We start from the raw sequence: 109,208 nt of genomic DNA on the forward strand, positions 1-109,208 counted from the left end.
ACCGGCCGCTTCGGCTGATACGGGAGCAAAGAATGGTCGACAAACATCTCTCCACCCAATTCGACGCCGAGCTCAGCGGCATTTCCACCCGCGTGCTCGAGATGGGCGGCCTTGTCGAGGCCCAGGTGGCCCAGGCCGTGCAGGCGCTGAGCGAGTTCTCGGCCGAGTCAGCCGATGAAGTGCTGGCCCGCGAAGGCCGCGTCAACTCGATGGAAATCGAGATCGACCGCGATCTCTCCACCATCATTGCGCGCCGCCAGCCCACCGCCCGCGACCTGCGCCTGCTGATCGCCATCAGCAAGAGCATCGCCAACCTCGAACGCGTTGGCGACGAGGCGGCGCGCATCGCCCGCACGGTGCAGCGCCTGGTCGCCAGCGGTGTCTCCAGCCGCCTGCGCGTGCCGATGTCCGACCTGGGCTACGAGGCCGATCTGGCCACGGCCCAGCTGCGCAAGGCGCTGGACGCCTTCGCGCGCCTGGACGTCGAGCGTGCGCTGGACGTGCTCAAGCACGACGACGAGATCGACAAGGAATTCGACGGCCTGCTGCGCAAGCTCATCACGTACATGATGGAAGACCCGCGCACCATCTCGTCGTCCATCGACCTCGTGTTTGTCGCCAAGGCTATCGAGCGCGTGGGTGACCATGCCAAGAACCTGGCCGAGGTTGTCATCTACGTCGTCAAGGGCCAGGACGTGCGCCACAACACGCCCGAGGCTGTCGAGACCATGGTCCGGTAGGCGGGCCCAGTCCCTACCGGCTTCGCCGGCCCCTCCAGGGGGCACTGTCAGTGGACCTGCACAGCCGGCGCCACGACAGTCACTCGGCAACGCACTACTTTCGAAAGAGAACCTCTATGAGCCGAGTTCTCGTCGTTGAAGACGAATCCGCCATCGCCGAACTGATCTCCATCAACCTGCGCCATGCCGGTTTCGAGGTCACCATCGCCGGCAGCGCCACGCAGGCGCAGTACGAGGTGGACCGCGTGCTGCCCGACCTCGTCGTGCTGGACTGGATGCTGCCGGGCCAGAGCGGCGTGGCGCTGGCCCGCCAGTGGCGCGGTGCGGCCCGCACCAAGGAGCTGCCCGTCATCATGCTGACGGCGCGCGCCGAGGAGGGCGACAAGATCGCCGGCCTGGACGCCGGGGCCGACGACTACATCACCAAGCCGTTCTCCACCAACGAACTGCTGGCCCGCATCCGCGCCGTGCTGCGCCGCAAGGCACCCGAGGCGCTGGACAGCGCGGTCGAGGTCGGCCCGTTGCTGCTGGACCCGGGCACGCGCCGGGTCAGCCGCGACGGCACCGAGGTCAAGCTCGGTCCGACCGAATTCCGCCTGCTGCACTTCTTGATGACGCACCCCGAGCGCGTGCACAGCCGCTCGCAGTTGCTGGATCGCGTCTGGGGCGATCACGTCTTTATCGAGGAGCGCACCATCGACGTCCACGTCAAGCGACTGCGCGAAGCGCTGGAGCGCGTGCAGTGCGCCCGCATGATCGAGACGGTGCGCGGCGCCGGCTACCGGCTCACCCAGCAGAGCAGCGCGCTCTCGGCCTGAGCGTCAGCGCCCGCCCATGTCCTGGTTGCTGCCCCGCTTGCTGATGGCCCTGGTGGCCACGCTGCTTGGATTCATCGTCGGTGTGGCGGTGCACAAGATCACCGGCCTGGGGGCGCTGGGCTTGGGCACCGGCATCGTCGTTGCCGTGGTGCTGATGTTGCTGGTGGACGCGGTGCGCGGCCATCGCCTGCTGAACTGGCTGCGTGGTGACCAGTTCGACAACGCGCCGCGCGACACCGGTCTGTGGGGCGAGGTGGGCTACCGCATCGAGCGCGCCGTGCGCGACCGTGATCGTGCGGTCGCCCGCGGGCAGTTGGAGCTGGCGCAGTTCCTGTCCGCCATCGAGGCCTCGCCCAACGGCGTGCTGATGCTGGATGCGCAGGAGCAGATCGTTTGGTGCAACCGCGTCGCGGCCGACCATTTCTCGCTCGACCCCCAGCGCGACCTGCGCCAGCGCATCACCAACCTGGTTCGTGCGCCGGCGTTCGTGGCCTACCTGCAGGCCGGCAACTTTGCCGAGCCGCTCGTGCTGGGCAACGGTCGCGGGCCCGGCAGTCTGTCCATCATCGTGCGCGAGTACGGCGAGGGTCAGCGTCTGGTGCTGTCGCTGGACATCACCGAGCGCTTGCGCTCCGACGCCATGCGGCGCGACTTCGTCGCCAACGTCTCGCACGAGATCCGCACGCCGCTGACTGTGTTGTCCGGCTTCATCGAGACCCTGCATTCGCTGCCGCTCACGGCCGTGGAGCGCGAGCGTGTGCTGGTGCTGATGACGCAGCAGACCCAGCGCATGCAGACCCTGGTGGCCGACCTGCTGACACTGGCCCAGCTGGAAGGCAGCCCGAGGCCCGCGCCGGATCGCTGGGTGGGACTGGATGGCCTGCTCGGGCGCATCGCGGCCGACGCTGATGCGCTGTCGGCCGGGCGCCATCGCCTGAGCCTGCGCCCCGCCACCGGCGCGGAGGTCGCGGGCATCGAGAGTGAGCTGCTGAGCGCCATCGCCAACCTGGTCACCAATGCCGTGCGCTACACCCCCGAGGGCGGCCAGATCGAGCTGCTGTGGCGACAGCTGGAGGATGGCAGCGGCGAGCTCGCCGTCGTCGACACCGGCCCTGGCATCGCACGCGAACACATCCCGCGCCTGACCGAACGCTTCTACCGCGTGGACGGCAGCCGCTCGCGCGAGACCGGCGGGACGGGCCTCGGCCTGTCCATCGTCAAGCACGTCATGCAGCGGCATGGTGGCGAGCTGATGATCCAGAGCGAGGTGGGCAAGGGCTCGCGCTTCCGTCTGGTCTTCCCGGCCGCGCGGGTGCGGCTGGCCAGCGACACCGCACTGGGCGACGAGGCCGCGTTCGGCGTCGCCGCGCTGGCCGGGCGCTGAACGCGCCGGGCCGGCGTCAGTCGCGGGCGATCAGCGTCAGCCCGGCACTGCCGCTGCGGTCCGTCGGCCGCTTCACCTGCGCCACGACATGCCAGCCGGCGGGCGTCGGCAGCCCGGTGCCGATGACGGCATGGCTGCAGGCCGATTCGGCCAACGCCCCGCGCCCCAGCACGCGCCAGCCGCCGTGCCATTCCAGCGCCGCCAGCGTGGGCAGGCTTTGCCCGGGTGCGGCCAAGCATGAGGGCGGCGCCGGCATGTGGGTCTTCAGGCGTGCCACGAGCGGCTCCAGGCTGCGCGCGTAGTCCAGCGGCGGCAACAGCAGGCTCATCACGAGCAGCCAGCCCAGCGCGACCCCGCCGGCTGGCAGCGCCAGGCTCTTCCAGAGCGCGTGCCGGTGGCGGGCCGTGCGCCAGCGCACCAGCGCCAGCCAGGCCACCGTGGCCGCCAGCGCGAACAGCAGCGCCAGCAGGCTGAAGCGCGGCTCGAAGCCCTCGGCCAGCCGGCGCAGATTGGCCAGCGGCCGCGCCGGCCAGCCGGTGTGCATGGACAGGTAGTAGAGCCAGAAGAAAAGCGCCGCGGCGCTGAAGAAGAACACCGAGAACCAGTCGACCGCGGCCGCGAAGCCGCGGCTCAGCGTCGGCAGCGCGAACGCGGCGAGGATGGCCAGCGACGGCAGCGCCAGCAGCAGCGCGCGCTCCGAGCCGTTCATCGCCAGGCAGGCTATCAGCGGCACCAGCAGCGCGATGGCCGGCACCGTGATGTGGCGGCGCATCCCGTGGCGGCGCCAGCGCCACAGCGTCCACAGCGCCAGCGGCCCGGCCGGCCAGCAGAACCAGGCCAGCAGGCTCAGCAGCGAGCCGAGATCCGTGCTGCGTTGCACGCGCCAGGCCCAGCCGTGGAAGGCCCAGGCGGCCAGCACGGCCAGCGTCAGCGCACCCAGCAGCCACACGCGCTGTCCCTTGGCCTCTTCGTAGCTAGAGCGGTGGTTGAGCAGCAGGCCCAGCAGGCCCAGCGTGCAGGCCACCATGGGCGCATCGCTGGCGGCCAGCACCGGTAGGGCCACGAGCACGGCCAGCCTGGCGCGCCGCTGGCGGAATGGCGCGGCGGCCAGCCCGTACAGGTAGACCGATACCGCCAGCAGTTGCAGCAGCTCCGGCGATGTCTCGTGGCCCAGCTGCAGCAGGCCCAGCGATGCCATCAGCGCCAGCAGTGCGCCGTCGGCCAGTGCGCGTGCGTAGTCCACCGCCTGCGCCTCGCCGCCGAAAGCGAACGCTACCGGCTGGGCCGCGTCGGTGCGGGCGAGGTGGAAGCAGGCGTACCAGACCGCGACGAACACGCCCGCCAGCACCAGCGCATAGGGCAGCCTGGCGGCTGTGGGCGCGTCAAGGAAGGGCAAGGCCTTGATGGCCAGCGCGCCCAGCCAGTAGGGCAGCGGGCCGCCTTCGGCCGGGATACCGGCGATGGCCGGCTGCCACCAGGGCGCATGGCCCTGCGCGATGCTGGCCATGAAGCCGAAGGCCGTCAGGTCCGCATTGCGCCACGGCTCGCGGCCGAACAGGCCGGGCAGCAGGTAGGCCGCACACAGCAGGAGCAACGCCAGCCGCGGCAGGCGCTCGACGCCGCGCTCGGCAACGATGGCGGGGGTGGGGAGGTTCACTCGTGCAGCTTCCATCGGGTCGGCCGGCGGCATGATGCCGCAGTTCCGGCAGCGCAGCGTCAGCTGCAAATGACAAAGGGCAGCCAAAGCTGCCCTTGCGTTGCGGAGGCGGTGCAGGCACCGCGTCGGCAGATTACTTCTTGAGGTGCGCGAACTTGTTGCGGAACTTCTCGACGCGGCCGCCCAGGCTGTCCACGCTCTTCTGCGTGCCCGTGTAGAAGGGGTGCGTTTCGCTGGTGGTTTCCAGCTTCACCAGCGGCATGGTCTTGCCGTCGAGTTCGATGGTTTCCTTGCTCTGGACGGTCGAGCGCGTCACGAACTGGAAGCCATTGGACAGGTCGACGAACACGACGTCGCGGTAGTTGGGGTGAATGCCTTCTTTCATGGGAACCTCTTAGGTCTGGTCGGGAGCCACATCAGCTCGTTGCTGTTGCACTTTCCGGGGGTGTCGGGGCGGAAAACCCGCGATTGTAGCGAGCTTCCCTTAGGCTTGGCTAGTTCTCGGGTGGAGGCTTACCCGCCGCGCCGCATCATGTCGAAGAAGTCCAGGTTGTTCTTCGACGCCTTCATCTTGTCGAGGATGAACTCCATCGCCTCGATCTCGTCCATGTTGTAGAGCAGCTTGCGCAGGATCCAGCTCTTTTGCAGGATCTCGGGCTTGAGCAGCAGCTCTTCACGGCGCGTGCCGGACTTGTTGATCAGGATTGACGGGTACACGCGCTTCTCGGCCATGCGACGATCCAGGTGGATTTCGCAGTTGCCGGTGCCCTTGAACTCTTCGTAGATCACCTCGTCCATCTTGGAGCCGGTGTCGATGAGGGCCGTGCCGATGATGGTCAGCGAGCCGCCTTCCTCGATATTGCGCGCCGCGCCGAAGAAGCGCTTGGGGCGCTGCAGCGCGTTGGCGTCCACGCCGCCGGTCAGCACCTTGCCGGAGCTGGGAAGCACGTTGTTGTAGGCGCGGGCCAGGCGGGTGATCGAGTCCAGCAGGATGATCACGTCCTTCCTCAACTCCACCAGGCGCTTGGCGCGCTCGATGACCATCTCGGCGACCTGCACGTGGCGGGCGGCGGGCTCATCGAAGGTGGAGCTGATGACCTCGCCGCGCACGGTGCGCAGCATCTCGGTCACTTCCTCGGGGCGCTCGTCGACGAGCAGCACGATGAGGTGGCAGTCCGGGTGGTTGGCGACGAGGGCATGCGCGATGCTCTTCATCATCTCGGTCTTGCCGGTCTTGGGCTGGGCGACGATCAGTGCGCGCTGGCCTTTGCCGATGGGAGACGTCAGGTCGATGATGCGACCGGTGATGTTCTCCTCGCCCTTGTAGCCTTCACGCTCGAGCTTGAACTGCTCCTTGGGGAACAAGGGCGTCAGGTTCTCGAACATGATCTTGTTCTTGCTCTCCTCGGGCGTCTGGCCGTTCACGCGGTCGACCTTCACGAGCGCGAAATAGCGCTCGCCGTCCTTGGGCACGCGCACCTCGCCTTCCACCAGGTCACCGGTGTGCAGGTTGAAGCGGCGGATCTGGCTGGGCGACAGGTAGATGTCGTCGGTCGATGCCATGTAGCTGGCCTCGATGGAGCGTAGGAAGCCGAAGCCGTCCGGCAGCACCTCGAGGACGCCATCGCCGAAGACCTGCTCGCCGGCCTTGGCGCGCTTCTTCATGATGGCGAACATCAGCTCCTGCTTGCGCAGGCGGGTGACGTTGTCGATCTCCAGCTCCTCGCCCATCTTGATGAGGGCGGAAACGTGGAGCGCTTTCAGTTCGGAAAGATGCATGGGTGAATACCCGTCAGGGGCCGCAGCGCCAGCCCAGGCGCAACGGCGATTCCACGGCTGCCCCAGGAAAGGACCGGAAGAACCAACGCTCAAACAGCGAGCGAAGCGGATTCAGGACGTGGGGGAGGGGTAGCCGAGGCCACGCTGGCTGGACTCCTGTTGAGAGCCCGGGGCGTGTTGGCTTTGGCTGCTGCGGCGGGCGCGGTGAGCGCCAGAAAGCCGCAGCAGTTGGGCGCGATTATAGGTTCGCGTCGATGAAGGCGGTCAACTGGGCCTTGGACAAGGCACCGACCTTGGTGGCGGCGAGCTGGCCGTTCTTGAACAGCATCAGCGTCGGGATGCCGCGGATGCCGAATTTGGCCGGCACTTCGCGGTTCTCGTCCACGTTCATCTTGGCGACCTGCAGCTTGTCGCCGTAGCCGGTGGCCACTTCGTCCAGGATGGGCGCGATCATCTTGCAGGGGCCGCACCATTCGGCCCAGTAGTCCACCAGCACCGGCTTGCCGGACTGGATGACGTCGGCGTCGAACGACGCGTCGGAAACATGCTTGATCAATTCGCTGCTCATGGGAGGGTTCCTTGGCCTCAAAGGGGTGACGGTCGCCGCGTTGCGCCGTCCGAATAGGCAAAAATGATTATGACATCGCCACTTTTGCCCAGGCGGTCACCGGGGTGACCAAAACAGTGGCTGACATAAGGGCGGGAGAGCTCCATTGCAAGCCATGAATCTGGGCCTGGTGCCCGGCGAAGACATTGACGGTTTCTGGCGCCGGGTGGCCGCGGCCTGTGCTGACTGGCTCGGCACGCAAGGCCTGCCGCTGCGTGACGCCGTGCTGCTGCTGCCGTTCGCGCAGCAGATCGCGCCCGCGCGGCGCGCGTTTGCTGTCCGTGGTGGCTGGGCGCCGCTGATCACCACGACCAACAGCTTGGCCTCATCGCTGGGCCCGAGCCGGCTTGCCGCGCCGGGGCAGATCAGCCAGGACGCCGCTATCGACGCCTTCACTGCCGAAGGCCTGCTGGCCGAGCAGAGCTGGGCGCAGGCGCTGCGCGGGCGCGATGAGAAGGCCTACGTGGCGGCCCGGGCGCGGCTTGTGGAGACGGCCCATGCGCTCGCCCGGGGCGCGGCGCAGCGGCCGCCCGAGGCGCGCGCTGGCTTTTTTGACACTGCCCGCGAGCGGCTGCAACTGCAGGCTGGCGGCCCGGGCGACCTGGAGCGGGCGTCGGGCCTGGTAGCCGTGGCGTGGGTGGAGGCCGATGACCGCCGGCCTGCCACCGACGCGCTGTTCAGCCAGCGCCCCGGCGCGTGGCTGGTGCTGCAGGTTGGCGGCCCGGATCCTCTCGCCCAGGCGCTGATGGCTCAGGACCTGCCAGCGCTGTGCCTGCAGGCCGACGTGGAGCTGGACGCGGCGGAGCCCACCGGCGTGGATCTGCGTCTGGCGACCGCCCCCGACTTCGAGACGCTTGCCGAGCAGGCCGCCACGGCCGTGCTGCAGCACCTCAACGCCGGCCGTTCGCCGGTGGCGTTGCTTGCGCAGGACCGCGTCGTCGTGCGCCGCGTGCGCACGCTGCTGATGCGCCAGCGTGTGCCGGTGCAGGACGAGACCGGCTGGACGTTGGCGACGACGCCGGCCGCCGCCGCACTGATGGCGTTGCTGCGCGCCATGCTGGCCCAGCCCACGCTGGACGACTGGCTGGCCTGGCTGAAGTCGCCGCTGGGCGCCGTCTGGGACGCCGCTGCGCTGCGCGAGCTGGAGTCGCTGTGCCGCCGTAAGGGCTGGCGCTCCACCGGCCCGCTGGACGCCTTGGGCCTGCCGCTGTGGCGCGAGGCCCGCGAGGCCGCGGCGCCGCTGGCCGGCGGCGCGCGCAAGCTGGGCGGCTGGCTGGCCGACCTGGGCCGCGTGCTGCGCTCCTTGGGGCCGCTGACGGGCGTTGAAGGCGGCGAGGAACTGCTGAACGCGCTGTGGATCAGCCGCAACCCCTGGGAGGGCAGCGCGCACGAGCAGGTCATCGGCGCGACGAAGCTGCGGCCCGACGAGTTCCTCGGCTGGGTGGACGCGACGCTGGAGAGCGCGCAGTTCAGCCCGCCCGAGGATGCGCAGGCGGCGGTCGTCATCACGCCGATGGCGCGTGCGCTGCTGCGGCCCTTCGGCGCCGCCGTGCTGCCTGGCGTGGACGCGGCGACGCTGGCTGCCTCGCCACCGCGCAACGGCGTGCTGTCGGATGCCGACGCGCAGACGCTTGGCCTGTCTCATATGGCCGCGCAGCGCGAGGCGCAAGCCTGGGCGTTCGCGCAGCTGCTGCGGCTGCCGGCCGTCACGTTGCTGCGTTGCAGCCATGCCGGTGCCGAGCCGCTGCCGCCCAGCCCGCTGCTGGAGCGACTGGAGGCGGCCTGGGGGCACGCGCTGCCGGTCTGGCAGGACGAGCGCATGGCGGCCGCGCTGACCCACACGCCGGCGGCGTGCCGCGCTGCTGTTGCGGCCTGCCTGCCGGCCGCGTTGAGCGCCAGCAGCATCGAGGCGCTGCGCAACTGCCCGTACCAGTTCTTCAGCCGCAGCTTGCTGGGCCTGCGCGAGCCCGACGAGCTGGAGGTGGAGCTGGACAAGCGCGACTACGGCACCTGGCTGCACGATGTGCTGAAGCGCTTCCACGACCGGCGCAGTGGCGACGACCTGGCTGATTTACGCGTCGCGGCCGACATCGAGGGCGAGCGCCTGGACGCGGCCGACTTCCTGCCCTACCGCACCGCCTTCGAGCGCCTGTTGCCGCGCTACGTCAGCTGGCTGGCGCAAACCGAGGCCCAGGGCCAGCACTTCGAGGCCGGCGAGGTGGACAAGCGCTGCCAGCCCTTCGACGGCGCGCTGGCCGGGCTGACGCTGCAGGGGCGCCTGGACCGCATCGACACGACGCCACAGGGCACGCTGCTGCTGGACTACAAGACCGGCAAGGCCGCCGAGCTGCGGGACAAGTTGAAGGCACCGCTGGAAGACACGCAGTTGGCCGTCTACGCGCTGCTGATGGGTGCCGACCCGGCGTTGCAGGCCGCCTACCTGGCGCTGGACGAGCCCGACACGCTGAAGCTGGTACCGCACGAGGCGGTCAGCGACACGGCGCTGGTGCTGCGCGACGGCCTCCAGGCCGACCTGTCCGCGGTGCTGGGCGGCGCAGCGCTTCCGGCGCTGGGCGAAGGCCGCGTCTGCGACTACTGCGAAGCCCGCGGCCTGTGCCGCAAGGATGACTGGGCATGACGAGCACTTTCGCTTACTACGCCGACGGCCGGCTGATCCCCCGCGAACGTTTTTACGCGATTGCTTGCGACCCGGCGCGCAGCAGCATCGTCGAAGCCTGCGCCGGCGCCGGCAAGACGTGGATGCTGGTGTCGCGCATCCTGCGTGCGCTGCTGGCCGGCGCCGAGCCGCAGCAGATTGTCGCCATCACGTTCACCCGCAAAGCCGCCGGCGAGATGCGCGAGCGGCTGTCGGAATGGCTGGCCGGCTTTGCCGCCGCCGACGAGGCCACGCAGCGCCAGGCGCTGGTGGACCGCGGCCTGGACGCCACCGAGGCCGAGCGACTGCGGCCGCGGCTAGGTACGCTGCACGGCGAGCTGCTGCGTGGCGGGCGGGGCGTCGAGGTGCGCACCTTCCACGGCTGGTTCTCGCAGCTGCTGCGCGCGGCGCCGATGAGCCTGCTGGCCGAGCTGGGCATCTCGCCGGAGCTGCAGCTCATCGAGGACGAGGCCGAGCTGATGCCGTCGCTGTGGCGACGCTTTCACGGACTGGTGCTGGGCGAGGCTGAGCTGCTGGCCGATTTTCAGGCGCTGGCGTTGGCACGCGGCCGACACAACCTGCGCGAGTGGTTGCTGGCGGCGTTCTCCAAGCGGGTGGAGCTGGGCCTCGCCGACGTGACGGGTGTGCTGCAGGCCAGCCTGCTGCCCCCCAAGCAGGATCCGGCCGAGCGCTTCGAGCTGCTGGCGCCGGCGCTGGTGGCGGTGGCCAGCGAGTTGGGGCAGGGCGGCGCCAAGGCGCAGACGGCCGCGGCAGCACTGGTGGACGCCGGCAGCTTCGACGAGGTCTGGGCCGCGCTGTTCACCGCCGCCGGCACGCCGCGCAAGCTGGACAAGGCCAGCGACGCGCTGCCGTCGCTGCGCGCCGCGCTCGTCGAGCTCGAAGGCCTGCGCGCCGACTTCGACCAGCTGGCCGCCGCCGAGCAGCATGCCCGCATGGGCCGGCTGGCCCGTGTGCTGGTAGCCGAGTTCGACGCGCTCAAGCGTGGCCGCGGCCTCGTCGACATGAACGACCTGGAGCGCGGCGCGCTGGCGCTGCTGGCGCGGCCCGAGCTGGCCGGCTGGGTGCAGCAGCGGCTGGATGCGCAGGTGCGCCACCTGCTCATCGACGAATTCCAGGACACCAGCCCGCTGCAATGGCAGGCGTTGCACGGCTGGCTACAGGCCTATGCCGGCGCGGGCGGCGGTGCGCAGATCAGCGTCTTCATCGTTGGCGACCCCAAGCAGAGCATCTACCGCTTCCGTCGTGCCGAGCCGCGCGTGTTCATCGCCGCGCGCGAGTTCGTGCTGGGCGGCTTGGGCGGTGTCAGCCTGGCCTGCGACCACACGCGGCGCAATGCGCCCGAGGTGCTGGCCGCGGTGAATGGCGCGCTGGACGGCGTTCTGGAAGGTTTTCGCCCGCACACCACCGAGGGCACGCCTGGCAGCGATGCGCTGGCTGGCCTGTGGCTGCTGGACGGCCCGCCCGGCGAGAAGGCCGAGCGCGCGACGGACCCGCTGGCCTGGCGCCCCAGCCTGACCGAGCCGCGCCACGAGCCCGAGTTCGAACGCCGTGCCGCCGAGGCGCAGCGCGTGGCCGCATGCATCGCCGGCTTGCTGGCAGCGCGGCCCGACCTGGGCCCGGAGGACATCTTCGTGCTGGCGCGCAAGCGCGAGCCGCTGCGTCAGCTCAGCGCCGCGCTGACGACGGCCGGCATTCCGCATGCTGCGCCGGAGGAAACGCCGCTGGCCGATGCGCCCGCCGTGCGCGACCTGCTTGCCCTGCTGGACGCGCTGGCGTCGCCGGGCCACGACCATTCGCTGGCCCAGGCGTTGGCCAGCCCGCTCTTCGGTATCGTCGACGACGAGCTGCTGCGCATCGCCCGCGCGGCGGGCCGCGTGGCTTACCTCGACACGCCGGCGGCTGAATCACCGCAGCCGTGGTGGGCGGCCGTGCAGACGCTGGCCGATCCCAGCCCGGCACTGGCCCGCGCCCGCGGCCTGCTGGCCGGCTGGCGTGAGGCCGCTGCGCTGAGCACGCCGCACGAGCTGCTGGACCGCATCGTTCACGAGGGCGAGCTGCTGCCGCGCGTGCTGGCCGCCAGCCCGCCCACCGAGGCGGCGGCCCGCGTGCAGAGCGTGCAGGCGCTGCTGCGCGCCGCGCTGGACCTGGACGGTGGCCGCTACGCGCAGCTCTACGGCTTCGTGCGCGCGCTGCGCAGCCGGCCGCTGACTTGGGGCCATACGGCGGGTGGGGCGGGCGTGCAACTGCTGACCATCCACGGCGCCAAGGGGCTGGAGGCCGAGGTCGTCATCCTGCTGGACACCGACGCTGCACCGCCGAAGGCCGAGACCTATGGCCTGCTGCTGGACTGGCCGGTTGACCAGCCGGCGCCGCGGCAGGCGGCCTTCTTCGGTTCGGAGGCCAAGCCGCCGCCGTCACTGGCTGGCCTTGTTTCGCAGGAGCAGGCCGCCCGCGAGCGCGAGGAGTTCAACGCGCTGTACGTGGCGCTGACGCGCGCGCGCCGTACGCTGATCGTCAGCCGCACGCCGGCCAAGCGGCCGCAGGCGAGCTGGTGGGCGCGCCTGGCGCCGCTGGGCCAGCCCTGGCCGCTGCCGCTTCAGGAGGTCGCGGCGGGCGAGGCGCCGGCGCCGCGCTGGTGGCCGCTGCCGGCCTGGCGGGGCCAGCGCGTGGCGCTGCAGGAGCGCGCGGCCGACAACGCCCGCGCTGCCCAGGTGGGCGAGGCACTGCACCGCGCGCTGGAGTGGGTCAGTCAGCCGGGGCAGACGCAGACGCTGGCCGTGCTGCTGGCCGGCAGCAGCCAGGCCTTTGGGCTGGACGCCGCCGGGCGCAAGCAGCTGGAGGCCGCGGTGCGCGCCATCCTGGCCAGCGCCGCGGCCCGGCCGTTCTTCGACCCGGCCGAGCTGCTGTGGGCCGGCAACGAGGTGGCGGTCACGCTGCCCAGTGGAGAAGGGCGCATCGACCGCCTCGTGCAGCGGCGCGATGGCTGCTGGTGGGTGCTGGACTACAAGCTCGGCCTGATGCCCGAAGCCCAGCAGGCCTATCACGAGCAGCTGCGCGGCTACGTTGCGGCGGTGCAAATGCTGCAGCCGGGCGAGCCCGTGAAGGCCGCGTTGATCAGCGGCGAGGGCAGGGTGATTTCTGTCGGCTAGAATAGTCGGCTTGATCGGGGCGTAGCGCAGCCTGGTAGCGCATCTGCTTTGGGAGCAGAGGGTCGCGAGTTCGAATCCCGCCGCCCCGACCAAATTTTTCCTTAGAAATTAACGGGTTACAGCTGAACGGTTGTAGCCCGTTTTTCTTTCCGGGTCCGTTCTTTGGTTGTTGGGGACAACCATAGGGACAACCGTAAGTACGCCCGATCTCAACGCATTGGGCGAAGGACTGCCGGTCTTTCGATGCCCGCTGACGGCTGTTGTGGGGCAGAGCCGACAAAGTAGAGTAGGTGATCGGATGAATGCACCCACCCAAGCAACCGCATCGACCAGTTGCTGCCGTGGGCGGTTGTGGCGAAGTGGGCCGGCGAAGCCGGCGCGGGTGACATGTCGTTGGCGGCCTGAACGCAGTCCCGGCGCCCCCCGGCAGAATGCGTTCATGCGCATCAAACTGATCGAATAGCTGCCATGGCGACCAGTGTCGAGCTGTACCAGCTCAGCTGGCCATCAGTGGGGGAGTTTGGGTGGCCGCCGGGGGGCGAGCCGACGCAATCGCTACGACGCGTACTTCATGCCCACCTCCCAAACGGGCCCCATCAAGCCTAGCAGCGAAGCCGGTACGCGCGCGTCCCCGTTGGCCTCGGCCAGCGTTTCATGCATCGCCTCGGCGATGCGCTCCAGCGTCACGCGCGGCCTTACCACGCCGCAGACCTCAGTGCCGAACTGGAGCAGCTCCTCGGTCGTCGGGTACGCCTTGCTGTGGTGCTTGCCCGCAAAGAGCTTGAGCGCCATCGTGCGGTCGGTTTGCTCCTCATCGCCGACGAAGCGGGTGTAGGTGTAGACCGCGGTCGTCACGACATCGAACAGCGGCGACAGCCTTGGGAAACCATCCGGATGCACCAGCACGCCGAAATTCTTGAGGTGGGCGTCTCCGTTTCGGATCATCACGCTGAGCGCCACCTGCTCGAAGAACCGCTGCAGGTCCTCGCCCGGCAGTTGCAGGTACCGCAACAACTCGGCGATGCGCTGATAGCTCCCGCGGTACTTGCGCTCAGACAGCACATCCCGAACGCGCAGGTTCATCAGCGAGGCGATGTCTTCGAAGCCCAAGCGCTCGATCTGCCCATCAGGGCGGGGGCTCAGGTCAAAGCGATCGACGACCAGCATCTGGCCGTCATGGGACAACTCGAAGCCGGGCGTCAGGATCTGCGCCTTCTTTGCCGCCGACAGGCACAGAAACTCGTTGGCCGCGAGACCTGCGTAGGCTACCGATGCGACCTTCACGATCACCGAGGGGATGGGTCCGGTCGCGCGATCGGCCACCATGATTTTGGGCTGCATGCCAGCGATGCCGACGCCTGAACTCAGATAGGTCCGCACCAGATCTTCATACAGCTCCGGTGTAAACGGCAACGCCAACAACGCCTCCCGCTCGATGTGGGTCGGCGCGGAGGCCGGCTCCGCACCCGGCAGCCGATAGCCGAGGTTGCCGATGCCGTTCTGACCAACCATCGCGAGCAGGTGCATCGGCTGCAGCCGATGCTTCGGGAACATCATGCTCAACCGCAGCAGCAACTCGCCCTCAGGCAAGGTCTGATCCATCACCGCGAACAGTGCACCGTCCTGCCAGGTCGGCTGTTCGCGCGCCGGCATGAGTAGTGCGACGCTTGGCTGATCAGGGTCCGGCGTGCCGTACCGGAACTCGTAGTTCGAGGTCTTGAGCAATTGCCCGCTTGCGCGTCCGTTGATGGACACGTCGAGCGAGCGGATCTTGTCGGGTAGCGCCATCACTCGTCTTCATCGTCCAGGCCGAATCGCGCCTGAACCTGGCTCAGCGTCGGACGCCCTGCTGGCTCGAGCCGCAATGTCAGCTTGAGCACCGACAGCACCGCAAACAGCGACGTCAGGGAGGTGTCCTTGCCCGCTTCCAACCGGTAGATCACGTCTCGAACGCGGCCTGACTGGTCCGCCAGTTCCGTGATGCTCATACCTACGGCCACCCGTGCGGCTCGGATCGCCTCCCCGAGTTCTGTCATCAAACGAATATCGTCGTTCATGAACGACATGATGCCAGTCAGAAGCTAGCCAGCACCGGAGTCGTCGTCCATAAACGACATCTTTGCGATCGGTATGGCGACGACCTGCTGACGACATCTCAATGCGCATGTTCAATCGCCTTTTGGAGCGGTATGTAATCAGCGTAGCCCTAGCCTTGGAGTGTCATAAGAATATCGATGCGCGGCCGCAGCACATGCATGGGCCCAATCGAAGGTTCAGCTCATGGCTCTGCACGTGCCGCAAGGACGTGACTGACGTCGACACGTGGCGCTGAGCGCGCTGGGCTCCCCCTCGGGACGCAATCTTTGGGAGGGTCCGGCAACGCGCGGACTGCAAGTTTTTTGCCGTCGATGGGCTTCTCTACAGTCCGTCAAGGCTTGATAGCTGGCTCGTCTTCCTTGCCCTCGCGTTGCGCGCGACGCTGGATGTAGGCATCGCGCACGAACAGGTACTTGTCCAGCGCCACCTCGTCGATCATCTTCGTGACGTCCAGCATCTGTGTACGCTTGTCGACGAGGTTGAGCGCAGTCAGCGTGTTCCGAACGCCCGCGTCGTTGACCTGCGATGTCACGCTGGCCAGGCTGTTGACGGGGATGGCCGCTACGCCCCGCACGTCCGACGGCCCAAACAGCGGCATTACCAGGTAGGCGCCGCTGCCCACGCCCCACGCGCCCAGCGTTGCGCTGAAGCTCTCGCCATGACGAGGCAGGCCCCAGCCGCTGGCCACGTCGATGACGCCGAGCAGACCGACCGTCGTGTTGGCACCGAACCGCGCGAAGTCAGACAGGCCGTCCTTCACCCGCCCCTGCAGCACGAGATTGATGCCCGACCAAGGGTCGCCCAGGTTGTTGAAGAAGTTGGACACGCCCGTGCGCACAGGCGCCGGCACGACGGCCTTGTAGGCCGTAGCGGCCGGCTTCAGCGCCACCTTGTCCAGACCTTCGTTGAACGCGAAGGTCTTGCGGTTGATGCCCTCCAGTGGATCGGGGTTCTGCGGCGTGGCGCACCCGGCCAGAAGGGCGCTGCCGGTGAGCAGCAGCGGGAAAAGAAGGCGAGAGGCGGTGGATGACATGAGGAACTCCAGCAACGAGGGACGGGGCATCGTGGCCGTGGTCGACTTGCCAGCGACTTACCGGCGCGCACTCAGGCCAGCGCGAACTCGACAGCGCGCAGCAGGCCGAACAACAAGGCCAGCAACGCGCCAAGCAGCGTCGAGTTCAGCAGCAGCTTCAGCGCCTGGTAGGTGCGACGGCGCGTCTCGCGCAGCCGCAGTGACTTCTCGCGCAGTGGGGCCAAGCGCAGGAACAGTGCGCTGAACAGGCCGCGCGAGTCGTCGTCGGTGTTGGGCACCAGCGTGGCCTTCGCCAGCACGGCGTAGGCGTTTCTCAACAGGCCGCCGACGACGCCCATCGGCCGATCCACGTCACACATCAGGATCAGCCGCGGCTGCAGGCTGCCGTTGTGCGCGCGGTGCGGGTAGGTCTCGTCGAAGACGAAGTCCTCGCCGTCGCGCCACGCGCAGCGTTCGCCGTCGACGTTGATGTGACACAGACCCGAATTGGGTGTCTGCAGCCCCAGGTGGTAGCGCAGGCAGCAGGCCATCGGGTCGGAATGCAGCGACAGCTCGGCGCCTGGCGGCAGGATGGAGAACATCGCGCTGCGGATGCCCGGCACCTGCTTCAGCAACGCCACCGTTCTCGGGCAGAGCCGCTGCGCGGACGGGTGGTCGGTGCCGTACCAGGTCAGGTAGAACTTGCTCCAGCCGCGCTTGAAAAAGGTGCGAAAGCCCACGTCGTAGTAGCCCGCCGAGCCCGGCGCCTTGGCCGCCTCGAAGGCGCCGCTGGCGTGCAAGGCCAGCGCCTCATCGCGTATGACCTGCCAATGGGCACGCAGCACGTCGATGTTCTGTAGGTAGCCTGCGTCCAGCACCGGCCGACGCGCCCAGGGCTTGGTCGCCATGTACATCAGGCAATTCAGCGGCGCGAACACCGGCCGGCTCTTGCGCAAGTACTGCGTGAAGCTGGCATAGCGAAGCCGCCCGCGCCAACGGTAGACATAGGCGATGCAGCCGGCCGCATAGACCACGAGCCCCGCGAGAGCAAGGAGGCTCAGGCTCATGGCGCGGCCTCCTGCAACAGGGGCGTTGCACGACGCCGGCGCCGAGCCCAGGCTACGGCGTCGTCCACCAGGCTGTAGACAACCGGCACCACCAGCAGGCTCAGCACGGTCGACGTGACCAGCCCGCCAATGACGACGATGGCCATCGGCACACGGAAGCTCGGGTCGCCCACCCAGCCCATGGCCACTGGCAGCATGCCGGCGCCCATGGCCAGCGTCGTCATGACGATGGGCCGCGCGCGCTTGCGGCAGGCGTCGGTAATGGCCTCGCGGCGTGGCAGGCCGTGGTCGCGGCGGGCGATGATGATGTAGTCGACCAGCAGGATGGCATTCTTCGTCGCCACGCCCATCAGCATGATCAGTCCAATCATGGACGGCATGGACAGCGCCGCGCCGGCCAGGAACAGTGCCAGCATCGCGCCGGGCACCGACAGCGCCAACGCGATCAGGATGGTCAGCGGCTGCACAAAATCCTTCATCAGCAGCGCCAGCACCATGTAGATGCACAGCACGCCGATTCCCATCGCCATGCCGAAGCCGCGGGCCAGTTCACCCATGTCGTCGGCATCGCCCTCGCTGCCGCGTACGACGCCACGCGGCAGCTGCTGCAGGCTGGGCAGCCGCGCGATGGCGGCCTCGATCTCGCTGAGCGGGCGGCCGTTGGCCTCGATGTCCAGGCGCACGGTGCGCCTCCGGTCTTGGCGGTCGATCTGCGCCGGCCCGCTGTCCATCTCCAGCGAGGCCACGTTCTCCAGCGCCACAGGCCCGCGCGCGCCGGGCACGGGCAGGCGGCGCACCAGGTCGAGGTCGTCGCGCGCGGCCGTGGCCAGCGCGACGATGACGGGTAGTTGCCGCTGGTCCAGGTTCAGCTTGGGCGTGGCCTCGGCGTAGTCGCCCACGGTGGCCACGCGCAGCGTATCGGCGATGGCCTCGGCGGTGATGCCCAGGTCGGCTGCGCGGGCGAAGTCAGGCCGCAGCCGCAGCTCGGGGCGCAGCAGGCTGGCCGACGACGTGACCGCACCGACGCCGGGTACGCCGCGCAGCTCTCGCTCCACGCGTTGCGCATGCTGGGCCAGCAGCCGGCTGTCGTCGCCGGCCAGCACCAGTGTGTAGCTGGCACCGAAACCGTCCTTGCCCACCTTCACGCGCACTCCCGGCAGCAGTGCCAGCGCCTCGTGCAGCTGCTGCTCGATGCCCTGCTGCCGCAGGCCGCGCGGGCGGTCGGCGCGCGGCGTGAGGGTGAGCGTCAGCACGGCGGTGCGCACGTCGGCGACGGCGGGCGCGTCGCCCTCGTCGCCCCCGCTGCCGCTACCGATGGCGGTGAAGACCGACATCACGTGCGGATGGCGCGCAACGATCAGGCGTGCCTGTTCGGCTATTGCGACCGTGGCGGCCAGCGCGCTTCCGGGTGGCAGCGAGAGAGACACCTGCGTCTGTGTATCGTCGTCCGCCGGGATGAAGGTGCTGGGCAGCAGCACCGCCAGGCCCAGGCCGCCGACGAAGAAGGCCGTGGCCGCGGCCACCGTCAACCCGCGGTGGCGCAGGCACCAGCGGGCCCAGCCTTCGTAGCGCTGCACCCAGGCGGGTTCGGTGGTGGCGTGCGCGGGCGCGCGCAGCAGGTGGGCGGCCATCATCGGCGTCAGCAGCCGGGCGACCAGCAGCGAGAACAGCACCGCGCCGGCCGCCGTCCAGCCGAACTGCACGAAGAAGCGGCCGACCGTGCCGCTCATGAAGGCCGTCGGCAGGAACACGGCCACCAGCGTGAAGGTGGTGGCGATGACGGCCAGCCCGATCTCGGCGGCCGCGTCGCGCGCGGCGTCAACGGGGCTCTTGCCCATCAGCAGGTGGCGCTGGATGTTCTCGATCTCGACGATGGCATCGTCCACCAGCACACCCACCACCAGCGACAGCGACAGCAGCGTGATGATGTTCAGCGTGAAGCCCATGCCGTGCATCAGCGCGAAGGCCGGGATGACCGACAGCGGCAGCGCCACCGCCGCGACGAAGGTGGCGCGCCAGTTGCGCAGGAACAGGAACACCACCCCCACCGCCAGCGCCGCGCCCTCCACGAGCAGCCGCATCGAGCCCTCGTAGTTCTCCACGACCGGGTCGATGCCGCTGACGGCTTCCGCCAGACGCACATCGGCGTGCTGCGCCTGCAGCGCCTCCACCGCGCGGCGCACGCCTTCGGCCACCTCGATCTCGCCATGGCCGCGTGCGCGCAGCACCTCGAAGCCCACCACGGGCCGACCTTCGTGGAAGGCGGCGGCACGCGGTTCGGCGACCGTGTCGGTCACGGTGGCCACCTGGTCGAGCCGAATGCGGCGGCCGTCGCCCAGCGCCAGCTCAACAGCGCCCAACTCCTGCGCCGTCTGCACCGTGGCCAGGAGGCGCACCGACTGCTCGGTGCCGCCCGCATCAACGCGCCCGCCCGAGGCCTCCTGCTGCACGCGGCGCAGCTGGCGAGAGATGTCGGCCGCCGTCACCTGCAGCGCGAGCAGGCGGTTGGCGTCCAGAGCCACGCGCACCTCGCGGCTCACGCCGCCGACGCGCTTGACCGCGCCGACACCGGGTACCGCCAGCAATGCCTTGCTGACCTTGCTGTCGACGAACCAGGACAGCGCCTCATCGTCCTGCCGGCTGGAGGCGGCGGTGAAGGTCAACACCGGCGAGCTGGCGAACTCAACCTTGCGGATGACCGGGTCGCGCAGCTCGGCCGGCAGGTCGCCGCGCACGCGCGAGACGGCGTCGCGCACGTCGTCCATCGCGTCCTGCACCGGCTTTTCCAGGCGGAATTCGATGCTGATCTCGGCCATGCCGTCGGTCAGCGTGCTGTCGATGTGGCGCACGCCCTGCAGCGTGGCGAAGGCGTTCTCCAACTTGCGCGCGACCTCAGTCTCCATCTGCGATGGCGAAGCACCGGGCAGCACCGCGCTGACCGTCACGACGGGCAGATCGACGTCGGGAAAGTTCTGCACCTTCATCGCCGCGAAGGCCATCAGGCCCACCACAGTCAGCAGGATGAAGAGCAGCACGACGGGCGACGGATTGCGAATCGCCCAGGATGAAAAGTTGAAACTCATGGGTGCACCCTTCGCGCCATGCGCTGTCCCGTCAAGCGGGAGCTGAACCCCTTCGGGCGGCCGTGCGGCGCTCATGGCTGCCCCACCACGCGAACCAGGTCGTTGTCACTCAGGAAAGCCACGCCGGACGCGACGACGCGTTCGTCGCCCTGCAGGCCGCGCACGATCTCGATGCGGTCGCCGGCCTGGCGGCCTACGTCGACCTTGGTCTGCAGCGCTCGCGAATCGGAACCCACGCGGAAGACGACATGGAAGCCCTCGCGCACCTGCACCGCGCTGCGCGGCAGCGTCATCGAGCGGCTGCTGCCCAGTTCGAACTCGCCCTGCGCGAACATGCCGGCGCGCGCCGTGCCGGCCTGCGGCAGGTCCACATAGGCCAAGCCATTGCGGGTCTGCACGTCCACCAGCGGCGCGAGCTGACGCAGCCGGCCCTGCACGACGCGGCCGTCCGGCAGCGTGACGCGCACGGCGTGCGCGTCCTTCAGCCGTGCCAGCTCACCGGCCGGGACCTCGGCCCGCCATTCCAGCCGCTGGCCCCGCACGAGGCGAAACAGCTCCTGTCCCGCCGGTACGACCGCGCCGACGGCGGCGCTGCGCGCGGAGATGACGCCATCGTCCGGCGCGACGACGCGGGTCTGCGCCAGCCGCAGTCGCTCCAGTGCCTCGGCCGCCTGAGCAGCGTCCAGGCGCGCCTGGGCCGCAGCCTCGGCGGCGAGCTGCTGCTCGATCTGCTGGGCAGACAGCGCGCCGGTGTCCTGCAACGTTTGCGCACGTCTGGCATTGGCGGCCGCCTCGGCCAGCGCCACGCGGGCCTCGGCGACGGCCGCCCGGCGCAGCGCGAGGTCGGCCTGCACGGTCTCGGGCGCGAAGCTCGCAAGCATTTGCCCGCGCCGCACCGTGTCGCCCACATTGGCGCGCACGTCGACGAGGCGCAGGCCGTTGGCTTCGGCGCCGATGCTGGCCTCCTGCCAGGCGGCGATGTTGCCGTTGGCGGCGATGCGCTGCGGCAGCGTGCCGGCGGTGAGCCGTGTGACGGCCACGCTCAGCGCCGCTCGCTCGCCTGGCGTGTCGGCCGTGGGCGCGGCGCTGGCCAGCGTGATGGACAGCAGCGCGCCGGCCACCGCGACGGCGGCCGACAGCAGGGTCAGGGTGTTGGAGGTCTTCATGGATCAATGCACCGGGGTGTTGGGCCGCCAGCCGCCGCCGGCCGCCCGGTAGAGGGAAATCCACGCCGCCAGCCGCTCACGTTCGAGCGCGTTGCGGGTGGTCTGGGCCAGCAGCAGGCCGCGGCGCGCGTCCTCCAGCTCGAACAGGCTGGCCGCGCCGGCGGCGTGGCTGGCGGCGGTGGCGTGGTAAGCGCGCTCATGGCTGTCGACGGCGGACTGAGCGCTGCCGCCGCGCTGCGCCGCGCTTTGCAGCGTGACGAGCGCGCTCTCCACCTCCTGAATGGCCGTGCGCAGACGGGCTTCAAAGGTCTTGAGTGCAGCGACATGCCGGGCGCGGGCAGCGTCAGTGTTGGCGCGGCGCACACCGGCATCGAACAGTGGCAACGTGACGGTGACGGGGCCGAGCGTCCACACGCCGCCGTCGTTGGCGAGGCCGAGGCTGGTGGTGCGCGTGGCGCCAAGCATGCCTGCCAGCGTGACGCGCGGCCAACGGCGCGCAGCGGCCTGCTTGACCTCAGCGCTGGCGGCGACGACCTCGCGTTCAGCGGCCCGCACGTCCGGTCGCTGGGCCAGCAGCGCCGCCGGCACACCGGCCACGGCGAACTCACGCGGGCGCGGCAGTCGGGCCGTCTGCGCAGTGAGCTGGCGGCGTAAGGCCATCTCTTCTTCAGCCGTCAGCGCAACGAGAGACTTCACGAGCAATGCGCACTGCGCCTGCTGCTGCAGCAGCGCCATGTAGCCGTCCGCAGCACTCGCGCGGGCCAGGTCTGCGCTGGCGGTCGAGCGAACGCCCACACGCGCTGCGGCGTCGCTCACGTCGGCGACGAGTTCCCGCGAGCGAGCGTCGGCGTCCAGTTGCTGAGCCTGGCGCTCGCAGGCACGCAGGTCGGCGTAGCCGGATGCGACCTCGGCAGCGACGGAGACGCGTGCCTCATGCCAGTCTGCCTCGCGGGCTTCGACCCGGGCCTGCGCGGCGTTGGCTCCCGCCCGCAGCGCCCCGAAGAGATCCAGCTCCCAACTGGCCTGCACGCTGGCCGAGGTCTGGCTGGCGAGGGGCGCACCGGCCTGCGCGCGGCTGCGAGAGGCGGACGCGCCGGCGTCCAGCGCGGGCAGCAGCACGGCGCCGCCAGTCACCCGCGCCGCGCGGGCGTCGGCGATGTTGGCGGTAGCCGTGGCGAGCGTCGGGCTCGCGGCCTGCGCTGCGGTCACGAGGTGGGCCAGCAGTGGATCGTCGAACTGCGACCACCAGGCTTGCAGCGAGCCCAGTTCGCCGTCATGGGGCTGCGATGCGTGCCACTGCGGCGCGGCGCTGGCTTCGATGCGCGCGGGCGGGGGCGCCGCACAGCCGGTCAGAGCCAGGCCGAGGGCGGCGCATAGCGCAGTGGAGAAGGAAAGGTCGGTCATCGGGCCGCGACTGTTCGGCCCGCCGACTTTCCGGACACTTACCGACCGCGCTCCTCACGGCAGGTCGGATCGGTAAGTGGGCCGTAATAGAAGGCCGCTGACGATGGTCGTCTTTTCACACCTGCCCGCTCCGGGACCCGCCATGCGAACGCTGTACCTCTCTTCCTTCCTGCTGGCTCCGGCGCTGGCATCCGTGGCGCTGCTCGGCGCGCCACTGGCCCAGGCCCAGGGCGGTCCCGGCGGCATGGGTGGACCCGGGAGGGAGGGCCAGTCCTCGTGGGGTCTGGGCATCGCGGCCGTGTCCGGCCAGGAGGCCTACAAGGGCATCGAGCGCGAGACCCGTGCGCTGCCGATGCTGAGCTACGAAAACCGCTGGTTCCGCTTGGGCGGACTGGGCGCCGAGGTCAAGCTGCCGCGGCTGGGCATCAGCGACACGCAGTCCATCGACTTCCGCCTCGTCGGCAAGTTCAATATGGACGGCTACGAGGCCAAGGACTCGACCTTCCTGGCCGGCATGAATGAGCGCAAGGGCGGCTTCTGGGCCGGCGCCAAGGCGACCTGGCGCAACGACGTCGCCCACCTCAGCGCGGAGTGGACGGCTGACGTCTCCAGCCACAGCAAAGGACAGCGCTTCAACCTCAGCCTGGAGAAGAACTTCCGCCTCGGCCCGCAGCTCATGCTGTCGCCGCGCGTGGGCGCGAGCTGGATGGACAAAAAGTACGTGGACTACTATTTCGGCGTCCGCAGCCACGAGGTGCAGGCCGGCCGCGCGGCTTCTACCGGTACCTCGGGCGTCAACGCCGAACTGGGCCTGCGCAGCCTCTACATGATCGACCCCCACCACGCGGTCTTCCTTGACCTCGGCGTGACTCGCCTGGCCAAGAGCATCAAGAACAGCCCTCTGGTCGAGCGCTCGACGGAGAACCGCGTGCTGATGGGCTATCTCTACCGCTTCTGATGAACCGCATCCTGCTGGTCGAGGACCACGAGCGCCTGGCCGGGCTGATCAGCAAGGGCCTTGGCGACGCCGGCATCGCGGTCGACGTGGTCGACCGCATTGCCACGGCGTGGTCGGCGCTGCAGCAGGTGCCCTACCGCGCGCTGGTGCTGGACCGTGGTCTCCCCGGCGGAGACGGGCTGGACCTGCTGAAGCGCCTGCGCGCTGCCGGCCTGGGTACGCCCTGCCTGGTGCTGACGGCGCGCGACGCGCTGCACGACCGGGTGGAAGGCCTGGAGGCCGGCGCCGATGACTACCTGCCCAAGCCGTTCGCGATGGACGAGATGGTGGCCCGCGTGCGTGCGCTGCTGCGCCGCCCGGTGGAGAGCCGCACGCTGGCACCAGGCCATGGCGACCTTCAGCTGCGCCCCGACGCGGGCACGCTGTGCTGCGACGGCGAGAGCGTGACGCTGGCCAGTGCCGAGATGCAGATCATGCTGCTGCTGGTGGAAAAGGGCGGCGACACCGTGCGCCGCAGCGCGTTGGAGGCTGCCGGCTGGGGGCTGGGCGAGGCGGTGACACCCAACGCGCTGGACGTGGCACTGCATCGGCTGCGCCGCAAGCTGCAAGCCGTTGGGTCAGCGCAGCGCATCGTCAATGTGAGAAACCTGGGATATGCCCTCCGTGAAACGAGCGTGGACCAATAGCCTCAGCTTCAAGGTCATCCTGGCCTACCTCGCGGGCAGCCTGTTGAGCGTGCTGATCATCGTGATGGTGATCAAGGGCTTGCTGTCATTCAAGAGTCCCATCCTCGTCGAGGAAGACATTGCCGAGCACGCCGAGCACATCGCCGACGACGTGGTGTTCGACGCCAGCGGCCGGCCCGTGGGCCTGACCAGCGATTTGAACCACGTGGCCTGGATGTTCGAGACCATGAAGGATGACATCGCCTACCGCGTGGTCGACAGCACCGGCCGGGTGGGGTTGATGTCCCCGGCTGGCAAGGCCTTCTGGCCGGAGGGCGGTGGCCAGGTGGCGCCGCCCAGACCGGGGCGCTTCGAGTTCGAGAGGGACGGCAAGCCGTACCGCGGCGCCACCGAAGCCATCCCGGACCAGGGCCAGCAGTGGTTCCTGCAGCTGGCTGCCAGCGCCAGGCTGTCCGAGCTGCTACGCCTGGAGTTCGCGCTTCCGTTCATGGGCATTGGCATGGCGCTATTCAGCGCGGTGCTGCTGTTCGTATTCGGTGTCTGCGCGTTCGTGACGATGCGGCATGTGCAGAAGCCGCTGCGGGCGTTGTCGGCCTCGGCTGCCGCCATCTCGCCGCGCTCCCTGCATGCACGGCTGCAGGGGGGCGGAGTGCCGACCGAGATCGCGCCGCTGGTGGACAGTTTCAACCGTGTGCTGGAGCGTGTGGAGCAGGGCTTTCGCGTGCAGCAGGAATTCATGGCCACTGCAGCCCACGAGCTGAAGACGCCGCTGGCGCTGATCCGTGCGCAGATCGAGCTGCTCGATCCCCACTGTGACCGCGATTCGCTGCTGAAGGATGTGGAGCACATGACGCGTCAGGTGCAACAGTTGCTGCTGCTGGCCGAGGCGAGCGAGGCGCACAACTACATGCTCGCGCCGACGGACGTGCTGGACGTAGCGCACGAAGCTGCGAGCTACCTGCAGCGCATGGCTCAGGCCGCGAATGTCAGCATCGAGGTTCGCGGCAGCGCGGACACCGACACCGTCGAGTGGAACGCCGACTGCGGCGCGGTGTTCACGCTGCTGAAGAACCTGCTGGAGAATGCCATTCAGCATGCGCCAGCCGGTAGTGTTGTGAGCCTCGACGTGTCGTCACAAGCGCTGTCGGTGCGCGATCGCGGGCCGGGTGTCAGCCCCGATCAACTGCCCAAGCTGTTCGTGCGCTTTTGGCGCGGCGCCCACAGACGCGACCACGGCGCCGGGCTGGGACTGGCCATCTGCCAGGAGATCGCTCAAGCCCACGGATGGGAGTTGTCGGCGCAGGCGATGGCCCCAGGCTTAAGGTTGACAGTGTCGAGGGACGGTCGTCCGCCGTCGTAGATACGACGTACGCGGTGAACCTGACCTCGAAGCTCACGCGCGAGCATTCCTCGACGCCTTCTCAGCCAGCGCGGCCTTGGTCTTGCTGTGTCAAAGAACTATCGACATCCGGCTGCAACAGGTCATGGGCCCAATCGAAGGTTCAGCTCATCGCTCAGCAGGTGCCGCAACACTGCAGGCCTCTTCCTCCTGACTGCAGGGCTGTAGGGCGGCTGCGCGCTCAGGCTTGAGGCGGCACGCTGACCAGCGGCAGAAACAGCGTCAGGGCGGCGTCGGGCAGCGGGATGACGCCGTGGTGTCGGTAGAAGGCGCTGGCCCGCTTGCCCTTGGCGTCGACGAGCAAGGCATAGGCGGCGATCTCGGAGCGCACGCAGCGGGTCAAGGCGTCCGCCAACAGCGCACCACCCAGGCCTTGGCCCCTGAAGCTCAGATCCACGGCCAGGCGTCCCACGCGCACAGTTGGCGCAGCGTGGTAGCGGGGCAGCTTCTTGGTGAAGGCGGCCGGCAGCTCGGTGAGCGGCACGCTGGCAGCAGCCAGGGTGTAGTAGCCGGCGATGCGTCCATCGTCGCTGTGGGCCACGAAGCACGAGGCCACGCGGCGACGGGCGAGCGCGCGCTTCAAGGCGGGGGCGGCAGCGGGCGGGGCGAGCAGTGCCTGGGCAAAGCACTCCTGAACAACCAGCGTCGGTCGGTCAATGCCGAGCATCGTGCGCCTGGTGTGTGCCCGTTGAAGTTGTAGCCGCCAGCGCTATCGGCCTGAGCTATACGCCGTAGGCCGCCATGAACACCCGTACGGCCTCGCGCAGAAGAGCGTTGTCTTCCCGGGAGTCCGGCTTGTCGAGCTTCAGCAGCCCGCGGAAGTGCCCAGCGCCCAGGAACATCGACAGGAACAGGTCTGCTGCCTGAAGTGGATTGCGCACCTTCAGCGTGCCCGCTGAATGCGCACGGCGCAGGTATGCCGCCAGCTCACTGTTGAACCGCTCAGGGCCGTCCTTGTAGAACTCGCGGCAGACGTCCGGCTGTGCTCCTGCGACGCCGTAGACAGAGCGCAAGGTGCCCAGGGCGTCGTCCCCGCGGGTCAATGCAAGAAACCGGGCGCCAATCGCCAGCAGCGCCTTCTCCGGCTGGTCCGGGTCCAGCGATCCGGCGCCTTCGACGCCAGTCACCGTGGTCGCTGTCTTCTCGTGCACGACCACCTGGAACAGCCTCTCCTTGGAGCCGAAGTTGCTGTAGACGGTCATCTTGGACACACCGGCGTCCGCAGCGATGGCGTCCACGCTGGCGCGCTCCAGGCCATGCTCGTTGAAGTGCCTTCGCGCCGCGTCCAGGATGCGCCTGCACCGCTCGGGATCACGAGGCCGCCCGCGCTGGGGCTTGGGAGCAGAAACGGGCTGGTCGGGCATAGGCAATTTGGTGTACTTGACAGTCCACTATATATGCCTCACATTACTGTACCAATGAGTCCAGTAACAAACAGGCCCATGACTTCATCCTCCCGGCGCTGCCGCAGATCGGTCTCTGCGGCCAACCGCCTTCTCTCCCTCGCGGCAGGGGTCGCCCTGTCAGCGTGCTCGACACCTGCCGTGCAGCCTCCCTCGCCCTCGGTGCCACTCGCAGCCGCGTTTGCCCACGCGCGTGGGGCTGAGGCGCAAGCCACAGCCGCGGGCACGCAGTGGTGGGCCGCCTGGAAAGATCCCACGCTCACCGCGCTGGTTGAGGAAGCGCTGGGCGCCAACCAGGACATCGCCATCGCGCTCCAGCGCGTCGCCCAGGCCCGCGCGGGTGCAGATGCCCAGGCCTCCCGCCTGTGGCCGACGGTGGGCGTGCAGGCTTCCGCATCGCGCAGCGACAGTGGCGTCCCTGCGCCCGTAAAGCAAGGGATGCCCGACACGCGAGCGCTGCGCGCCGGGATCGACGTGGCATGGGAGATCGACCTGGCGGGCGGCGTTCGCGCAGCGCGCGACGCGGCGCAGGCCGACGGCACGGCAGCGGCTGCGGGCGTGCAAGGCGCACGCCTGCTGGTCGCCAGCGAGGTTGCGCGCCAGTACTTCGTGCTGCGCAGCGCCGAGGAGCGGCTGCGCATCGTGCGGGCCCTGGCCGAGGCCCAGCGCCAAACCGCTGCACGCGTAGAAAGCCGCCTGCGCGAAGGCCAGGCCAGCGCCTTCGACCATGACCGCGCGCGTGCCGAAGCGGACGCGCTGGACGCCCAGCTGCCGGCGCTGCGGATGCTGGTCGGCACCACGCAGACCCAACTGGCCGTGCTGCTCGGGCGCAACCCGTCGGCGCGCACTGTCAACGCCGACAACCACTTCACCTGGCCGGCGGCACCAGCCATCGCGACGGGCCAGCCCAGCGAGTTGCTGAGGCGCCGCCCCGATCTGGTCGCCGCAGAGGCGCGTGTCGCTGCCGAGGCGTTGCGCACCGCCGAAGCCCGCGCCCAGTGGTGGCCCAAGCTGTTCCTCAGCGCCTTGGTGGGCCGCGAGGACTTGCGGCTGAACGCGCTCGATCTCGCGCCGGCCCACTTCTCCAATGTCGCGCTGGCCTTTGCGATGCCGGTCTTCAACGCCGGGCGCATTGACGCCGGTGTTCGGGTGCAGTCGGCGCGCGCCGACGAGGCGCTGCTCGCCTGGCAAAAGTCAGTCCTGGTGGCGGTCCGGGAAGTCGAGGACAGCCTGCTTGTGCGCTCGCAAGAGGCCGAGCGCAACGCGGCCCTTGCGCTCACCGTCGAGCACCGCCGCCGCTCCCTGCGGCGCGCCGAGTCGCTGCAGCGCGAAGGGCAGATCGATCTGCTGGCCCTGCTGGACGTGCAGCGCTCCGTGCTGGCCAGTGAACTGGCCTTGTCGGAGAGCCGCCTGCAGCAGGCGCTGGCCGACGTGCAACTCTACAAAGCCCTGGGCGGTGGTTTCCCCGCGACGCAGCCCAGCACAGCCATGACATCACTTGCCGCCAGGACGCCCCAGTGAACAGGATCTTCCCCACCCTCCCGCTCTCAAGCATCGCCGCCGCCAGCCTGCTGCTGACGGCCTGCGGCCAACCGCCCGCGCCGGCCGCTGCCGTGAAGCCGGTCTTCGTGACGACCGTGACACCGGCCAACGCCGCGCAGACCCGCAGCTTCACGTCGGTGGTCCGTGCCCGCGTGGAGACGGAACTCGGATTCCGGACTGGCGGCAAGGTGGTTGAACGCCTCGTCGAAGTCGGCGACAGCGTCAAGGCGGGCCAGGTTCTGGCTCGTCTGGACCCCGCCGATTACCAGCTGGCCGTGAAGGCGGCAGCCGACCAGGTGCAGGCCGCGTCCGTGGACGCGCAGCAGGCCGCCTCCGACGAGGCGCGCTTTCGCCGGCTGATGGCCGACGGGTCGGTCGGTACCGCCGACCACGAGCGCCAGAAGGCGCGTGCCGACGCTGCGGTGGCGCGGCTGGATCAGGCCAATCGCCAGCTCGATCTCGCACGCAATCGCGAGGGCTACGCGGCGCTGGTGGCCCCCTACGCGGGCGTCGTGACGGCGCTGCGCTTCGAGCGCGGCCAGGTCGTCAGCGAAGGCCAGCCCGTGCTGTCGCTGGCCCGTGACGGCGAGCGCGAGGTCGTCGCCGAACTGCCCGAGGACTGGGTCGGCCGGGCGCGAAGCCTCGCAGCCACGGCGGCCCCGTGGAACGATCCGACATCGCCGGTCCGCCTCGTGCTGCGTGAGCTTTCGCCGCAGGCCAGCGCGCAGGGCCGAACCTACCGCGCGCGCTATTCGGCCGCACCCGATTCGCGCGAACCCGTGGCCGCGCTGCCGCTGGGCAGCACGATGCAGTTGACGCTGTCGGCACTGCACGCCGGCCCCGCGACCGCAGTGCTGCCCGTGAGTGCCCTGGTCAAGGGCAGCGGCCCCGTCGGTGTGTGGACCGTGAACGCCAAGGGTTCCGGTCTCGTGTTCACCCCGGTCCAGGTGGTGGCCAACGACGACGCCACGGTGCGTGTCACGGGCCTGGCCGCGGGCAGCAAGGTCGTCAGTGTCGGCGCCCAGAAGCTCGATGCGGGCATGGTCGTTCGCGCCGTCGAGCGCGCTCCCGACGCCGCAGCGGCCACCGCCGCCAAGAGCAGCTCATGAAGCGCTTCAATCTCTCCGAGTGGGCCGTCACGCACCGGCCCATGGTGCTGTTCCTGATCATCCTGACGCTCATCGTCGGCGGCATCTCCTTCAGCAAACTGGGCCGGCTGGAAGACCCGAACTTCGACGTGCCGCAGATGACGGCCATCGTCGTGTGGCCCGGCGCCACCGCGCAGGACGTGCAGGACCAGGTGCTCAACCGCATCGAGCGCCGCCTGCAGGAGCTTGATCACTTCGAGTACGTGCGCAGCTTCTCGCGCCAGGGCTACGGCGGCATCACGCTGTGGATGAAGGGCGGCAGCAGCAAGGCGGAGCTGGACAACGCCTGGTACCAGGCGCGCAAGAAGATAGGCGACATGCGCCAGGAGTTGCCCGAGGGCGTGCGCGGGCCGTTCTTCAACGACGAGTACAACGACCGCTACAGCGTGCTGTATGCGTTGAGCGCCCCCGATCTGTCGATGGCCGAACTGCTGACGCTCACCGAGGACGTGAAGCGCCGCTTCCAGAGCGTGCCCGGCGCCGGCAAGGTGGACGTGCTGGGCAAGCAGGCCGAGCGTGTGTACGTGGAGTTGTCGACGCGGCGCCTGGCGGCGCTGGGCATCGCGCCGACGGCGGTGTTCGACGCGCTGGCGCGCCAGAACCTGGTGACGCCGGCCGGCTCGGCCGACGCCACGCACGACCGTGTGCAGGTGCGCGTGGACGGCGGGCTCAAGAGCGCTGCGGACGTGGCCAACGTGACGCTGGAAGTCGGTGGCCAGGTGCTGCGGCTGGCAGACATCGCCACCGTGCGCAGCGGCTATGAAGACCCGCCCAGCTTCAGCATCCGTCACAACGGCGTGCCGGTGCTGGCCATCGGCGTGACCATGCAGGCCAACGGCAATGTGCTGGACTTCGGCAAGGCGCTGGAGCAGCGGCTCGCCCAGATCAAGCAGGAGATCCCGGCCGGCATCGAGATCCAGCAATACGCCGACCAGCCGCGCGTGGTGGCCGAATCGGTGTGGGAGTTCGAGCGCTCGTTCCTGGAGGCGCTGGCCATCGTGCTGGCCGTCTCCTTCCTGTTCCTGGGCTGGCGCACCGGCATCGTGGTGGCCGCGTCGGTGCCGCTGGTGCTGGCGCTGGTCGCAGCGGTGATGTACGCCGCCGGCTGGGCGCTGGACCGCATCTCGCTCGGCGCGTTGATCATCGCGCTGGGCTTGCTGGTGGACGACGCCATCATCGCCGTCGAGATGATGGTGGTGAAGCTGGAGGAAGGCTGGGACCGGCTGCGCGCCGCCACCTACGCTTACACCTCCACGGCGTTCCCCATGCTGACCGGCACGCTGGTCACGGCCGCCGGCTTCATGCCGGTGGGTTTCGCCAAGTCCATCGCGGGCCAGTACGCGGGCGGCATCTTCTGGGTGGTGGGCGCGGCGCTGATCCTGTCCTGGCTGGTGGCCGTGATCTTCACGCCCTACCTGGGCGTGTTGCTGCTGCCGAAGAACCTGGCCACCCGACACGGGCACGGCGCCCACCATGACCCGTACGACCGGCCCGTCTACCGCCGGCTGCGCGCCATCGTCGACTGGGCGGTGCATCGCCGCGCCTGGGTGCTCGCCGCCACGGTGCTGGTCTTCGCCATGGCCGGTGCCGGCATGCTGGCGGTGCAGCAGCAGTTCTTCCCCACCGCCTCGCGGCCGGAACTGCTGGTGGACCTGCGCCTGCGCGAGGGGGCGTCGTTCGCCGCCACGTCCGCCCAGGTGAAGCTGCTCGAAGCCCGCCTGGCCAAGGACCCCGACATCGAGTTCTTCACCGCCTACACCGGTGGCGGCACGCCGCGCTTCTACCTGTCCATCCAGCCGGAGCTGCCCAACCCGGGCTTCGCGCAGTTCGTCATCAAGACGGCAGGCACCGAGCAGCGCGAACGCGTGCGCGCGCGTCTGATGACCTTGTTCGACAAGGGCGAGGCACTTCCTGACGTCAATGCGCGTGTCACGCGCCTGGAGTTCGGCCCGCCAGTGGGCTTCCCGGTGCAGTTCCGCGTCATCGGCCCGGACAAGGCGCAGGTGCGCGAGATCGCCTACCGTGTGCGCGACGCGGTGCGCCAGAGCCCGCTGGTGCGCGACACGCAGCTGGACTGGAACGAGCAGGTCCGCGCCATGCAGGTCCATGTCGACCAGGACAAGGCGCGGCTGCTGGGCCTGTCCACCGCAGACGTGCAGGGCCTCGTGCAGACCGCGCTGGACGGTGCGCCGGTGACGCAGATCCGCCGCGGCGAGGAGCTCATCGACGTGGTCGTGCGGGCGACGCCCGAGGAGCGCCAGCGCATTGGCCAGTTGGCGGACCTGCAGCTGTTCACGCGCAGCGGCGCCACCGTGCCGCTGTCGCAGGTGGCCCGCATCGAGCCGGGCTTCGAAGAGCCGGTGCTGTGGCGGCGCAACCGCGACATGGCACTGACCGTGCGCAGCGATGTGGTCGATGGCGTGCAAGGCCCGGACGCCACGGCGAAGATCCGGCCGGCCCTCAAGCCCATCATCGACAGCCTGCCGGTGGGCTACCGCATCGAGGAAGGCGGCGCGATCGAGGAGAGCGACAAGGCCAACGTGGCGCTGTTCGCGGTGTTCCCGGCGATGCTCGCGGTGATGCTGACGCTGCTGATGATCCAGCTGCAGAGCTTCTCGCGGCTGTTCATGGTGTTCATGACGGCACCGCTGGCACTGGTGGGCGTGGTGCCGGCGCTGCTGCTGTTCAACGCGCCGTTCGGCTTCGTCGCGCTGCTCGGCGTGATCGCGCTCAGCGGCATGATCATGCGCAATTCGATCATCCTGGTCGACCAGATCGACCAGGACATCGCGCGCGGCATCGCGCCCTGGGCGGCCATCGTCGACGCCACGGTGCGGCGTTCGCGCCCGGTGGTGCTGACGGCCGCCGCCGCCGTGCTGGCCATGATCCCGCTCACGAAAAGCGTGTTCTGGGGGCCGATGGCCATTGCCATCATGGGCGGCCTCGTGATGGCCACGGCGCTGACTCTCGTCTTCGTGCCGGCGCTGTACGCGGCCTGGTTCCGCATCCGCCGCGACAGCCCCGCACAGGCGCTTGCCCACCCCCTCCATCCACCACACGGAGCCCCTCACCATGGATGACGTCATCATCATCGGTGGCAGCTTTGCCGGCCTCGCCGCTGCGCTGCAGCTCGGCCGTGCCGGCCGCCAGGTCACCGTGCTCGACACCGGCCTGCCGCGCAATCGCTTCGCTCACCACTCGCATGGGGTGCTGGGCCACGATCACAAGCCACCTTCGGACATCCTGGCCGAAGCGCGGCGGCAGCTGGCGCGCTATCCCGCGATCAAGCGGGTCAATGCCCGGGCCGACAGCGTCGCCGGCGCCCTGGACGATTTCACCGTCCTCACCAGCGATGGCCAACGCCTGGCGGCGCGCCGCGTCATCCTGAGCTACGGCGTTGCTGACCAGATGCCCGATGTGCCGGGCTTTGCCGACAGCTGGGGCTCGTCCATCGTGCCCTGCCCGTACTGCGACGGCTTCGAGGTCGCCGGCCGGCATTGGGGCCTCGTCTGGTCCAGCCCGCAGTCGCACCAGTCCGCCAGGCTGTTCCTCGATTGGACCGACAGGTTGACGGTCTTCGCCGATGGTCACGACATCCCGGCAGATGTGCAGGCCGATCTGGCGCGCCGCAACATCCCCGTCGTCGACGGCCGGGTCATCGAGATCGCCCATCACCAGGGCCAGATCGCCACCGTGAATCTCGACACAGGCCGCCATGTCGCGGTCGACGTCCTGTTCGCCCATCCGCGCAACAAGCCGTCCGCGAGCCTGCATGAGCCCCTGGGTCTGGCCACGGTCGATACGCCCACCGGCATCGTCCTCAAGGTCGACGAGCGCCGCCAGACCAGCCTGCCCGGCATCTACGCCGCCGGCGACCTCGCGACGCCCTTCCTGCCCTCGGTCACCCAGGCCACGTGGCAGGGCGCGATGGCGGGCATCTTCGCCCAGCAGTCGATGCTGACCTGACAGCACTGACCCCTTCTGTCGGTAGCCGCCGGCAGCGGTATCCACATGACGGCGCATCACGCGTGGATCGGCACGCGTGGGGCCGCGCTTCGCCCTCATTCCCTTGAATCAACCAGAGATCTCCATGACCAACCCACCTGTCGTCCTGATCACCGGCGTTTCCTCCGGCATCGGCCTGGCCACCGCCAAGCGCTTCGCTGCACGCGGCTGCCGCGTCTTCGGCACCGTGCGCAACCTGCAGAAAGCCACGCCGGTGACCGGCATCGAACTGGTCGCGATGGATGTGCGCGACGAGGCCTCGGTGCGCGCCGGCGTGGCGCAGGTGATCGCCCGCGCGGGCCGCATCGACGTGCTCGTCAACAACGCCGGCTTCAACCTCGTCGGCGCGGTGGAGGAGACCTCGGCCGCCGAGGCGGCCGGGCTGTTCGACACCAACGTGCTGGGCGTGCTGCGCGCCACCCAGGCCGTGCTGCCGCAGATGCGCGCACAGCGCCAGGGCCGCATCGTCAACATCAGCTCGGTGCTGGGCTTCCTGCCCGCGCCCTACATGGGGCTGTACGCGGCCTCCAAGCACGCGGTGGAGGGCTTGTCCGAAAGCCTGGACCACGAGGTGCGCGGCTTCGGCATCCGCGTCACGCTGGTCCAGCCCTTCTACACGCGCACCCACCTCGAAGCCAACTCGCCGCTGGCGGCTGCGCCCATCGGGGCCTATGACCGCGAGCGCGAGGTTGTCACGCGCGCCGTGTCCGCCAACGTCGGCAAGGGCGACGAGCCGTCGCTGGTGGCCGACACCGTCGTCGACGCGGCGTTAGGGCCCTGGCGCATGCGGCGCACGCCGCGCGGCCAGGCCTCGCTGCTGGCCAAGCTGCGCCGCTTCATGCCGGCCGGCCCCGTCGACAAGAGCCTGCGCAAGTCGCTGGGTCTGAACTGATTTCGTCCAACGCCCTGCGGGGCTCTTCCAAGGAGTGCATCCATGAACGCCTACGTCCGCCTCTCGCTCATCGCCGTGCTCGCCGCCCTGACCGCCTGCGCGGCGCCGGTCGACAAGAAGGCGTGCGACGCGCCGCACATCCAGCGTGAGCTGAGCTACACGCCGCCGGGCTGCGAGCAGCCGTCCTGAGCCCCACGACAACGATTCGGAGACAGCCATGACACCTGGCATTCGCGCCGGCTTCGCTGCCGCGCTCTCGACCTGCGCCCTCGCGGCCAGCGCGCAAACCACGTTGACGCTGTACGGCAACCTCGACACCGCCGTCGACACCACGCACAAGCAGACCGGCAGCGCCGGCACGCCCACGGGCGCGTCGGCCGCGCTGATCTTCCCGCCCGGCAGCGCGGGCACGCGCACCCGCGTCACGCAGAGCCTGTCGCGCACCAACACGCTGGGCTTCAAGGGCCGCGAAGACCTGGGCGGCGGCTATGCCGCAGGCTTCGTGCTGGAGTCGCAACCGGGCAGCGACGACGGCACGCTGTCGCAGGACGGCCGCTTCTTCGGCAAGCAGGCCATGGTCTACCTGACGACGCCCGTCGGCGAGGTGCGCCTGGGGCGGCAGTACGCCCCTATCTTCTTCACGTTCGCTGCCGGCACGCCCGACGGCCTCGGCGGCACGGACCTGTTCACCGCCGGCCTCGTCACCAACACGCTGCAGATCCGGCAGGACAACCAGATCAGCTACTGGGCACGCAGCGGCGGCTTCGCGGCGGCGGTGGCCTACAGCCCCAATGCCGGCGTCTCGCGCATCGTCAGCCCGGCGCGCGGCAGCACCGCCACGGCCGCCAGCGGCTCGATGCTGGGCGCTGCCAACGCAGGCGTCGAGGCGAGCGGCGCCGAATCCGGCGGCAAGCGCGGCCGGTCCGGTGGCCTGTTCCTGGCCTACACCTCGCCGACCTTCAACGTGAACGCAGGCGCGCACTACAACGAGTTCGACGTCCCGGTGCTCTCGCAGGGCGGCTCCATCTTCGAGCTGGACCGCTACTGGGGCGTGGCCTTCAGCGCTAAGTACCTGCTGTCCGTCGACGGCGCGTCGCTGCACGCGATGTTCCACACCGGCCGCTACGTCGATGGCGACACGCTGAACCTGCCCGGCCAGCCGCCACTGGCGCTGCCGGGCGCCGGGGGCTTCGACCCGAAGATCCAGACGGTGGTGGTCGGCGCGCGCCTGCCGGTGGGCAAGCTGGTCTGGATAGTCGAGGCCGGCGAGAGCCGCTTCACGAACTTCACGCGCGGCAAGAACGTCGGGCTGATGCTGGGGGTGGACTACGCGCTGTCCAAGCGCACCGTGCTGTATTCGCGCCTGGCCGTGGCCGAGGACCGGCAGGGCCGCGTGCTGCCCATTGTCGGCGTGACGCCCACCGGGGCCAGGCCGATCAACGTGTCGGGCGGCCCCGACGCCATCCTGGCCGCGCTGGGCCTGCGCGAGACGCCGGCCTTCAACGGCATCGGCATCTCACCGGACGGGCGCTCCAGCATCCTGGGGATCGGGATTCGCCACAGCTTCTGAGCGGGGCGGTTGCTGGCAATCACGCCCCCGTGGGGCCGCTGGGCTGGGCGCCGTCGTCCGCAGACACACGGTTGCGGCCGCCGCGCTTGGCCGCATACATCGCCGCGTCGGCCCGTGCGGTCAGGTCCGACAACTCATAAGGCGGCGCGAAGGCGATGCCCTGGCTGATGGTGACGCTCAGCTCCCCGCCTCCCGGCAGCGCGATGCGCAAGGCCTCGATCTGCCCGCGCAGGCGTTCGCAGAACTGGGCGGCGTGTGCGGGCGTGGTGTCGGGCAGCACGATGACGAACTCCTCGCCGCCCAGCCGGGCGAAGGCGTCGCCCTGGCGGATGTGGTGCATGGCGAGCTGCGCCAAGGCCACCAGCACGGCATCGCCGGCGGCGTGACCGTGGACGTCGTTCACGCGCCTGAAGTGGTCGACGTCGATCATCACAAACGCCAGCGGACTGCCGGCGGCTTCCAGTTGCGGCGCGACATCCCTGAACCATCGTTCCAGGAAGCGGCGATTGCCCGCGCCCGTGAGCACGTCCCGCTCCGTTTGCTCTTCAAGCCGCGCAGCGCCGGCGCAAGCGCATACGCTTCGGCCAGCGCGACGCCCGCGCAGGTCAGCGCCTCGTCGAGCTGGCCGAGGTGGTAGAGATGGCGCGCCCGCCAGACGCTGGCGCTCAGGGCCTCGGCCTCAAGCCCAGACTGCCGCGCCAGCTGCACGGCTTCGCGGGCGGCCTCGGCGGCCTGTTGGGGCTCGGCGCCTTGCTGAGGGTCGGCAAGATGCATCAGCGCCGCCAGGCGGGCGCGGTCGGCGTCGGGGCTCTGGGGCTCGTCCGGCAGGGGCGCCTGAGTCGGGCTCATCCGCTTGTCTTTCGTGGCCAACGGGCAGGCGCACGCGGCGCCGGTTGCGCCATTGTCCAGGACGGGGTGGCTCAGCCCGCCAGCTGGATGACCAGGCGCGACGACCTGGCGCGCGAGCAGCAGGGCAGGAACTGGTCGTTGGCCGCCTGCTCCTCGGGGGTCAGGTATTGATCGCGGTGCTCGGGCTCGCCCGCCACGACGCGGGTCAGGCAGGTGCCGCAAACGCCTTGTTCGCAGGACGTCAGTAGCGGAACGCCCGCCGCCTGCAGCGCCTGGGCGGCGGAGCAGCCGGCTGGCACATGCACGACCTGGCCGCTGCCGGCCAGCTCGATGTCGAAGGGCCGGTCCTCGCCGTCCGCCTCGCGCGGCGCGGCGGCGAACAGCTCGCGGTGCAGCTGGCTCTCGGGCCAGCCGAGCCGGCGGGCCGTGGCCAGCGCCGCGTCGATGAAGCCGGCCGGGCCGCAGACGTAGAGCTCGCTGCCCTCGGGCTGCGCGGCCAGCACCGCGTCCATGTCCATGCTGCCGTTCTCGTCGCCGATGTGCAGCTGCGTGCGGGCGGCCAGCGGCGTGTCGGCCAGCGCCGCGAGGAAGGCCATGCGCGCCCGCGAGCGCCCGGCGTAGTGCAGCGCGAACGAGCGCCCCTGCGCGGCCAGCTGCTGCGCCATGCCCAGGATGGGCGTGATGCCGATGCCGCCCGCCAGCAGCAGCTTGTGGGCGGGCGTGGGCCGCAGCGCGAAGTTGTTCTTCGGCGCACCGACGCTCAACACCTGGCCCACCTGCAGCAGTTCATGCACCGCCGCCGAGCCGCCGCGCGAGCTGGCCTCGCGCAGCACGCCCAGCACATAACGGTGCTTCTCGCCGGGGGCGTTGCACAGCGAGTAGGGCCGCACCAGGCCGCCGGGCAGGTGCAGCTCCACATGGGCACCGGCCTCAACGGCGGGCAGTGCGCCGCCTGTCGCTGGCTCCAGCGTCAGCTCGACGACATCCTGCGCCGCTGCCTGCTTGGCTGTTAGCCGCATCTGCAGCAAGGTGTTCATGCGCAGGCCTCCGCCGCCAGCACCCGGTCGATGACCTTGCGCGACTGCACGCCGCCGCCGTCGATGTTGAGCATCAGCAGCTTGCGTTCGGGCCAGGCCAGCAGGTTGGCCTGCTGGCGCTCCAGCATTTCCTGGTCTTCCGCAAAGATCTTGCCCTGGCCCGCGCGGATCTGCGCCGTCAGCGCCTCGTCCTGCGGCCTGAACTTGCGCGCCATGCCCCAGAAGTAGTGGATGGAGGTGTCGGTCTCCGGCGTGATGAAGTCCACCACCCAGCTGGCCGCCTTGAACTCGTCCGGTGCCGCATAGCCGCCGTGGCCCTGCAGCGCCACGCCCACCTCGATCATGATGTGGCTGGGCGGCGTGAAGTGGCAGATCTGCCAGCGATCCACCAGCTGGTCGTCGGGCAGGCCGTTCATGCGCAGCGCCATCTTCCAGAACGGCGGCGCCTCGATGCCGCTCATGAAGCGCTCCGTGATGACATGGTCGCCGTCCACGCGCGTTGTGCAGGGCACCTCGTCGATCTCCTTCTGGCCGATGCTGGTCGAGTGCACATAGGTCTCGTGCGTCAGGTCCATCAGGTTGTCGATCATCAGCCGGTAGTCGCAGGCTATTGCGTACAGACCGCCGCCGTAGCCGAAGGCCGGGTTGCCCAGCCAGTCGAAGGTGGGCAGCAGGGCCAGGTCGGCCTTGGTCGCGTCGCCGGGCCAGACCCACACGAAGCCGTGGGCCTCGTGGACCGGAAAGCTGCGGATGGCCGGGAAGCCGCGCACGCGCTGGCAGGGCATGGCGACGGTCTTGCCGTCGCAGCCCATGGCCAGGCCGTGGTAGCCGCAGACCAGCGTCTCGCCCTGCACGCTGCCCAGCGACAGCGGCGCGCCGCGGTGCGGGCAGAAGTCCTCGACGGCGGCCACCTGGCCGGCCTCGGTGCGGAACAGCGCCATGGGCTGGTTGCAGATGCGGCGGCCCAGCGGCTTGCCTTGCGGGATCTCGTCGCTGCGGGCGGCGACGTACCAGGTGTTGAGTGGGAACATCGTGGTCTCCTCTGTCTTGTTCAAGGGGTCAGCGGGGGGCCATGCGCAGCGCGCCGTCGAGGCGGATCACTTCGCCGTTCAGGTGGCCGTTGGTCGCGATGTGCAGGGCGAGGGCTGCGAACTCCGCCGGGTCGCCCAGCCGCTTGGGGAAGGGGATGGACTGGGCCAGCGACTGCTGCACCGCCTCGGGCAACTCCTTCAGCAGCGGCGTGGCGAAGATGCCCGGAGCGATGGTGCAGACGCGGATGCCCCACTGCGCCAGGTCGCGCGCCAGCGGTAGCGTCATGCCGGCCACGCCGGCCTTGGACGCGGCATAGGCGGCCTGGCCCACCTGGCCGTCGAAGGCCGCCACCGAGGCGGTGTTGACGATGACGCCACGCTCGCCGTCGGCGCCGGCTTCCAGCACCGCCGCGCGGGCCGCGAACAGCCGCACCATGTTGTAGGTGCCGACCAGGTTGATGCGCAGCGTGCGCTCGAAATCCTCCAGCGGCGCGGGGCTGCCGTCGCGCTGGATGACGCGCTTGGCGCCGCCGACACCGGCGATGTTCATCAGGATGCGCGCCGGGCCGTGGGCCGCCGACGCCGCGTCCAGTGCCACGGCGGCGGAGGTGGCATCGGCGATGTCGCAGCGCAGGGCCAGCGCGTTGGGGCCGATGTCTTCGGCGACGCGGCGTGCGCTGGCCTCGTTGATGTCCAGCAGTGCGACGCGCGCACCGGCGGCCGCCAGTGCGCGGGCGACGGCTTCGCCCAGGCCCGAACCGGCGCCGGTGACGAGGGCGGCTTGTCCTTGAATGTTCATGGTGTGTCTCCTTTGTATGTGTTCAGGCCTTGGCGAGCGCGGCGGCCAGGCCACCCCAGTGGGGCTGGAACAGCGCGGCGTCCATCAGCTTCAGGTCGCGGATCAGCGGGCGAAAGCCCATGTGGGCCAGCACGTCGCGCTCCAGGTCCACGCCGGGCGCGATCTCGGTCAGCGCCAGCCCCTCGGGCTGCAGCACGAAGACGGCGCGCTCGGTGATGAAGCTGACCTGCTGGCGGCGCCGGGCGGCATCGCTGCCGTTGAAGGTGATCTGCTCGACCTGCTCGACGAACTTGCGCGAGCGGCCTTCCTTGACGATGGTCAGCCGGCCGTCGCCCACGGCCAGCTCCAGGCCGCCGGCCGTGAACGTGCCGCAGAACACCAGGCGCGGCGTGCTGGCCGTGATGTTGATGAAGCCGCCGCAGCCCACCGGGCGGCCGTTGAACTTGCTGACGTTGACGTTGCCGGCCGCGTCGGTCTGTGCCAGGCCCAGGAAGCTGCAGTCCAGGCCGCCGCCGTCGTAGAAGTCGAACTGCGAGGCCTGCTCGATGATGGACTCGGCGTTGTAGGCCATGCCGAAGTCGCCGCCATAGGCCGGCACGCCGCCGTTGACACCGCACTCCACGCTCAGGCTCAGCAGCTGGGCCACGCCTTCCTCGGCGGCCACCGCCGGGATGCCCGCCGGGATGCCGATGCCCAGGTTGGTGATGGCGCCCGGGCGCAGCGCCATCGCGGCGCGGCGGGCGATGACCTTGCGCTCGTCCAGCGGCAGCGCGGGCACCGCATTCATCGGCACCCGCACATCGCCCGACAGCGCCGGGTTGAACTGGGTCGTGATGGTCTGCTTGTGGTTGCGCGGCTCGGCCACCACCACGTAGTCCACCAGGAAGCCCGGCACCTTGACCGACTTGGGATGCAGGCTGCCGGCCTGCACCACGGCCTCCACCTGCGCGATGACGATGCCGCCGCAGGCGCGCGCGGCCTGGGCGATGGACAGCTGCTCCAGCAGCAGGCCTTCCTTGTCGAGGCTGAGGTTGCCATGCTCGTCGGCATAGGTGGCGCGGATCAGCGCCACGTCGATGCGCGGGCAGGGGTAGTGCAGCCATTCCTGGCCGTCCAGTTGCACCAGGCGCACCAGGTCTTCGCTGCAGGCGGCGTTGAGCTTGCCGCCTTCGATGCGCGGGTCCACGAACGTGCCCAGGCCGACCTGGGTCAACAGCCCCGGCGTGCGGCTGGCGATGTGGCGCGTCAGGTGCGACAGCGAGCCCTGCGGGAAGTTGTAGGCCTCCACCTCGCCTGCATGCACGCGGGCCATCATCTGCGCGCCGGTCTGGCCGAAGTGGCCGGCCACGACGCGCCTCACCATGCCCGGGTGGGCCAGGTGGGCCATGCCGCCATCGGCCGCATTGCCGATGGCGCCGCAGGCCCAGGTGGTGAGCTGGCTGGGGTGGCCGGTGGCCAGGAAGTGGCGCTCCAGGCCTTGCAGCACCTCTTCGGCCAGGCCCATCATGGCCAGGCCGCCGAGGAAGACGGTGGCGCCGTCGCGCACCAGCGGGCCGACGGCGTCGGCGGTGATGACTTTCATGGGGTCAGGCCTTGCAGAAGTCGGGGTTCTCGATCAGCAGCGCCATGCCCTGGCCACCGCCCACGCAGGCGCTGACGATGGCGTAGCGCTCGCCGCGCCGTTGCAGCTCCAGCGCGGCGGTCAGCGTCAGGCGCAGGCCGGTGGCGGCGAGCGGGTGGCCCAGCGCGATGGAGCCGCCGTTGACGTTCAGGCGGCTCTCGTCCAGCTCCAGCGCCCGCGCGCAGGCCAGCACCTGGGCGCCCTGGGCCTCGTTGATCTCCACCAGCGCGATGTCCGACAGCGACAGACCGGTGGCGGCGAGCAACTGGCGGATGGCGGGCACGGGGCCGATGCCCATGATCTCCGGCGGCACGCCCGCCGCAGCGGCGCCGGCCAGCCGGGCCAGCGGGGGGCGGCCGGCGTCGCGCATCACGGCGCCTGATGCGACCACCATCGCCGCCGCGCCGTCCACCAGCGCGGCCGAGTTGCCGGCCGTCTGCACGCCGCCGTCGTACACGGTGCGCAGGCCGGCCAGCACCTCCAGCGGCGAGAGCTTGGGGTGGGTGTCGCGGTCCACCGTCGTGATCTTGCGCGGCAGGCTGATGCCGCGGTCGTGGTAGCCCTCGCGCTCGAAGCGCTGCGTCGTGACGGGCGCAATCTCCTCGGCAAACCAGCCCTGCGCCTGGGCGTGCACGGCGCGCTCGAAGGAGCGGGCCGCGTAGGCGTCCACCGCCTCGCGCCGGATGCCGTACTGGCGTGCCAGGTTCTCGGCGGTCTGGATCATGGAGACGCGGGCAGCGGGGTCGTCGAGTGCTTCCCACAGGAAGTCCTTGAACTCCACCGGCGCGCCCAGCCTGAAGCCGCTGCGGTGCGTGTAGGCGCAGATCGGGTTGCGGCTCATGGACTCGGTGCCCACGGCCAGCACCGCGTCGGCATAGCCCAGCGCGATCTGGTCGGCCGCCTGGCGCAGCACCTCGAAGCCGCTGCCGCAGATGCGCTGCACGCCGATGGCCGGCGCGGCGATGTCCAGCCCGGCATACAGGCCGACATGGCGCGGCAGTACGAAGGCGTCGAAGTCGGCATGTGCCATCGACGCCACCACGCTTGCGCCGATGGCCGTTGGCGCCAGGCCGCTGCGTGCGATGGCGGCGCGGGCGGCGTGGATGCCAAGGTCGGTGGGCGAGACGGCGGCCAGCGCGGCGCAGTAGTCGACCCAGGGGGTGCGGGCCCCGGCGAGCAGCCAGGTGTCGTGCAACGGGCGGGAGAAGTCGGGCATGGGTGGGCTAGGTGATTTGTTGACTGTGGCTATGCATTAGCATGGCTAACTGTAATAAGGTTGATACTGTCGCGCAAGTCGGGTTTCCGACCAACCGAGTTGTCGCCGCGACCGTCGAGTGCGGCGCCCGTCTCAGGAGAACGAATGCCTAGAACCGCACCCTCGCCAAAATCCGCCGAACCAGCCCCGCGCGCCAAAGCCCGCCGGCCCCGTGCCGAGCCGGGCGATGTTTTCGACTTCCAGAGCAATGCGCTGGGCTACCAACTGCGGCTGGCGCAGCTGCGTGCCTTCGACCTGTTCTTCGAGATGCTGGCGCCGCTGGACCTGTCGCCCGCTCGCGTGACGGCGCTGTCGCTGATCGCGATGAGCCCGGGCACCAACCAGGCGGCGCTGGCCAAGGCGCTGAATGTGGCCGGCCCCAGCGCGCTGAAGCTGGTGGATGGGCTGGAGTCGGCCGGCTGGATACGCCGTGTGGAGGTCGAGGGCGACCGCCGGCGCTATTCGCTGCAGCTGACGGAGCAGGGCCAGGCGCGGCTGGCGCAGCTGCGCGAGAAGCTCGCCGAGTACGAGGCCCGGCTAACGACAGGCCTCAGCGCCGTCGAACGGCAGCAGTTGATGGACTTGCTGGGGCGGCTGGCGCGCTGAGCGGGTTCTTCATTGCTGGCCGGCAACGGCCGGCTTGGCGGTGCCGCCAAAGGCCGGTGTGCGCGAGAACACCTCAGCGATGAAGTCCATGAACACGGTGGCGCGCGTCGGCAGCAGCCGATTGGCGACGTAGACGATCTGGACGGGCACGGCCGGCGCGGAGTAGCCGGTCAAGATGAACTTCAGGCACCCACTCCGCAGCCCTTCGTCAAAAAGCCATGCCGGGCCGTGGCCGACCCCCAGGCCCGCAATGACCGCCGCGCTGACCGCTTCCGGCGAGTTCACGCGCAGCCTGCCGGAAACGGGCACGTCGGCGTCACGAAAGCGCCAGGTAGCACCTGACGAGAGCAGCGTGTAGATCACGCAGTCGTGGTCTCGGAGGTCGTCAGGCGTTTGCGGCACGCCGCGCCGCGCCAGATAGCTTTTACTCGCCACGAACACCCGCTCGTAAGACCCGATGCGCCGGGCGCGCAGTGCGCTGTCCTCCAGCTGCCCAATGCGGATCGCAAGTTCCGTCCCCTCATCGATGAGGTTGATATAGCGGTCATTGATTTGCAGGTCGAGGGTCAGCTTCGGATAGCGCTCCAGAAAGGCCGGGACGTGCGGCAACACGAACGCATGGGCCAACGCGGTGGGGCAGGCCACGCGCAACAGCCCTGACGGATCGACGTTGCTCCGGAAAGACGATTCGGACTCGTCCACCGCATCAAGAATCCGCCGGACGTCCGCGTAGTAGCGCTCACCCTCTGGCGTGAGGGACAGCTTGCGCGTCGACCGGTGCAGCAACCGGGTCTGCAGGTGCTGCTCCAGCGCTGCGACGTAGCGGCTCACGTTGGGCTGCCCCAGGCCCAGGTCACGGGCCGCGGCCGTGAAGCTCCCCGTCTCCACGGCACGCGCGAAGCAGGTCATCAGCAGAAATCGGTCCAAGCGCTCCTCCAATTCATGCCCTGGTCGCATGAATGGTATTCAATCGAGCCATCTTATCGAGGTGAAGGCATGGAAGCACATTCTCCCCATCGGCCACGCAGGGTGGCCGTCCACAGGAGAACCTCATGTCACGCTTGCAAGGCAAACGCACCCTCATCACCGGCGGCACCAGCGGCATCGGCCTGGAAACTGCCAAGCAGTTCCTGGCCGAAGGCGCCCGCGTCATCGTCACCGGCGTCAACCCGGATTCCATCGCCAGGGCCCAGGCCGAACTCGGCCCTGAAGTGCTGGTGCTGCGCGCCGACGCGGCCAGCGTGGCCGCGCAGAAGGAACTGGCACAAGCCGTCAAGAACCACTATGGCCAGCTGGACGTGGCCTTCCTCAACGCCGGCATCTCGGTCTGGCTGCCCATCGAGGACTGGACGGAAGAGATGTTCGACCGCTCGTTCGACGTCAACGTCAAGGGCCCGTACTTCCTGATCCAGTCGCTGCTGCCGGTGTTTGCTTCCTCGGCCTCCGTCGTGCTGAACGCCTCTGTCAGTGCGCATGCCGGCTCCGACCGCTCCTCCATTTACGCGGCCACCAAGGCAGCGCTGCTGAACATGTCGAAGACGCTGTCGACCGAGCTGCTGGGGCGCGGCGTTCGCTTCAACGCCGTCAGCCCCGGGCCTATCGACACGCCGCTGTACGACAAGCTGGGCATCCCTGAGGCCTATCGCGAACAAGTGAACAAGGACATTGCGGCCACCATCCCGCTGGGCCGATTCGGCACGGCTGAAGAAGTGGCCAAGGCCGTGCTGTACCTGGCCTCTGATGAGTCCTGCTGGTCGGTCGGCACGGAAATCGTGGTCGACGGCGGTCGCCTGCTCAATCGCTGAGCGCACACCGTTCTGCACCGAAGGCGCCTGGCGACTCGGCCGAGTCGAAGGCGCCTTCCCGAGCCCTGCCAGCACAGATGCCCCACAAGATGCTCACCCTCATCAGCCACCCGCTCTGCCCCTTCGTGCAGCGCGCCGCCATCGTCCTTCAGGAGAAGGGCGTCGCCTTCGAACGCGTCAACGTCGACCTGTCGGCCAAGACCGATTGGTTCCTCGCGCTATCGCCCACGGGCAAGGTGCCTGTGCTCAAGGTGCCCCAGGCCAACGCCGAACACGCGGTGCTCTTTGAGAGCGTGGTGATCTGCGAGTACCTCGACGAGACGCAGGGCGGCACGCCGATGTACCCCCATGACGCGCTGACCCGCGCCCGGCACCGCGCCTGGATCGAGTTCGCCACCCCAACTTTCGCCGAAGGCTGGCAGTTCCTTCATGCGCGTGACGCACAGGTTGCAGACGCGAAGCGCGCCAGCTTCCGCGAGCGCCTGGCCAAGCTGGAGGCGGAGCTCACCGCAGGCCCGTACTTCGCCGGCGCGGCGTTCGGCATGGTCGATGCGGTCTATGCACCGCTGTTTCGCTACTTCGAGCTGATCGACCCGTCAGCGGCGCAGCAAGTCTTCGATGGCCTGCCGCGCGCTTCGGCCTGGCGAGAGGCATTGGCGGCTCGCGCCAGCGTGAGGCGTGCGGTTGCCGAGGACTATGCGTCCCGCTTCCAGGCGCATCTCCGCCAGCAAGGGACCCTGCTGGCAGCCTGACACCTGTTTCATGCAACCCAATCGCCAGCCAGGGCAATGCGGATGGGTGAAGTTGTTTGTCGTTTCCGGAGTGTTGGCAACAGAGGTGCTCCCTGCGTGCGGGCGGTCAGTCCCGCAAGTTCTCCAGGATCAGGTGGCCGACGGCGGTGTTGCTCGCCGGCACGTGATAGAAGCGCTGCGCCACATGCGGCGCGGGGCCGCCGGCCACGTCGGCCATTGCGCCGCGCGCGATCAGCCACATGACCAGCTCGATGCCCTCGCTGCCAGCCTCGCGCACATAGTCGAGCGCGTGCAGCTGGGCCAGTTCGGCGGGTTCGTGGATCAGGCGGTCCAGGAAGCGGTTGTCCCACTCGCGGTTGATGAGGCCGGCGCGGGCGCCCTGCAGCTGGTGGCTCATGCCGCCCGTGCCCCAGATCTGCACGTTCAGGTCGGGGCCGAAGGATTCCACCGCGCGCCGGATGGCCTGGCCCAGCTGGAAGCAGCGCCGGCCCGAGGGCACCGGGTACTGCACCACGTTGACGGCCAACGGGATGACCTTGACCGGCCAGGCGTCGCGCTCGGGGTGGCGCTCACCGAACATCAGCGACAGCGGCACGGTGAGGCCGTGGTCCACCGGCATCTCGTTGACGATGGTGAGGTCGAAGTCGTCCTGGATGACCGACTGCGCGATGTGCCAGGCCAGCTCGGGGTGGCCCTCGACGCGGGGCACCGGGCGGGGGCCGAAGCCCTCGTCGGCGATCTCGTACGAGGCCGCCGTGCCGATGGCGAAGGTCGGGATCAGCGCCATGCTGAACGCGCTGGCGTGGTCGTTGTAGACCAGGAAGACCACGTCGGGCTTGCGCTCGGCGATCCATCGCTTGCCGAACTCGTAGCCCTTGAAGACGGGTTGCCAGTAGGGCTCGTGGGTCTTGCCCAGGTCCAGCGCGGCGCCGATGGCGGGGACGTGGGAGGTGTAGACGGAGGCGGTGATACGGGCCATGTCAGTTGTCCATGTGTATTTCGGGCCGAGCGCCGGGCCGCTCCCAAGCCGGCCCGCGCTGGCGATGTGCGCGCGGCTCGATGCCGCAAGCATCGCCGTCCCCTCGGGGGCTGAGCCCGGGCACGCCGCGCCCAGTGGGCGCGGCGTGCCTGGCGAAGCGTTGCGGCTCATGCCGCAGCGCGGTCCCAGAACAGACTCGCGCGCGTCCAGCGAAGCGAGATTGGGCGAGGGGCGTCATTTCTTGCCTTGCGGCTGGCGGTGGGGCTGGGCATCGCCCTCCTCGCCGAGGCGGCGGTTGCCTTCGATGGAACGGCCACCGGCGATCATCATGTCGCGGTACTCCTGCTCGGTCATGCCGGTCATGCTGCCGGCCATCTGCTGGAAGCTGCGGCCATCGGTCGAGCCGATCTTGGCCAGGAAATAGATGTTGCCGCCCAGGCGGATGCACTCGTTGAGGTCGCGCGCCAGCACGGCGGCCTTCTGGGCCTCGGTCATGGGCCACTCGTCCAGGTAGGCACGTTCGCCGGCCTTGAAGCGCAGACGGTTCTCGGCCTTCATCAGCGACATGCAGAACTGGTTGAGCGCATAGCCTTTGCGCGACATGTCGGCGTCGAAGAGCGTGGTGCCGGGGATGTCGAGATAGGGTTTGTCGGTGGCCATCGAAGAGGTGAGGGTCAGGGCTTGCGTCGGCGTGATTCTGGAAAACTGCCACCGATCGAGATAGACCTTGCGGCGCCTAGCTGTTATGCATAAACGAGCGGGTTCAGGTGTTCGGACCAGCCTGTGCGACGGTGTCGGCGAAGCGCGTGGCGCCGTCGTCCGTGCCGTCCCGCCGGCTCGCCGCCAGCATGGCTACGAGGGCGGTGGCGGCCAGCGCTGCCAGCGCCAGCAGCGCGAGGTAGACGGCCAGCACCTGGCCGAAGGACGCGCTGTGGTTCCAGGAGCGGGCGATGCCCAGGAAGCTCGCGTACAGCCAGGAGACCGACGACATGACGGCGCACAGCGTCAGGCCCAGCCGCTGCCTCGATGGCAGCGCGAGGAAGGGCAGGCCGCCGGCCAGCAGCGGGAAGGCGAAGCGGTGCAGCACGACGCCGTTGACCGTGAGGCAGGCCACCGTCACCAGCTTCATCCACAGCTTCTCGTTGTGCAGCGCGTTCGGGTCCTGCCAGGCGGCCAAGGCCACCAGCGCCAGGCCCGTGGCCCACAGCAGCGCGAGCGTGACCGTCATCGTGCGCTGCGTGGCGCGCAGCGCGCGGCGCATGGAACCGTTCAGCGGCAGGTGGGCGGCGCGCAGAAAGCGCAGGTCGAATTCCAGCATCCTGCCCACGGCGACCGCCATGGCGATGAGGTGGATGAACACGAGGAGGTTCTTGATCAGCATGTCGCAATGCCTGGAGAAGTGGCAACGCAGGTAGGTGCCATCAATCAGAAAAATGGTTGCCCTGGCTATCTGAAATTGTGAGCAGCTGTGTGCCGGCCTGCCCAAGGTCTGCGCCTTCAGCGCCGGGCGAGCCGTGCCGGGCCGGCCCTGCCGAGCGCCAGCAACTGCTCGGCCGTCCAGCTGCGGCCTTCGGTGCCGGCCAGGAGACCCGCGATGGCCGGCCCGTCCAGCGCCGGCTGGGCGGACAGCAGCAGCGCGACGACGCCGCTGACCTGGGCCGCAGCCATCGACGAGCCGCTGGCGAAGTCGTAGCCGCCGCCCGGCTGCAGCGTCAGCACGTCGCGGCCCGGCGCCTGCAGCAGCGCGGCGCCGTCGGCCTGGCCGGTCGCGGCGACCGCGATGACGCCTGCCACGCCGGCCGGGAAGCCACGCCGCTGGCCGTCGGCCGGCAACGCAGCCACAACGCTGCGGCCCTGGCGCAGCAGCTGTTGCAGCAGCTGGGTCAGCAGCGGGTCGTCGGGGCCGCCCAGGCTCAGGTTGATGACGCGGGCGTCGCTGGCCAGCACGGCCACCAGCGCCTTGGCCAGCGTGAAGCTGTTGCAGCGCGCCCGGCCGTTCGCGCTTGCGTACCAGCAGGCGCGGTAGAGGCTGAGGCGGGCATCCGGCGCGATGCCGACGATGCCCTGGCTGTTGTTGCCGGTGGCCGCGATCAGGCCCAGCACCTCGGTGCCATGCCGCTCGGCCAGCGCCGCCGACGGGCGCTCGTCGACGAGGTTGTGCAGCGTGATGCTGCGGCCGTTCAGGTCGGGGTGGTCCGTCTGCGCGCCGGTGTCGATCACCGCGATGTGCACGCCCCGGCCGGTGCTCAGGCGGTGCGCCTGCGGCACGCCCAGCGCGAGGAAGCCTTGCTGCAGCGGCAGGTAGGGGTCGTCGTAGCGCACGCCCGGCGCGTCGCTGGCGAGCGGCTCGAACTCGTGCAGCGGCTGCGCCAGCTGCACCTGCGCGTCCTGCGCCAGCGCGGCCAGCACCGCGTCGCGCGAGGCGTCGGGCGCGATCTCGAACACCACGCAGTGCACGCCCAGCACGGGGATGGGCCAGGCCGCCGCCTGGCGCAGCTGGTGGCGGCGGGCCACGTCGGCCAGCACGCGGGCCGCCTGCTCGCCCTGTGTGTAGCGCGGCGTGCCGCCGTAGCTGGACAGACTGGTGCCGGCGCGGGACGGCAGCCGCTGCAGCGGGTTGGCCACGGCGACGATGACGAAGCGGTCGCTGCGGGCCTGCATGTCGGCGTCGGCGCTCGCCGGTGGCGTGGGCGCGCTCGCGCAGCCGGCCAGCGCCAGCAGCAGCGCGCCGAGAAGCGCCCACCTCATGGCGCCGCCTGCATCGGTTCCACCAGCAGCAGCTCGGGGCGGGCGCGCAGGCGGGTCACCAGCGCAGGGATGTCGGTGCGCGCAGCCACCGGTGTCAGAGCGTAGGCGCCGGCCTGGTTAGGGCCGCTGCTGACCTGCAGGCCTTCCGCCTGCAGCAGCGCCTGCCAATCGGCCAGGCTGAGCTGAGGCGCCGGCAGCACCCGCAGCCGGCCGGTGTCGGCCGGCGTGGCCTGGCTCAGCGTGCGGTAGGCCGCGTCGTCGGCCTGCCAGGCGCGCGGGGCCAGCACGGCCAGCGCCACGGCCTGCAGCGCCACGCAGGCGGCCAGCGCCAGGCTCAGCCGATGCGGGCGCGCGGGCGCGGGCCTGGGCTGCTCGTCCAGCCCATCCAGTTCGATGCGCTGCAGCAGCCGTGCCAGGCCTTGCTCGGCGTCGGGCACGGTGGCGGCGGGCAGTTGCAGTGCCGTCTGCAGCCGCTGCTGGTGCGCCATCTCGTCGCGGCAGGCGGTGCAGCTGGCCAGGTGCCGGGCCACCTCGGCCTGCTGGCCGGCGTCGGCCTGGCCGTTCAGCACCCAGGGCATCAGGGCCTGGACACGGGCATGGCCGGCGTCGTCGTGACCGGGGGAGGGGCTCATCGCAGGTTCTCCTTCGGCGGCGCGGCGTCGCCGGCCAGTGCGGGCAGCAGGTTGCGCAGCTTCAGCCGCGCCTGGAAGAGGCGGGACTTCAGCGTGCCCACCGGCGCTTGCGTAATGGCGGCCGCCTCCTCCAGCGAGTGGCCACCGGCGTACACCAGCTCGACGATGACGCGCTGCTCCCAGCTCAGCTTGCTCAGCCCCTTGTCCAGCCAGTCGCGCAGCTCGCGTTGCTCGGCGTGCTCGTCCGCAGCCAGCGTTGGCGGCAGGCTGTCGTCATCCAGGCTGTCGAGGTCGGCGTGGCCGTCGCGGCGCAGCGCCTTCAGGCCGCAGCGATAAGCGATGCCGATGATCCAGGTCGACACGCGCGAGTCGCCGCGGAAGCCGGCGGCCTTCTGCCAGACGATCCAGAAGCTGTCGTTGACGATCTCGTCCATCAGGTCCGCGCGGCGGGTCAGCCGGGTGAGGAACTGGCACAGGCGCGGGTGGTAGGCGCGGTACAGCGTGGCCAGCGCCGCGCGGTCACCGGCGGCCACGGCGCTCAGCAGTTGTTGGTCGACCTCGTCGGGTCTCGGGGTGAAGCTCATGGCATCAGGGGCAAGTCATGGCCGTGTGTGCCGCGGTCGGGGGCTGCGGTTGCAGGCCCGTCAAAACATTCGCGTCAGCACCAGGGACAGGTGGCCCGGCGTGCGGCTGGGCAGCAGGCGGCGGGCTTGAGAGTCGGTGCCGATCAGGTTGGCCTCGGCGCGCCAGTCGCCGGCCTGCCAGGCCAGGCCCAGGCTGGCGTAGGCGTAGGTGCCGCGGTCGCGCACCCGCGCCAGGCCCAGCGCGGCCTGGCCCGACCATAGCGGCGTCAGCGTCCAGCGGCCTCCCGCGTCCAGCGCCCATTGCAGGGCCGGCGTGTCGCGCGCCGGGTGCAGGTAGTGAAAGCCCGTCATGCCGACCATGAAGCGGTCTCGCCAGCGCAGCTCCAGCGCGGCTTCCCAGCGATCGAAGCCGCGCCCTGTCGGGCTGCCGCCCGGGTAGCCGTAATACTGCAGCGCGACCTGGCGCTGCCAGTCGTCGGCCAGCGGGCTGTCGTGGGCGGCGCGCAGCACGACGCGGGTGTTGCGCAGGCCATTGCTCGGCACGCCCAGCGCGCCGCCGACCGACCAGCCGGTGGCGTCGTACAGCGACACGGCCGCCTGGGCGATGGGGCGGCGCAGGCCGACGAAGGCGCCGCGCTCCGTCAGCTCGCTGCTGACGGCCAGTTCGCCGCTGAGGCTGCGGGTCTGCGCGGCGGCGGTGCCGGCGCCCAGCAGCAGCAACAGCGCTGCAGCTGCTTGCCTCAAAGCGCCTGCAGCGTGTCGGCGTTGTGCACCAGCCAGTCGTCGAAGCTCCGCGGCTTGCGGCCGGTCAGCGCCTCGAAGTCGCCGGTGATGTCGGCCACGCGGCCGGCGCCGGTGTTGGTGTCGAACGAGGCGTACACCTCGGCGAGCGGCGCCGGCAGGCCGGCACCCTGGAGGCCGTTGACGATGGCGGCCAGCGGCACCTGCACCACGCTCAGGCCGCGGCCGGTTGCAGCGCTGATGCGGCGCGCCATGTCGACCTTGGTCAGCGCCTCGGGGCCCGACAGCGTCAGCGTGCGCTGGCCAGTGAAGCCGTCGGCCAGCGCGGTGGCGGCGGCCAGCGCCAGGTCGTCACGGGCGATGTCGGCGCTGGGCTGGCCTTCGTCCGCTGTGTACCACTGGCCGCTGGCCAGCGCCTGCGGCAAGCTGCCGAACAGGTTCTCGAAATACCAGTGGTTGCGCAGCACGGTCCAGCCGGCCAGGCCGGCGGCGGCCAGCGCGTGCTCGGTGCCGAGGTGCTCGGGCGCCAGCAGCAGCGGCGAGGCCTCGGGCCTGGGCATGGAGGTGTAGACGACATGCTGCAGGCCGGCCGTGTGGGCTGCATCGATGGCGGCCTGGTGCTGGACCAGGCGGCGGCCGACGGCGTCGGTGCTGATCAGCAGCAGGCGGCTGGCGCCCTGCAGCGCGGCGGGCAGCGTGTCGGGGGCGTCCAGGTCGAAGGCGCGTACCTGCACGCCCTGTTCGGCCCAAGCGGCGAGGGTGGCGGGCTGGCGGGTCAGCGCCAGGATCTGGCCGGCCGGATGGCCCAGCGTGTGGACGAGGTGCTGGAGGACGCGCTGGCCGAGTGCGCCGGAGGCGCCGGTGATTGCAAGCATGGGGCGGGTTCTGAGGTGGGAAGGTGTTGCAGTCTAGTAAGGTACAGTTATTTCGGTAAGTACATACCTGAAGGTAAGTATGCAAGCCTCCCCCTCTGCCGACACCGGCCACCCCCTGCCGACCCGCGGCGCGCTGTTCGCGTCGCGCTGCCCGTCGCGGCAGCTGTTCCAGCATGTGACCAGCCTGTGGGCGGTGCTGATCCTCGTCACGCTGCGCGACGAGGGCCGGCTGCGCTTCAGCGACCTGCGCCGGCGCGCCGAAGGTGTCAGCGAGAAGATGCTGGCGCAGACGCTGCAGACGCTGGCCCGTGACGGCCTCGTCGAGCGCCACGCCCGGCCGGTGGTGCCGCCGCATGTCGAGTACACGCTGACGCCGCTGGGGCAGGACATCGCCGCCCATGTGCACGCGCTGGTGGACTGCGTGGAGGGCAACCTGATGCGTTCGCTGCAGGCGCAGGTTGCTGCCTAGATTTCCATCACCGGCCGGAACGCCTCGGCCGGCTCGCTGCGCCCCAGCCGGGCGCGCAGGCGCTCGTAGGCGGCGGCATCGACGACGCCCGCGAGCAGCGGCGTCCACAGGAACAGCCGCGCGAAGCAGCGCAGGCGCTGCACGGGGCTCTGCCCGGACGGCTGCTCCAGCTCGGCCTGCAGCGTGGCCAGCGACTCGCGCAGCGCGGCCATGCGCAGCCCGCCGTCGCGCGGCGTGTCGAACACCAGGCTGTCGGCGCCCTTCAAGCGGCGTGCGGGCCAGGCCGGGCCGTCGGCCATCTCCGGCCGGCCGTGGCGGGCGAAGGTGGTCCACGCCGAGCCCATCGCATCGCAGAGGGCGCGGCGGCCCGCGCGGTTGAAGGGCGTGTTGACCTGGAAGATGTCGAACTCGCCGGCCAGGTCGCGGAAGGCGAAGGCCTGCTCCATCGCATGGGCGGCGCCGAGCAGGATGTCGGGGCGGATGAAGGGGATGGCGGGTGCCTCGTCCCAGTCGAAGCGGTAGGTCCAGACGTCGGCATGGCCGCCTTGCAGCATCGCGTCGGCCGGCCGGTCCACATGATGGGCGCGCCAGCCGCGCGACATCATCCCGGACTCGAAGCGGTAGGCGGCGCGGTCCTTCAGCACGGGGATCTTGCCGCCGATGAGCCTGCAGTGCTCCGGCTTGCCGGCCAGGAAGGTGCGGAACTCGTCGCGGTTGCTGCCCAGCAGCACCGGCACGCGGTTCCAGGTGCCCTGGCTGAACAGCTCCGGCAGCGGCGCCAGCGGCAGCACGACGCCGTCGCGGACGGGGCGCGGCGTCAGGTAGATGCCTTCGCTGCCGGGCACATGCGCGGCCAGCAGCTGTGCAGGGCTGAGGCTGCGCAGCCAGGCGGCCAGGTCCGGCGGCGGCGCGGGCAGGGCGGCGTTGGCCAGCAGGCGGCGCACCACTTCCTCGCCGCCGCAGCGGTGGCTGTCCAGCGGCGAGTCCAGGCCGCAGATGGCCTCCTCGTGGCTGAAGCTCTCGCACACCGGGCTCTGCGCAATGGCTCGGTGAAACAAGCCTGCGGCCAGCGGGCTGGCCAGCAGCATCAGCACCTGCTGGCCGCCGGCCGACTCGCCGAAGATGGTGACACAGCCGGGGTCACCCCCGAAGGCGCCGATGTGGCTCTGCACCCAGCGCAGCGCGGCGATCAGGTCCAGCAGCGCGAAGTTGCCGGAGCGGTCCTCGTCGCCGAGGTCCGCGCCGGCCTGCAGCGCTGGGTGGGCGAACCAGCCCAGCACGCCCAGCCGGTAGTTCACCGTGACGACGATGACGCGGTCCTGCGCGGCCAGGTTGCGGGCCACGTCGAAGGTGGCGGCCGTGCCGACGGCGTTGCCGCCGCCGTGTATCCACACCATGACTGGCAGCGGCCCATCCACATCGACGGGCGCGAACACGTTCAGCCACAGGCAGTCCTCGTCGCCAGTGGCCTGTCCGTGCTGGCTGGCCGGCAGCGCGGCGATGCGGCCGGCGAACTGTGGCGCGATCGCGCCGTGGGTCAGCGCCTGCAGCTCGCCCTGCCAGCGCGGGGCGGGCTGAGGTGCGCGCCAGCGCAGCGGGCCCAGCGGTGGTGCGGCATAGCGCAGGCCGCGCCAGGCGTGCACATCGCCGCCGGTGCCAGCGGCTTCGCGTGAGCCGACAACGGTGCCCGAGGGCGTTTCGCGGCGGCTGAAGGGGGCGGGAAGGCGGGTGAGGGTCATCGGAGGTCTCCAGTCGTGGCGTGGGGTCAGCGGCGTGCCACGCCGTCACGGCCGCGCACGCCCAGTTCGACGAATTGCGAGCCGTGGTGCTGGTCCGGCGCGAAAGACAAGTCAAAGCCGCCCAGAGGCCGGCGCCCCCAGGCCTGCAGGGCGCGCACCAGGTCAGCGGGTGTGTCGGCGCTGCGGCCGCGCCGCAGGGCTTCGATGCACAACAGCGCGTGCAGATAGCCCCCCAGGCCCTCGAAGGTGATGGCGTCCGGCGAGCCGAAACGCTCGGCGTCGCGGCCGAAGTCGCGGACCAGTGGCAGCTGCGAGGACTCCGGGTTGGGCAGCACCGTCGTGAAGCCCAGGCCGTGGCCGCGCAGCATGCGCATCTGCTCGGTCAGGCCGGTGCTGGGGGCGGTCATCAGCATGGCGGGTAGGCCCACCACGGTGGTGAAGGCGGTCTGGCTGAGCGTTTCCAGGCTGTCGGGGCCCAGGCTCAGCACGGCGGCACCGGCCGCAGCGGAGGCCTGCGCCAGGGCGGCCGCCGGCCGCGTGGGGTCGACCGGCAGCCGCTGCACCGCGATGCCGTCAGCCTGCAGCGCACGGGCCAGCGCGGCTTCGCGCACGGGCTCGTAGCCGTCGGCCAGCAGCGCCACCTGGGCCACCGACAGCACGCGCAACTGCCCGGCCAGCAGCTGGGCCTCGTGGGCGTCATCGGGGCGCAGAGTGAACACATGGCGCAGCGTCGGTGAGCGCAGCCGCGCGTCGCCCGAGAACGGGCCCACCAACGGCAGACCGACTGCCGCGCTGGCGCCTGCCGCCGCATGGCAGGCCTGCTCGCCGACGCAGTTCAGCACCGCGAGCGCGCCCTGTCCACGCAGGCGGCGCACGTTGTCCGCCAGCCGCCTGGGGTCGCCGCCGTCGTCCAGCGTCAGCAGTTCCACCACCCGGCCCAGCACGCCGCCGCCGGCATTGGCCCGCTCCACGGCCAGCAGCGCGCCTGCGCGCACGCGGTTGGCGGTGGTGAAGCCCGGGCCGGTCATGGGCAGGGACTGGCCCAGCACCACGGGCCTGGCCGCCTGCTGTGCCAGCGCGGGGCCGGCGGCCAGCAGCAGCGTGCCGAACGCGCGGCGGCCCATCAGCATTTGGGCGCCACCGTCGAGTCGAGCTGGAAGCGCCCCACGCCGCGCTGCAGCGTGCTGGCGCTGCCCTGCAGCGCGGCGGCCGAGGCGCTGAGCTGCTCGGCCAGCGCGGCGTCGTGCTGGGTCTGGTGGTCGAGCTGGCCGACGCTGTGGTTGACCTCCTGCAGCTGGTTCCGTTGCAGGCGGGCGGCCTGGGACGACTGCTGCACGACCTGCCAGACCTGCTCGGCGGCCAGGTGCAGCGAATCGACCACCTCGCCCGCCGCCCGCACAGACTGCTCGCCGGCACCCACGCCTTGCTGCGTGTCGTCGCTCAGCCGGCCGATCTCGGCGGCGGCCTGGGCGGTGCGGCCGGCCAGCTGGCGCACCTCGCCGGCCACGACGGCAAAGCCCCGCCCGGCATCACCGGCACGCGCGGCCTCGATGGCGGCGTTCAGCGCCAGGATGTTGGTCTGGAAGGCGATGGCCTCGATGGTGCGCACGATCTCGGTCGTGCGGCCGGCGGCGGTGGCGATCTCACCCATGCGTCCGGCCAGCTCGGTCATGGCCGCGCGGCCCTGCGCCACCAGGCTGCGCGATTGCTCCGCGCTGCTGTTGGCGCTGGCGGCGGCGTGGTCGGCCTGCTCTGCCAGGCCCACCAGCCCGTGCACGGTGGCGGCCGTCTGCTGCAGCCGCGCGGCGCCTTGCTCGGTGCGCTCCGACAGCGACAGGCTGCCGGCGGCGATATCGCGGCTGGCGGCGTCAACGAGATTGGCCGACTGGCGCAGGTCGGCCACCGTCTCGCGCAGCGCCTGCTGCATGTTGGCGATGGCGTTGAGCAGGCGGCCGAACTCGTCGTCGCGCCGCGTCACCACGTCGGCCTGCAGGTCGCCCTGCGCGATGCGTTCGGCCAGGCGCACAGCCTGCTGCAGCGGCCGCATGACGCTGCGGTAGAGCGCCCAGGCCAGTGCGGCGCCCAGCGCCAGCGCCAGGCCGGCCAGCGCCAGCAGCTGCAGGCGCATGGCGCGTTGCTGGCCCTGCTGTGCGGCGTTCTCACGCGCATTGGCGTCGCGGATGGCGGCGACCATGCCGCGCACCGCTTCGGCCCAGCCGTTCTGCGCGCCCTCGGCTGGCAGCAGGGCGGCCACGGCGGCATCGACGCCGCGCCCCTGCTCGGCGGCCTGCAGCGCCGATTCGACGAGGGGCTTCGCCTGCTCGCGCAGCGCGCGGGCCTGGGCCAGCGCGTCGCGCAGCGGGGCGATGGCCTCGTCTTCGCCGGCCAGTGCCTGCTCCAGCGCCTGCTCGGTGGCCAGCAGCTGCGCCTGCGCCGTGCCCAACTGCTGGCGGCCGGCCTTGAAGTCCTCCTCCTCGGTGTAGGCCAGGAAGCTGCGCTCCAGCACCTGCTGGCGCAGCAGCGCGGCGTGCAGCGCGTGGGCCAGGTCGTTGCGCGGGTTGTTGACGGTGACGATGCGTGCCAGCTGGTCGCCGAGCCGGCTGCCCTGCCACAGCGCCAGCAGCGCGATGCCGCCCATCAGCGCCAGCAGCAGCGCCACGCCGGCGACCAGCTGCCGGCGCAGGCTCCAGCGAAGGCCGCGCGTCATGCGGCCTGCTCCGTCGGCAGGGCCTGCGCCTGAGCCTGCACTGCCTGCGCGGGCTTGAGCAGCCAGCGCGCCAGGGCCGGCAGCAACACCAGCGCGCCCACCATGTTCCACAGGAACATGAAGGCCAGCAGGATGCCCATGTCGGCCTGGAACTTGATGGAGCTCCAGAACCAGGTGGCCACGGCCAGAGCCAGCGTCATGCCGGTCAGCAGCACCACGCGGCCGGTGAAGCGCAGCGCGGCGCGGTAGGCCTGGTCCACGCTGTCGCCGGCGCGCAGGCGCTGCAGCATGACGGCCAGCACGTAGAGCGCGTAGTCCACGCCGATGCCCACGCCCAAGGCGATGACGGGCAGCGTGGCGACCTTGACGCCCATGCCCAGCAACACCATCAGCGCCTCGCACAGCATGGAGGTCAGCACCAGCGGCAGCACGGCCACGACGGTGGCGCGCCAGCTGCGGAAGGTCAGCCAGCACAGCAGCACGACGGCGCCGTAGACCCAGTACAGCATCTCGCGCATGGCCTGCCTGACGACGCTGTTGGTGGCGGCCTCGATGCCGGCCGAGCCGGCCGCGAGCAGGAAGCGCACGTCACCGCCGGTGGGCTGCTCCTTGATGAAGGCCTCGGCCTCGCCCACCACGCGCTCCAGCGTGCTGGCCTTGTGGTCGCGCAGGAAGACCTGCAGCGTCAGGAAGGAACAGGCCTTGTTGAGCAGCTCGCGCGGTGCGATGGACTGCACGCCGCCCAGCGCCTGGTCGTTGGCGATCAGCTCGTACCACTTGAAGTTGCCCTCGTTGAAACCCACCATGCCCAGCTTGGCCAGGCCGGCGAGGGACTGCGTGCCCTCCACCCCGGGCAGCTGCCGCAGCCGCCAGGCCAGCGCGTCGACGCGGCTGAGCGTGTCGTAGCGCGTGCACTGGTCGTCCGGCGTGGTGGCCATGACGGTCAGGATGTCGGTGCTGGCCGCGTAGCTCTGCACCATGAAGGCGTTGTCGCGGTTGTAGCGGGAGTCGGCGCGCAGCTCGGGCGCGCCGGCGTCCAGGTCGCCCACCTGCAGCCGGGTGGACAGCGCCACCGCGCCCACCAGCAGCAGCGCGCCGGCCGTCAGCGCCAGTGCGGCTGGCCGCGCCTGCGTGAAGGACGCGAACCAGGCCCAGGCGCCACTCAGCTGCTCGCTCTGCTCCTGCTTCAGGCTGCGCTGCGCGGCGGCCGGGCTGACGCCGACGTAGGACAGCAGGACCGGCAGCAGCACGAGGTTGGTGAAGATCAGCACGGCCACGCCGATGCTGGCGTTGGCGGCCAGATCCTGGATGACGCGGATGTCGATGAGCGCCAGCACGGCGAAGCCCACCGCATCGCACAGCAGTGCGGTCAGGCCGGCCACGAACAGGCGGCGGAAGGTGTAGCGCGCGGCCACCACACGGTGCGTGCCGCGGCCCACGTCCTGCAGGATGCCGTTCATCTTCTGCGCGCCGTGGCTCATTCCGATGGCGAACACGAGGAAGGGCACCAGCACCGAGTACGGGTCCAGCGCATAGCCCAGCAGGCGCAGCAGGCCCAGCTGCCAGGCCACGGCGATGAGGGAGCAGGCGACGACGATGGCGGTGGAGCGCATGCAGCGCGTGTAGGCGAACAGCACGCCGCCGCAGATCAACAGCGCCAGCGCGAAGAAGCCCATGACCTGGCGCACGCCGGCTATGAGGTCGCCCATGACCTTGGCGAAGCCCACCACGTGCAGCTGCACGCGGTCGCCGTCGTATTTGGCGCGCAATGCTTCGATGCGGCCTCCTAGTTCGGCGTAGTCCAGCGCCTGGCCCGTCTGCGGGTCGGTGTCCAGCAGCGGCACGTAGATGATGCTGCTCTTGAAGTCTCCCGCCACCAGCTGGCCGATCTCGCCGGAGCGCTCGATGTTGGCGCGCAGCTCGGCCAGCGCCTCGGGGCTGCCGTCATAACGGTCGGTGATGACGGTGTCGCCGTCCAGGCCTTCTTCGGTCACGGCCACCCAGCGGGTGTTGGACGTCCACAGCGACTTCATGAACGGCCGGTCCACGCCGGGCATCAGGAACAGCTCGTCGTTGAGCAGGCGCAGCGTCTCCAGGTAGTCCTTGTCGAATATCGTGCCCTGGCGTGCCGCCACGGCGATGCGCAGTGCGTTGCCGCCGCCGGCCAGCTGGGCGCGTTGCTCCTGGAAGTTGGCGATGAAAGGGTGGCGGCTGGGGATGGTCTTGTCGAAGCTGGCCGTCAGCTGCATGCCCAGCGCCTGCCAGCCGAGCACGGCGGTCAGCAGCAGGCACAGCGCCAGCACCCAGGGGCGGTGGTTGAAGAACAGCCGTTCGGCCCAGCCGCCGCTGCGGGTGTCGAAGTCTTCGAGGCGCGCAATGACGGGTTGCGCGCTGTCGTCGGTGGAAATGCTCACGCTCACGGTCGCGATCTCTGGAAGTGGTTCAGGTGGAGCCCAGGGGCTGTCGCTGCAGGCCGCGCAGGCCCGCCAGCACGATGTGGCCGGCGTCGGCCTCGACGACGCTGGCTGATGGCAGCGGCGGCAGCGCGGCGCGGCGCGTGAAGCTGCGGCCGTCGTCGCGGCTGAGCAGCAGGTCGCCGTTCTGGGCCAGCAGCAGCAGCGAGCCATCGCGGCGCTGCAGGCCGGCGCTCAGCGACACGGGCACGGGGTTGTCGACGGCCGTCCAGCTGTCGCCGTGGTCGGCCGAGCGCCAGACGTTGCCGCGCAGGCCGTAGGCCAGCAGCGTGCCGTCGCGCGTCAGCAGCAGGCCGAAGAAGCTGCCCTTGTAGGGCGAGGCCAGCGCCTCGAAGTGGGCGCCGCCGTCCAGCGAGCGCAGCAGCAGGCCTTGCTCGCCGGCGATGAACACGCGCGGGCCTTCGCTGCGCACCGCGTACAGGTGCAGGCGCTTTCGGTTCGGTAGGCGGGTGTGCAGGCTCTGCCAGACCTCGCCCTGGCGCACGAAGGCCAGGCCGTAGGCGCCGACGGCGTAGAGGCTGCCGTCGGGGCTCAGGGCAAGGTCCAGCAGCGGCTTGTCCGGCCCCTGGGCCAGGCGGCGCCGTGCGGCCTCGCGCAAGGCCTCGTCGTCAACGGCAGCGGCCAGTTCCAGCTCGGCCAGCTGGCGACCGTCCATCACCAGGCGCCAGCGCTGGCCGCCGTCGACGGTCTGCAGCAGGCTGCCGAAATGGCCGCAAGCCCAGCCGGTGTTGGCATCGTTGAAGGCCAGCGCCGTGAGGCTGATCTGCGCCGGCACCTCGGCCTGCCGCCACCGCCGGCCGCCGTCGTCGCTGTAGACGACGAGGCCGCGCTCGCCGGCCAGGACCAGGCGCTGACCGGCGCGCGCGGCGGCCAGCAGCGCGCTGCGTGTGGCCAGCGGCGTAGGCGCCGCCGGCTGGGTCAGCACGGGGGGCAGCGTGGTGGCCGCCCGCGCCGGGGCGGCCAGCAGCCCGAGAGCCGCAGCCCCGAACACCGCACGCCGCTTCATCGTGTGCTCTCGTTGGCCAGTTCCTCGGGGCTGAAGAAGGCCCGGTCCAGCTTGGGCAGCACCTTGACCTGCACCGGCAGCTCGTTGGTGGCCATGTTCAGGTAGTAGGCGCCGGTCTGCAGGTCGTAGCCGCCCCAGAAGACGTTGCCCAGCACGGCCGGGATGTCCGGCGCGGTCAGCGTCAGCGTGTAGTTGGTGCGCCAGAGTTCACCCTTGGCGTCCCAGCCGTCGAACAGGATGATCTGCCAGGTGTCCTCGTCGAGGTAGTACTTGCGCTTGGCCGCCACGTGGCGCTTGCCGGCGGCCAGCGTGGCCTCCACTTCCCAGACCCGGTGCAGCTCCCACCGCACGGCGTCGGGACTCAGCGTGCCCGGCTTGACGAGGTCGGCCACCTTGGCCAATGCCGCCCGGTTGTTGTTGTAGGGGATGTACAGCTCCTTCTTGCCGACGAGCTTGAGCTCGTGCTTGTCGATGGGCCCGAACAGGTTGAAGGCTTCGTCGAACAGGCCGATGCCGGAGGTGACGGCGTCGGGCGTGTCGTAGCCCACCGACGGCGCCTTGCGCACGCGGCGCTGGCCCACCAGGTATTGCCACAGGCCGCGCGGCGTGGCGCTGGTCATGCCGTCGTGCGCGAGGATGGCCTCTCCCGCCTTGGAGCCCGGCTCGGTGGCGGCGAACTTGCCCAGCGCGTAGTAGCCGTCGAACTTGTCGGGCGTGACGTCGGGGTCGTAGTACTGGCGGCGGAAGGTCTGGTTGCCGCCGCTGGCCATGGTGCGCTTGCCGTCGGCCGTCATGACCCACACGCGCATCGGCGTCTGGGTGTTCACGCCCAGCCAGGCCAGGCGGTGGTTCAGGATGGCTTCGTAGCCATCCTTGGGAATGGGGAAGGGGATGCCGCCGAAGGCGCCCTCGATGCCCAGGCCGTTGTCCACCACCTTGGCGCGGGTGGCATTCTTGAAGGTGTTGTCGTAGACGTACTGCGGCGCGGCGGCCGTGCGGCGCGTGGGGTAGACGTCGATGCGGAAGTCGGGGTGCTTCTTCATCAGCGCCTTGACGCCGTCGCTCAAGCGGGCGTCGTGCTGCGCCATGTTCTTGGCGCTGATCTGCAGCACCGGCTTGTCGGCAGGGAAGAGGTCGGGGCGCGGGTCGCCGTTCTTGTAGCCGGCCGGCGCCTTGGTGAGGCCGCCCTCCCAGGGCGGGATGCTGCCGTCCTTGTTGCCGGCGCGTTCGGCGCCCATCGGGGTCAGCGTGGTCTTGAGCTTGGCGGCCTCTTCGGCCGACACGGCGGCGCCCGCGCTCAGCGGCAGCAGGGCCGCGCATGCCCATGCCGAGGCCAGGGCGGGAACGTTCAATCGGAGCAGTGCGTGCTTCATGGTGTGGATGTCCGTGTCTGGGGTCAGAAGGTGCGCGACGCGCTGAAGGCGACGTAGGCGCGGTCCTTGAGGGTCTGGCCGAAGGTCAGCTGGCGCGGCGAGCCGCTGCCTGGCACCAGGGTCTCGGTGAAGGTCTTGGCCTTGCCGAAGTAGTCGGTGTAGGTCAGCGAGAAGTTCCAGTCGTTCTGGTACTTGCCCTTCAGTCCGATGGTCCAGTCGCCGCCGTCCGACACGCCGCCGGCGAAGTTGCCGATGGCCGATGAGCGGCCGCCGAAGTTCCAGCCCAGGCCGATGGGCACGGAGAGGTCCAGGCCGGTGAGCACCTGGAAGTAGGCCGGCTCGAACAGCACGCGGGTGGCGAAGGCGCCCTTGGTGGTGTTGGGGTCCAGGCCTCCGACGCCGACGTTCTGGCCGTTGGGGCCGGTGAAGATGTCGCGCTTGATCCTCAGGCGGTGGTTGTAGGCAATCTCGCCCAGCAGTGCGCCGCCTTGCCAGAACCCGTTGGGCTGCAGCACGTAGATGCCGTTGAGCTGCAGGTGGGCCGTGTCACCGACCGGGTAGCAGGGCGTGGCGTTGCTGGTGTCGCAGGTGGCCACGGGGCTGGGGCCGCCGAGCAGGGCAGGGTCGCCATTGAGCGGCGTGTTCTGGCGCACCGAGCCTTCCAGCGCCCAGTTCAGCTGGCCGATGGAGGAGGTGACGCTGGCACCGAACGTGCGGATGTTGCTGGCGTAGGCCACGCGCACATGGCCTTGCACGAGGTCGAACACCAGCGCGCTGGGCGTCTTGTCGTGGTACTGCGCGGCGTAGAAGCCGAACTCGTAGTCGCCGCCCGGCGGGCTCCAGCGCAGCTGGATGCCGCCCTGGCCGCTGTTCTTGGGCTTGTTGTCCCGCACGGTCAGCGTCGGGAGCTCGATGGGCGAGCCGTCGGGCGCCTGCCCGAGGTTGACGCGGCCGCCGCCGATGTAGTCCTGGTTGGAGAAGTAGCTGCCGACGCCGGGCAGCTTGCTCTTGCGCCACTTCAGCTGGTAGTAGGCGCCCAACTGCACGCCGTCGGCCAGGCGCAGCGTGCCCGAGACCTGCTCCACCGGCAGCAGCACTTCCTTGAATTGCCAGTTGGGCACGGACAGCACACGCGCGACGTCCACCGGCCCCTGCGCGTTGGCGATGCCGTTCTGGCCGAAGAACAGGCTCTCGCCCCATTGCAGCGTGTGTTTGCCCACGCGCAGGTTGGCCTTCATGCCGGCGACTTCGCCCTTGAACGACACGAAGGCATCCAGGATCTCGCCGCCGCGGCCGTGCTGGCGCCGCGTGGCGGGCAGGAACTCGTTGGGTGCCTGGCCGAAGTCGTTGTTGGCCGTGCTGACCACCGGGCCCAGCGGGTTGCCGGCGGCGTACAGCGCTGTGCCGGTGTAGTCGTTGCGGCCCATGTAGGCGCCGTCGTGCCAGGCCGTGCCGCTGATGCGGGCGCCGAAGGTGGGCGTGGAGATGTCCAGCTCGGCCAGCAGGTCGAAGCGCTTGGAGATCAGGCCCTTGCGGAAGTTGTGGTTGCCGTCGTCCTCGTTGACGGTGCCGGGGTCGCGGGCCACGTCCAGGCGGCTCAGCGCGGTGGACGGGTCTTTCACGCGGTAGCCGGCGCTGACTTTGGGCGTGAGGTCGAGCCGGACCTTGAGGTCGGGAACGCTGGTTTCGATGTCGAAGGCTTGTGCGGTGGGCAACAGCAGGGCTGCCGCCGCCGCCAACGCGACGCGGTTCTTTCTCATGGTGTCTCCTGGTTTGAGGTGTTATGTACTTAGAGATAGGTCGCTGCGAAGCCGCCATCGGCGGCCAGGTTTACGCCGCTGATCCAGCGTGCGTCGTCGCTGCACAGGAAGGCGATGGCCGGCGCGATCTCGTCGGCCAGGCCGGGCCGCGTGATGCGGTGGGCATCTGCGGCGACGCGCTCCTCGCCCAGCTGGGCGACGAACTCGCCCAGGATGGGCGTGAACACCGGGCCCGGTGCGACGCAGTTCATGCGCACGCCGCGCTTCATGAAGAACTCGCTGGAGCGCAACGTGGACCAGACGATCAGCGCCTCCTTGAAGTACTCGTAGCAGCCCTTCTGCGGCACGGGGTTGCGGGCCAGCCAGGCCAGGCCGGCCTCGAAGCCCTGCACGGCGGCCAGTGATTTGTGCGTGTCCAGCCGGTCGCGGTAGAAATAGCCCAGGATGGACGACACGTTGACGATGCTGCCGCCCTGCGGCATGCGCTCCACCAGCAGCTCGCACAGGTGGCGCGTGCCGAGGTAGTTGACGCGGCCGACCAGGTCCGCCGGCGACGTGCCGGGCACGCCGGCCACGGTACACAGGCCGTCGATCTGCGCGGGCAGCTGGCGCACGGCGGCGTCGATGGCCGACTGCTGCGACAGGTCGGCCTTGACGAAGCCGTCCAGCGTCAGCAGCGGGTCGTTGCGGTCCATGCCGATGACCTTGGCGCCGTGCGAACGCAGCAGTCGAGCGGTGTCGGCGCCTATGCCTGAGCTGGCGCCCGTGACGACGATGGTCTTGCCTTGAACTTTCATGGGTTTGTCTCCTGTTGTTCGTTGTGTGCCGCCCGTCAGAACGGGTAGACGGGAGCGGCGTCCTTGACGGTCAGCCACTGCCAGGTGGTGAAGGCCTCCCAGTCCGCCGGGCCGCCGTGCACATTGCCGTTGCCGGCCACGCCGGGGCCGCCGAAAGGGTTGGTGGCGTCGTCGTTCACGGTCTGGTCGTTGACGTGGACCATGCCGGCCTTGAGCTGCTGCGCCAGCGCCATCGCGCGGTTCATCGATTTGGAGATCACGCCCGCCGCCAGGCCGCCCTCGTGGGCATTGGCCAGCGCGGCGGCCTCCTCGTCGGTCTTGAAGGTGATGAGGTTGAGCAGCGGGCCGAACACCTCTTCGTCATGCACGCGCATGCCGGGCTGGATGCCCGACAGCACGGTGGGCTTGTAGAAGAGGCCTTCGTACGTGCCGCCGGCCAGCAGCTTGGCGCCCTTGGCCACGCTGTCCTGCACCAGCGCATGCACGCGGTCGCGCTGGCGGGCGTCGATCAGCGGGCCGATGGCGACCTGGCCGGTGGCGCCGTTGCCTACTGGCAGGTGGGTGGCCTTGGCGACCAGCCGCTCGGTCAGCGCCGCAGCGATGGATTCATGCACCAGCACGCGGTTGGAGGCCATGCAGATCTGGCCGGCGTTGAGCCAGGCGCCCCAGGCCGCGTTGCTGGCGGCGATGTCCAGGTCGGCGTCGTCCAGGATGACCAGGCAGTTGGTGCCGCCCAGTTCCAGCGAGGCCTTCTTGAGGTGACGCGCGGCCAGCTCGCCGACGCGCCGGCCCACGCCCACCGAGCCGGTGAACGACACCATGCGCACCTCGGGCGCGGTGATCAGCGCCTCGCCCACCTCGGCACCGCCGGGCAGCACCGCCAGCACGCCGGCCGGCAGGCCTGCGGCTTCGAGCACGCGGGCGATCAGGTAGCCGCCGCTGACGGGCGTGCGCGGGTCGGGCTTGATGAGCACCGCGTTGCCGGTGGCCAGCGCCGGGGCCACCACGCGCAGCGTCAGGATGAGCGGAAAGTTGAACGGCGAGATGACGCCGATGACGCCGTGCGGCACGCGCCGCGCCATGCTCAGGCGGCCCGGCACGCTGGGCAGCAGCTGGCCGGCGGGCTGCATCGGCATGGCGGCGGCTACCTGGCAGAAGGTGATGGCCTCGCGCACCTCATGCTGGCCCTTGGGCAGGATGGCGCCGGTCTCGCGGGTGATCCACAGCGCCAGCTCGTCGAAGTGCTGCTGCAGCAGCGCGGCGGCCTTCAGGAACACGGCGGCACGCTCGCGCGGCGGCGTGGCGGCCCAGGCGGCCTGCGCTGCAGCGGCCGTGCGGGCGGTCTCGGCCACGTCGGCGGGCGTGGCCTCGCCGGCCGTGCCCAGGCGCTCGCCGGTGGCGGGCTCGATGATGTCCAGCGTGCGCGCGGCAGCGCGCCATTGGCCGGTGAAGAGGCTGTCGCGCCAGGGGGCGTCGGCCAGGAGCGAGGTGCTGTCCTGCATGGGAGTCTCCGTGTGGGTCTTGTAATGTTTGCTTGGCAGATAATTAGCCTGGCAAACGAAAATATGTGCTTACTGTGTGCCTGGTGAGGTGACTTCGGGAATCAGTACAAACGCTGATCCGGCCCGGCGGGCATGGCCCTCACGCCGCCGTGCTTGCGCAACTGCCATGCCAGGGCCACCGCGCGGCGCGCCGGCGGGGTGGGCACGGGCGCCCGCGCTCTGGGAGGACTGGGCACTTCCTGGGACTTACCCGGGGCGTGCAACCGCAGGGCGCGACAGGGCCACTCAGGGCATTCCTGCGGCTGCCAATCGCGCAAATCCGCAAGACTGGAGCAGACTCCCGCCACCCGGTTTGACGAAATCATGAAAACGCTGAACGCCCCCTCGAAGATCTCGTTGGCCGAGCTGTCCCGCCAGACCGATGCCATGCTGCGCAAAGGCGACAGCGACCACTTCAACTGGGCCAGCGACGGCAGCGCGCCGACGCTGGCGCAGCTGACGGAGGCGCTGTTCTTCTCACCCGGCGATGGCCGCATCTGGCTGAACGACCAGCGCATGCTGCTGGTTCACAGCGCAGCCATGGGCCACCTGCGGCGCGAGTTGATCGACACGCTGGGCCTGGCGCGAGCGCGCGGGCTGCTGACCCGGGCCGGCTACGTGAGCGGCGCGCGCGATGCGCAGTTGGTGCGCCAGCGCTGGCCAGATGGCGATGCGGCGGCGGTGTTCATGGCGGGCGCGCGGCTGCATGCGCTGGAGGGGGTGGTCAAGGTGACGCCGGTGAGCTTCTCGTTCGACATCGACCGCGGCACCTACGACGGCGAATTCCTCTGGGAGCATTCCAGCGAGGACGACGAGCACATCAGCGCCTACGGCATCGGCGCCGACGCGGCCTGCTGGTCGCAGGTGGGTTATGCCACCGGCTACGTGACGACGCTGTTCGGCCAGCAGGTCATCTTCCGCGAGGTGGACTGCCGCGCCATGGGCGCGTCGGTGTGCCGCGTCATCGGCCGGCATGCGGCGGCCTGGGGCGACATCAGCGAGGACCTGCGCTACCTGGAGGCGCACGATTTCCGCGCGATGGCGCCCGGCGCGGAGCCGCAGGCCATGGCCACGACGCCGGCCCTGGGCCCGGCCGCCACGGCCACGCAGGACCGGCACGAGGTGGTCGGCGCGTCGCCCGCCTTCGTGTCCGCCTGCCACCTGCTGGACCGCGTGGCGCGCACCTCGGCCACCGTGTTGTTCTCGGGCGAGTCGGGCGTCGGCAAGGAGGCCTTCGCGCGGCGGCTGCACCGCATCAGCTCGCGCGCCGACAAACCCTTCATCGCGCTGAACTGCGCGGCCATGCCGGAAGGGCTGCTGGAGTCCGAGCTGTTTGGCGTGGAGAAGGGCGCCTACACCGGCGCGCATGCGTCGCGCGAGGGCCGCTTCGAGCGCGCGCATGGCGGCACGCTGTTCCTCGACGAAGTGGGCGCGCTCAGCCCGGTAGCCCAGGCCAAGCTGCTGCGCGTGTTGCAGGAGGGCGAGCTGGAACGGGTGGGCGGCTCACGCCTCATCCAGGTCGACGTGCGCGTGGCGGCCGCCACCAATGTGGACCTGCGCGCCGAGGTGCAGGCGGGGCGCTTCCGCGCCGACTTGTTCTACCGCCTCAACGTCTTCCCGCTGCACCTGCCGCCGCTGCGCGAGCGGCGCGAGGACATCCCGCTGCTGATGAGCTACTTCCTGCGCCGCGAGTCCCAGCGCCACGGCCGCGAGGTGCGCGGCTTCACGGCGCGGGCGGTGCGGGCGGCGCTGCATTACGACTGGCCGGGCAATATCCGCGAGCTGCTCAACCTCATCGAGCGCGCCGTCATCAACGTCGAGGACGGCATGGCCATCGACGTGCACCACATGTTCCGCGGCGAGCCGCTGGCGCGACAAGCCGTGCTGGCGGTGTCATCCGACGGCGAGCTGGCCCGCGAGGCCGACCCCGGTGTGGACAACCTGTTGCAGCACCTGCAGAGCACGCTGGGAGCTGCCGCGCTGGACCTGCCGGCGTTGGAAGCCCGGCTGCTGGCCGAGGCCGTGCAGGCGCACGACGGCAACCTGTCGGCCGCCGCCCGCGCGCTGGGCTTGAGCCGGGCGCAACTGGCGTATCGGTTGGAGCGGCATGCGGGGGGGTGATGGCCTGCCTTGTTTCGATGGTGCAGGCCGCCTTGGATGGCGGCCTCAACCCATCGCGATGAGCCCCTTGCCGCCCAGTGATCTGCCCCCTTCGAGGCTCGTGATCAGCGCAATTGCCTCGGCCAGCGGAACGATCTCTGCCACTGGAAGCCTCAGCTTGCCGGCGCCGGCTGCGCGCGCCAGGCCGTCCAGAACATCAGCCCGGGGCGTGCAGACGATAGGCTTCAGGCGGCGGTTGAAGATGGAGCGGATGAACTTGCCAGGTGTCGGGTCGATGTCCAGGAACACGCCGCCCGGGGCCAGCAGGCCGAGGCCCGTCTGGGTCGTCATCGTGCCCGCCGTGTCGTAGACCACGTCAAAGCGTTGGTCGAGCTTGGAGAAGTCGGTCGTCCGGTAGTCGTAGACAGCGTCAACGCCGAGCGATCGCGCTCTCGCCATGGCGCCGGCACTGCAACTGCCCGCGACCGTGGCGCCGAGCATCCGCGCCAACTGCACCGTGGCCTCTCCCACCGCGCCCGTGCAGCCGTTGACGAACACGCGCTTGCCTGCGGTCAGCTTCGCCTTGCCCTGCAGGCCGTTCCAGGCGGTAACTCCTGGCGTTCCGAGGCACGCCGCTTCTTCGAAGGAAATGTTCTCGGGCTGCCTGGCCAGGAAGCCTTCGTTTGTCACCACGGCATGGCCGAATGCGCCGCTTTCCTTGATCCGTGCCAGGCCGAACACCGCATCACCCGGCTTGAAGCGCGTCACGCCCGGGCCGACTGACACGACCGTCCCCGAGAAGTCACTGCCCATGGCACGGGGGAAGGCCTTGCCGGTGACGAACTTGAGATAGCCGTTGCGCAGCTTCCAGTCGACCGGGTTGATGGCTGCGAATTTCACCCTCACGGCGACCTCGCCCTTGCCCGGTGTTGCCAAGGCAAAGTCTTCGAGCCGCATCAGCTCCGGGCCGCCGTATTGGTCGTACTGGATGCGCTTCAGGGCAGATGGATGCACGTTGTTTTCCTGTTGCGAAGTCGGCATGTCTCAAGCCGTCGGCGCGGTGGGTTCGACCATCGGGAACCAGCCGCGCGCCGCCTGGATGACACCCCACAGCTTGTCCGGGATGGCCAGTTGCGGCACGCGCTCGGCGTCGAGTGCCGTGGCAATGGTCGCTGCCTGACCGGCAGTTGCGAGTTCCACCCATTGCGGGTTCATCACCAGGCCCTGGCCTATGGCGACCAGCGACAGGCCCGTGGCCAGGGCGTTCTCGGCGTCATCCGGTGTCCGCACAAGGCCTGCTGCGATCAGCGGGATGCGATGAGCGACATGCGCCACGAGGAGTTCGGCGGTGGTCTGCTCGCCGGCATGATCCGTCGGTCTGGCATTGGGGATGTCGAACAGCGAGGCGTGGAGGTAGTCGATGCCTGCTTCGATCAGCTGGTCGATGAGCGCATAGCTGTCGGCAATGCGCAGCGAACCCTCGCCCGCCTCTTCCGGCGAGATGCGGTAGCCGAGCAGGAAGGGGCGCTCGGCGTGCTCGGCGATGACGCGCCGGGCTTCGCGCACCACGGTGAGCGCGAAGCGCATGCGCTTGTCAAGCGAGCCGCCCCAGCCATCCTCGCGCTGGTTGAACATGGGCGAGAAGAAGTTCTGGATCAGGAGGCCGTGGGCGCCATGCAGTTCGATGCCGTCGAACCCCGCCTCGATGGCGCGCCGGGTGGCGTCGCCGAAGGCCTGGACGATGGCTTCGATCTCGCCTTCGCTCAGTGCGTGGCTGGTCACTTCGGCGTTGTTGAAGGGGCTGGGGGGCGCCTTCAGCGAACTCGCGCTGACGACCCGGCCGTCGGGCACCAGGTGCGGCAAGGCTTTGTTGCCGGCGTGGAAGATCTGCATCACCGCCAACGCACCGCCGCTCTTCGCCGCCTCGGCGAGGCGACGCAGGCTGGGAATGAAACGGTCGTCATGACTGGCGAATTCGTCGGTGAAGCCGATGCCGTCCGACGTCACATGCGAGCAGCCCGTCACCACCATGCCAACGCCCTGCACGCGGGCACGGTAGTACGCCAGCTCCTGGTCCGAGACGGTGGCATCGGGGTTTGCCGACCAGGTCGTCATCGGCGCCATCACGGCGCGATTGCGCAAGGTCACGCCGCTCTTGAAAGTGAAAGGCTGAAACAGCCGTGGATGGACGGGGCTCATGGGAATCTCCGGGGGTGAAAACGGCACCCGTCGGGGTGCGATCCGATGCCGGAAAGTGTCGTCCTGAAGCCCTGATGGGTGCTTGCCGAAACCGTCGTCCTTATTGCCTGATTCGATGAATGTCTATCGGAGGCGGCATTGGGTTGGCTCGGGTGATGCTAGGCTTGAGGCCCGCAGGGCAGGGCGATTCGCCCAAGAAAATTGGGGGCGTCAAATGTTTGCCTACGAAGGGGGCAAGGCCTTCGAACTCGCTGGTCTCGTTGGAAGGATTGCACAAACCGACGGAGACTACGACACGGCCATTCGCGCGCTGAAGCTGCGCCGCTGCAGTTCCACGACCGACCCCATGCCCTGCATCTACGGGCTGGGCATGGTTCTGATCGTCCAGGGTGCCAAGCGGATCATGTGGGGCGAGGAGGTCTTCGACTATGCGGCGGGGCAGACCTTGATCACGACGGTGGACATGCCTGTCGTGGCATACATCACCCGCGCCAGCCGCGCCGAGCCCTTTCTCGGGATGTTGCTGGAACTCGATGCCCGCGTCATCGCACAGCAGGCTGCGCAAATGGCGTTCGCGGCGCCGCTGCAGGTGTCGGCAACTCGGGGGATGTCGCAGGTGCCGCTGGATGAGGGCTTGTGCGATGCGTTGGTCCGGCTGCTCCGGCTGTTTGACGAGCCTTCGCTGGTCTCACCGCTTGCGCCGCTGATCGAGCAGGAAATCGTCATCCGCCTGCTCAGCGGTGGGCATGGCCCCAGCTTGCGCCGCCTCGTTGCGGCGGGCTCACCGAGCCAGCAGATTGCCAAGGTCGTCACATGGCTCAAGCAGCATTACATGCAGGATCTGGCCATGGACGATCTGGCGGCCTCGGCTCACATGAGCCCGTCGACGTTCCGCCAGCATTTCCGTGCCGTCGTCGGCATGAGTCCCTTGCAGTACATCAAGAACCTCCGCCTGTTGGACGCACGGCAACTGATGCTCAATGAAAGCCTGGATGCCGGCAGTGCCGCGATTCGCGTCGGCTACGAGAGCGCCTCCCAGTTCAGCCGGGAGTACCGCCGATTCTTCGGCGAGCCGCCCAACCGCGACGTCAAAAGGCTGCGGGAAGCCACTGGCGCGAGGCGCGGATAGCCCTCCGTCAACAACGCGTCGGCTGCTTCGTCATGCGGGGGGGGGGGGGCGCCGGAGGAGCGGCCTGCGGGTCGCTGGGGTGGCGCTGCTAGTTTTGCTTCACCGCGGCCGCCGCTGTCTCCGCTGAGCGAGGCATGCCCAGCGCGGCGATGAGCGCGTCGCGCGTGGCTGCCAAGAACTCATCCGCGAGCGGCGCGTCGTCGGGGCAGGCGCGCGACAGGATGAGGGCGCCTACGGCATGCGAGAGCATGTCCAGCGTTTCGGCGCGCGCTGCGGGAGTGGCAGCCGCGTCAGCGCCGCGACTCAAGGCGGCCACCAGGCTCTCGATGCCGTCCGCAAATGCGGCTCGCACGGAATCCGGCTGGCGGGCCGCGTCGCTGCCGAGGGCCGCCATGGTGCAGCCGGTTCCGCGCCCGTCCCGGTGCTCGCGGGACAGGTACTGGCGGACGAACTCCGCCGGCGCCACGCCGTCGCCCGTCAGCGCGACGGTCTGGGCCAGGCCGCAGGCCGTCGCTTCGGCGATCAGGTCGGTCTTGGAGCCGAACTGCTTGTAGAAGCCGCCATGCGTGAAGCCGGCGGCCGCCATCAGGTCGGCCACGCCGACGCCGTCGTAGCCGCGTTCTCGAAATAGCTGGGACGCCGTCTGGACGACATGTGTCCGATTGGCCTGGGCCTGCGCTTTGGTGACTTTCATCGATCGTCTACCGGAGTACTTCTACCGGCTGCATCTTATATTGATGCCGTCCATCATCAAAATGCTTGACGTTTTGGATTATGAGCATAATCATTGAGCCTCTGGGCGCATCGCAGGATGATGAAGCGGGGGGGGGGAGAACACGATCTCCGAACCCTTTGCATTCGACCTGACCGGCCCTTGTCCTCCCAACGCTGGAATCCCGTCATGTCCACCCCCCTCATGAAGTCCACGTCCCACGCCGTGGCGCTTGCTGCAGTGCTGCTTGCTTTCAGCGCCGTGGCGGGCGGAGCCACGCCAGCCGCCGGCACGGCGCCGGTCGCTCAACAGCAACTGCTGACCTGGAAGGACGTGCCGACACAAAGCGTCTCGACTGGCGACGTGAGCTTCTCCTACCGCGAGCTCGGGCAGCACAACGGCGGCACGCCTGTGCTGCTGCTGGCCCACCTGGCTGCCGTGCTGGACAACTGGGACCCGCGCATCGTCGACGGGCTCGCCGCCAAGCACCATGTGATCGCGTTCGACAGCCGCGGCGTCGGCGCCTCCACCGGCAGCCCGGTCAACACCATCGAGCAGATGGCCGACGACGCCATCGCCTTCATCAAGGCCAAGGGCCTCAAGCAGGTCGACCTGTTCGGCTTCTCGATGGGCGGCATGATTTCGCAGGAGATCGTGCTGAAGGAGCCACAGCTCGTTCGCAAGCTGATCCTGGCGGGCACGGGCCCTGCGGGCGGCACGGGCATCAGCACGGTGGCTGGCGTGGCGAACTACGACCTGCTCCGCGCCACACTGACCGGCCAGGACCCCAAGCAGTACCTGTTCTTCACGCGCACGCCGAAGGGCATCGACGCCGGCAAGGCCTTCCTGCAGCGCCTGCAGGAGCGCGGCGCCAACCGCGACGCCGACATCGCCATCTGGGCCTATGTGTCGCAGCTCCAGGCGCTGAAAGCTTGGGGGGAGAAGCGGCCCGCCGATCTGTCGGTGATCAAGCAGCCGGTGCTCGTGGCCAACGGCGATGACGACCGCATGGTGCCCACCAGCAACTCGCATGACCTGGCCAGGCGCCTGCCGAATGCGCAACTGGTGATCTACCCCGACGCCGGGCACGGCGGCATCTTCCAGTACCACGAGAACTTTGTGGCCAAGGCGCTGGCCTTCCTCGCCAAGTGAGCCAAGAGGCAGCCATGACACACACCCACCTCACCGCGCCTACCCAGTTCCTGAGCGTCGGCGGCACGCGGTTCGCGTACCGGCGCTGGGGCAACGCGGCCGCAGGCCAGCCGCCGCTGCTGATGCTGCAGCACTTTCGCGGCGGCATGGACCACTGGGACCCGCTGATGACCGACGGCCTGGCCGAAGGCCGGGAGGTGATCCTCTTCAACGGCCGTGGCGTGGCGTCCTCCGAGGGCACGCCGCGCACCCGCATCGAGGACATGGCCGACGACGCGGCGGCCTTCGTCCGCGCACTGGGCCTGGCGCAGATCGACTTGCTGGGCTTCTCGCTCGGCGGCTTCCAGGCGCTGGACCTGACCTGGCGCCACCCGACGCTGGTGCGCAAGCTGATGCTGCTGGGCACCGGCCCGCGCGGCGGCAACCCGGAGATGGCGTCGCGCGTGCTGGAGACGGCCGTCAACCCGGTGCCCGACTTCGCGGACTTTCTGTACCTGTTCTTTGGCAACTCGCAGCAGGCCGAGCAGGCGGCGCGGGACTTCTGGGAGCGCCGCCACCAGCGCGTCGACCAGGACCCGCCGTCTTCGCCCGAGGTCGCCAAGGCGCAGATCGAGGCCAATATGCACTACCTGCCCCGAGTGACGGAGGGCGACCCCTTCGCCTATCTGCGTGGCATCCAGCAGCCCACGTTCATCCTCAACGGCGTGAACGACGTGATGGTCGCGACGATCAACTCGTTCTACATGACGCGCAACCTGCCGAACGCGCAGCTGTTCGTCTATCCCGACGCCGGCCACGCCGCGCAGTTCCAGTGCCCGCAGCGCTTCCTGCGCCACGTCGTCCAGTTCCTCGGTGAGTGACGTCGCCGCCTCGCTTCGCAAATCCTTGAGGGTCGCCCCATGTTGAAGTTCAAGTTCCTGTTGTGGGCGTTCGCCCTGACGCTGAAGCGCAAGGTGCGCAGCGACGCCGATTGCGCGCGCTATGTCGCTAAGAAGCGCCTGGTGTTCCAGATCCGCACCGTGTCGGGCGCGGGCCGCTACTTCGTGGCCGAGGGCGGCGCCATCCGATCTGCAGCCGGTCTCGCCCCTAACCCGCAGTTCACGCTCAGCTTCTGCGACGGCGCCAAGGGGTTCGAGATCCTGTCTGCCAAGGACAGCCAGGCCGCCTTCCTGCGCGGGCTGGGCAGCCAGGACCTGACCATCAGCGGCGACTTCCAGGAGGTGATGTGGTTCCAGGGCCTGGCCCAGTTTCTGCAGCCGCCCAAGGTCGTCCCGCCCTATGACCGCACCGCTTTCTGAGCCGCCCATGCAAGTCAACCTGCTGAACCAGCCCCTGCGCCTGCGCACAGGCACGGTGCTGCGCAACCGCCTCGCCAAGGCCGCGATGAGCGAGACGCTGGGTACCTACGACAACCGGCCGACCGAGGCTCTCGTGTGCCTGTACCGCCGTTGGGGCACCTCGGGCCTGGGCCTCATCGTCACCGGCAACATCATGGTGGACCGCCGTGCGCTCGGCGAGCCCGGCAACGTGGTCGTCGAGGACGAGTCCGACCTGCCGATGCTGAAGCGATGGGCGCAGGCGGTCACCGCCCAGGGCTCGGCCTTGTGGGCGCAGCTCAACCATCCAGGCAAGCAGTCCACGCGCGGCCTGAATGCCTACAACATCGCGCCCTCGGCCGTGCCGTTCCGCGAGGACATGGCGGCCTTCTTCGAGACGCCGCGCGAGGCCACCGGGGCCGAGATCCAGGACATCATCGAGCGCTTCGGCCGCAGTGCGGCGGTGTGCAAGAAGGCGGGCTTCGGCGGCGTGCAGATCCATGCCGCGCGCGGCTACCTGGTCAACCAGTTCCTGTCGCCGCACCACAACCGCCGCGACGACGAGTGGGGTGGCACGGCCGAGAAGCGCCGGCGCTTCGTGCTGGCCGTCTACGCCGAGATCCGCCGCCAGGTCGGCCCGGACTTCGCGGTGGCCATCAAGCTCAATTCGGCAGACTTCCAGCGCGGCGGCTTCACCGAGGAGGAGTCGCTGGCGACCATCCGCGCGCTGGCCGAGGCGGGCATAGATCTGATCGAAATCTCGGGCGGCACCTACGAGGCGCCCGCCATGAACGGCGCGATGCACGCGCCAAAGCCGACCTCCACCGCAGCGCGTGAAGCCTACTTCCTCGACTTCGCCGAAAAGGCCCGCGCCACGACCCAGGTGCCGCTGATGGTGACCGGCGGCTTTCGCACAGCGGCCGGCATGAACGCCGCGCTGCGCACCGGCGCGCTGGATGTGGTGGGCGTGGCCCGCTTGCTGGCCATCGACCCCGACGCGCCCGCCGCGCTGCTGCAGGGGCGCGACAGCGCGCAGCAGGTCCGCCCCATCAGCACCGGGCTGAAGCTCGTGGACCGCCTGGGCATCATGGAAGTGCTCTGGTACACGCGGCAACTCGGGCGCATGGCCCGGGGCGAGGCGCCACGTCCGCGTGAGAGCGCGCTGGCCGCGTTCCTGAAGTCGGCGTTGGGCAGTGGTTGGGGCACCTTCCGCACGCGGCGCCTGCGCGCCCGCGCCCCTGGACGTTGACGCCGTCTGGCGCCAGGCTTTGAACGACAAGGAGAACGAGACATGACTTTCAAGGCTTTGCTGGCCAGCAAGCGGGACGACCAGGTCTCGACCGCCGTGGTCGACTTCGACGAGGCCGACCTGATGCACGGCGACGTGACCGTGGCCATCGACTACTCGACGGTCAACTACAAGGATGCGCTGGCCGTCACCGACCGCGCGCCCGTGATCCGCCAGTACCCGCTGATTCCGGGCATCGACTTCGCCGGCACGGTGCTGGCGTCGGCCCATGCGGGGGTTGCGGCGGGCGACCGTGTCGTCGCCAACGGCTGGGGGCTGAGCCAGACCCACCACGGCGGCTTCGCGCAGCAGGCGCGCGTCCGCGGTGACTGGCTGGTCAAGCTGTCCGACGGGCTCTCCACCCGCGATGCCATGGCCATCGGCACGGCGGGCTATACGGCCATGCTGTCCGTGCTGGCGCTGGAGCATGCAAAGCTCACGCCCGACTCGGGCGACGTGCTGGTGACCGGCGCGGGCGGCGGCGCCGGCTCCATCGCCATCGCGCTGCTGTCCGGGCTGGGCTACCGGGTGGTCGCCTCGACCGGTCGGCTCGAAGAGACCGACTACCTGCGCCAGCTGGGCGCGGCCGAAGTCATCGACCGCCGCACGCTCTCCGAACCGGGTGCTGCTATCGGTAGGGAGCGTTGGGCCGGCGCCATCGACTCGGTGGGCAGCCACACACTGGCCAATGTGCTCGCGCAGACCCGCTACGGGGGCGCGGTGGCGGCCTTCGGGCTGGCGCAAGGGGCGGACCTGCCCTGCTCCGTCCTGCCCTTCATCCTGCGCAGTGTGACGCTTGCGGGCATCGACTCCGTCCACGCGCCGCAGCAGGTTCGACTGCAGGCCTGGGTTCGCCTGGCGACCGACCTGGACCTGGACAAACTCGCCAGTGCCACGAGCGTCATTGCGCTGGTCGAGGTGCCGGGCGTGGCCAACCGGGTGCTCCAAGGCCAGGTCCGCGGCCGCATGGTCGTCGACGTCAACCGCTGATTCACAGCTCACCCCTGGCTCTGCCAGCAACAAGGAAGAACATGAAAGCACTAACCTTCAAGCGCTACGGCAAGTCGCCCGACATCGGCCTGGCTGACATCGACCGCCCGACGCTGCAGCCCGACGAATTGCTGGTGCAGGTGCACGCTGCGGCCGTGAACCCCATCGACAACATGGTGCCGCCCGGCACCTTCAAGCCGGTCCTGCATTTCAAGCTGCCGGCCGTGCTGGGCAGCGACCTCGCTGGTGTGGTGGTCGACGTCGGCAGCCGCGTCACCCGCTTCAAGCCGGGTGACGAGGTCTTCGCCAGCATCTTCGATATGGGCAGGGGGTCGCTGGCGGAGTTCGCCGCGGTGCCGGAAAGCGCCGCCGCGCTGAAGCCGCCCAACCTGGACTTCGTGCAGGCCGCAGCCGTCCCCATGGTCGCACTCACGTCCTGGCAGGCGCTGACGGAGCGCGCCAAGCTGAAGCGCGGTCAGAAGGTGTTCATCCCGGCGGGCTCCGGCGGCATCGGCACGTTTGCCATCCAGCTGGCTCATCAGTTGGGCTTCAAGGTGGCCACGACCGTCAGCGCCGGCAGCGTCGAGCTCGTTCGCGGCCTCGGTGCCGACGAGATCATCGACTACAAGACGCAGGACTTCGAGAAGATCCTGAGCGGCTACGACGCGATGCTGGGCTCGGTCCAGGGCGATGCCATCGAGAAGTCCGTGGGCATCCTGAAGCCGGGCAGCAGCATCGTCTCGCTGGTCGGGCCGCTGGACCCGCGTTTCGCGGAACAGCGGGGTCTGAACTTCTTCCTGAAGTTCGTGTTCGGCCTGATGAGCCGCAAGATCCGCAAGCTCGCCGGCAAGAAGAACGTGGACTACTCCTTTCTCTTCGTGCGCCCCGACGGCCAGCAGCTCGCGCAAATCGCCGAGCTGCTCAAGACCGAGCGCATCCGGCCGGTCATCGACAAGGTGTTCCCGTTCGACCAGGCCAAGCAGGCGCTGGAGTACCTGGCCCTCGGCCGCGCCAAGGGCAAGGTCGTCGTCAAGATCAGGTGACCGGCCTTGCGCTGTTGCTTGAAGATGCTTTGACGCGCGGAGCCCGCGTGCCTGCCGGGCTCAGCCGTGCAGCTCGAAGCTCGCCTCCCGCCGCTCGATCAGCCAACTGCCATCCGGCTGGCGGCGCAGGCGGTCGGCGAACTTGCCGAGCAGCGGCGCGCCCCGGCGTGGGCGTCCCTGCGGGCCGGGGGCGTCCCGGTCGTCGCCCACCCACAGCAGCACGCGGCTGACGGCGCTGGCCTGGTCGGGCGCCGTCACCTCCACCAGCGTGGACACCACCAGATGCCTCGTCAGCCGCTCCGGTGGACGGGCCTGGTAGGCCGCCGTGATGGCGCCCCGGCCTTGCGCCGGCTCACCCGAGGGCCGGTGCAGCGCGCCATCCGGCGTGAACAGCGCCGCCAGGCCGGCGTGGTCACCGGCATCTATGCAATGCGCGCTAAGCAGCACGATGCGCCGGCAGCCGGCCTCGGCGCTGAGCAGCGTGATCTCGTCGATCAGCATGGCGCGGTCAGCCAGTCGGCCAGCGCGGCGGTGACGGCCGCCGGCTGCTCCAGCGTGCTCATATGGCTGCAGTCGGGCACCAGCACCAGCCGCGAGCGGTGGATCAGCGCGGCCATCGCGGTGTGGCGGTCGGGCGGGCTCCATTGGTCTTGCTCGCCGCACAGCACCAGCGTCGGGCAGGCGATGCGGGCCAGCACATCAGAGGCATCGGGGCGGTCCAGCAGGGCCTGTACCTGGGCGGCGAACTGCGTGGGCGTGCGCCGTTCCACCATGGCCTGCATCTGCGCGTAGACCGCCGTGCCGTGCGCGGCGGGCCTGACCATGCCGGGCAGCCAGCGTAGCGCGACTCCGGCCATGCCCGACTCGCGCGCCACGGCCAGCAAGGCCAGGCGCTGGCGGCGCTCGGCCTCGCCCGCTTCGCCGCCGGCGCGTGGCTGCCAGCCGGTATCCAGCAAGGCAAGGCGTTCGACGCGCTCGGGCGCCTGGCGCATCACTTCCAGCGCGATGCGCCCGCCCATCGAATGGCCGGCCAGCGCGAAACGCTCGGCCGGCGCCTGGCGCAGCAGCTCGGCGGCCAGCGCGGGCAGGCTGTCGTGGCCGTCGTTGGGCGCCACCCAGCAGCGCGCGCGGTCAGCCAGGCCAGCGATCTGCGGCTGCCAGACGCTGTCGTCGCACAGCAGGCCGGGCACCAGCACCAGCAGTGGTGCAGCCATCAGCAGCACTCCCCGCCGGCCGGCGGCTGCAGGCGCTGGTAGCGGCCCCACACCGGATGCTCGTCCAGCCGCAGCAGGCGCACCGCGTTGTCCTTCAGTAGCAGCGGCATCACCTCGGACCGCAGACCGGCCTGGGCCGCGTCGGCCATCCAGCGTTCGGGCGTCAGCGCGGGGAAGTCCGACCCGAACAGCATCTTCTTCTTCAGCAGGCCGTTGGCGTACTTGATGAGGATGTCGGGGAAGTACTTGGGCGACCAGCCGGACAGGTCGATCCAGACGTTGGGCTTGTGCGTGGCCACGGCCAGCGCGTTCTCCTGCCACGGGAAGGACGGATGCGCGATGACGATGGGCATGTCGGGGAAGTCCACCGCCACGTCGTCCAGGAACATGGGGTCGGAGTACTTCAGCCGGATGCCGCCGCCACCGCGCATGCCGGCGCCGATGCCGGTCTGGCCGCTGTGGAAGATGGCGGGCAGGCCGGTGGCGGCGATGGCCTCGTAGACCTCGTAGCAGGCGCGATCGTTGGGATAGAAGGCCTGGGCCGAGGGGTGGAACTTGAAGCCGCGCACGCCGAAGTCGTCCACCAGCCGGCGCACCTCGCGCGCACCCATCTTGCCGCGCAGCGGGTCCACACTGGCGAAGGGGATGAGGGCATCGGGGTGTTGCGCGGCCTCCTCGGCCACTTCTTCGTTGCTGATGCTCACCTGGCCCGTGCCGCGTTCGGTGTCGACCGAGAAGATGACCGCCAGCATGCGGCGCTCGCGGTAGTAGGTGGCCGTCTCGGCGATGGTCAGGCGCGGCATCTTCTCCTTGAAGTAGCCGGCCATGGCCTGGTCGAAGGCATCGGCGACCGGGTCGAAGGCGTTGCGCGTGGAGACGGTCGCGTGCGTGTGGATGTCGATGGCGACCAGGTCCTGCAGCTTGGTGGCGCTCATCGTGGGCCGCCTTCGGCCAGCAGCACGTTGGCGGGCGACGGCTCGGCGTAGAGCCGTTCCACCAGCGCGGCCCGCGCGCGCAGCACGGCGCGCTGGTTGAGCGAGCCCTTGTCCGTCACCTCGCCCTGCGCGGCGCTGGGTGCGGCCGGCACGAGCAGCGCACGGGTGATGCGGTTGGAGCTGCCGGTGCCGGTGGCGGCCAGCGCGTCCAGCCAGCGCTGCGCCCAGGCCCGCACGGCCGGGTCGGCGGCCCAGGCGGCCGGGTCATGCGGCGTATCGGGCGCCGCCAGCTCGGCCGCTGCCGGTGCGAAGAACACCAGCAGGCCCAGCGCATCGCGGCCGTCGCCGGTGACGACGACGTCGTGCACATAGGGCAGGGCGTCGGCCATCGCGCGGGCGCGCAGCTGGCCGACGTTGGCCCAGGTGCCGGTGATGAGCTTGAAGTCCTCGGCGATGCGGCCGTCGAAGCGCAAGCCGCGTCCGGGGTTGGCGGGGTCTATCCACTGCGCGGCATCGCCGCTGCAGAAGAAGCCGTCGTCGTCGAAGGCCGCCGCCGTCAGCTCGGGCTGGCCCCAGTAGCCGGGCGTGATGCTGGGGCCGCGGTAGCGCAGCTCCAGCTTGTCGCCCACCGGCGCTAGCCTGAGGTCCAGCCCCGGCGCGGGCAGGCCGACGATGCCTTGCTGCCAGCCGGGCAGGTGGTGGGACACGGCGAACGGGCCGCTCTCCGTCATGCCCAGGCCCATGGTCATGGGGATGCGCTGGCCCAGCGCCTCCGTGGCCAGGCGGTCCACCAGCTCGATCACCGACTGCGGCATGGCCGCGCCCGCCGCGAAGATGAGCTTCAGCCGGGCCAGCACGCGGTCGCGCAGTGCCGGGTCTTGCGCCATGTGGTGGGCCAGCATCTCCAGCCCCTTGGGCACGGTGTAGATGGCCGTGGGCGAGACGTCCATCAGGTTCAGCACCGTCTCGGCCATGCCGTCCTCGGTGGGCTTGCCCTCGTCGATGTAGAGGCTGCCGCCGTTGCGCAGCACCAGGCCGAAGTTGGAGTTGCCGCCCGCCGTGTGGTGCCAGGGCAGCCAGTCCACCAGCACCGGCGGTTCTCCTTCCAGGAAGGGGTAGCACTGCGCGTACATCTGCTGGTTGGCGCACAGCATGCGGTGGGTGTTGATGACGGCCTTGGGCGCCTGCGTGGAGCCGGAGGTGAACAGCAGCTTGGCCACCGTGTCGGCGCTCACGCGCTCGAAGGCCTTGTCCACGGCGGGCGTGGCCACGGTGCGCATCAGGTCTTGCACGCGCAGCGCGCCCGGTCGCAGGCCGTGTGTCAGCAGCACCGGTGTGCCGGGCGGAACGGCCTTGTCCAGCGCCGGCCCGTAAGCTTCGGCGTCGGCGGCGAACACCAGGCCCGGCTGCAGCAGCGCCACCGCCTGCACGACCTTGGCCGCCTGCGGGTCCAGCCGCGAGTAGGCCGGCGAGATGGGCGCGGCCGGCACGCCCACGTGCATGGCGGCCAGCGTCAGCAACGCATGCTCGATGTCGTTGCCCGACAGCAGGACCAGCGGGCGCTCGGCTGACAGGCCCAGGTCCAGCAAGGCCTGTCCCAGCGCTTTCACCTGTGCAGCGGCGTCGGCATAGCTTAGGTGGCGCCAGGGGCGGCCGGGTGTGCCCGGCGCCCCGCGTTCGCGCTGGACCAGGAAACTGCGGTCCGGTGCGATGGCGGCCCAGTGCAGCAGGTGCTCCGTGAAGCGGCGCGGGTAGGCAGCCAGCGGCTGGTGGGCGCGGATCACGTAGCCACCGTCGGGCTGCGGCGTGATGTCGGCGCCATAGGGCCCGAAGGCCACGGGGCGGTAGGGGGCGGCAGCGCTCATGGCGGGGCTCAGCTGCGCTCGACCTTGGCCGCGCGCTTGGCCAGAAAGTCTGCCATGCGGGCCTTGGCCTCGGGGGCTGACTGTGTAATCGCGCCGACCAGCGACTCGGTCATCAGACCGTGGGACATGGGCTGCTCGGCAATCAGTGGCAAGGTGTGCATGATGGCGAAGTTGGACATGGGCGCGTTGCCGGCGATGCGCTGGGCCAGTTCCAGCGCCTTGGCCATGCCTCCGCCGTCTGGCACGCAGTGGTGCACCAGGCCCACCTGCAGCGCCAGCTCGGCGTTGTAGGTTCGACCGGTGAGCATCATCTCGGTGACGCGCGAGAAGCCCATCAGCTTGGTGATGCGCACCGAGCCGCCGCCGCCCAGGAAGATGCCGCGCTGACCTTCCGGCAGGCCGAAGTAGGCGCTGTGCTCGGCCACGCGCACATGGGCGCAGGCCGCCAGTTCCAGCCCGCCGCCCACCACCGCGCCATGCAGCAGGGCTACCACCGGCCGGCGGCCGAACTGCAGGCGGTCGAACACCTCGTACCAGGCGCGCGAATGGAACACGCCTTCGGCGGCCGACATCTCGCCCAGCTCGCTCAGGTCAAGCCCGGCGCTGAAATGCTCGCCGTTGGCGGCTAGCACGATGACGTGCACCGACTCCGGCAGTGCTGCGATGTGCCGGTCAATGGCGCTGATCATCCCGAGACTCAGCGCATTGCGCTTGGCCGGGCGGTTGAGGGTGATGGTGGCGATCGGGCCTTCGATGATGCAGGTGACCAGTTCGGAATTAGACATTTGCCTACGTTATGAATTGTGCAGATGATTATTAGTCTAGCTAACTGAAATGGCGACGGCAAGCCGAGGCGCATTGGTATCAGCCCTAGGAGTCTGCGCGGCAGAACCAGATAGTTCCTGATGTCGGTGGCCTCGGTGCATTCGTTGATCTGGCATGGCTGGAAGCTACCGACCCTACGAACCCGGCCAAGTGATGCTGCCGCCGGTGGCGCCGCAAGACGGGCTGCCGGCAGGCCATCTGGGCTACTTCATCCACGACACATTTGACGCGCTGGACCTCAAGGCCTTCCACGCTAGGTACGAGGGCGGTGGCTCGCGCAACTAGCCCCTTCACCCGGCCCTGATGGTCAAGGTGCTGGTCTACGCCTAAGAGCGGCTAACGAAACCTATCATCTGCTGCAATCCAAGGAAACGTATCGAGGCGGATGGCAGTCAAGAAGGAAGTAAGCGCAGCGCTGTGGTCCCGGGTGAAGCCGCTGCTGCCGGAGGTGTCGAAGTCACCACGCGGGGGCCGTCCGCGACTGAGCGATGAGCTGGCGCTGAACGGGATTTTGTTCGTGCTGCGTACCGGCACGCCTTGGGAGTACCTGCCTCAGGAATTGGGCTTCGGCAGTGGCATGACGTGCTGGCGCAGGCTGCGAGAGTGGCAGGCAGCGGGCGTGTGGCACCAGTTGCACCTGCTGTTGCTGGCCGAGTTGCGTGGAGCCGGCCGGTTGGACTTCAGTCGGGTCAGTCTGGACGGGGCAAGCGTGTCCAGCCCCCGGGGGGCTCGTACACGGGGCCCAACCCCACAGATAGAGGCAAGCTCGGCAGCAAGCGTCACCTCATCACGGACCGGCAGGGCATCCCGCTGATGTTCTGCGTCACAGGGGCCAACCGGCATGACTCGGTGGTGTTCGAGGAACTCGTGGATGCCATGCCCAAGGTCGCCGGCAAGCGCGGCCGACCGCGCCGGTGGCCCGACAAGCTGCATGCCGACAAGGGCTACGACTTCGCGCGCTGTCGGGAACATCTCAGACGACGCGGTATTCAGAGCCGCATCGCTCGCCGGGGCGTCGAGCGCAACGACAGGCTGGGGCGCCATCGCTGGGTGGTGGAGCGCACGCACGCCTGGCTGGCGGCCTTCGGCAAGTTGCGCATTCGCTTTGAGCGCAGTGTCCAGACTCACATGGCCTTGCTGAGCCTAGCCTGCTGTGTCATCTGCGCCCGTACCCTGCCAGCGTTTTGTTAGCAGCTCTAAGCCACGGGCGTGCTCAGCTCGTGCAAGATCGAGCGCCTGCTGCCGCGCTGAAGTGATCGCAGCGGCTCGACCGCTGCGCCAGTCGTCCGCTGCGCTCCCTGGTGTCACGCTGGTCGCAGAGGCGCCGCGGCCACGCGTCGCCGTTTTTTGCTACCTCAGACCTCCAGGCAGGAAGTTCGGACCCTAGCGAATTTGGGGACAGCCAGAGGCTTGGCTGTAGCGGGTTGAGGTTGGATGGCGTGGGATGCTGGTTTTCGTAAGTCGTTGATTTATCAATGAATTCTCGGATTCCGGGAAATCCCTGAAGATCTCGTAGAATCCCGTTCTGCTCTAATTTGGGAGCAGAAGGTCGCGAGTTCGAATCCCGCCGCCCCGACCAAACCTTTTCAACAACCCGCTGCTGGCCCCGCGCCACCGGCGGGTTTGTCTTTTGTGAAGCCCCCATCCGAGGGCCGGGCATGCGGGGCATCCCGCAGAGTCGACCGCCCGGTCGGCCCAGACAATCGCCTGCTTTTGCAGCAACCCGGCAGGGCCACAAGCCCCGCCCGAGATCCATGGCCATTCAACACCTGACCGACGAGCAGATCGCCACCTGGACCCGCGCCCAAAAGGACGAGTGGTGGTTCAAGAACATCTTCCGCGGCGACATGGCGCAACTGACGCTGCGCTCCGGCTTCACCGGCTTCCTGCTGGGCGGCATCCTGTCGGCCACGGGCCTGTACATCGGCGCCAAGACCGGCATCGCCATCGGCGTGGGCCTGACCTCGGTGATCCTCGCGTTCGCGCTGTTCCGCGCGCTGCATGCCAGCGGCTTCGCGCAGGACTACACCATCCTCGAGAACAACTGCACCCAGTCCATCGCCACGGCGGCGGGCTACGTCATCACGCCGCTGTTCTCCAGCCTCGCGGCCTACATGCTGGTCACCGGGGTCATCCCGGCCTGGTGGCAGCTGATGATCTGGATCTTCGTCGTCGCGATGATCGGCGTGCTGCTGGCCTTCCCGTTGAAGCGCCGTTTCATCAATGAAGACCAGGCCCCGTTCCCCGAGGGCCGCGCTTGCGGCGTGGTGCTGGATTCGCTGTACCACGGCGCCGGCGATGAGGGCGTTTTCAAAGCCAAGCTGCTGGGTGTGGTGGCGGGCTTCACGGCGCTGTACCAGGCCATCGTCAGCGACGGCTGGATGAAGCTGGTGCAGTTCAAGATCCTGATGATGGACAAGTGGGCCGGCCTCAGCCAGCCCTGGCACCTGCACGAGCGCCTGGACCACTACTACTACGCCTGGGCCGGCAAGAGCACCGCGCTGATCCCCACCATCATGGGCACCGACATCCGCCAACTGGGCCTGCGCCTGACGCTGGACGCGGCCATGCTGGGTGTGGGCGGCCTGATGGGCATTGCCGTGGCGGCGAGCTGCTTCCTGGGGGCCTTCATCAACTTCGTGGTGCTCGCGCCCATGATGATCCAGATGGGCGACATCGCGCCGCGCATCGGCGCCAATGGCGAGCTGATTCCGCTGAACCGCGCCGAGATCGTCAACCAGTGGTCGCTGTGGTGGGGCGTCACGATGATGGTGGTGGGCGCCCTGGTGGGCCTGCTGGCCAAGCCTGAGATCTTCAAGGCCATGGTCAAGCGCAAGGCCGCTGCGCCGGCGGCCTCGTCGGCCGCTGCGGGCGGCGACCTGCTCAAGGACATCGAGGTCCCGCTGTGGATCAGCTACGTCGGCGTGCCGGTGTTCAGCCTGCTGGGCAGCTATGTCACGCACGTGTTCTTCGGCGTGCCGTTCTGGCTGGCGCTGGTGTCGCTGCCGCTGATCTTCGTGCTGACCGTTATCTGCACCAACTCGATGGCGCTGACCTCCTGGACGCCTACTGGCGCGCTGTCCAAGATCACGCAGTTCACGATGGGCACGCTGGATCGCAGCAACCCCGGCTCCAACCTGCTGCCGGCCGGCATGACGGCCGAGATCGCGTCCAACGCGGCCAACCTGCTGTCCGATATCAAGCCTGGCTACATGCTGGGCGGTAAGCCGCGCCACCAGGCCGTGGGCCATGTCATCGGTAACCTGGCTGGCGTGCTGTTCTGCGTGCCGCTGTTCTTCCTGCTGTTCCTGCCGGAGACCAACGGCGTGCGCAGCGTTACGACGCTGGTGACTGACCAGTTCGCCTTCCCGTCAGCGCTGCAGTGGAAGGGCGTGTCCGACATCATCGCCAAGGGCCTGAAGGGCCTGCCGACGTCGGCGCTTATCTCTATGGGCGTGGCGGCGCTGGCGGCCGTGGCGATGGAAGTCGCGCGCATCAAGACCAAGGGCCGCTTCCAGCTGTCCGCCGTGGCCACGGGCCTGGGCGTCGTGTTGCCGCCGGAGTCGGTGCTGGCCATGTTCGTCGGTGCGGTCATCTTCTTTGCCATGGGCAAGAAGCACAAGACCGCCGGCACCCGCGGCCACCGCGTCTGGGTCGACGGCATGGAGCCCATCTGTGCCGGCCTGATCTCGGGCGCCGCGCTGATGGGCATCGGCAACGCCATCATCAATGTGCTGATCTAATCCGCACCGTCTGCCCGTAGCTCAACTGGATAGAGCAGCTGCCTTCTAAGCAGCTGCGCTATTGATTTCTCATAGGAGAATCGGGCCGGCAGCGTCTAAGAAACAGGGGTTTTGTCTAAGTTCGCGCGCCGCCCGTAGCTCAGCTGGATAGAGCACGCGCCTTCTAAGCGCGGGGTCGGGGGTTCGATTCCCTCCGGGCGGGCCATCACCTTGATGGCTTCACGGCGCGGTGATACTTGCCCTCGACGTAGTGGCGCGTCATCCCCTCTGACTTGTGGCCTAGCAGGCGCTGCGCGGCCTTGATGTCCTCTTCGCCCTCGTCGTCCAGCAGCGCGTCGACGCCGGCCCGGCCGCGGAAGTCGTGCATGTTCAAGTCGTCCACCTCGGCCCTGATGCACAGGCGATCCCAGCTGCTGCGCAGCCCCCCGTAGGTGTAGCCGGTGCCGCGCTCCGATTTGAGGACGTGGCCGATCTTGTCGCCCCGCTTGCCGCACGCCGCGATGGCTGCGCGCAGCGCTGGCGACCACTTCACCAGCAGCTTGGTGCGGCCCTGGCCCTTGCCCTGGTCGAACAGCAGGCCCTTGTCGGTGACGTCCTGCCACCGCAGCCGGATCACGTCGCCGATGCGCTGGCCTGTCAGCATGGCCAGATCCATCATCTGAATCAGCGCCTGGCCGTTGCGGCGCTGCAGCGCGGCGGCAGCCTTCAGGCGCTTGACCTCTTCGTCGGTAACCACCCGATGCCGGCCGCCAGTCTTGCGGCGCGGTATGTCGTCCACGGGATTGGCGCCCTGGCGCAGCCCTTCCAGCGCGGCGAACGACAGCACCTGTTTCAGCATGGTGCGGTGCAGGTTGTAGGTGCGGGCCTTGGTGATGAACGGCTTCAGGTAGGTGGCGCACAGCGGCGTCGTGACCTGGGCCGGCTTGATCTCGTCGAACTCGGCCGCCATGTGGTCGGCAATGCGCTTCTGGTCGTCGCGGTTCTTCTGCGTGCTCCAGTCGCCCGCCTCAATCTTGCTGTCGTACCAGCGGCCGATGACGGCCGGCATGCGGTCTTTCGTCGCGTCGGCATCGACGAAGCCGGCGAGGGCGCGGTACATGGCCGGCAAGCCGTCCTTCTCCGAGCACAGCCGAACCCACTTGTTCTGGAGCGTGACGAGGTAATAGGCCCGGTGCTTGAGGTAGACCCTCGGGGGCAGACCAGAGTTCTTGCGGATCATGCGCGGCGCTGTGAGCGAAGCAGGGGCGTGTCATTGGCAGCGGGCGCCTCCCTGCCGGCGCAGACTGCCTCGTAGTGCGGACGCTCAAGGATGACACGACCGGCCGGGTTGCGGCGGGCGCGGTGGAAGCCCTGGCGCAGCAGCTCGCGCAGCTGTGCGGCCGGCTGGCGATAGCCGGTGATCCTGACCAGCTGCTCGTCGCTCAGGGCTATGTCGTCCAGTGTCAACATCACACCTCCTTGTTCGTGGCAGCCGCAATGGCGGCGTCAACAACAGCCAGTTCTCCCGTGGAGCCAGCCAGTTCCAGCGCGCGGCGGCAGTCGATAAGCGCCGCCAGCATCCTGGGTGCCGACTCGATCAGCCTGGCTTCATCGGCGCCCATCTCGGAGCCGAGGACGGCCACGAGCTTCTGGCCGGCCATGATGGCGACGCGGCCGTCCCATTTCCATTCGTGTGTTTGTGTCATAGGCTCAGGCGGGGGATGGGTTAGGTGGGACGGTGCTGCGCGCGCCAGGCCTCGAACGCGGGCCAGAAGGCGCTGCGGGTTCCGGGCTGGCGCTCCCGAGGCTGGCCGTCTGCGCGCAGCACCAGCGGGCCGAACATGCGGTGCATCTCGAACGTCCAGCGCCGGCCGGCGTCGTCGGTGACAGTGACCTCGGGCGCTGGCTGGCAGCATGAGCAGATTGGCTGCATGGGCACCGGCAGGGGATGGGGTTTAGTCAGTGCAGCCGACACACTCGATGCCGTCTTCTGCCTCTGCGGCTGCGTGGCCGAAGGCGTCAGCCTGGGCGCCAGTGAAGGCCAGCATCTGGGCGTAGCTCGGGCGGTCGCTGCGGAAGGTGCCGCCGTTGCTGATGCTCGGATTGGTGATGCTGTGCTCTTGAGCGGCCCACCAGACCGCGCGGCTCGGCTCTTTGGCGATCAGGCTCATGACGATGGCGCTGTGCTTCAGGAAGCACAGGTCGCAGTTGCCCTCTGGCGTCGTGCCGCCGTGGTTCGGCAGCTCCAGGTCGAAGGTCTGCAACTTCCAGAAGCTGCCCACGTCCCAGCGGGAAACGCCGGCATCGGCGAGCGGCGCCCGGCGCTCAATGCCGCGCGTGCCTCCGCTCGGATCGGCGCGGAGCTTGGCAATCCGGGCCGGCTCGTCAGCGCGCAGGCCCACCAGCACCTCGAATTCCTCATGGCCCAGGCTGCGCATGTAGTCGGCGATGCGCAGGATCTTCAGCTCGACGGTGCAGAAGCGGGCGACCGGGTTGGGCAGATAGTTGCGCTTGCGGATCAGTGCCTCGAAGGGCTCGCCCTTGCGGCTGGCGGTGTCGAAATCCACCACGGCCCAGCCAGCGCCGTCCGGCCGGTACTCCACCCACACGATGGGAACGCTCCAGCGCTCACCGCACGCTTTCACGTAGCGCAGCGTCTCTTCCCGTTCCTTGCCGGTGTTGGCGAAGCAGACGGTCAGCCACTTGGCAATGACATCTCGCGGGTTGGCCTGCAACGTGCGCCAAAGCAGATAGCCGCTCGTGCGGCCGCCGCTGAAGCTCAGCACGGTCGGGCCGTCGATCTTGAAAGGGTCTCTCATGGGCTCGGCAGGGGGCTTGGGTTGATGGCGTCGAGCGCGACGCGGCGGTAGTAGTCGCGCACGCCGTTGGAGCCGTAGTCCACCGACATGCTCACGTCGTGCTCGTCCCAGGTAGCGATGCGCTGCAGCGCAGCCTCAAGGTCGATGACACGCTGCTGAAGCGCGCAGGCATGCTCCAGGTGCCCCTGGATGCCCTTGGCGATGACTTGGCCGCACAGCCGGGTGATGTTCTCTGCCAGCTTGGGTGCGTGCTGGACGGCGAAGGCCTTGATGTCGGCATCTGTCATGGCCGACCCCACAGGCACAGCGGTGTGTCGTAGCCCAGCATCAGCGGGTGCTTCGGGCTGTCGCACTTGGTCAGGCCGAAGTGCATGACGGGCTTACCGGATGACACCAATGCGTCCAGCAGCACGTCGAAGGCGAACTGCAGCTTCGGCGGCACCTTGGTCGTCTTGCCCCAGCACGGAACCAGGATGTCGGCTTCGTTGATGATATCGGTCGTGTGGTCGCCGATGTCGTCGCCGAACGGGTCTTCCACGCTGGCCAGGGCGCGCACGTCAGTGGCGCGGTAGGCGAAGACGTTGCCGACGATGAAGCGCGACGCGCCCCATCGCTTGCAGAAGCCGATCCACTTGCGCACCGTCGCGTCGTCCAGGCTGGCGTCGGCCGTGCTGGGGTTGATGCCGAAGAACGCGTAGACCGGGCCCTCCATTGCGACGGTACGCTCCAGGCGGTAGCGGTACTGCCGGCAGGGACTGAGGACGGCCGTCATGACTGTGCGTCCTGTACCGGCACATGGGACGCCATCGCCGCGTCAATGGTTTTGGCGACGGTGTAGAGGCACGAGTCGCACAGGTCGAACTTGCGCGACGCATCGGCGCAGGCATGGCCGTGCATGTCCAGTGCATGCGCCTTGACCAGCAGCGCGCCTTCCTGGCGGTCGTTGCGGCCATCCATGACGGCCTTGCAGCGGTCGCAGGTCTTGATGGTCTTGGCCGGGATCGTGGTGATGCTCACAGCAACTCCTTCGCGGCGAGATAGGCCGCGTTCATCTTGATGGGGTGGCCGTTCTCATCAACGAACTCGGCCTTGTCGATCTGCTCGACCAACTTGCGCAGGGCAGGCAGGGCGTCAGCCCCTACTGCGGGGGATTGGGCGGCCAGGCCAGCGTCCCAAGAGGACGCGACAGCCTCGCCGAGTCGGTCGGCCAGCGCCTTGCACTGCTTGCCGTGGCGCAACAAGCCAGCGGCGGTCAGCACGTCCGAGCGGGCTGCGGCCGGGAAGAGAACAAAGCCTGCCGGCACCGTCCCCTTGGGCTGCACATGGGGCTGGTGCGCCTCCAGGGCTGCGGCAGCCTTCATCGCCGCCGACTGAATGGCCTCAATGCTCTCGCGCTCGTCGCCTCGCAGCACCTTGCGCTCGACCAGGCCATTCAGCACGTCGTCGCGGCCGAGCGTGCGGAGGGTGGCAATCAGCTTTGCCACATCCCCCTCTGCTGCTGGCCGAACATACCCCCACTGTTCGGCGAGCCGGGCCTGCACGCTCGGGCAGGCAAGGTTCGGCGCCGTCGCTGGTGCTTCGTAGCTCTCGGCCGGGTCGCGGGTCTCGCACTCCCGGCCGCAGTCCTCGGCTGTGCATGTCCGGCCAGTCGCGGGGCAGCGCCACTCTGCCGACGACGTGTCGACGGGATGTGTCGATGCGGGCTGGGCGGCAAGGGCGGCGCGAGCTGCCTTGATGACGGCGCGGGCAAACTGCTTGAGCGCAGCCGGCATGTACGCGTGCGCGGGGTCGATCTGCTGGATGACGGCGAGGATCTGCTCGTCGCTCAGCTCTGCACCCTCAGGGGATGGGACTGCGGCCTGGGCAGCCAGATGGAACTTCCACACCTGCCGGGTGAGCAGTGACGGGATGCCGTAGTCCAGCGGGTAGATGTACTCGCCGTTCGGCAGCTTGAGGCCCACAGAGCCGAACTCGTTAGCCTCGCGGATGACCTCCCACGCGCGCATCAGGTCAACGCGCAGGACGGAGCCGGCGTCGCACGCCTGGTCGATCAAAGCGTCGGAGAGTGCATCGAACTCAGGCAGCGCGGCCGGCGGCACTGCGGCGGCCAAGCGGCGGATAGTGGCGACGGCAAGATCCTGGCCGGTGCCCTTCGGGTCGAGCCAGCCGGGCGCCACCTCGTGGAGAGCCTTGCACACGGCGCTCCACGCATCGGCTTGTTGCGCCTGGCAGTCGTCGGGCAGTGCGCCAGACGGCTGTTGGAGTGGTGCAGGCTGGGGGGATTGGATTTCGGTCATGGGGTCATGCCTCACATGGTTGCTTCGATGAAGATCCGCGCCGCTTCGGCGTTGATCGCGTTGCCGTAGGCGCGCAGGCGTCCCACTCGGGCGGGAGCCCCATGAGCCAACGGGAATGTGCCGGGCTCAACTGGCCGCCAGGTGGGTCCGTCAGGGTCTCGACAAAGCACCCAGTCCGCCGAAGCCCAGTAGCCGTTGACAGGGCCGCAGCCATCGACAGGTCCTGCGGTGAGCCCTTGCGCAGGATCTCCGCCAGCGCGCCTTCCAGCGTCCGCACGTTCTTCTCGCCGTCCGCCGCCCTCGGCGTTGGCCAGCCCGCCAGCTTCGCCGCTCCGGGCAGCTTCCAGGCGATCTTGCGGCTCCCGTCCGGGTTGCTGCCGCTGTAGCAGTGCGTGCTGCCGCCCGCGTCGTTTGTGATCGGTGTAGGCCAGCCGGCGAGCCTCGCCACCTCGTTCAATGGCCGCGCATTCGTACCCCAGCGCTCCAGCGTGGCGCCCTTCCAGTCGCGGGCCGCAGGCGTCGGCCATGCGTTCGCGCTCGGCCCGCTGTTCAGCCGCGATGCGCTCGTTCTCGACGCGCAGGCGCTCCAACTCAGCCGCCGCCTGCTCGGCAGCGACGCGCGCGGCTTCTTGCTCGGCAGCGACGCGGCGCTGCTCTGCCTCTTCCCACAGCTTTGCCTTGTGCGCTGTCTCCAGCTTGGCAATGCCAGCCGCCCATGCGGCCTTGGCCTGCTCCAGCATCTCTTGGAACGTGGCCGGTTCGGGCTCGGTGGTCTGCATCCGCTCCAGCAGCGCGGCGATGTCGTCGGAAGTCTTGTTGCACGCTGCAGCCACATCAATGCCGATGGCGGCCAGCGCTTCCTGGATGGCCAGCACGCGGCCGAACTCGGCGGCGGCCTTGGCTTCGCGCTCGGCCTCGCGGCGGGCTTCTTCGGCCTTGATCTGCTGGTCAATGGGCGTCTCGCCCTCCAGCAGTCGCTCGGTCAGCCACGCGGCGCGGGCGTCGATGTTCTTGCCCAGCGCCAGCAGCGGGGCCTTCGCCATCTTTCGCACCTTCTCGACCGTGATGCGCGGATCTCGCCAGGCGGCGCGGTGGGCAATGGCGTCCTTCATGCCCTTGGTCGTGGTCAGGTCGTAGACCACATCCTTCGGGTAGCGCGCCTCAATGTCGGCGAGGCCAGCTGCCACGCGGTCAAACTCGCTCACGGCGGTGCCGATGCGGCCGATGTCATCTGTGATGGCCAGCGCAGCCTTGCTGGTGGTGGGGGTCAGTTCGACGGGCTCGTCGAAGCCGGTGCTGTCGTCAATCAGTGTGGTGCTCATGGTGATCTCCGGTCAGTAGGGCAGGTCGTCGCCGTCCAGGGGCTCGCGCCTCGCGGGTGGCGGTGTCTTGGGGGATGCTTTGGCCATCTTGTCGGCCTGTTCGATCAGGAACTCGTCTTCGGCTTCCTGGTCACCGCGCGCCTTTGCCTCGGCAATAGCAGCCTGGGAAACCGTCTTCAGTTCGCCAACCGTCTTGGCGCCGCGGATCGCATCCACGCAGCGGAAGAACCACAGATCGCGCTCGCTGGTAGCGTGCAAGTCGGCCTTGCTCCACAGGTCAAGCGCCAAGCCGAACCGCATCGCGGCATTGCGCAGGGCGTCGCCGATCACTTCCTTCTCGCGGGCTCCCGCATCGCCGAAGTTCTTCTTGTCGGCATTGCCGTAGCCCAGGCGCGTCACGCCGTCAACGGTGAGCTTGATCCACAGCCCGCCGTTCGCATCAAAGCGCGGCAGGCCCTCTTCGGTGAATGCCAGCGGCTCCCAGTTCCAGCGCAGATCGGCGTCAAGAATCAGGTGCGTCGTCGCGGCGTGTCCGACGTAATCCAGGTGCTTGACGCTCGGGTGATGCCAGCCGCCGCAAACGTGGCAGTTGCGCTTCTGATCGTTGGGGCACTCGTTCTGAGCCTTGGTGCCCTGAGGCTTCTTGCTGATCAGGTTGTCGGGCACAGCCTGGCGCATGCGCTCCAGGCCGCTGACGGTAGTCGTCAGTGCGACGGCGGATTCCTTCGCGGCGGCACTCATGAGGCCGACCGCATCGCGTTAGCCAGCACAGCGCGCGCGTCCTGGATGCGGCGCATCGCAGAGCGTGCGTTTTCCTCGGCCCACTCCAGCTCTTGAGCGGCGCTCTGGAACTGGCGGCGCTCGGCATAGTGAACGGCGGCATCGCAGTTGCCGCTCGTGTCACCGGCCGCACCGGCAGCTGCGCGGGCCGCGCGGAGGGCGGCAGCGGCAGTCAGCTTTTCAGCGTTTTGCCGGTCTTCGGCGCGGGCAAGCTCTTCTTGGATATCCATGGCTCAACTCAGGAGGTAGGGCGCAGCCAGCGAAGCGGCCGCGCTGAGGGCCGCCAGCAGGGCGCCGGCAGCGGTGAGGTTGGAGAGCGCCGTCTCGGCGATGGCGTCGGGCTTCACGGCTTGAAGGCCCAGACCACGGCGGCAAAGCCGATCACGCCAGCGAAGGCGGGCATGCAGACCCAGGCCCAGAAGCGCACGGCCTCGGCGACGCTCAGCGGCTCGCCTTCGTCGCAGCCGATCTCGGTGCAGGCGCTGGCGGCCTCGACCGGCTGGCCGGCGCAGCTGCAGACCTCACGGCCCAGGCTGCAGCCGCAGCCGTCGAAGTTCGCGGCCGGCGCGGGGGTGCAGCGGCGTACCGGCCAGCCTTGCTCGGGGCGGCCTTGCGGGGCGTTGGTGGGGCGGGTCGGCCAGTCGGCCGGCAGGATGCGGGCGCGGTGGTTCATGCCGGCACCTCTTCGCGAAGGATCGCGGCGGCGCCGTAGATGGCGCCGGCCAGCTCTCGCGCCTCGGCAACGGTCAGCCAGCGGCCCTCGGCGCCGAGGCCAACCCACACGAGGTGGCCGGTTTGGTAGGCGGGGTCGGCGTGAGTGCAGGCGGTGACGTCAAAGCCGTGCACCTCCACGCGGCTGCGCTCGGTGGGGTGGGTGCTCATGCCGCCACCCCGCACAGGCCGGCCATGTCGTCCATGCCCTCGATCGCGTCGCGGCTCAGCACCACCGGCTCGGCGTCCTTGAGCTTGGCGACCAGCGCCTGCTCTTTCGTCATCAAGCCCGACACCTCGACGCTCAGCGCCGCCGTGCGGCTGCGCCAACCGCGTCGGCATCGCGCAGACCAAGAGTTACGAGCACTGGACGGGCCAGAGTGCGCAGATCCGCGCCGAGCTGTCCCAGGTCATCGGCAGCGCCGTGGCTGACGGCCGGCCGCCGCGTGAGGTCAAGGGGCTGATCCGAGACCGCCTGGCCGTGAGTGAGTCCAAGGCCCGCGCGTTCGCGCAGACAGACATCACCGACAGTCTGCGCCAGGCGCGCTGGGCCGAGGATGACGCAGCCACCGAGCAGTTCGGCCTTGACCTGCGCGAGTTGCACACCTCGGCCCTGCTGCCGACCACGCGCCCGACGCACGCAGCCCGGCACGGCAAGGTCTACACGACGCAGGAGATGCGCGACTGGTACGCCAAGGACGGGAACCGAATGAACTGCCACTGCAGCAGCACGACCTGCCTCATCGACTCGGACGGCAAGCCGATCCTGACGGACGGCCTCAAGAAGAAGATGGCGCGCGAGGTGAAGGACTGGAAGCCGGCAATGCCCGTCTGAACGTCTTCCTAGCATGCGCAGGCATGACCAAGAAGCGTGTGCACATCCTGACGGCCGTCAACGCCTCGGCCGTCAGCAAGGAAGGTGGCAAGTTCACCATCAAGGGCGTGTGCGGTGCCGTCAACGACATCGTGATGAACGGCATGCTGTACCCAGCCGACCAGCTGGCCAAGGGTGTTGCCACGCTCAACGGCAAGCCGGCGCCGGCCGGCCACCCGAAGAACTCGGCGGGCCAGTTCATCAGCGCGCTGAACGGCGAAGCACTGCTGAACGCCTACATCGGCAGCATCTGCACCAATGCCCGCCACGAGGGCGGCAAGACGCTGGTGGACGTGGTGGTGAACGAGGCCCAGGCCCGCGCGCACCCTGAAGGCCTGAAGCTGGTCGAGCGCCTGGATTCTGTGATCGCCGGCAACAGCAGCGACCCGATCCACGTCAGCACGGGCCTGTTCGTCGACCCGATCACGGCCAACGGCGAGAGCCTGGGCAAGAAGTACTCGCGCATCGCCACGAATCTGCAGTACGACCACCTCGCCATCCTGCTGAACGAGCAGGGCGCCGGCACGCCGGAGCAGGGTGTGGGCATGTTTCTGAACGCCGATGGCGCCGAGGAACAGGTCGAGGCCGTGATGGTCAACGCCGAACCCGAGGACAAGCGCAGCGCTGGCCTGAAGGCGTGGCTGCTGCGCCTGGTCGGCAACGGTGCCGTGGATCTGTCCTTCGACCAGATCAGCTCCGGCCTCTATGCGCTGCTGCCAGAGGGCGCCTGGCTGCGCGATGTCTATGACCGCTACGTCATCTGGACTGACCGCGACGGGAATCACTTCCGCCAGGACTACTCGGTCGGTTCTGACGGCTCCCTAGCATTTTCGTCAGACCCTCAAGCAGTGAAGCGCGAGGTGTCGTATGTGCCCATCACCAACCGTCAAAAGGACGACCAAGTGAAAGAAACCATCATCGCCGCGCTCAATGCAGCCGGCATCAGCGGCGTCGCGGCGATGACCGACGCGCATCTGCTGGAGGCCTACAACGCAGTCCAGGCAAAGCCCCATCTCGCCGCGCTCAACGCCGCGACCGAGAAGCTGACGGCCGCCAATGCCCGGATCGCCGAGCACGAGCTGACCGCCAACGCCGCGAAGGAGGCCGAGCTGACCGCCCTGGCAACCGAACTGGCCGCGAACACCTCGCTCAAGCCCGAGGACTTCAAGGCCATGGGGCTGGAGCGCTGCAAGGAGCTCAAGGCCAACAAGAAGGCCGCGCCCGTCACGCCCGGCACGCCCGCCGCGAACGCGGCGCACGACGAGTTCGATTACGACATCAACGCACTCGGCAAGGAATAAATGGCCATGGCAAATCGCATCTTCCGCAGCGCGCGCCGCGACCCGCGCACCATCTCCGACCGCACCGTCAGCGGTGCCCTGCTGCCGGCCACGGCCGTCTTCGTCGGTGCCACGCAGCTGACCCAGGCCACCGCTGCCAGCGGCGGCCGCCTGGCCCTGCTGGGTGACCGCGAGTTCTACGGCCTGGGCATCACCACGGCCACCGACCCGCTGCTGACGCCCTACGCCTCCGGCGAAACGGGCATCGCCTACCTCCTGGAGCCGCAGGACGAAGTGCAGTGGGCCATGGCCGCTGGCACCTACACCAACGGCCAGGAGCTCACCGTGGGCGCTGCCGGTCGCCTGACCGCCGCCACCACCGGCGCCGTCGTCGTCGCGCACTTCGATCAGGCGGGCGGCACTTTCGCTGCTGGCGCGCTGGCCGACGTCTGCGTCGCCAACCACTACACCAAGGCTTAAGGAGGCCGCATGCTGCAATTCACCAAGGAGCAGTGGGAGCAGGTCAAGGCCGCCCGCGCTCGTTTCAACCAGCGCGCCGTCGCCATGGCTGCGAACGAAGCCATCCTGGAGGGCAACTCGCTGTCCATCCCGGTCGACGCCTGGCGTCGCATCGACTCGCGCGCCCAGATGCTGGCTCGCAGCCGCTTGGCCGTGTTCAACCGTCTGGCCCAGGCCAGCACGTTGCCGGTCAGCATCGCCGATCTGGTCAACTTCTACCCGCAGATCAGCGACTCCAACGAGGTGCAAGTCTCGATGGACGGCCGCAACGCCGCCAAGGCTGACGCCGCCGCGGTGAGCTACGTCGGCACCCCGGTGCCGGTGATGACCACCAGCGTACGCATGGGCTGGCGTCAGATGGAGGTGCTGCGCAAGGGCGGCAGCATGCTCGACACCGCCACCATCGCCAACGGTCAGCGCAAGATGGCCGAGCGGCTGGAAGACATGGCGATCAATGGCCTGTCCTCGGTCAACGTCAACGGCGCCACGATCCACGGCCTGCGCAACCTGCCGGCGCGCAACACCTTCGCCCACGGCTTCACGCTGGCCTCGGCCACGGGCGCGCAGTGGCTGACGGCGTTCAAGCAGGCGATCACCGCCGCGCTGGGCGACAACAACTTCGGCCGACTGACGGTGTTCGTGAACATCGGCGACTACACCTACGCCGACACGACCGACTACTCGGCCGCCTACAGCGGCACGATCCTGCAGCGCCTGCGCGCCATCGCTCAGATCGCCGAGATCATCCCGGCGTCGAGCGTTCCGGCAAACGAGATCCTGGGCATCTCCGACCTGGATGCGGGCGAGTGGGGTGGCATCCTGTCGGCCATGCCGCTGACCACGCGGCCCAAGACCCGCCAGGAGCCCGAGGACGACTATGTGTTCGGCGTCATCGCTGCCGCTGCCCCGCAGTTCCGCAGCGACGCCAACGGTCAGTCGCAATTCGTCCACGGCACGAACGCCTGACCATGAAGGCGCGCATCACCAACCTGAAAGCGCCTTGGCCCTCCGGGGCCTTGGTCGGGGCCGTGGTCGAGTTCGAAGCCGGCGCCCTGCCGGCCTGGGCTGCTGGCAAGTGCGTGCCGGTCGGCGACGACGAAGAGCCGTCGCTGACCGTGCCCGTGCCGCCCGAGTTCGTGCCCGAGCCGGTCGTACTGTCCGAGGCTGACAAGGTGCGCGAGGAAGCTGGCCAGCACATCGCCCGCCTGACCGCCGAGTTTGAGCAGCACGCCCGCGACATGCAGGCCAAGCTGCAAGAGCTCACCGGCCAGAACGAAGCGCTGCAGACCGCGAAGGCAGAGGCCGACTCCAAGGTCGCCGAGCTGTCCGCGCAGCTGGCTGCCGCCGAGGAAGCACGCGCTGCCGCGGCGCAGGCCTCGGCCGCCACCAAGCCCAAGAAGGGCTGACGATGATCTCCAGCGCACAGGCCCGGCAGTACCTGGATCAGGCGCTGGGGATCTCCGTCCCTGAATTCGTGGTCGACGCTGCCGTGGCCGATGTCGCGGCAGCCGAGGCCGCCATGGATGCGGCAGGCTACAGCGCCGGCACCAAGACGCTCGTGCAGTGCATGGCAGTTGCCATCAAGGCCAGCGCCGGCAGCGCCCGCCGCCTCCAGTCACAAGGCGCCCAGGGCGGCGTCTCGCGCTCGTTCCAGAACGACGCCAAGGCTCTGACGGTCATGCGCCGCGAGCTCGCCTCACTCGACACAGCCGGGACGGTGGCCGCGATCGTCGGCCCCGATCCAGCATCAAACACCCTCTTCATGGTCGTCTGCTGACCGGAGTCCACATGCCTGATCTCGCCCAGGGCTATTCGGCCGATATCGTCCTTGCCGCAAATGAAAGCGTCCGCGTGCGCACGTCGGGCCAGGTGACCGTGACGAGCGCCTACGGTGCGCCGGCCGGCACCACCACGCTGAACGCCAACACCCAGCTGTTTGGCCCGTATGGCGTGCCCGCGAAGCTGCGCGTCACGGCCGTGAGCGGCGCGGCGAACTACGCCCAGCCGACGCAAGTGCCGGTGACTGCCGACCCGGCGACGGGTGAATTCACACCCCCGGTGTCAGGGGCTTGGAACACGGTGGTTAGCGCCAACGTCTACCTGCCCACCGGCTTCTCCACGTATGCCGCTGCTCTGCCGAATTGGCGGGCGGGGGCACAGCAAACGCGCGCTGGCGTAATTTGCCGCATTGCCTGGCCTGGCAACTCAACCGCGGTGGGATACGGCGCCCTTGGCGCAGCCAACTATGTGGGCATCAAGCGGGCATCGCCGACTTCACGGCTCGCTGCGTTGCTGGACACGATCCTCCGGCCGACCGGCATCGAGTCTTGGATGGGCAACAACGGCAGCGAGACAGCTGGCGGAACCACATTCAATCAATATTTCCCCAGCCTGAATCCGGGCGCTGGATGGGTTAACAGCCCGCAAGGGTCGCTAGGCAAAAATAGCCTGGAGAACAGCACAACGACAAACGCGCTGCCGCTAACGGCGTCGGTTCCTGTCAATACCGGTGAGATATTTTACTTTTCCAAACCTGTTGACGGAACAGCAGCCTTTGGGACTTTCACGGTCAATGTGGACGGCGGCGCTACGCTGGCCACTGTTGATTGCAACGCGGCGAAGACGATGCGAAAGCAAGTCGTCACGTTTGCTCGCGGCTACCACACGCTCAATGTTGTGCCGCCAGGTGGCGGCGTGTACGTCGTCATTGCCGGCATGATCGCCTACGACTCGGAGAACCCGGGCGTGCAGGTCTTGAATCTCGGCTACGCGGGCGGCACCGCCGCGACGCTGAAGGGCTCCGGCACGCTGGCGACCAGCAACGTTATTTCCACGCTTGGATGCAAGCTGATCATCCTGGGCAACCTTATCAATGACTGGGTTGCAGGCACCAACGTGGCCACGTTCAAGGCTGACACGCAGACCCTTATCACCGCCGCCAAGAACGGCGGCGCCTGCGATGTGGTGCTCATCACCGACATTCCCACGGCGCCTGGCGTGGCGAGCTACGCCACACAGGCGGCCTACCTGACCGCCTACCGCGAGTTGGCCGCCGAGAACAGCCTGATCCTCATCGACTGGTACACGCAGAGCGGCGGCACCTACGAAGCCGCCAACGCGGCCGGCCTCATGTACGACGACCGCCACGAATCGGCGCTGGGCTACACCCGCAAAGCGGAGATGGTGGCGTCTGTCCTGGCCGCCGCGCTGCGCTGATTTCCATCCCCTCCGCGAGGGGCTGGGCTCAGCGGGAGGGGCGCTTCAGCTCGATCAGCTCATCCAACAGCGTGCGCGTTCGCTCGTGCGCGCTGTCTTTGGCCGTTCGGAGATGCCCCAGCTTCTCGACGTCTGCATATGTCCACGCGCCACCTGAGTGGAGGTGTCGCCTGTAGGCTGCAATGGCATCAAGCTCTGCTTCCAGGGCTTCGTCGACGAGTTTTTCCAGAGCGTTCATGGTTTTCTTCCGTTGCTGGGAGGCCAGTATTAAGGACTGTGCCCCGTGGGCGGCAGCATTTCCCCGTCGGCGCAGTCGGCCCTCCTACTCGGCGGGCTTTTTCTTGTGCGCTTCTGGCTCCCAGGCGTCCAAGTAGGCCTCGAAGGCTGGCTTCCCTGCCAGGTCGATCTTGGCCCAGTGGCGAGGGAGCAGGCGCAGGGTGCCGTGCTGGCGCACGTCGCTTGCGGGCTTGGGCTTCGGGCCGCGCTTGGCCTGGGGTGTGTCGGTCATGCGCCGAATTGTCGTGCCACATGAATAGGGGATGCGACCCCTAGAATTGCGTGTCACGATAATTGCATGACTGACCGCATCACATCATGACGGCCGAAGCTCTTGCCGGTGTTCTGGAGTCCATCGCGTTCGCCATCCGCTCGCTGCCGGCCGGCGTGCAGGCGGCGCCAGCGATCGCACACGTCATCCCTGCCCAGGCCTCGGTGCCCGCGCCCGTGCCGCCAGCGCCGATCCAAGCACCGCCAGCGCCCGCGCCCAGCGCACCGGAGCCCGAGCCGGCGCCTGCTGTGGAGCCCGAGCCCGAGCCTGATGCTGATCCAGACGACCTGGACGACGACCTGGACGAAGAGCCGGAGCAGCCGGCCGCCACCGACCGCGCGCCGGCCAGCGACAGCATGGCCGCGTGGCTCAAGACCTTCCGGTCGATCATCGGCGAGCGCGGCTACAGCGCGCAGACGCTCAAGAACCGCGGCACCTGCATCAACTTCATCGCGCACCAGCTGGGCAAGAGACCCTTGCGCGCGATCAAGCCGCACGAGATTGCGACGGTGCTCAAGCTGTGCTCGCCGCACAAGGCCGGCCGCGTGCTGATGGAACTGCGCGACGTCTACGTCGAGGCCATCGCCAACGGCGAAGCCGAGACGAACCCGGCCGCGCACGTCAAAAAGCCGTCCGCGCCGGGCCTGCGCAAGCGGCTGACGCTTGAGACCTGGCAGGCCATGCTGACCAAGGCCAAGACCAGCAATCAGCAATGGCTGCCGCTCATGCTGCTGCTGGGCCTGCACACCGGCCAGCGCCGCGCCGACCTGGCGAAGATGCGCTTCGATGATGTCGTGGACGGGCATCTGCGGGTCACCGACTGCCATGTCGGCATGCTCGCGTGGCACAAGGAAGGCGGCGCCGACTGGGATGTGTCCATCGCCGAGCGCACGCTCACCGGCTGCTTCTCCCACATGGTCGAGGCAGCCCCGCGCGCAGCGTCTTGCGTAATTGCCCAACTCGGAGACTTCCTGCACTCGGACGGCCTGCAGCCCGTCACGCCCACGTCAGGTCACGTCCTTGACCAAGATGGCCGGTTCTCCAAGATCGTTCAGGCGGCAATCCGTGTCCTGCGCTCCATCGTCACCACAGCCCTGACCCGTCATCGCCGGGTGTTCGTCCTCATGGCTGAGGGCAATCACGACCTCGCGTCATCGGTGTGGCTGCGGTGCATGTTCAAGGCGCTGTACGAGAACGAGCCGCGCGTGACAGTCATTGAGTCCGAATTGCCGTACTACGTCCACCAGCACGGCTCGACCATGATCGGCTTCCATCATGGGCACATGAAGCGCAACGACGACTTGCCGCTGCTCTTCGCTGCCCAGTTCCCGCGCGTCTGGGGCTCCACGGTGAAGCGCTACGCCCACACGGGGCACCGCCACCACCACGAGGAAAAGGAGCACTCGGGCATGACGGTGATCCAGCATCCGACCCTGGCCGCGCGCGATGCCTACGCCGCGCGGGGCGGGTGGCTGGCAGAGCGGCAGGCCACGGCGATGACGTTCCACGAGCGGTTCGGCCTGGTAGCCCGCAACACCGTCACGCCGGAGATGCTGGAGCCAGCCTGAGAAGGAGAGGGCGGCCCCGTTTTCTGTCTAACGAACCCGCTGCAAGCCCCGTAAATGCTCACGCCGCGAAGCCGGCCCGACTTAGACGGATCGGGCGGAATGCCCGATGAACACTGGATTTCCCGCCTGCCTTCTAAGCAGCAGGTCGGGGGTTCGAGTCCCTCCGGGCAGGCCAAGGTCTGACATCACCCCCTCGCAACGCCCGGCCTCTGCCCGCAGAGCCTGGGCGTTGTTGTTGGCGCATCAAGTTACAACTTGGGCGTGACAAGCCGTGCACCGTTGGGCGACGCTGCACGTTGTGAGACTTCAACTCCTGGTGAGGCCACCTTGAAGACCATTGCCCGCGTTCTGATCGTTTCCGCCCTGGTGGCCGCGCAAGGTGTGGCCGTCGCCGGCCCGCGGCACTACGACCGCCACTACCACCATCACCACCATGGGCACCACCGCCCCAATGGTGCTGCGGTCGGCGCCGTGGTACTGGGCCTGGCGCTGGCGGTGCCGCTGATCGCGATGGCCCGCCAGGCGGACCGTGCCGAGCGCGCGCCGGAGGTGGTCTACACGCCGCCGCCTGCGCCGCTGCCGCCGGCCACCGTGTACGTGCCCGCTCGCGGCGCGCCGGTGGTCTACCCGCGCCACGGCCAGAGCGCCGAACAGCAGGAGTTCGACAGCCGCGAGTGCAACCGCTGGGCCACCACGCAGTCGGCCGCGATGGCGGATGCGGGCGTGTTCCAGCGCGCTGTCGAGGCCTGCATGGACGGGCGCGGCTACACGCTGCGCTGAACGGCGGCAGGCCAGGCCTGCCGGGCCGGCTCAGGCGTTGAGACCGCGGCCGGCCAGGCTGAGCGTGCGGCGGTACTCGTCGCGCAGTCGGTAGAGCTGGGCCGGGCGGTGCGGCCCTTGGGCCAGCTTGGCGCCGGGCACCGGTTCCAGCATGCCCAGCTCGTCCATCTTGCGGCGAAAACTCACCGCGTTGATGGGCTCGCCCAGCAGCGCCTCGTAGATGCCGTGCAGTTGCGGCAGCGTGAAGGGCTCGGCGCACAGGTGCACGGGCAGCGAGGAGTACTGGCTCTTGTTGCGCACCCGGTCCACCGCGTTGGCGACGATGCGCCCGTGGTCGAAGGGCAGCTGCGGCAGCTCGTCCACCGGCAGCCAGTGCTGTCCGGGCTGGGGCGCCTGGGGTGCGGCGACCAGTGCGACGTAGGCGACCGACACGCTCCAGCCGCGCGGATCGCGCGCAGGGCCGCTGAAGCTGGCGAGCTGCTCCAGGTAAGGGCTGGGCAGGCCGGCCTTGTCGTGCAGCACGCGGCGGGCTGCGTCGGCGCAGTCCTGGTCGACGCTGGCGTGCACATAGCCGCCGGGCAGGGCCAGCGCGCCGGCGAAGGGCTCGCGTTCACGCTTGATCAGCAGCACCTGCAACTGCGCGTCGCGCAGCGTGAGCAGCACGACGTCCACCGTGCAGATCAGCCGGTGGTCGGCGTTTGAGTTCGTTGAGGTGTTCATCGAAGCGAGGATAAACGCTCGCTTGTATGAGAGGATTTATCGATTAACTTAGTTGCAAACATAAATTAAGTGGGGATATGATGGCCCCACACACCCAGGAGATGTCTATGGCTACCCACCTGCTGTTGATCGACCCGCAGAACGATTTCTGCGATCTGCCCGAGGACTGGCTGCCGCGCTCGCCAGTGAGTGGCGAATTGCTGCGCCCCGCGCTGCCGGTGGCTGGTGCGCACGCTGACATGTTGCGGGCTGCCGCGCTGGTGCAGCGCCTGGGCGGCACACTGGGCGCCGTCACGCTGACGCTGGACTCTCACCATCGCATCGATGTGGCCCACCCCGGTTTCTGGGTCGATGCCGTCACCGGCCAAGCGCCCGGCGCCTTCACGCCCATCACGGCGGCTCAGGTGCGTGCAGGGGCCTACCGGCCGCGCGACGGCGTGCAGCAGGCGCGCGTGCTGGCCTACCTGGACGCGCTGGAGGCCGCGGGCCGCTACACGCTGATGGTCTGGCCCGTGCATTGCCAGATGGGCGGCTGGGGCCACGGCGTGCACGCCGGCCTGCAGGCGGCGCTGGATGCATGGGCCGACGCGCAGGGCCGTTCTGTCGAGGTTGTCACCAAGGGCGAGAACCCCTGGACCGAGCACTACAGCGCGCTGCAGGCCGAGGTGCCCGATGTCGACGACGAGCGCACGCTGCTGAACCAGCCGCTGCTGGCCGCGCTGGACCGCGCCGACCGCGTGCTCATCGCCGGCGAGGCCGGTAGCCACTGCGTGCGTGCCACGGTCGAGCACCTGGCCGCCCATCTGCCGTCGGGCCGCGTGGGCAAGCTGGTGCTGCTCACCGACTGCATCAGCCCCGTGGCCGGCTTCGAGGCCCAGCAGGCCGCCTTCTTGGCCGACATGCAGGCGCGTGGCCTGCAACTGGCCCTCAGCACCGAGGTCTGAGCATGCGCGATCCCGTCATCACCAGCTTGCTGGACACCGACCTCTACAAGTTCACGATGTGGCAGACGCTGCTGCATCGCCACCCGCAGACGCAGAGCGAGTACCGCTTCGTCTGCCGCAATCGGCCTGGCTACCCGCTGGCCGAGCTGAAGGCCGACGTCGAGCGCGAGCTGGACGCGCTGTGCGCCCTGAGCTTCCGCGAGGATGAGCTGGCCTACATGCAGGGCCTGCGCTTCATCAAGAGCGACTTCGTCGACTTCTTGCGCATCTTCCGCTTCCAGCGCGCCTTCATCGACGTGAGCACCGACGGCGAGCAGCTGCACATCGTCGCCCGCGGGCCGCAGGTGCACGTGATGGGCTTCGAGATCCCGGTGCTGGCCATCGTCAACGAGTTGTACTTCCGCCGCCTGGACACGCCCGAGGTCAGGGCGGAAGGCCAGCGCCGGCTCGGCGCCAAGATCGCGGCGCTGCGGGCCTTCGCCGCCGAGCCGCGCGCGCAGCGCCACCCGTTTGACCTGTTCGACTTCGGCCTGCGCCGGCGCTTCTCGGGCGCCTGGCAGCGAGAGGTCGTCACGCAGCTGCGCGACGCGTTGCCCCAGCACTTCAAGGGCAGCTCCAACGTGCTGCTGGCCAAGGAGCTGGGCCTGGTCCCCATCGGCACGATGGCGCACGAGTACCTGCAGACCTACCAGGCGCTGGGCACCGTGCGTCTGCGCGACCACCAGAAGGCCGCGCTGGAAGACTGGGTGCAGGAGTATCGCGGTGACCTCGGCACGGCGCTGACCGACGTGGTGGGCATGGACGCCTTCCTGGCCGACTTCGACCTCTACTTCGCCAAGCTGTTCGACGGTCTGCGCCACGACAGCGGCGACCCGGTCGTGTGGGGCGAAAAGGCGCTGGCCCACTACGCCAAGCTGCGCATCGACACCCACACCAAGCGCCTCGTGTTCAGCGACGGCCTGACCGTGGACAAGGCCATCGCGCTGTACCGGCACTTTGCCGACCGCGTGCAGCTGGGCTTCGGCATCGGCACTCACCTCAGCAACGACCTGGGGCTCATGCCGCTGAACATCGTCATGAAGCTCACGCACGCCAACGGCCAGCCCGTGGCCAAGCTCAGCGACAGCCCCGGCAAGACGCTGTGCGACGACGAGACCTTTCTGGCCTATCTGCGGCAGGTCTTCGGTATCAAGTCATGATCAAGCTCACCCTCGCGCAACTGAACCTGACGGTGGGGGACATCCACGGCAACGTGCAGCGCATGGTGGCCGCGGCGCGGCAGGCGGCGTGGGCGGGCTCGCAGCTGATCGTGTTCCCCGAGCTGGCGCTCAGCGGCTACTACCCCGGCGATCTGCTGGACGAGCCGGCATTCCTGCGTCGCGTCGATCAGGGGTTGGATGCATTGCGTGCCGCGTCGCGCGAGTTGCCCGAGCTGACCTGGGTATTCGGCACGCCGCTGCGGCGCAGCGGCCCCGGCAAACCGCTGGAGAACGCGCTGCTCGCTCTGAAGGCAGGTGAGGAGTTGCTGCGCTATGCCAAGCAGCTGCTGCCTACCTACAACATCTTCGACGAGCGCCGCCACTTCGAGCCTGGCCCCGACGTGGCCAAAGTGTTGCGCATTGGCACGGCGCAGGTGGGCCTGCTGATCTGCGAGGACGGCTGGAATGACGATGGTGCGGACTATGGCGTCAACCCGTTCGCGCGGCTGCGCGACGCTGCGCCGGACCTCATCGTCAGCATCAACGCCAGCCCCAGCAACATCGGCAAACGGGCGCAGCGCCACCAGGTCTTCACGGCCGCGTCGCATCGCCACGGGCTGCCCATCCTCTACGTCAACCATGTCGGCGGGCACGATCAGCTCGTCTATGACGGTGCCAGCTTTGCCGTGGAGCCCGAGGCCGGCATGGTCTTCGAGGCCGAGCGCTTTGCTGAAAGCGTGCGCACGCTGGGCTTTGTCGATGGCCGCTTCGTCGAGCCCGACGGCAGCGAGCTTGCGCGCCCCAGCGCGGCCGGGCTCTGCGCCATGGCCTTCTACCGTGCGCAGATCGTGCTGGGCCTGCGCGACTACGCGCGCCGCTGCGGCTTCGCGCAGGCCGTCGTCGGCTGTTCCGGTGGCATCGACAGCGCGCTGACGCTGGCGCTGGCCGCCGAGGCGCTTGGGGCGGAGAACGTCGTCGGCATCACGATGCCGTCCAGCTTCTCGTCCGCCGGTTCGGTGACCGACTCCGAGATGCTGTGCCGCAACCTCGGCATCTCGTTGCTCAACCACCCCATCCACGGCGCCGTCGATGCGCTGAAGGCGCAGTTCGCCAGCAGCTTCGGCACGCCGGTACAGGGGCTGACGCTGGAGAACCTGCAGGCCCGCGTGCGCGGCACCATCCTGATGGCCTACTCGAACGCCTTCGGCCACCTGCTGCTGACCACCGGCAACAAGAGCGAGGTGTCGGTGGGCTATTGCACGTTGTACGGCGATACCAACGGCGGCCTGGGACTGATCGGCGACCTCTACAAGACCGAGGTCTTTGCGCTGAGCCGCCACCTGAACGAGGCCGCTGGCCGCGAGCTGATTCCCACGGCCATCATCGAGAAAGAGCCGTCGGCCGAACTGGCGCCGGACCAGCGGGACAGCGACAGCCTGCCGCCGTACCCGGTGCTGGACGAGATGCTCAAGCTGCTCGTCGAGGGCGAGCGGCTGGCCGCCAGCGAGCGCGAACCCGCCGAGGCCCGCCTGGCCGCGCTGCGAGAGACGGCCGAGGGCAGGGCGCTCATCGAGAAGATCGCCCGCCTGACTCAGCGCAGCGAGTACAAGCGCCGCCAGGCGCCACCGCTGATCCGCCTGCGCGCGCGGGCCTTTGGCCAGGGGCGCCAGATGCCCATTGCGGCCGTTCACCCAGGAGTCTTGGCATGAGTGCCGTCGCCGTTGTCATCGGCCGTTTCCAGACTGTTCACAACGGGCACCTCGCGCTGCTGCAGGCCGCGTTGGCTGCGGCGCCGCGTGTCATCGTGCTGCTGGGCTCGGCCCACCAGGCGCGTTCGCCACGCCATCCGTTCAGCTGGACCGAGCGCGCCGAGATGCTGCGCTTGGTGCTCACCGACGCCGAGCGCGAGCGCGTGGAGATCGTGCCGCTGCGCGACCTCTACGACGAGGCCCGCTGGGTGCAGGCCGTGCGGGACGCCGTGCAGCAGCGCGCGGGGCACAGCGACGTCACGCTGGTGGGCCATTTCAAGGACGCCACCAGCGACTACCTGCGCCGCTTCTCGCCATGGCGGCTGCTCAGCCTGCCGCGCCAGCACCGGGTGGACGCCACCCATCTGCGCGCCGCGCTATTCGAGGCCGCGCCGGACGACCTGGACGGCGTGCTCGCCAGTTGGGTGGATCAGGTGCCGCCGGGCACGCGCAGCTTCGTGCAGGCCTGGGCACGGTTGCCGTACCTCATCGCGCTGCGGCGCGAGTGGGCCATGTTGAAGGCCTATCGCCAGGCCTGGGCAGCGGCGCCCTACGCGCCGGTATTCGTGACTGTGGACCTGGTGCTGCAGTGTGCCGGCAGCGTGCTGCTGATCCAGCGCGCCAAAGACCCCGGCCAGGGTCTGTGGGCGCTGCCGGGCGGCTTCGTCGAGCCGCGCGACACGCTGTACCAGTCGGCCGTGCGCGAGCTGGAGGAGGAGACCGGTCTGCGCCTGCTGCCCGACGTGCTGGCGGGCGCCTTCCGTGGCGTGGCCGTCTTTGACCACCCCGACCGCAGCCAGCGCGGCCGCACCATCACGCACGCTCACCACTTTGACCTCGGCGACCGCGAGCTGCCCGAGGTGCAGGGCGCCGACGACGCGGCCCAGGCGCGCTGGGTGCCCGTGTCGGGGCTGCTCGCCATGGAAGGCGAGCTCTATGACGACCACTTCCACATGCTGGACCGCTTCCTC

The 109,208-nt window shown here is 69.2% G+C and carries 106 protein-coding genes, 2 tRNA genes and 1 pseudogene (2 of these 109 running past the window's edge); 46 read left to right on the top strand and 63 right to left on the bottom strand.

All coding sequences use genetic code 11. The annotated features are described in order from the left end of the window. The 4 genes from pstB to phoR all read left to right on the top strand — a co-directional run. Nucleotides 1–18: the 3' end of a phosphate ABC transporter ATP-binding protein PstB gene (pstB, locus tag ACG0Z3_RS10070; protein WP_394397327.1), read on the top strand. The gene continues 768 nt to the left of window position 1, outside the view; 18 of the gene's 786 nt are visible here — the last part of the coding sequence; the start codon falls outside the window, past its left edge; its stop codon occupies nt 16–18. A 14-nt stretch (nt 19–32) separates the two neighbouring features. Further along, entirely contained in the window at nt 33–740 is a 708-nt protein-coding gene (phoU, locus tag ACG0Z3_RS10075) for a phosphate signaling complex protein PhoU (protein WP_394397329.1), read from the top strand. Nucleotides 741–856: 116 nt separating this feature from the next. Beyond that, nucleotides 857–1,558: a phosphate regulon transcriptional regulator PhoB gene (gene phoB, locus ACG0Z3_RS10080; RefSeq protein WP_394397331.1), complete on the top strand. Its 702-nt coding sequence runs from the start codon at nt 857–859 to the stop codon at nt 1,556–1,558. Nucleotides 1,559–1,574: 16 nt separating this feature from the next. Beyond that, nucleotides 1,575–2,942 carry a phosphate regulon sensor histidine kinase PhoR gene (gene phoR, locus ACG0Z3_RS10085; RefSeq protein ID WP_394397333.1) on the top strand — a complete coding sequence of 456 codons (1,368 nt, stop codon included), beginning with the start codon at nt 1,575–1,577 and terminating at the stop codon, nt 2,940–2,942. A gap of 16 nt (nt 2,943–2,958) precedes the next feature. Here the strand turns inward: phoR and ACG0Z3_RS10090 are convergent, their stop codons facing one another. From ACG0Z3_RS10090 to trxA, 4 genes are all read right to left on the bottom strand, one after another. After that, nucleotides 2,959–4,599 (bottom strand): hypothetical protein, encoded by a 1,641-nt coding sequence (locus tag ACG0Z3_RS10090; RefSeq protein ID WP_394397334.1) that lies wholly within the window; start codon nt 4,597–4,599, stop codon nt 2,959–2,961. Between the two features lie 133 nt (nt 4,600–4,732). Then, a complete protein-coding gene (locus ACG0Z3_RS10095; RefSeq protein ID WP_394397335.1) occupies nt 4,733–4,984 on the bottom strand; it encodes a type B 50S ribosomal protein L31 in 252 nt (83 codons plus the stop codon). 128 nt (nt 4,985–5,112) lie between these two features. Continuing rightward, a complete protein-coding gene (gene rho / locus ACG0Z3_RS10100; protein ID WP_394397336.1) occupies nt 5,113–6,378 on the bottom strand; it encodes a transcription termination factor Rho in 1,266 nt (421 codons plus the stop codon). Between the two features lie 238 nt (nt 6,379–6,616). After that, the gene (trxA, locus tag ACG0Z3_RS10105; protein WP_268168106.1) at nt 6,617–6,946 is read right to left on the bottom strand and encodes a thioredoxin TrxA; all 330 of its coding nucleotides are present in this window, start codon (nt 6,944–6,946) and stop codon (nt 6,617–6,619) included. 154 nt (nt 6,947–7,100) lie between these two features. On the opposite strand from trxA, the gene ACG0Z3_RS10110 reads away from it, so the two are divergent. From ACG0Z3_RS10110 to ACG0Z3_RS10120, 3 genes are all read left to right on the top strand, one after another. Next, the gene (locus ACG0Z3_RS10110) at nt 7,101–9,623 is read left to right on the top strand and encodes a PD-(D/E)XK nuclease family protein (protein ID WP_394397339.1); all 2,523 of its coding nucleotides are present in this window, start codon (nt 7,101–7,103) and stop codon (nt 9,621–9,623) included. Continuing rightward, nucleotides 9,620–12,811 carry a UvrD-helicase domain-containing protein gene (locus ACG0Z3_RS10115; RefSeq protein WP_394397341.1) on the top strand — a complete coding sequence of 1,064 codons (3,192 nt, stop codon included), beginning with the start codon at nt 9,620–9,622 and terminating at the stop codon, nt 12,809–12,811. The genes ACG0Z3_RS10110 and ACG0Z3_RS10115 overlap by 4 nt, the downstream gene beginning before the upstream one ends. A 15-nt stretch (nt 12,812–12,826) precedes the next feature. Next, a tRNA-Pro gene (locus tag ACG0Z3_RS10120) sits at nt 12,827–12,903 on the top strand. A gap of 463 nt (nt 12,904–13,366) precedes the next feature. Here the strand turns inward: ACG0Z3_RS10120 and ACG0Z3_RS10125 are convergent. The 7 genes from ACG0Z3_RS10125 to ACG0Z3_RS10155 all read right to left on the bottom strand — a co-directional run bounded on the left by ACG0Z3_RS10125 (nt 13,367) and on the right by ACG0Z3_RS10155 (nt 22,640). Continuing rightward, nucleotides 13,367–14,599, bottom strand: coding sequence for a type II toxin-antitoxin system HipA family toxin (locus ACG0Z3_RS10125; RefSeq protein ID WP_394397343.1), 1,233 nt, complete (start codon nt 14,597–14,599; stop codon nt 13,367–13,369). After that, nucleotides 14,599–14,877: a helix-turn-helix domain-containing protein gene (locus ACG0Z3_RS10130; protein ID WP_394397345.1), complete on the bottom strand. Its 279-nt coding sequence runs from the start codon at nt 14,875–14,877 to the stop codon at nt 14,599–14,601. The genes ACG0Z3_RS10125 and ACG0Z3_RS10130 overlap by 1 nt, the downstream gene beginning before the upstream one ends. A 362-nt stretch (nt 14,878–15,239) precedes the next feature. Then, nucleotides 15,240–15,941 carry an MlaA family lipoprotein gene (locus ACG0Z3_RS10135; RefSeq protein WP_394397347.1) on the bottom strand — a complete coding sequence of 234 codons (702 nt, stop codon included), beginning with the start codon at nt 15,939–15,941 and terminating at the stop codon, nt 15,240–15,242. Between the two features lie 71 nt (nt 15,942–16,012). Then, nucleotides 16,013–16,987, bottom strand: coding sequence for an aspartyl/asparaginyl beta-hydroxylase domain-containing protein (locus ACG0Z3_RS10140; RefSeq protein WP_394397349.1), 975 nt, complete (start codon nt 16,985–16,987; stop codon nt 16,013–16,015). Beyond that, a complete protein-coding gene (locus tag ACG0Z3_RS10145) occupies nt 16,984–20,070 on the bottom strand; it encodes an efflux RND transporter permease subunit (protein WP_394397351.1) in 3,087 nt (1,028 codons plus the stop codon). The genes ACG0Z3_RS10140 and ACG0Z3_RS10145 overlap by 4 nt, the downstream gene beginning before the upstream one ends. A 71-nt stretch (nt 20,071–20,141) precedes the next feature. After that, nucleotides 20,142–21,236, bottom strand: a complete 1,095-nt coding sequence (locus ACG0Z3_RS10150; protein WP_394397353.1) for an efflux RND transporter periplasmic adaptor subunit — start codon at nt 21,234–21,236, stop codon at nt 20,142–20,144. A 3-nt stretch (nt 21,237–21,239) separates the two neighbouring features. Beyond that, on the bottom strand, nt 21,240–22,640 hold the full coding sequence (locus tag ACG0Z3_RS10155; RefSeq protein ID WP_394397355.1) for an efflux transporter outer membrane subunit: 1,401 nt from the start codon (nt 22,638–22,640) through the stop codon (nt 21,240–21,242). 142 nt (nt 22,641–22,782) lie between these two features. Here ACG0Z3_RS10155 and ACG0Z3_RS10160 point away from each other — a divergent pair, with 142 nt between their 5' ends. From ACG0Z3_RS10160 to ACG0Z3_RS10170, 3 genes are read left to right on the top strand one after another with little or no spacing between them, the layout of a single operon-like run. After that, nucleotides 22,783–23,598 carry a MipA/OmpV family protein gene (locus tag ACG0Z3_RS10160; RefSeq protein WP_394397357.1) on the top strand — a complete coding sequence of 272 codons (816 nt, stop codon included), beginning with the start codon at nt 22,783–22,785 and terminating at the stop codon, nt 23,596–23,598. After that, nucleotides 23,598–24,284, top strand: coding sequence for a response regulator transcription factor (locus tag ACG0Z3_RS10165; protein WP_394397359.1), 687 nt, complete (start codon nt 23,598–23,600; stop codon nt 24,282–24,284). The genes ACG0Z3_RS10160 and ACG0Z3_RS10165 overlap by 1 nt, the downstream gene beginning before the upstream one ends. Continuing rightward, nucleotides 24,253–25,644 (top strand): sensor histidine kinase, encoded by a 1,392-nt coding sequence (locus ACG0Z3_RS10170; RefSeq protein WP_394397361.1) that lies wholly within the window; start codon nt 24,253–24,255, stop codon nt 25,642–25,644. The genes ACG0Z3_RS10165 and ACG0Z3_RS10170 overlap by 32 nt, the downstream gene beginning before the upstream one ends. Before the next feature lie 220 nt (nt 25,645–25,864). On the opposite strand, the gene ACG0Z3_RS10175 is transcribed toward ACG0Z3_RS10170, so the two are convergent. Together ACG0Z3_RS10175 and ACG0Z3_RS10180 are read right to left on the bottom strand one after the other, a co-directional pair. Further along, entirely contained in the window at nt 25,865–26,266 is a 402-nt protein-coding gene (locus tag ACG0Z3_RS10175) for a GNAT family N-acetyltransferase (RefSeq protein WP_394397363.1), read from the bottom strand. A 139-nt stretch (nt 26,267–26,405) separates the two neighbouring features. Then, the gene (locus ACG0Z3_RS10180; protein WP_394397365.1) at nt 26,406–27,047 is read right to left on the bottom strand and encodes a TetR/AcrR family transcriptional regulator; all 642 of its coding nucleotides are present in this window, start codon (nt 27,045–27,047) and stop codon (nt 26,406–26,408) included. A 78-nt stretch (nt 27,048–27,125) separates the two neighbouring features. Here ACG0Z3_RS10180 and ACG0Z3_RS10185 point away from each other — a divergent pair, with 78 nt between their 5' ends. From ACG0Z3_RS10185 to ACG0Z3_RS10215, 7 genes are all read left to right on the top strand, one after another. Further along, nucleotides 27,126–28,607, top strand: coding sequence for an efflux transporter outer membrane subunit (locus tag ACG0Z3_RS10185; RefSeq protein WP_394397367.1), 1,482 nt, complete (start codon nt 27,126–27,128; stop codon nt 28,605–28,607). Beyond that, nucleotides 28,604–29,737 (top strand): efflux RND transporter periplasmic adaptor subunit, encoded by a 1,134-nt coding sequence (locus ACG0Z3_RS10190; protein WP_394397369.1) that lies wholly within the window; start codon nt 28,604–28,606, stop codon nt 29,735–29,737. Before ACG0Z3_RS10185 ends, ACG0Z3_RS10190 begins: the two co-directional genes overlap by 4 nt. After that, entirely contained in the window at nt 29,734–32,856 is a 3,123-nt protein-coding gene (locus ACG0Z3_RS10195) for an efflux RND transporter permease subunit (protein WP_394397371.1), read from the top strand. Before ACG0Z3_RS10190 ends, ACG0Z3_RS10195 begins: the two co-directional genes overlap by 4 nt. Beyond that, entirely contained in the window at nt 32,849–33,742 is an 894-nt protein-coding gene (locus tag ACG0Z3_RS10200) for an NAD(P)/FAD-dependent oxidoreductase (RefSeq protein ID WP_394397373.1), read from the top strand. The genes ACG0Z3_RS10195 and ACG0Z3_RS10200 overlap by 8 nt, the downstream gene beginning before the upstream one ends. A gap of 124 nt (nt 33,743–33,866) precedes the next feature. Then, nucleotides 33,867–34,673 (top strand): oxidoreductase, encoded by an 807-nt coding sequence (locus ACG0Z3_RS10205; RefSeq protein WP_394397375.1) that lies wholly within the window; start codon nt 33,867–33,869, stop codon nt 34,671–34,673. Nucleotides 34,674–34,715: 42 nt separating this feature from the next. Then, on the top strand, nt 34,716–34,862 hold the full coding sequence (locus ACG0Z3_RS10210; RefSeq protein WP_394397377.1) for a hypothetical protein: 147 nt from the start codon (nt 34,716–34,718) through the stop codon (nt 34,860–34,862). Nucleotides 34,863–34,890: 28 nt separating this feature from the next. Then, nucleotides 34,891–36,243: a porin gene (locus ACG0Z3_RS10215; protein WP_394397379.1), complete on the top strand. Its 1,353-nt coding sequence runs from the start codon at nt 34,891–34,893 to the stop codon at nt 36,241–36,243. Nucleotides 36,244–36,262: 19 nt separating this feature from the next. On the opposite strand, the gene ACG0Z3_RS10220 is transcribed toward ACG0Z3_RS10215, so the two are convergent. From ACG0Z3_RS10220 to ACG0Z3_RS10250, 7 genes are all read right to left on the bottom strand, one after another. Beyond that, a complete protein-coding gene (locus tag ACG0Z3_RS10220) occupies nt 36,263–36,769 on the bottom strand; it encodes a GGDEF domain-containing protein (protein WP_394397380.1) in 507 nt (168 codons plus the stop codon). Then, entirely contained in the window at nt 36,673–37,092 is a 420-nt protein-coding gene (locus ACG0Z3_RS10225) for a hypothetical protein (protein WP_394397381.1), read from the bottom strand. The genes ACG0Z3_RS10220 and ACG0Z3_RS10225 overlap by 97 nt, the downstream gene beginning before the upstream one ends. 71 nt (nt 37,093–37,163) lie before the next feature. After that, nucleotides 37,164–38,135, bottom strand: coding sequence for a PDR/VanB family oxidoreductase (locus tag ACG0Z3_RS10230; protein WP_394397509.1), 972 nt, complete (start codon nt 38,133–38,135; stop codon nt 37,164–37,166). Further along, the gene (locus ACG0Z3_RS10235) at nt 38,126–39,160 is read right to left on the bottom strand and encodes an aromatic ring-hydroxylating dioxygenase subunit alpha (protein ID WP_394397382.1); all 1,035 of its coding nucleotides are present in this window, start codon (nt 39,158–39,160) and stop codon (nt 38,126–38,128) included. Before ACG0Z3_RS10235 ends, ACG0Z3_RS10230 begins: the two co-directional genes overlap by 10 nt. 28 nt (nt 39,161–39,188) lie before the next feature. After that, nucleotides 39,189–39,959, bottom strand: a complete 771-nt coding sequence (locus ACG0Z3_RS10240) for an SDR family NAD(P)-dependent oxidoreductase (protein ID WP_394397383.1) — start codon at nt 39,957–39,959, stop codon at nt 39,189–39,191. 22 nt (nt 39,960–39,981) lie between these two features. Next, nucleotides 39,982–41,541: an acyl CoA:acetate/3-ketoacid CoA transferase gene (locus ACG0Z3_RS10245; protein ID WP_394397384.1), complete on the bottom strand. Its 1,560-nt coding sequence runs from the start codon at nt 41,539–41,541 to the stop codon at nt 39,982–39,984. A gap of 4 nt (nt 41,542–41,545) precedes the next feature. Beyond that, nucleotides 41,546–42,796, bottom strand: a complete 1,251-nt coding sequence (locus ACG0Z3_RS10250) for a thiolase family protein (RefSeq protein WP_394397385.1) — start codon at nt 42,794–42,796, stop codon at nt 41,546–41,548. Nucleotides 42,797–42,940: 144 nt separating this feature from the next. Between ACG0Z3_RS10250 and ACG0Z3_RS10255 the strand changes: the two genes are divergently transcribed. Beyond that, nucleotides 42,941–43,441 (top strand): MarR family winged helix-turn-helix transcriptional regulator, encoded by a 501-nt coding sequence (locus ACG0Z3_RS10255; RefSeq protein ID WP_394397386.1) that lies wholly within the window; start codon nt 42,941–42,943, stop codon nt 43,439–43,441. A 9-nt stretch (nt 43,442–43,450) separates the two neighbouring features. Here the strand turns inward: ACG0Z3_RS10255 and ACG0Z3_RS10260 are convergent, their stop codons facing one another. After that, nucleotides 43,451–44,368 carry a LysR family transcriptional regulator gene (locus ACG0Z3_RS10260; RefSeq protein ID WP_394397387.1) on the bottom strand — a complete coding sequence of 306 codons (918 nt, stop codon included), beginning with the start codon at nt 44,366–44,368 and terminating at the stop codon, nt 43,451–43,453. A 125-nt stretch (nt 44,369–44,493) separates the two neighbouring features. On the opposite strand from ACG0Z3_RS10260, the gene ACG0Z3_RS10265 reads away from it, so the two are divergent. Continuing rightward, on the top strand, nt 44,494–45,246 hold the full coding sequence (locus ACG0Z3_RS10265) for an SDR family oxidoreductase (protein WP_394397388.1): 753 nt from the start codon (nt 44,494–44,496) through the stop codon (nt 45,244–45,246). Between the two features lie 89 nt (nt 45,247–45,335). After that, nucleotides 45,336–45,998, top strand: a complete 663-nt coding sequence (locus ACG0Z3_RS10270) for a glutathione S-transferase family protein (protein ID WP_394397389.1) — start codon at nt 45,336–45,338, stop codon at nt 45,996–45,998. A gap of 106 nt (nt 45,999–46,104) precedes the next feature. On the opposite strand, the gene ACG0Z3_RS10275 is transcribed toward ACG0Z3_RS10270, so the two are convergent. The 8 genes from ACG0Z3_RS10275 to ACG0Z3_RS10310 form a co-directional block, all read right to left on the bottom strand. Then, nucleotides 46,105–46,977 carry a class III extradiol dioxygenase subunit beta gene (locus ACG0Z3_RS10275; RefSeq protein ID WP_394397390.1) on the bottom strand — a complete coding sequence of 291 codons (873 nt, stop codon included), beginning with the start codon at nt 46,975–46,977 and terminating at the stop codon, nt 46,105–46,107. 234 nt (nt 46,978–47,211) lie between these two features. Beyond that, entirely contained in the window at nt 47,212–47,637 is a 426-nt protein-coding gene (ligA, locus tag ACG0Z3_RS10280) for a protocatechuate 4,5-dioxygenase subunit alpha (RefSeq protein WP_394397391.1), read from the bottom strand. Nucleotides 47,638–47,740: 103 nt separating this feature from the next. Beyond that, nucleotides 47,741–48,358: a hypothetical protein gene (locus ACG0Z3_RS10285; protein ID WP_394397392.1), complete on the bottom strand. Its 618-nt coding sequence runs from the start codon at nt 48,356–48,358 to the stop codon at nt 47,741–47,743. 116 nt (nt 48,359–48,474) lie between these two features. Then, the gene (locus tag ACG0Z3_RS10290; protein WP_394397393.1) at nt 48,475–49,725 is read right to left on the bottom strand and encodes a S8 family serine peptidase; all 1,251 of its coding nucleotides are present in this window, start codon (nt 49,723–49,725) and stop codon (nt 48,475–48,477) included. Continuing rightward, nucleotides 49,722–50,357 carry a zf-HC2 domain-containing protein gene (locus ACG0Z3_RS10295; protein ID WP_394397394.1) on the bottom strand — a complete coding sequence of 212 codons (636 nt, stop codon included), beginning with the start codon at nt 50,355–50,357 and terminating at the stop codon, nt 49,722–49,724. The genes ACG0Z3_RS10290 and ACG0Z3_RS10295 overlap by 4 nt, the downstream gene beginning before the upstream one ends. Then, nucleotides 50,354–50,941 carry an RNA polymerase sigma factor gene (locus tag ACG0Z3_RS10300; protein ID WP_394397395.1) on the bottom strand — a complete coding sequence of 196 codons (588 nt, stop codon included), beginning with the start codon at nt 50,939–50,941 and terminating at the stop codon, nt 50,354–50,356. Before ACG0Z3_RS10300 ends, ACG0Z3_RS10295 begins: the two co-directional genes overlap by 4 nt. A 60-nt stretch (nt 50,942–51,001) precedes the next feature. Beyond that, nucleotides 51,002–51,685 (bottom strand): hypothetical protein, encoded by a 684-nt coding sequence (locus ACG0Z3_RS10305; RefSeq protein WP_394397396.1) that lies wholly within the window; start codon nt 51,683–51,685, stop codon nt 51,002–51,004. Continuing rightward, nucleotides 51,682–52,557 (bottom strand): NmrA family NAD(P)-binding protein, encoded by an 876-nt coding sequence (locus ACG0Z3_RS10310; protein WP_394397397.1) that lies wholly within the window; start codon nt 52,555–52,557, stop codon nt 51,682–51,684. The genes ACG0Z3_RS10305 and ACG0Z3_RS10310 overlap by 4 nt, the downstream gene beginning before the upstream one ends. 79 nt (nt 52,558–52,636) lie before the next feature. Between ACG0Z3_RS10310 and ACG0Z3_RS10315 the strand changes: the two genes are divergently transcribed. After that, entirely contained in the window at nt 52,637–53,026 is a 390-nt protein-coding gene (locus tag ACG0Z3_RS10315) for a winged helix-turn-helix transcriptional regulator (RefSeq protein WP_394397398.1), read from the top strand. On the opposite strand, the gene ACG0Z3_RS10320 is transcribed toward ACG0Z3_RS10315, so the two are convergent. From ACG0Z3_RS10320 to ACG0Z3_RS10360, 9 genes are read right to left on the bottom strand one after another with little or no spacing between them, the layout of a single operon-like run. Further along, complete coding sequence (locus ACG0Z3_RS10320) at nt 53,023–54,765, bottom strand: carboxylesterase/lipase family protein (RefSeq protein ID WP_394397399.1); 1,743 nt, start codon at nt 54,763–54,765, stop codon at nt 53,023–53,025. The two genes, ACG0Z3_RS10315 and ACG0Z3_RS10320, sit on opposite strands and share 4 nt — an antisense overlap. A 26-nt stretch (nt 54,766–54,791) precedes the next feature. Further along, entirely contained in the window at nt 54,792–55,895 is a 1,104-nt protein-coding gene (locus ACG0Z3_RS10325; protein WP_394397400.1) for an ABC transporter substrate-binding protein, read from the bottom strand. Beyond that, nucleotides 55,889–57,472, bottom strand: coding sequence for a methyl-accepting chemotaxis protein (locus tag ACG0Z3_RS10330; RefSeq protein ID WP_394397401.1), 1,584 nt, complete (start codon nt 57,470–57,472; stop codon nt 55,889–55,891). The genes ACG0Z3_RS10325 and ACG0Z3_RS10330 overlap by 7 nt, the downstream gene beginning before the upstream one ends. Next, nucleotides 57,469–59,892 carry an efflux RND transporter permease subunit gene (locus ACG0Z3_RS10335; protein ID WP_394397402.1) on the bottom strand — a complete coding sequence of 808 codons (2,424 nt, stop codon included), beginning with the start codon at nt 59,890–59,892 and terminating at the stop codon, nt 57,469–57,471. The genes ACG0Z3_RS10330 and ACG0Z3_RS10335 overlap by 4 nt, the downstream gene beginning before the upstream one ends. Nucleotides 59,893–59,914: 22 nt before the next feature. Next, nucleotides 59,915–60,952 (bottom strand): WD40/YVTN/BNR-like repeat-containing protein, encoded by a 1,038-nt coding sequence (locus ACG0Z3_RS10340; protein ID WP_394397403.1) that lies wholly within the window; start codon nt 60,950–60,952, stop codon nt 59,915–59,917. Next, nucleotides 60,949–62,325, bottom strand: coding sequence for a DUF1329 domain-containing protein (locus tag ACG0Z3_RS10345; protein ID WP_394397404.1), 1,377 nt, complete (start codon nt 62,323–62,325; stop codon nt 60,949–60,951). The genes ACG0Z3_RS10340 and ACG0Z3_RS10345 overlap by 4 nt, the downstream gene beginning before the upstream one ends. Before the next feature lie 23 nt (nt 62,326–62,348). Beyond that, nucleotides 62,349–64,085 (bottom strand): DUF1302 domain-containing protein, encoded by a 1,737-nt coding sequence (locus ACG0Z3_RS10350; RefSeq protein WP_394397405.1) that lies wholly within the window; start codon nt 64,083–64,085, stop codon nt 62,349–62,351. A gap of 29 nt (nt 64,086–64,114) precedes the next feature. Continuing rightward, a complete protein-coding gene (locus tag ACG0Z3_RS10355; RefSeq protein ID WP_394397406.1) occupies nt 64,115–64,882 on the bottom strand; it encodes a coniferyl-alcohol dehydrogenase in 768 nt (255 codons plus the stop codon). 35 nt (nt 64,883–64,917) lie between these two features. Continuing rightward, a complete protein-coding gene (locus ACG0Z3_RS10360; protein WP_394397407.1) occupies nt 64,918–66,384 on the bottom strand; it encodes a benzaldehyde dehydrogenase in 1,467 nt (488 codons plus the stop codon). A 363-nt stretch (nt 66,385–66,747) separates the two neighbouring features. On the opposite strand from ACG0Z3_RS10360, the gene ACG0Z3_RS10365 reads away from it, so the two are divergent. Next, the gene (locus tag ACG0Z3_RS10365; protein WP_394397408.1) at nt 66,748–68,544 is read left to right on the top strand and encodes a sigma 54-interacting transcriptional regulator; all 1,797 of its coding nucleotides are present in this window, start codon (nt 66,748–66,750) and stop codon (nt 68,542–68,544) included. 45 nt (nt 68,545–68,589) lie between these two features. Here ACG0Z3_RS10365 and ACG0Z3_RS10370 read toward each other — a convergent pair whose 3' ends face one another. After that, complete coding sequence (locus ACG0Z3_RS10370; protein ID WP_394397409.1) at nt 68,590–69,564, bottom strand: NAD(P)-dependent alcohol dehydrogenase; 975 nt, start codon at nt 69,562–69,564, stop codon at nt 68,590–68,592. 3 nt (nt 69,565–69,567) lie between these two features. Beyond that, complete coding sequence (locus ACG0Z3_RS10375) at nt 69,568–70,722, bottom strand: NADH-dependent flavin oxidoreductase (RefSeq protein WP_394397410.1); 1,155 nt, start codon at nt 70,720–70,722, stop codon at nt 69,568–69,570. Between the two features lie 214 nt (nt 70,723–70,936). On the opposite strand from ACG0Z3_RS10375, the gene ACG0Z3_RS10380 reads away from it, so the two are divergent. Then, entirely contained in the window at nt 70,937–71,851 is a 915-nt protein-coding gene (locus ACG0Z3_RS10380) for an AraC family transcriptional regulator (protein ID WP_394397411.1), read from the top strand. A gap of 88 nt (nt 71,852–71,939) precedes the next feature. Here ACG0Z3_RS10380 and ACG0Z3_RS10385 read toward each other — a convergent pair whose 3' ends face one another. Further along, nucleotides 71,940–72,545 (bottom strand): TetR/AcrR family transcriptional regulator, encoded by a 606-nt coding sequence (locus tag ACG0Z3_RS10385; RefSeq protein ID WP_394397412.1) that lies wholly within the window; start codon nt 72,543–72,545, stop codon nt 71,940–71,942. A 207-nt stretch (nt 72,546–72,752) separates the two neighbouring features. Here ACG0Z3_RS10385 and ACG0Z3_RS10390 point away from each other — a divergent pair, with 207 nt between their 5' ends. From ACG0Z3_RS10390 to ACG0Z3_RS10415, 6 genes are read left to right on the top strand one after another with little or no spacing between them, the layout of a single operon-like run. Continuing rightward, nucleotides 72,753–73,715, top strand: a complete 963-nt coding sequence (locus ACG0Z3_RS10390; RefSeq protein ID WP_394397413.1) for an alpha/beta fold hydrolase — start codon at nt 72,753–72,755, stop codon at nt 73,713–73,715. 14 nt (nt 73,716–73,729) lie between these two features. Next, nucleotides 73,730–74,575: an alpha/beta fold hydrolase gene (locus tag ACG0Z3_RS10395; RefSeq protein ID WP_394397414.1), complete on the top strand. Its 846-nt coding sequence runs from the start codon at nt 73,730–73,732 to the stop codon at nt 74,573–74,575. Between the two features lie 39 nt (nt 74,576–74,614). Further along, complete coding sequence (locus tag ACG0Z3_RS10400) at nt 74,615–75,013, top strand: helicase (protein WP_394397415.1); 399 nt, start codon at nt 74,615–74,617, stop codon at nt 75,011–75,013. A 7-nt stretch (nt 75,014–75,020) separates the two neighbouring features. Further along, entirely contained in the window at nt 75,021–76,280 is a 1,260-nt protein-coding gene (locus ACG0Z3_RS10405; RefSeq protein WP_394397416.1) for an NADH:flavin oxidoreductase/NADH oxidase family protein, read from the top strand. A 42-nt stretch (nt 76,281–76,322) separates the two neighbouring features. Next, a complete protein-coding gene (gene acuI / locus ACG0Z3_RS10410; protein ID WP_394397417.1) occupies nt 76,323–77,309 on the top strand; it encodes an acrylyl-CoA reductase (NADPH) in 987 nt (328 codons plus the stop codon). A gap of 41 nt (nt 77,310–77,350) precedes the next feature. Continuing rightward, nucleotides 77,351–78,352 carry an NADP-dependent oxidoreductase gene (locus ACG0Z3_RS10415; RefSeq protein WP_394397418.1) on the top strand — a complete coding sequence of 334 codons (1,002 nt, stop codon included), beginning with the start codon at nt 77,351–77,353 and terminating at the stop codon, nt 78,350–78,352. 60 nt (nt 78,353–78,412) lie between these two features. Here the strand turns inward: ACG0Z3_RS10415 and ACG0Z3_RS10420 are convergent, their stop codons facing one another. The 5 genes from ACG0Z3_RS10420 to ACG0Z3_RS10440 are packed head-to-tail and all read right to left on the bottom strand — an operon-like array spanning nt 78,413 to nt 83,151. After that, nucleotides 78,413–78,853, bottom strand: coding sequence for a nuclear transport factor 2 family protein (locus ACG0Z3_RS10420; protein ID WP_394397419.1), 441 nt, complete (start codon nt 78,851–78,853; stop codon nt 78,413–78,415). Beyond that, complete coding sequence (locus tag ACG0Z3_RS10425) at nt 78,847–79,566, bottom strand: alpha/beta fold hydrolase (RefSeq protein ID WP_394397420.1); 720 nt, start codon at nt 79,564–79,566, stop codon at nt 78,847–78,849. The genes ACG0Z3_RS10420 and ACG0Z3_RS10425 overlap by 7 nt, the downstream gene beginning before the upstream one ends. After that, the gene (locus ACG0Z3_RS10430) at nt 79,566–80,501 is read right to left on the bottom strand and encodes an amidohydrolase family protein (protein WP_394397421.1); all 936 of its coding nucleotides are present in this window, start codon (nt 80,499–80,501) and stop codon (nt 79,566–79,568) included. Before ACG0Z3_RS10430 ends, ACG0Z3_RS10425 begins: the two co-directional genes overlap by 1 nt. After that, on the bottom strand, nt 80,498–82,366 hold the full coding sequence (locus tag ACG0Z3_RS10435) for a feruloyl-CoA synthase (RefSeq protein WP_394397422.1): 1,869 nt from the start codon (nt 82,364–82,366) through the stop codon (nt 80,498–80,500). The genes ACG0Z3_RS10430 and ACG0Z3_RS10435 overlap by 4 nt, the downstream gene beginning before the upstream one ends. A gap of 8 nt (nt 82,367–82,374) precedes the next feature. After that, nucleotides 82,375–83,151, bottom strand: a complete 777-nt coding sequence (locus tag ACG0Z3_RS10440; RefSeq protein ID WP_394397423.1) for a crotonase/enoyl-CoA hydratase family protein — start codon at nt 83,149–83,151, stop codon at nt 82,375–82,377. Nucleotides 83,152–83,305: 154 nt separating this feature from the next. On the opposite strand from ACG0Z3_RS10440, the pseudogene ACG0Z3_RS10445 reads away from it, so the two are divergent. From ACG0Z3_RS10445 to ACG0Z3_RS10460, 4 genes and pseudogenes are all read left to right on the top strand, one after another. Further along, nucleotides 83,306–83,473: pseudogene (locus ACG0Z3_RS10445) on the top strand (IS5/IS1182 family transposase); the annotation flags it as partial. A gap of 103 nt (nt 83,474–83,576) precedes the next feature. Beyond that, a protein-coding gene (locus ACG0Z3_RS10450; RefSeq protein ID WP_394397424.1) for an IS5 family transposase occupies nt 83,577–84,382 on the top strand; the annotation gives its coding sequence in 2 pieces (ribosomal slippage) (nt 83,577–83,904 and nt 83,904–84,382; 807 coding nt in all). A 563-nt stretch (nt 84,383–84,945) separates the two neighbouring features. After that, nucleotides 84,946–86,934: an OPT family oligopeptide transporter gene (locus tag ACG0Z3_RS10455; RefSeq protein WP_394397425.1), complete on the top strand. Its 1,989-nt coding sequence runs from the start codon at nt 84,946–84,948 to the stop codon at nt 86,932–86,934. 128 nt (nt 86,935–87,062) lie between these two features. Then, a tRNA-Arg gene (locus tag ACG0Z3_RS10460) sits at nt 87,063–87,139 on the top strand. Here ACG0Z3_RS10460 and ACG0Z3_RS10465 read toward each other — a convergent pair. The 14 genes from ACG0Z3_RS10465 to ACG0Z3_RS10530 form a co-directional block, all read right to left on the bottom strand. Further along, the gene (locus ACG0Z3_RS10465; protein WP_394397426.1) at nt 87,140–88,153 is read right to left on the bottom strand and encodes a tyrosine-type recombinase/integrase; all 1,014 of its coding nucleotides are present in this window, start codon (nt 88,151–88,153) and stop codon (nt 87,140–87,142) included. It abuts the tRNA gene before it with no gap. Further along, complete coding sequence (locus ACG0Z3_RS10470) at nt 88,150–88,383, bottom strand: DUF4224 domain-containing protein (protein ID WP_394397427.1); 234 nt, start codon at nt 88,381–88,383, stop codon at nt 88,150–88,152. The genes ACG0Z3_RS10465 and ACG0Z3_RS10470 overlap by 4 nt, the downstream gene beginning before the upstream one ends. After that, complete coding sequence (locus tag ACG0Z3_RS10475; RefSeq protein ID WP_394397428.1) at nt 88,383–88,619, bottom strand: hypothetical protein; 237 nt, start codon at nt 88,617–88,619, stop codon at nt 88,383–88,385. The genes ACG0Z3_RS10470 and ACG0Z3_RS10475 overlap by 1 nt, the downstream gene beginning before the upstream one ends. A gap of 20 nt (nt 88,620–88,639) precedes the next feature. Beyond that, nucleotides 88,640–88,846 (bottom strand): hypothetical protein, encoded by a 207-nt coding sequence (locus tag ACG0Z3_RS10480; protein ID WP_394397429.1) that lies wholly within the window; start codon nt 88,844–88,846, stop codon nt 88,640–88,642. Nucleotides 88,847–88,868: 22 nt separating this feature from the next. After that, nucleotides 88,869–89,732, bottom strand: coding sequence for an adenine nucleotide alpha hydrolase family protein (locus tag ACG0Z3_RS10485; RefSeq protein WP_394397430.1), 864 nt, complete (start codon nt 89,730–89,732; stop codon nt 88,869–88,871). Further along, on the bottom strand, nt 89,729–90,019 hold the full coding sequence (locus ACG0Z3_RS10490) for a hypothetical protein (protein WP_394397431.1): 291 nt from the start codon (nt 90,017–90,019) through the stop codon (nt 89,729–89,731). The genes ACG0Z3_RS10485 and ACG0Z3_RS10490 overlap by 4 nt, the downstream gene beginning before the upstream one ends. Then, the gene (locus tag ACG0Z3_RS10495) at nt 90,016–90,504 is read right to left on the bottom strand and encodes a DUF1643 domain-containing protein (protein WP_394397432.1); all 489 of its coding nucleotides are present in this window, start codon (nt 90,502–90,504) and stop codon (nt 90,016–90,018) included. The genes ACG0Z3_RS10490 and ACG0Z3_RS10495 overlap by 4 nt, the downstream gene beginning before the upstream one ends. Continuing rightward, on the bottom strand, nt 90,501–90,749 hold the full coding sequence (locus tag ACG0Z3_RS10500; protein WP_394397433.1) for a hypothetical protein: 249 nt from the start codon (nt 90,747–90,749) through the stop codon (nt 90,501–90,503). The genes ACG0Z3_RS10495 and ACG0Z3_RS10500 overlap by 4 nt, the downstream gene beginning before the upstream one ends. Further along, nucleotides 90,746–92,029, bottom strand: a complete 1,284-nt coding sequence (locus ACG0Z3_RS10505) for a hypothetical protein (RefSeq protein WP_394397434.1) — start codon at nt 92,027–92,029, stop codon at nt 90,746–90,748. Before ACG0Z3_RS10505 ends, ACG0Z3_RS10500 begins: the two co-directional genes overlap by 4 nt. Nucleotides 92,030–92,040: 11 nt before the next feature. Then, nucleotides 92,041–93,351, bottom strand: coding sequence for a hypothetical protein (locus tag ACG0Z3_RS10510; protein ID WP_394397435.1), 1,311 nt, complete (start codon nt 93,349–93,351; stop codon nt 92,041–92,043). Between the two features lie 12 nt (nt 93,352–93,363). After that, entirely contained in the window at nt 93,364–94,017 is a 654-nt protein-coding gene (locus tag ACG0Z3_RS10515; RefSeq protein WP_394397436.1) for a hypothetical protein, read from the bottom strand. Between the two features lie 71 nt (nt 94,018–94,088). Then, on the bottom strand, nt 94,089–94,361 hold the full coding sequence (locus tag ACG0Z3_RS10520) for a hypothetical protein (protein WP_394397437.1): 273 nt from the start codon (nt 94,359–94,361) through the stop codon (nt 94,089–94,091). A 113-nt stretch (nt 94,362–94,474) separates the two neighbouring features. Continuing rightward, the gene (locus ACG0Z3_RS10525) at nt 94,475–94,804 is read right to left on the bottom strand and encodes a hypothetical protein (protein WP_394397438.1); all 330 of its coding nucleotides are present in this window, start codon (nt 94,802–94,804) and stop codon (nt 94,475–94,477) included. Continuing rightward, nucleotides 94,801–95,013 carry a hypothetical protein gene (locus tag ACG0Z3_RS10530; protein ID WP_394397439.1) on the bottom strand — a complete coding sequence of 71 codons (213 nt, stop codon included), beginning with the start codon at nt 95,011–95,013 and terminating at the stop codon, nt 94,801–94,803. The genes ACG0Z3_RS10525 and ACG0Z3_RS10530 overlap by 4 nt, the downstream gene beginning before the upstream one ends. A 241-nt stretch (nt 95,014–95,254) precedes the next feature. On the opposite strand from ACG0Z3_RS10530, the gene ACG0Z3_RS10535 reads away from it, so the two are divergent. From ACG0Z3_RS10535 to ACG0Z3_RS10565, 7 genes are read left to right on the top strand one after another with little or no spacing between them, the layout of a single operon-like run. Then, nucleotides 95,255–95,677, top strand: a complete 423-nt coding sequence (locus ACG0Z3_RS10535; RefSeq protein WP_394397510.1) for a phage minor head protein — start codon at nt 95,255–95,257, stop codon at nt 95,675–95,677. A gap of 23 nt (nt 95,678–95,700) precedes the next feature. Further along, entirely contained in the window at nt 95,701–97,017 is a 1,317-nt protein-coding gene (locus ACG0Z3_RS10540) for a hypothetical protein (RefSeq protein WP_394397440.1), read from the top strand. Between the two features lie 6 nt (nt 97,018–97,023). Next, on the top strand, nt 97,024–97,476 hold the full coding sequence (locus ACG0Z3_RS10545; RefSeq protein WP_394397441.1) for a hypothetical protein: 453 nt from the start codon (nt 97,024–97,026) through the stop codon (nt 97,474–97,476). 9 nt (nt 97,477–97,485) lie between these two features. Next, complete coding sequence (locus ACG0Z3_RS10550) at nt 97,486–98,481, top strand: major capsid protein (RefSeq protein WP_394397442.1); 996 nt, start codon at nt 97,486–97,488, stop codon at nt 98,479–98,481. 2 nt (nt 98,482–98,483) lie between these two features. Continuing rightward, entirely contained in the window at nt 98,484–98,921 is a 438-nt protein-coding gene (locus ACG0Z3_RS10555) for a hypothetical protein (RefSeq protein WP_394397443.1), read from the top strand. 2 nt (nt 98,922–98,923) lie between these two features. Beyond that, on the top strand, nt 98,924–99,292 hold the full coding sequence (locus tag ACG0Z3_RS10560; RefSeq protein ID WP_394397444.1) for a DUF7370 family protein: 369 nt from the start codon (nt 98,924–98,926) through the stop codon (nt 99,290–99,292). Between the two features lie 11 nt (nt 99,293–99,303). Continuing rightward, entirely contained in the window at nt 99,304–100,731 is a 1,428-nt protein-coding gene (locus tag ACG0Z3_RS10565; RefSeq protein WP_394397445.1) for an SGNH/GDSL hydrolase family protein, read from the top strand. A 28-nt stretch (nt 100,732–100,759) separates the two neighbouring features. On the opposite strand, the gene ACG0Z3_RS10570 is transcribed toward ACG0Z3_RS10565, so the two are convergent. Both ACG0Z3_RS10570 and ACG0Z3_RS10575 read right to left on the bottom strand, forming a co-directional pair. Then, complete coding sequence (locus tag ACG0Z3_RS10570; protein WP_394397446.1) at nt 100,760–100,969, bottom strand: hypothetical protein; 210 nt, start codon at nt 100,967–100,969, stop codon at nt 100,760–100,762. Nucleotides 100,970–101,053: 84 nt separating this feature from the next. Next, nucleotides 101,054–101,239 carry a hypothetical protein gene (locus ACG0Z3_RS10575; RefSeq protein WP_394397447.1) on the bottom strand — a complete coding sequence of 62 codons (186 nt, stop codon included), beginning with the start codon at nt 101,237–101,239 and terminating at the stop codon, nt 101,054–101,056. An 86-nt stretch (nt 101,240–101,325) separates the two neighbouring features. On the opposite strand from ACG0Z3_RS10575, the gene ACG0Z3_RS10580 reads away from it, so the two are divergent. Both ACG0Z3_RS10580 and ACG0Z3_RS10585 read left to right on the top strand, forming a co-directional pair. Beyond that, complete coding sequence (locus tag ACG0Z3_RS10580) at nt 101,326–102,846, top strand: phage integrase central domain-containing protein (RefSeq protein WP_394397448.1); 1,521 nt, start codon at nt 101,326–101,328, stop codon at nt 102,844–102,846. A 327-nt stretch (nt 102,847–103,173) separates the two neighbouring features. Beyond that, nucleotides 103,174–103,626: a hypothetical protein gene (locus tag ACG0Z3_RS10585; protein ID WP_394397449.1), complete on the top strand. Its 453-nt coding sequence runs from the start codon at nt 103,174–103,176 to the stop codon at nt 103,624–103,626. A 30-nt stretch (nt 103,627–103,656) separates the two neighbouring features. Here the strand turns inward: ACG0Z3_RS10585 and ACG0Z3_RS10590 are convergent, their stop codons facing one another. Beyond that, a complete protein-coding gene (locus tag ACG0Z3_RS10590) occupies nt 103,657–104,346 on the bottom strand; it encodes an NUDIX hydrolase (protein ID WP_394397450.1) in 690 nt (229 codons plus the stop codon). 101 nt (nt 104,347–104,447) lie between these two features. On the opposite strand from ACG0Z3_RS10590, the gene ACG0Z3_RS10595 reads away from it, so the two are divergent. The 4 genes in view from ACG0Z3_RS10595 to ACG0Z3_RS10610 are tightly spaced (at most 2 nt apart) and all read left to right on the top strand, a layout consistent with a single transcriptional unit that may run on beyond the window. Beyond that, nucleotides 104,448–105,290, top strand: coding sequence for a cysteine hydrolase family protein (locus ACG0Z3_RS10595; protein ID WP_394397451.1), 843 nt, complete (start codon nt 104,448–104,450; stop codon nt 105,288–105,290). A gap of 2 nt (nt 105,291–105,292) precedes the next feature. Then, complete coding sequence (gene pncB / locus ACG0Z3_RS10600) at nt 105,293–106,489, top strand: nicotinate phosphoribosyltransferase (RefSeq protein ID WP_394397452.1); 1,197 nt, start codon at nt 105,293–105,295, stop codon at nt 106,487–106,489. Continuing rightward, nucleotides 106,486–108,198, top strand: coding sequence for an NAD+ synthase (locus tag ACG0Z3_RS10605; protein ID WP_394397453.1), 1,713 nt, complete (start codon nt 106,486–106,488; stop codon nt 108,196–108,198). Before pncB ends, ACG0Z3_RS10605 begins: the two co-directional genes overlap by 4 nt. Then, a protein-coding gene (locus ACG0Z3_RS10610) for a bifunctional nicotinamide-nucleotide adenylyltransferase/Nudix hydroxylase (RefSeq protein WP_394397454.1) crosses the window boundary here: on the top strand, nt 108,195–109,208 show its 5' portion. Its footprint extends 21 nt past the window's final position; 1,014 of the gene's 1,035 nt are visible here — the first part of the coding sequence; its start codon is at nt 108,195–108,197; its stop codon lies off the right edge, out of view. The genes ACG0Z3_RS10605 and ACG0Z3_RS10610 overlap by 4 nt, the downstream gene beginning before the upstream one ends.

The organism is Pelomonas margarita (assembly GCF_043555875.1).
Lineage (GTDB): Bacteria > Pseudomonadota > Gammaproteobacteria > Burkholderiales > Burkholderiaceae_C > Pelomonas > Pelomonas margarita.

Excerpts from the sequence above, each read along its gene's own strand:
- phoU (WP_394397329.1), top strand. The coding sequence starts at position 33 with ATGGTCGACAAACATCTCTCCACCCAATTCGACGCCGAGCTCAGCGGC.
- phoB (WP_394397331.1), top strand. The coding sequence starts at position 857 with ATGAGCCGAGTTCTCGTCGTTGAAGACGAATCCGCCATCGCCGAACTG.
- phoR (WP_394397333.1), top strand. The coding sequence starts at position 1,575 with ATGTCCTGGTTGCTGCCCCGCTTGCTGATGGCCCTGGTGGCCACGCTG.
- ACG0Z3_RS10095 (WP_394397335.1), bottom strand. The coding sequence starts at position 4,984 with ATGAAAGAAGGCATTCACCCCAACTACCGCGACGTCGTGTTCGTCGAC.
- rho (WP_394397336.1), bottom strand. The coding sequence starts at position 6,378 with ATGCATCTTTCCGAACTGAAAGCGCTCCACGTTTCCGCCCTCATCAAG.
- trxA (WP_268168106.1), bottom strand. The coding sequence starts at position 6,946 with ATGAGCAGCGAATTGATCAAGCATGTTTCCGACGCGTCGTTCGACGCC.
- ACG0Z3_RS10110 (WP_394397339.1), top strand. The coding sequence starts at position 7,101 with ATGAATCTGGGCCTGGTGCCCGGCGAAGACATTGACGGTTTCTGGCGC.
- ACG0Z3_RS10115 (WP_394397341.1), top strand. The coding sequence starts at position 9,620 with ATGACGAGCACTTTCGCTTACTACGCCGACGGCCGGCTGATCCCCCGC.
- ACG0Z3_RS10125 (WP_394397343.1), bottom strand. The coding sequence starts at position 14,599 with ATGGCGCTACCCGACAAGATCCGCTCGCTCGACGTGTCCATCAACGGA.
- ACG0Z3_RS10130 (WP_394397345.1), bottom strand. The coding sequence starts at position 14,877 with ATGTCGTTCATGAACGACGATATTCGTTTGATGACAGAACTCGGGGAG.
- ACG0Z3_RS10135 (WP_394397347.1), bottom strand. The coding sequence starts at position 15,941 with ATGTCATCCACCGCCTCTCGCCTTCTTTTCCCGCTGCTGCTCACCGGC.
- ACG0Z3_RS10140 (WP_394397349.1), bottom strand. The coding sequence starts at position 16,987 with ATGAGCCTGAGCCTCCTTGCTCTCGCGGGGCTCGTGGTCTATGCGGCC.
- ACG0Z3_RS10145 (WP_394397351.1), bottom strand. The coding sequence starts at position 20,070 with ATGAGTTTCAACTTTTCATCCTGGGCGATTCGCAATCCGTCGCCCGTC.
- ACG0Z3_RS10150 (WP_394397353.1), bottom strand. The coding sequence starts at position 21,236 with ATGAAGACCTCCAACACCCTGACCCTGCTGTCGGCCGCCGTCGCGGTG.
- ACG0Z3_RS10155 (WP_394397355.1), bottom strand. The coding sequence starts at position 22,640 with ATGACCGACCTTTCCTTCTCCACTGCGCTATGCGCCGCCCTCGGCCTG.
- ACG0Z3_RS10160 (WP_394397357.1), top strand. The coding sequence starts at position 22,783 with ATGCGAACGCTGTACCTCTCTTCCTTCCTGCTGGCTCCGGCGCTGGCA.
- ACG0Z3_RS10165 (WP_394397359.1), top strand. The coding sequence starts at position 23,598 with ATGAACCGCATCCTGCTGGTCGAGGACCACGAGCGCCTGGCCGGGCTG.
- ACG0Z3_RS10170 (WP_394397361.1), top strand. The coding sequence starts at position 24,253 with ATGCCCTCCGTGAAACGAGCGTGGACCAATAGCCTCAGCTTCAAGGTC.
- ACG0Z3_RS10180 (WP_394397365.1), bottom strand. The coding sequence starts at position 27,047 with ATGCCCGACCAGCCCGTTTCTGCTCCCAAGCCCCAGCGCGGGCGGCCT.
- ACG0Z3_RS10185 (WP_394397367.1), top strand. The coding sequence starts at position 27,126 with ATGACTTCATCCTCCCGGCGCTGCCGCAGATCGGTCTCTGCGGCCAAC.
- ACG0Z3_RS10195 (WP_394397371.1), top strand. The coding sequence starts at position 29,734 with ATGAAGCGCTTCAATCTCTCCGAGTGGGCCGTCACGCACCGGCCCATG.
- ACG0Z3_RS10200 (WP_394397373.1), top strand. The coding sequence starts at position 32,849 with ATGGATGACGTCATCATCATCGGTGGCAGCTTTGCCGGCCTCGCCGCT.
- ACG0Z3_RS10205 (WP_394397375.1), top strand. The coding sequence starts at position 33,867 with ATGACCAACCCACCTGTCGTCCTGATCACCGGCGTTTCCTCCGGCATC.
- ACG0Z3_RS10210 (WP_394397377.1), top strand. The coding sequence starts at position 34,716 with ATGAACGCCTACGTCCGCCTCTCGCTCATCGCCGTGCTCGCCGCCCTG.
- ACG0Z3_RS10215 (WP_394397379.1), top strand. The coding sequence starts at position 34,891 with ATGACACCTGGCATTCGCGCCGGCTTCGCTGCCGCGCTCTCGACCTGC.
- ACG0Z3_RS10225 (WP_394397381.1), bottom strand. The coding sequence starts at position 37,092 with ATGAGCCCGACTCAGGCGCCCCTGCCGGACGAGCCCCAGAGCCCCGAC.
- ACG0Z3_RS10235 (WP_394397382.1), bottom strand. The coding sequence starts at position 39,160 with ATGTTCCCACTCAACACCTGGTACGTCGCCGCCCGCAGCGACGAGATC.
- ACG0Z3_RS10240 (WP_394397383.1), bottom strand. The coding sequence starts at position 39,959 with ATGAACATTCAAGGACAAGCCGCCCTCGTCACCGGCGCCGGTTCGGGC.
- ACG0Z3_RS10245 (WP_394397384.1), bottom strand. The coding sequence starts at position 41,541 with ATGAAAGTCATCACCGCCGACGCCGTCGGCCCGCTGGTGCGCGACGGC.
- ACG0Z3_RS10250 (WP_394397385.1), bottom strand. The coding sequence starts at position 42,796 with ATGCCCGACTTCTCCCGCCCGTTGCACGACACCTGGCTGCTCGCCGGG.
- ACG0Z3_RS10255 (WP_394397386.1), top strand. The coding sequence starts at position 42,941 with ATGCCTAGAACCGCACCCTCGCCAAAATCCGCCGAACCAGCCCCGCGC.
- ACG0Z3_RS10265 (WP_394397388.1), top strand. The coding sequence starts at position 44,494 with ATGTCACGCTTGCAAGGCAAACGCACCCTCATCACCGGCGGCACCAGC.
- ACG0Z3_RS10270 (WP_394397389.1), top strand. The coding sequence starts at position 45,336 with ATGCTCACCCTCATCAGCCACCCGCTCTGCCCCTTCGTGCAGCGCGCC.
- ACG0Z3_RS10275 (WP_394397390.1), bottom strand. The coding sequence starts at position 46,977 with ATGGCCCGTATCACCGCCTCCGTCTACACCTCCCACGTCCCCGCCATC.
- ligA (WP_394397391.1), bottom strand. The coding sequence starts at position 47,637 with ATGGCCACCGACAAACCCTATCTCGACATCCCCGGCACCACGCTCTTC.
- ACG0Z3_RS10285 (WP_394397392.1), bottom strand. The coding sequence starts at position 48,358 with ATGCTGATCAAGAACCTCCTCGTGTTCATCCACCTCATCGCCATGGCG.
- ACG0Z3_RS10290 (WP_394397393.1), bottom strand. The coding sequence starts at position 49,725 with ATGAGGTGGGCGCTTCTCGGCGCGCTGCTGCTGGCGCTGGCCGGCTGC.
- ACG0Z3_RS10295 (WP_394397394.1), bottom strand. The coding sequence starts at position 50,357 with ATGAGCCCCTCCCCCGGTCACGACGACGCCGGCCATGCCCGTGTCCAG.
- ACG0Z3_RS10300 (WP_394397395.1), bottom strand. The coding sequence starts at position 50,941 with ATGAGCTTCACCCCGAGACCCGACGAGGTCGACCAACAACTGCTGAGC.
- ACG0Z3_RS10310 (WP_394397397.1), bottom strand. The coding sequence starts at position 52,557 with ATGCTTGCAATCACCGGCGCCTCCGGCGCACTCGGCCAGCGCGTCCTC.
- ACG0Z3_RS10315 (WP_394397398.1), top strand. The coding sequence starts at position 52,637 with ATGCAAGCCTCCCCCTCTGCCGACACCGGCCACCCCCTGCCGACCCGC.
- ACG0Z3_RS10320 (WP_394397399.1), bottom strand. The coding sequence starts at position 54,765 with ATGACCCTCACCCGCCTTCCCGCCCCCTTCAGCCGCCGCGAAACGCCC.
- ACG0Z3_RS10325 (WP_394397400.1), bottom strand. The coding sequence starts at position 55,895 with ATGCTGATGGGCCGCCGCGCGTTCGGCACGCTGCTGCTGGCCGCCGGC.
- ACG0Z3_RS10330 (WP_394397401.1), bottom strand. The coding sequence starts at position 57,472 with ATGACGCGCGGCCTTCGCTGGAGCCTGCGCCGGCAGCTGGTCGCCGGC.
- ACG0Z3_RS10340 (WP_394397403.1), bottom strand. The coding sequence starts at position 60,952 with ATGAAGCGGCGTGCGGTGTTCGGGGCTGCGGCTCTCGGGCTGCTGGCC.
- ACG0Z3_RS10345 (WP_394397404.1), bottom strand. The coding sequence starts at position 62,325 with ATGAAGCACGCACTGCTCCGATTGAACGTTCCCGCCCTGGCCTCGGCA.
- ACG0Z3_RS10350 (WP_394397405.1), bottom strand. The coding sequence starts at position 64,085 with ATGAGAAAGAACCGCGTCGCGTTGGCGGCGGCGGCAGCCCTGCTGTTG.
- ACG0Z3_RS10355 (WP_394397406.1), bottom strand. The coding sequence starts at position 64,882 with ATGAAAGTTCAAGGCAAGACCATCGTCGTCACGGGCGCCAGCTCAGGC.
- ACG0Z3_RS10360 (WP_394397407.1), bottom strand. The coding sequence starts at position 66,384 with ATGCAGGACAGCACCTCGCTCCTGGCCGACGCCCCCTGGCGCGACAGC.
- ACG0Z3_RS10365 (WP_394397408.1), top strand. The coding sequence starts at position 66,748 with ATGAAAACGCTGAACGCCCCCTCGAAGATCTCGTTGGCCGAGCTGTCC.
- ACG0Z3_RS10370 (WP_394397409.1), bottom strand. The coding sequence starts at position 69,564 with ATGCCGACTTCGCAACAGGAAAACAACGTGCATCCATCTGCCCTGAAG.
- ACG0Z3_RS10375 (WP_394397410.1), bottom strand. The coding sequence starts at position 70,722 with ATGAGCCCCGTCCATCCACGGCTGTTTCAGCCTTTCACTTTCAAGAGC.
- ACG0Z3_RS10380 (WP_394397411.1), top strand. The coding sequence starts at position 70,937 with ATGTTTGCCTACGAAGGGGGCAAGGCCTTCGAACTCGCTGGTCTCGTT.
- ACG0Z3_RS10385 (WP_394397412.1), bottom strand. The coding sequence starts at position 72,545 with ATGAAAGTCACCAAAGCGCAGGCCCAGGCCAATCGGACACATGTCGTC.
- ACG0Z3_RS10390 (WP_394397413.1), top strand. The coding sequence starts at position 72,753 with ATGTCCACCCCCCTCATGAAGTCCACGTCCCACGCCGTGGCGCTTGCT.
- ACG0Z3_RS10395 (WP_394397414.1), top strand. The coding sequence starts at position 73,730 with ATGACACACACCCACCTCACCGCGCCTACCCAGTTCCTGAGCGTCGGC.
- ACG0Z3_RS10400 (WP_394397415.1), top strand. The coding sequence starts at position 74,615 with ATGTTGAAGTTCAAGTTCCTGTTGTGGGCGTTCGCCCTGACGCTGAAG.
- ACG0Z3_RS10405 (WP_394397416.1), top strand. The coding sequence starts at position 75,021 with ATGCAAGTCAACCTGCTGAACCAGCCCCTGCGCCTGCGCACAGGCACG.
- acuI (WP_394397417.1), top strand. The coding sequence starts at position 76,323 with ATGACTTTCAAGGCTTTGCTGGCCAGCAAGCGGGACGACCAGGTCTCG.
- ACG0Z3_RS10415 (WP_394397418.1), top strand. The coding sequence starts at position 77,351 with ATGAAAGCACTAACCTTCAAGCGCTACGGCAAGTCGCCCGACATCGGC.
- ACG0Z3_RS10420 (WP_394397419.1), bottom strand. The coding sequence starts at position 78,853 with ATGCTGATCGACGAGATCACGCTGCTCAGCGCCGAGGCCGGCTGCCGG.
- ACG0Z3_RS10425 (WP_394397420.1), bottom strand. The coding sequence starts at position 79,566 with ATGGCTGCACCACTGCTGGTGCTGGTGCCCGGCCTGCTGTGCGACGAC.
- ACG0Z3_RS10430 (WP_394397421.1), bottom strand. The coding sequence starts at position 80,501 with ATGAGCGCCACCAAGCTGCAGGACCTGGTCGCCATCGACATCCACACG.
- ACG0Z3_RS10435 (WP_394397422.1), bottom strand. The coding sequence starts at position 82,366 with ATGAGCGCTGCCGCCCCCTACCGCCCCGTGGCCTTCGGGCCCTATGGC.
- ACG0Z3_RS10440 (WP_394397423.1), bottom strand. The coding sequence starts at position 83,151 with ATGTCTAATTCCGAACTGGTCACCTGCATCATCGAAGGCCCGATCGCC.
- ACG0Z3_RS10455 (WP_394397425.1), top strand. The coding sequence starts at position 84,946 with ATGGCCATTCAACACCTGACCGACGAGCAGATCGCCACCTGGACCCGC.
- ACG0Z3_RS10465 (WP_394397426.1), bottom strand. The coding sequence starts at position 88,153 with ATGATCCGCAAGAACTCTGGTCTGCCCCCGAGGGTCTACCTCAAGCAC.
- ACG0Z3_RS10470 (WP_394397427.1), bottom strand. The coding sequence starts at position 88,383 with ATGTTGACACTGGACGACATAGCCCTGAGCGACGAGCAGCTGGTCAGG.
- ACG0Z3_RS10475 (WP_394397428.1), bottom strand. The coding sequence starts at position 88,619 with ATGACACAAACACACGAATGGAAATGGGACGGCCGCGTCGCCATCATG.
- ACG0Z3_RS10480 (WP_394397429.1), bottom strand. The coding sequence starts at position 88,846 with ATGCAGCCAATCTGCTCATGCTGCCAGCCAGCGCCCGAGGTCACTGTC.
- ACG0Z3_RS10485 (WP_394397430.1), bottom strand. The coding sequence starts at position 89,732 with ATGAGAGACCCTTTCAAGATCGACGGCCCGACCGTGCTGAGCTTCAGC.
- ACG0Z3_RS10490 (WP_394397431.1), bottom strand. The coding sequence starts at position 90,019 with ATGACAGATGCCGACATCAAGGCCTTCGCCGTCCAGCACGCACCCAAG.
- ACG0Z3_RS10495 (WP_394397432.1), bottom strand. The coding sequence starts at position 90,504 with ATGACGGCCGTCCTCAGTCCCTGCCGGCAGTACCGCTACCGCCTGGAG.
- ACG0Z3_RS10505 (WP_394397434.1), bottom strand. The coding sequence starts at position 92,029 with ATGACCGAAATCCAATCCCCCCAGCCTGCACCACTCCAACAGCCGTCT.
- ACG0Z3_RS10510 (WP_394397435.1), bottom strand. The coding sequence starts at position 93,351 with ATGAGCACCACACTGATTGACGACAGCACCGGCTTCGACGAGCCCGTC.
- ACG0Z3_RS10520 (WP_394397437.1), bottom strand. The coding sequence starts at position 94,361 with ATGGATATCCAAGAAGAGCTTGCCCGCGCCGAAGACCGGCAAAACGCT.
- ACG0Z3_RS10525 (WP_394397438.1), bottom strand. The coding sequence starts at position 94,804 with ATGAACCACCGCGCCCGCATCCTGCCGGCCGACTGGCCGACCCGCCCC.
- ACG0Z3_RS10530 (WP_394397439.1), bottom strand. The coding sequence starts at position 95,013 with ATGAGCACCCACCCCACCGAGCGCAGCCGCGTGGAGGTGCACGGCTTT.
- ACG0Z3_RS10540 (WP_394397440.1), top strand. The coding sequence starts at position 95,701 with ATGACCAAGAAGCGTGTGCACATCCTGACGGCCGTCAACGCCTCGGCC.
- ACG0Z3_RS10545 (WP_394397441.1), top strand. The coding sequence starts at position 97,024 with ATGGCAAATCGCATCTTCCGCAGCGCGCGCCGCGACCCGCGCACCATC.
- ACG0Z3_RS10550 (WP_394397442.1), top strand. The coding sequence starts at position 97,486 with ATGCTGCAATTCACCAAGGAGCAGTGGGAGCAGGTCAAGGCCGCCCGC.
- ACG0Z3_RS10555 (WP_394397443.1), top strand. The coding sequence starts at position 98,484 with ATGAAGGCGCGCATCACCAACCTGAAAGCGCCTTGGCCCTCCGGGGCC.
- ACG0Z3_RS10560 (WP_394397444.1), top strand. The coding sequence starts at position 98,924 with ATGATCTCCAGCGCACAGGCCCGGCAGTACCTGGATCAGGCGCTGGGG.
- ACG0Z3_RS10565 (WP_394397445.1), top strand. The coding sequence starts at position 99,304 with ATGCCTGATCTCGCCCAGGGCTATTCGGCCGATATCGTCCTTGCCGCA.
- ACG0Z3_RS10570 (WP_394397446.1), bottom strand. The coding sequence starts at position 100,969 with ATGAACGCTCTGGAAAAACTCGTCGACGAAGCCCTGGAAGCAGAGCTT.
- ACG0Z3_RS10575 (WP_394397447.1), bottom strand. The coding sequence starts at position 101,239 with ATGACCGACACACCCCAGGCCAAGCGCGGCCCGAAGCCCAAGCCCGCA.
- ACG0Z3_RS10580 (WP_394397448.1), top strand. The coding sequence starts at position 101,326 with ATGACGGCCGAAGCTCTTGCCGGTGTTCTGGAGTCCATCGCGTTCGCC.
- ACG0Z3_RS10590 (WP_394397450.1), bottom strand. The coding sequence starts at position 104,346 with ATGAACACCTCAACGAACTCAAACGCCGACCACCGGCTGATCTGCACG.
- ACG0Z3_RS10595 (WP_394397451.1), top strand. The coding sequence starts at position 104,448 with ATGTCTATGGCTACCCACCTGCTGTTGATCGACCCGCAGAACGATTTC.
- pncB (WP_394397452.1), top strand. The coding sequence starts at position 105,293 with ATGCGCGATCCCGTCATCACCAGCTTGCTGGACACCGACCTCTACAAG.
- ACG0Z3_RS10605 (WP_394397453.1), top strand. The coding sequence starts at position 106,486 with ATGATCAAGCTCACCCTCGCGCAACTGAACCTGACGGTGGGGGACATC.